Source organism: Streptomyces typhae, assembly GCF_009755605.1.
In the GTDB taxonomy this organism is placed as follows: domain Bacteria; phylum Actinomycetota; class Actinomycetes; order Streptomycetales; family Streptomycetaceae; genus Streptomyces; species Streptomyces typhae.
Window position 1 is genome coordinate 1 of sequence record NZ_WPNZ01000033.1, and the last position, 108020, is coordinate 108020.

Sequence of the window (108020 nt, forward strand, 5' to 3'; positions counted from 1 at the left end):
CGTCCGGAGCCCGCGCCACCTGCCGCGCGAACAGCTCACCCACGGTCGCCCCCGCACCCACCGCGCCCGGTGCCGTCGTGCCGGCGGCGCCCCGCAGCACCGCCTCGCGCTCACCGGGGCCCAGCACGTCCACGCGGCCGACCAGGAGCCCCGGTGCGGCGGCGAGCTGGCCGAGTATCCGCCGGAACCTCTCGGCGATGCCCCGCGTCGCCGTGCGGTCCAGTACGTTCCGCTGGTGTTGCAGCGTCACCCGCAGCTGGGGGTCGGCCGCGGCCATCACCGTCAGCGGGTAGTGCGAGCCCGACAGCGGGCGGATGCCGGTGACCTCGATGCCCGCGGCGGCGTTGGCCTCGCCGAGCCCGGCGCGGTCCACCGGGTAGGACTCGAAGGCGACGAGGGTGTCGAACAGGACGCCCGTACCGGTGGCGCGGTGGATCTCCGTCAGGCCGTGGTGATGATGGTCGAGGAGGGCCGCCTGCCGGTCCTGGAGCGTGGTGAGGACCTCGGTGACGCTGTCCGCGGGACCGCACCGCACCCGCACGGGCAGGGTGTTGATGAACATGCCCGTCATCGCGTCCACGCCGGGCACCGCGGCCGGGCGCCCCGACACCGTCGCGCCGAACACCACGTCCTGGCGGCCGGTGAGCACCCCGAGCAGCAGCGCCCAGGCGCCCTGCACCACGGTGTTCAGGGTGATCCCCAGCTCGGCGGCGCGCCGGGACAACGCGTGGGACACGTCCGCGGGCAGGTCCACCTCGACCTGCCCGAAGCCCTGTTCCGGCCGCGGCGTCGGGGCGGCGGACACGGCCGGGGCGAGCAGCGTCGGCTCGGTCACGCCCGCCAGCTCCTCCGCCCAGGCGCGGGCCGACGCCTCCCGGTCCTGCGCCGAGAGCCACACCAGGAAGTCCCGGTACTCGGGCGTCCTCGGCAGCGCCGACGCGTCCCCTTCGCTGCCGTAGAGCCGCATCAGGTCCTGCATGAGCAGCGGCAGCGACCAGCCGTCGAACAGCAGGTGGTGGGCGGTGAGCACCAGCTCGTACCGGTCCGTGCCGAGCCGCGCGAGCGCCATCCGCAGCAGGGGCGGCTCCGTGACGTCGAAGGGGTGCCGCAGGTCGTCGGCGACCAGCGCCTCGAACGCCGCCTCACCGCTCACCCGCGCCGCCCCGTCGCGCTCCCGGGCCGTCCCGCCGTCCACGCGCGTCCGCGTCAGGTCCACCTCGCGCCACGGCAGCCGCACCCCGGCGACCACCACCTGCACCGGGTCCCCGTCGGCACCCGGCACGAAGGCGGCCCGCAGGGCGGTGTGCCGGTCAAGGAGTGCCTGCCCGGCCGTCCGCATCCGGGCGCTGTCCACCGGGCCGCGGAGGTGCAGGACGAACTGGACGTGGTAGGCGTCCGGCGCACCGTCGGACAGCATGGCGTGGAACAGCAGGCCCGACTGGAGGGCGGTGAGCGGCCACACGTCGGCGAGCCCCGGGTGGCGGCGCTCCCACACGTCGATCTCCCGCTGGGCCACCCGCACCAGCGGCACGTCGGACGGTGTGAGCCCGCCCGCGCCCGGTGTGGCGGCGTGCCGGGCGAGGCCGTCGAGCGCGGCGGCCCACAGGTCGGCGAGTTCCCGCGCCACCGCGCGGGGTACGGCACCCGTGGCGCACTCGAACTCCGCCTCCAGGCAGGGCCCTTCCGCGGTGTCCACGACCATCGAGTTGATCTGCACCGCGGCGAGGGCAGGCATGCCGGGGTCCATCTCGGCGAGCGGCCAGTGCACGTCCGGCACCTGGCCGAAGCCGAGGCCGCGCAGGTGTTCCGGCATGTCGGTGGCGGCGAACCGGCCCAGGTAGTTGAAGCCGATCTGGCCGGTGGCGTACGGGCGCAGGGCTGCGGCGGTGTCCGGGTTCAGCTCCCGCAGCAGGCCGTAGCCGACGCCGCCGTCGGGCACGGCGCGCAGCTGTTCCTTGACGGCCTTGACGGCGTCGCCCGCCGCGGCACCGCCGGCGAAGGCCTCCTCGATGTCGCATCCGGCCACGTCGAGCCGGACCGGGAACATGCTGGTGAACCAGCCCACCGTGCGCGACAGGTCCGCGCCCGGGACGGCGGCCTCCTCGCGTCCGTGCCCTTCGAGGCCGACGAGGAGCGACGGCTCGTCGACGCCGCGGGCACGGCGCAGCCGGGCGACGGCCAGGGCGAGCCCGGCGAGGAGCCCGTCGTTGACCCCGCAGCGGTACGCCGCGGGCACCGCCGTGAGCAGGGCCTCGGTGACCGGTGCGGGCAGCCGGAGGCGCACGGTGTCCACGGTGGAGCGGATGTCGACGGCCGGGTCGAGGCGGCGGGTGCCGATGACCGGGTCCGGGCCGTCCACGATCGACAGCCACCGCGGCAGCTCGGCCGCCCTGCCGTCCGAGGCCGCCTCCGCGACGAGGGCGTGCGCCCACCGCCGGAAGGACGTGCCCGTGGCGGGCAGTTCCGGTGCCCGGCCCGCGCGCACGTCGGCCCAGGCCGCCGCGAGGTCCGGCAGCAGGATGCGCCAGGACACCCCGTCGACCACGAGGTGGTGCAGCACCACGAGCAGCCGTCCCACCCGTACGCCGCCCCCGGCACTCGCCCCGCGGGCGGCGTCGGACCAGTCGAACCACACGAACTGCGCCACCACCCCGGCCTCCGGGTCGAGGCGGCCCACCGCCGCGTCCCGCTCCGCCTCCGCCGTCCACAGCCACATCTCATCCCTGGCCCCGGTCGGGAGTGCACCGCCCGCCGCGTCACCCGCTGGTCCTTCGCACTCCACCCGGTGCAGGAGTGCCGCCGCGTCCACCGAACCCGGCGCCCCGACGAGCAGCCCCTCCTCCGCTCCGGCGACGCCCACCAGACGTGCCCGCAGCACGTCGTGGCGGTCGACGACCGCGGCCAGGGTGGCGAGCAGCCCGGCCCGGTCGATGCCCTCGGGCAGTTCGAGGAGCATCGACATGGAGAACCGGCCCGCGCTGCCGCCGCGTCCGCGTATGTGGCGGGCGACGGGCGTCAGGGGCAGCGCCCCCGTGCCGCCGCCGTCCAGCTCCCGCAGGGCCGTGCCCGTACCGGGGTGCCGCCCGGCGCCCGCGACCCGGGCGAGGCCGGCCACCGTGCGGTGCTCGAAGATCTGGCGCGGGCTGACCTCCACACCGTGCGACCGGGCGCGGGAGACCACCTGGATGGAGCGGATGCTGTCGCCGCCCGCCGCGAAGAAGTCGTCGTCGACGCCGACCCGGTCGACGCCGAGCACCTCCGCGTACACGTCGGCCAGGGCCCGCTCCACAGGCGACCCCGGCGCCCGGTACGCGCCCGCGGCGAAGTCGGGGCGCGGCAGCGCCGACCGGTCCAGCTTGCCGTTCGGCGTCAACGGCAGCCGGTCGAGCATCACGTACGCCGCCGGGGCCATGAACTCCGGCAGCCGCTCCGCCGCGAAGGCGCGCAGCTCCCGCGCGGAGACGCCGGCGCCGAAGTCGATGTCGCCGACGCCCGCGACGCCTCCCCGGGCCGGAACGACGTACGCGACGAGCCTGCGGTCGCCGCCGCGCTCCTCGTCGGCGGCCACCACGGCCTGCGCCACACCGGGGTGCGCGGTCAGCGCCGCCTCCACCTCGCCCGGCTCGATCCGGAAACCGCGCACCTTCACCTGCGCGTCGGCGCGCCCCTGGTAGACGAGACGGCCCTCCGGCGTCCACGCCACCACGTCACCGGTGCGGTACATGCGCTCCCCGGGCCCGCCGAACGGGCAGACCACGAACCGTTCGGAGGTCAGCGCGGGGCGGCCCAGATAGCCGCGGGCGAGCCGGTCGCCCGCGATGTACAGCTCGCCGGGCACCCGGGGCGGCACCGGGCGCAGCGCCGCGTCCAGGACGTACAGGCGGGTGTGGTCCAGCGGGCGGCCGATCGGCACGATCTCACCGGTGTCGGCCTGCTCGCGCATGGGGTGCACGGACACCGCCACGGTCGCCTCGGTGGGGCCGTACGCGTCGACGACGGTGGTCCCCGGGCAGGCCGCGAGGACCCGCCGCACCGCCGCCGCGGGCACCACGTCACCGCCCGACCAGACCTCCCGGACCCCGGTGAACGCCTCCGGCCGGTCCTCGGCGACCACCCGGAACAGCCCGGCGGTGACCAGGAGCCCGGTCACCCGGTGCGTGGCCACGGCGTCGGCGAGGGTGGCCGCGTCCAGGGGCCCCGCGGGGGCGACGACGACGGTGCCGCCGCGCAGGAGCGGCACCCACACCTCGTAGGTGGACGCGTCGAAGGCCTGGGTCGCGTGCATCAGGACCCGCTCGTGGCCGCCGCCCGCGAAACAGCGGTCCAGGGCGAGGCGCACCACTCCCGCGTGGGTGACGCCAACGCCCTTGGGGGTGCCCGTGGAGCCGGAGGTGTGCATGACGTACGCGAGGTGCCGCGGCGACAGCGGTGCCGTGCGCCCGACGGCATCGGCGCGCTGTCCCGGGCCCGCCCCCCGCTCCACGTCCTCCAGGAGCAGCAGCGGCGCCCCGGTCGCGGGCAGTGCCCCCGCGTGCTCCGCGTCGGTCAGGACGCACAGCGGGTCCGCGTCGGCGAGGACGAGGCCGACGCGGGCGCTCGGGTACCGCGGGTCGACCGGCACATATCCCGCCCCCGCCTTGAGCACGCCGAGGAGCGCGACGACGAGTTCGGCCGAGCGCGGCAGCGCGACACCCACCAGCGCGTCGGGCCCCGCCCCGAGCCGCACCAGGTGCCGGGCGACACGATCGGCGCGCGCGTCCAGCTCCGCGTACGTGACGTCCTGCGCGCCGCACACGACCGCCACCGCGTCCGGAGCGGCGGCGGCCCGCCGCGCGAAGAGCGCGGGCACCGTCAGCTCCGGGGCCGTCAGATCCGGCGCCTTCGCGTCCGGCGCCGTCACGTCCGGCGTCGTCGCGTCCGTGTCGTTGAAGCCGTGGAGGATCCGGTCCCGCTCCCCCGGCCGCAGTACGTCGGCCTCGTCGACGCGCAGCCGCGGGTCGGCGGCCAACTGCCGTACGAGCCGCACATAGCGGTCCGCGAGGACCTGCGCCGTGGCGCGGTCGAAGAGGTCGCCGGCGTACTCGACGCCGCCGACGGCCCCGTGCCCCGGGGTGTCGGCCAGCGCGAAGACGAGGTCGAACTTCGCGGTCCGGGTCGGCACCAGGGCGAAGGCCGACCTGAGGCCGGGCGCGTCGAAGGCCTCGTGCTCCGTGCTCCGCCAGCCGAACATCACCTGGAACAGCGGGTGGTGGGCGGTGGACCGTTCCGGGTTCAGGGTCTCCACCAGTCGCTCGAACGGCACGTCCTGATGGTCGTAGGCCGCCAGCGCCTTGCCCCGCACCTGCCGTACCACCTGCGCGAACGACGGATTGCCCGACAGGTCCGCACGCAGCACCCACGTGTTGACGAAGAACCCGACGAGATCGGCGAGTCCGCCGTCCGTGCGCCCGGCGATCGGCGCGCCCAGGGTGATGTCGTCGCCGCCGCCCATGAGCCGCAGCAGCACGACCAGGGCGGACTGGAGCACCATCGGCACCGTGGCGCCCTGGGCCCGCGCCACCTCCTCGACGGCGGCGAGGAGCCCGGGCTCGATGACGAACTCGACGGTGTCCCCGCGATGCCCGGCCACCGGCGGCCGCGGCCGGTCAAGGGGCAGCCGCAACGGCTGCGGGACACCCGCCAACTCATCCCGCCAGTACGCCAACTGCCCCGCGAGCACACTGCCCGGATCGGCCTCGTCCCCGAGCAGCTCCCGCTGCCACAGCGCATAATCCGCGTACTGCACCGCGAGCGGCTCCCACGAAGGCGGGGCGCCGTGCGTCCGGGCGGCATAGGCGGTGCTCAGGTCGCGGGCCAGCGGCCCCATGGACTCGCCGTCGGCGGCGATGTGGTGCATCAGGAGGACCAGTACGTGCTCGTCCGGGGCGCACCGCAGCAGACACGCCCGCACGGGTATCTCCACCGACAGGTCGAACGGGTGGGCGACCTCCGCCGCCACCGCCGCAGGCACCTCGTCCGGCGCCACCTCCCGTACCGGCACATCCACGGCGACCTCACACGCGGGCACCACGACCTGCGCGGGCACCCCCGCGCCGTCCGCGACGAACAGGGTCCGCAGGCTCTCGTGCCGCACCACCACGTCCCGCACCGCCGCCGCGAGGGCGTCCTCCGCGAGCTTTCCCTTGAGCGGCAGCGCGTACGAGAGGTTGTACGTGGCCGAAGGGCCCTCGTACCGGTGCAGGAACCACAGGCGCTGCTGCGCGAAGGACAGCGGGACCCGCTCCGGCCGCGCCCCGGCCGCCCGCAGCACCGGGCGAGCCGAGCGGGCCTGCGCCCCCAGCCGCTCCGCGAGCCCCGCCACCGTCACCGCCTCGAACACCACCCGTACCGGAACCTCCACCCCCAACTCCGCACGCACCCGGTTCACCAGACGCGTCACGAGCAGCGAATGCCCGCCCAGGTCGAAGAAGCTGTCGTCGACGCCGACCCGCCCGACGCCGAGCACGTCGGCGAACAGGGCGGCGAGTGCCGTCTCCTGCGGGGTGCGCGGCGCCCGGAAAGCAGTGGTGGCGGCGGCGTCCGGGGCGGGCAGCGCCCGGCGGTCCAGCTTCCCGTTGGGGCTCAGCGGCACCTCGTCGAGGACGGCGACCACCGACGGCACCATGTAGTCGGGCAGCCGCCCGGCGACGAAGGCGCGCAGCTCCGCCGCGGCGGGCGGGGCGCCGGGGTCGGCGGGCACCACGTACCCCACCAGGCGCCGGTCGCCGTCCCGCGTGTCGCTGACGACGACGGCCCGCGCCACCCCGGGATGGGCGCGCAATGCCGCCTGCACCTCGCCGGGTTCGATGCGGAAGCCGCGTATCTTGACCTGGTCGTCGGCGCGCCCGTGGTGCACGAGTCGGCCGTCGGCGTTCCAGGTGACGATGTCACCGGTGCGGTACATGCGCTCACCGGGCCGCTCACCGTGGGGGCAGGCCACGAAGCGTCCCGCGGTCAGGGCGGGGCGGCCGAGGTAGCCGCGTGCCAGGGCCGCACCGGCCACGTACAGCTCGCCCGCGACCCCGGCGGGCACCGGCCGCAGCATGTCGTCGAGGACGTACGCGCGGGTGCCCGCGATCGGGCGGCCGATGGGCGGCGTACGGCCGTCGGCGGTCAGCGGGTCGCTGAACGTCACGATCGCCGTGGTCTCCGTCGGCCCGTAGGCGTTGACCAGGTCCCGGCCGTCGGCCCACCCGGCCACCAGGTCCGGGGTCGCCGCGTCCCCGCCCACCGCGAGGGAGGTCACGCCCGGCAGCGACCCGGGCGGCAGCGCCCCGAGGACCGCTGGCGGCAGGAAGACATGGGTGATCCGGTGCGCGGCCACGGTCTCGGTCAGCGGCCGTCCCGGAGCCAGCTGTTCCTGCGGGGCGAGGACCAGCGTGGCGTCCGTGAACAGCGCCATGCAGATCTCGTACACCGACACGTCGAAGCTCGGCGAGGCGAACTGGAGCACGCGGTGGGCGCCGCTGAGACCGAGCCGCGCCCGCTGCGTCGCCACCAGGTCGGCCACACCGAAGTGGGTGACGGCCACCCCCTTGGGGCGGCCGGTGGAACCGGACGTGTAGATGACGTAGGCGGTGTTCGCGAGGGACGCCGCAGGGCCGCCGGGGAGGGCGGCGGCCGTGTCGGGGACGTCGGCCGGGGCGTCCGTGCGCAGCACGGGGACCGTTCCCCCGGGCAGCGCGCCGGCGGTCGTGCCGTCGGCGACGATCAGCAGGGCACCGGAGTCCGCCAGCAGGTAGGCGACGCGGTCCGCCGGGTACGCGGAGTCCACCGGCAGATAGGCGCCCCCGGCCTTCATCACCGCGAGCATCGCGACGACCAGGTCCGGTGAGCGCGGCAGCGACACGGCCACCACGGTCTCCGTGCCCACCCCGCGCCGGACCAGCTCCCGCGCGAGCCGGTCCGCGCGGGCGTCGAGGTCGCGGTACGTCAACGACTCGGCGCCGCACACCAGCGTCACCGCGTCGGGCACGGCGGCGACCCGCTCCGCGAAGAGCGCGGGAATCGTGCCGCGGGCGACCGGCACGGCGGTGTCGTTGTACGTGTGCAGCAGCGCCTCCCGCTCGGCGCCGCCGAGCAGGTCGAGCCGGCCCACGGTCGTGGGGGCGTCGGCCACCAGTTGCCCGACGACGAGGGCGAGGCGCGCGGCGACGCCCTCCGCCGCCGCCCGGTCGACGAGGTGGGGCCGGTACTGGAGGGCGAGACGGGGGTGGGGGTCGGTGGTGACGGCGAGCGTGAGGGGGTAGTGGGTGCGGGCGTCGGGGCGGATGCCGGTGACGACGGGGGCGGTGCGATCGGGGCCGGTGCCCCCGGCGTCCGCGTCCCGGTGGTCCGCCGTGAGCGGCGGGATCGCGTACGGCAGGTCCGCCGCGTACGGCTCGGATGTCACCAACGTATCGAATAGAACGTTCGTCCCAGTCGCGCGATGGATGTCCGCGAGCCCGCAGTAGTGGGCGGCGAGTTCCGCCTGGCGGTCCCGCATCCGGTGCAGGAGGCCCGTCACCGTGTCCGTGGGCGCGAGGCGGACCCGTACGGGGAGCGTGTTGACGAACAACCCGGCCATCGCGTCCACACCGGGCACCGCGGCCGGGCGCCCCGGCACCGTCACGCCGAACACCACGTCCCGCCGTCCGGTGAGCCCGCCGAGCAGCAGGGCCCAGGCGGCCTGGACGAGGGTGTCCGGGGAGACGCCGTACCGGGCGGCGCGTGCGGAGAGAACACGGGTGACGTGCGGCGGGAGGGGCACATCGAGGGCTGCGTCGGCTCCGTCGACAGCGACAACAGCGTTCGCGGGAGCGGGAGCGGGAGCGGGGGTGGGGGTGGGGGTGGGGGTGGGAACGGGAGCGGACGAGACGGTGGGGAGCAGCAGGGTCGGCTCGTCGACCCCGGCGAGTTCCTCGGCCCACACCCGGGCGGCCGCGTCCCGGTCCTGGCCCGCCAGCCACACCAGGAAGTCATGGAACTCCGGCCCCGGGGGCACCGCGGAACCGTCCCCGCCCGCCGCGTACAGCCGCAGCAGATCACCGACGAGCACAGGCAGGGAACGGCCGTCGAACAGCACGTGGTGGGCGGTCAGCACCAGCTCGTACCGCTCGGCATCGACCCGCACGAGCGCCATCCGCAGCAGGGGCGGTACGCCCGGGTCGAAGGGCGCGCGGAGCTCGGCGGCGTGGACCTCGGCGAGCGCGGCGGAACCCTCGGCTCCGTCCAGATCCAGCTCACGCCACGGCAGTTCGACGCCCGCCACCACGGCCTGCGCCGGATCCCCGTCGGCGCCCGCCACGAACGCCGCCCGCAGGTTGGGGTGCCGGTCGAGGAGCGCCTGGCCGGCCGCCCGCATACGGGCACCGTCCACGCGTCCCCGCAGCCGCACGGCGAACTGCATCCGGTAGGAGTCCCGAGCCTGGGCGCCCCCGTCGAGGAGGGTGTGGAAGAGCAGCCCCGACTGAAGGGGCGTCAGCGGCCACACCTCGGCGACCGTCTGCCGTACGACGCGTGCGTGCTGCTCCGAAGGCAAAGAGGTCACCGGGATCCGCTCCTGTTCGTCAGGCCGGAGCTCAAGAGCCGCTCATCGCCAGCGACCGTAACACCGGCCCATCGGCCGCAGAAGTGCCCTGACCGGCGGCTCGATACCCCCAACTCACCGTTCTCAGCTGCCCTTTCGGGCGTGCTCGCGCCGGGGTGGACCAGCGCGTCGGCGAGCGGTGCGCGGTCGGGTGGCGACCGTTCTCAGGACGCACCGGACTGGTGGATTCCGGGGGGCGGGAGACGTCCTGCCGACATGACAGAGAACAGGGCTCAGAACGCGTACCTGACCGTCAGCCACGGCGCGTGCCGCGTGCGGAGCTGCCGGATCCGGGCGAGGGAGCGCTGTTTGATCTCCAGGGCGTAGCGCACGTTGAGGGCGCCGTTCTGGGAGCGTTTGGTCTCCTGCGCGTCCGGCTGCCACAGCACCTCTTCGGCGCGGGGGTGCCAGCCCAGGTTGACCTCGTGGAGGGCCTGGTTGTGGGTGAGCATGATGATCTCGGCGGCGGCCTGTTCCTTCACGCGGGCGGGCAGTACGTCGTCGAGGTGGGTCAGCAGGTCGGCCCAGTCCCGCTGCCATCCCGGGCGCAGCACGACGGGCGAGAGGTTGAAGTGGACCTCGTATCCGGCGTCGAGGAAGTCGGCGGCCGCGGCGATGCGCTCGGGGACCGGGCTGGTGCGGATGTCGAGGAGCCGGGCGTCGGCGGGGGGCATCACGGAGAAGCGCACCCGGGTCCGGCCCCGCGGGTCGAGCGCCAGCAGGTCGGGGTTGACGAACTTGGTCGCGAAGGAGGCCTTGGCGGTCGGCAGGTCACGGAACGCGGCGACGAGGTCCGCCGTGTTGTCGCAGACCAGGGCGTCGACGGAGCAGTCACCGTTCTCGCCGATGTCGTACACCCACGCCTTCGGGTCGCACTGGTTGGGTGTCGTCTTGGGGCCCTGGGCCCGTACGTGGCGCTGGACGTGGGCTACGATCGCCTCGACGTTGGTGAACAGCGTGATGGGGTTGGCGTAGCCCTTGCGGCGGGGGACGTAGCAGTAGGCGCAGGCCATCGCGCACCCGTTGGAGGGGCCCGGTGCGATCCAGTCGGCCGACCTGCCGTTGGGGCGGGTGGCGAGGGTGTGCTTGACCCCGAGGACGAGCGTCTCGGTCTTGATGCGGACCCAGCGGGCGATGTTGCCGTCGTTGCCGTGCAGCGAGGGGATGCGCCAGTGCCCGTCGACCTCGGTGACGCGCACCCCCGGCAGCCGGGCCATGATCTGCTGCCCGCGCGGGGAGTCGAGGGCCGCGCGCTCCGCGTACACCTCCCGCACGTCGAGCATCCGGCGCGCCTGCGGGCTGTCGCGGAACGCCCCGGGTGCGGCTCGCGCGACCGGGGTGTCCGCCCACGCGAAGAGCGCCTGCTGGTCGGGCTGGTCCGGCCGGGCCGACCGATTCACGTGTCGTTCCTTTCCACACCGCGGGGGCCCGCCCCGCGGCGCGCGCGTCACGCCTTCGGGTCGTGCCCCCAGTTCATGAGGGAGTAGCGCCACGGGGTTTCCGTGACGTCCCCCGAGGGCCGCTGCTTGAGATGCCTGTGCACATATCCAACGACTTTCCGCATATGCGCGAGATCATCATCCGTGAGATCGGCCCTCTTCTTCTCCAGCAGCGTCACGATGCGCCGCCCGGAGGCGTGCCCGACGCTCTCGCCGCCGTCGGACTGCCCCACGCTCTTCGACTCGTCCGTGGCCAGCCACTTCCTGAGGCGGTCCGGCGTCATGTTGACGGCGTCGCCGAAGTCGTCGGCGGTCTCCTTCCGGTCCGCGGCGCTCGTCCCGCTCACGAGCCGCCGCCCTTCTTGCGCAGGGCCTGCGGCTTGTGGACGGCGTTGCGGCCGGTCTTGTCGCTCTCGACCTCGTACTGCGGCTCGTCCTCGGAGGCGTCGACGGTACGCCCCGCCACGTCGGCGCGTTCTGTGATCTTCCTCTTCACCTTCCCGGGAACGGTCTGCCCATGGCTGCGCCAGGTGACCTCGTCGCCCTTGCTGAGCTTCTTGCCCTTGCCCACGATGCACACTCTCCCTGGACGGCGGTGCCGACCGGGCTGCGGCCGACGCTCCTCACTGTCCCCTCCCTCGGGTCCGGGCGCATATCGAGCCGCGCCCGGACCAGGGAAGACGCAGGTCAGAGGCGTCGTGACGGGACTGCTCGGGTGGCCGACCCCAGGACGTCGCGGTGGATGTCCAGGGCCGCGCGGGGGCGGTTCAGGGTGCAGTAGTGCAGGCCGGGGGCGCCTTCGGCGAGGAGGCGTGCGGCCATCGCGGTGGCGAAGCCGACACCGATGCGGCGGCCTTCGGCCGGGTCGTCGCGGGCAGCCTCCAGGCGGTGGGCGAGGTCCTCGGGGAACGCGGCGTTGCTCAGCTCGGCGAAGCGGCTGATCTGCCGGACGTCCGTGGCGGGCATGATCTCCGGGATGATCGGGGTCTCGCAGCCCGCCGCGGCGACCCGGTCACGCAGCCGCAGATAGTCATCGACGTGGAAGAACATCTGTGTGATGGCGTAGTCGGCACCGGCGCGGCACTTGGCGACGAAGTGCCTGACGTCGCTGTCCCAGTCCGGTGAGCGCGGATGCCGTTCGGGGAACGCCGCCACGCCGACCGTGAAGTCCCCCCACTCCTTGATCAGGGAGACCAGCTCGGCGGCGTACTCGACGCCTTCGGGGTGGCGGGTCCAGGGGCCGCGCGGGTCGGCAGGCGGATCGCCGCGCAGGGCCAGGATGTCACGGACCCCGGCGTCGGCCAGCCGGGAGAGGACGTGGCGCAGTTCGTCCTTCGAGTGCCCGACCGCCGCCAGGTGGGTCACGGGCCGCATCGTCGTCCCGGCCGCGATCCGCGCGCTGAGGCCGATGGTGCCGTCGCGGGACGAGCCGCCCGCGCCGTACGTCACGGACACGAACGCGGGAGACAGCGCCTCCACCTCGCGCAGCGCCCGCCACAGGGTGCGGCGGCCCTTGTCGTCGGCGGGCGGGAAGAACTCGAAGGAGAAGCTGGGGCCGGGTCCCCACGGGAAGACCGGCTTGCCGTTGGTCATGCGTTACCTCCGGAGGTACGGCAGGGGGAACGAGGGGGCGTCAGGGCGTCAGGGCGCGGTCCACCAGGGGGCCCGCGGCGCCGGGATACGCGGTCGGGTCGCACAGCTCGGCCAGTTCCCCGGCGCCGAAGTGGGCTTTGAGGTCCGGGAGTTCGGCGAGGGTCTCGGGGAGCGGGCGGCCTGTCCGGGCGGCGGTCGAGGTGGCCTCGGTGAGCAGGTGCTTCGCGGCGGCCTTGCCCACGTGGGGCGCGAGCCGGGCCGCGATCCGCTCGGAGACCAGGCGGCTGCCGGTGAGGTCCAGGTTGGCGCGCATCCGGTCCGGGTCCACCCGGAGCCCCTCGGCCAGCTCCGCCGCGGTGTGCGCGGCGCCGCCGGTGAGGCGCAGGCACTCGCGCAGGAGCAGCCACTCGGCGTGCCAGACGCCTGCCGACCGCTCGTCCTCGGTGACCAGACACTGCGTCAGGGCTCCTGCCATGGCAGGTACTTGGAGCGCGGCGGCGCGGATCATCGTGGAGAGGACCGGGTTCTGCTTGTGCGGCATGGCCGACGATCCGCCCCGTCCGGCGACCGGCGCCTCCGCGGCCTCGGCGACCTCGGTGCGTGCCAGCGACTGCACGTCCACGGCGAAGCGGCCGAGGGCGCCGCAGGTGAAGGCCAGCACGGAGGCGAGGTCGGCCACGGGTGCGCGCAGCGAGTGCCAGGGCAGGACCGGCACGGCGAGCCCGGTCTCGGCGGCGAACGCGGCGGCGAGCCGGTCGTGGTAGTCGTCGCCGGGGACGGCGGCACCGTCGACGCGGGCGTACTCCAGGTACCCGGCGAGCGTGCCCGCCGCGCCGCCCAGGGACACCGGCAGGCCGCCGTCGAGCAGCCGGTCGACGCGCAGGGTCGCGTCCCGCAGCAGTTCGCGCCAGCCCGCCGCCTTCAGGCCGAAGGTGGTGGGCACGGCCTGAAGGCCGAGGGTGCGGCCCGCCATCGGGGTGTCACGGTGGGCGCGGGCGAGGGCGCCGAGTGCGGCCACGCAGCGCTCCAGGTCGGCGCGGACGATGCGCAGCGTACGGGCGGCCACCAGCATGGCGCCGGTGTCGAACACGTCCTGGCTGGTGGAGCCCCGGTGCACATGGTCCGCGGCGGCGGGGTCGAGGTCCGCGACCACTTCGGTGAACGCCCGCACCAGGCCGACCACCGGGTTGGCGGTCTCCCGCGAGGCCAGGGCCAGGGCCCGCACGTCGAGGGCGGCGCGCGCCGCGGCCCGCCCGATGGCGTCCGCGGCCGCCGCGGGCACGGCCCCGAGCCGGGCCTGGGCCCGCGCGAGGGCGGCCTCCGCGTCGAGCATGGCCCGCACCCACGCCACGTCGCCTGTGGCCGCCTCCGCGGGGGTGCCCGCGCGGACCGGGGAGAGCAGTCCGGTGTCGCCTGTGGCGCCGGGCGGGAGTCCCGTGTCGCTCGTGGCGTCGGGCGGGAGTCCCGTGTCGCCCATGACGCCGGGCAGGAGTCCGGTGTTCCGCGTACCGTCCGCCCCCGTCACACGATCACCCCGAGCAGGTCGGTGTCGGCCGCGGCCGGGCGCACCTCGCCGGGGACCCGGGTCGCCGGTGGCAGGCCCAGGGCGGCGCGGGCGACGGCGTCGGAGTCGCCGAGGGTCACCGAGTCCACGCCGGGGCGGATGCCGGCCGCCGTCACCCAGTGCACGGACTCGGTGGGGACGCCGAAGGCGAAGCGCCGCGGGTGGCTGCGGCCGCGCGAGTCGAGGAGGTGGTACGGGCGCTCGCTGACGGCGAGGCCGCCCGTCTCGTAGCTGGTGCCGCAGTCGCCGGGGACGCGGTAGGGGGCCGCCTGCTCGGTGGCGAGGAGGTGGCGCAGCAGGGGGTCCTCGGTGCGGCGCAGGTCGGGGTCGGGCAGCCGGGCCTCGATCAGCGCCCTGGCGCGGACCGGGGGCCCCGGCACCGTGCTGGACTCGGCGACGAAGGAGGGGTCGGCGGCGTCGAAGCGTATCTCCGTGCCGGGCCCGGTGAGTTCGAGCACGCCCGCGTCGATGAGCGCGATCATCTCCTCGATGCGCGAGGCGGGCGGGCCGATGGACAGGAAGGCGTTGAGCGGGGTGTACCAGCCCTCCAGGTCGTCGCGGTGCGAGTTGCCCTCCAGGCCGCCGTGGTCGACGGCGACACGGATCTCGTTGCGCAGGTCGCGCAGCACGTCGAGGGCGGCCTTGAGGGGGCCGTCGACGTTGCCCGCGCGGGCGGCCGCCACATCGCGCACCAGGTGGGCGCGCAGCCACGTACGGAACTCGGCGCGGTCGGCGAACCGGGCACGGGCCAGCGGCGTCGCCACCCGCTCCCAGTCCCAGCGGTCCTCGGGCGCGATGCCGTACGCGTCGAGCAGCGCGTCCGTCGCCGCTCCGGCGGACGGGGCTTCCTCGCCGGGCAGGGCCGCCGCATTGGACAGGCCCGCGTCGCCGCTCCGGCCGAGCGCCAGGTACCGGTCCGTGAACGGCCCGGCATCGGCGGCGCGGCCGAGGGACGTCAGGAGGGTGGCGTAGTAGACGCTCTCGGTCTCCCGGCGGATCAGGGGCCACAGGTCGGTGGTGAACCGCAGCCGCTCACCGCTCGCCGACCGCGCCCGCAGCCCCGCGATGTACTCGGCGGTCAGCAGCCGCGGCAGATGGCGGCCGTGGGCGCCCTTCTGGTTCTCGCCGCGGGCGTGGTAGGGGACCCCGCGCCGTGAACTGGCGAAGATCCGGGGCTCGCGGCCCGACGGGCGGTAGCGCAGCCCGCCGTCGTCGGCGCGCACGAACACGCCGCCCCGGCCGTGCGTGAACAGGGCCATGTAGTCGAAGAAGTTGAGCCCCAGGCCGCGGACGAGCACCGGCTCGCCGGGACCGATCGCGTCCAGGTCGACGTCGGCCGGGTTGGCGGGGGTGAGGTAGGTCAGGTAGTGGATGCGGGCGAGGGCCGCCGTCCGCTCCTGGCGCGGCGTCAGCCTGGTGGGCACGTGCCCCTGGGTCAGCACGATCGCGTCGAGGTCGTGCAGCCGGGTGCCGTCGGCGAGGCGTACGCCCTGGGGGCCGCCGGCGATCCCGTGGGTGTCGGCCATGGCGACGGCCCGCGAGGGGTGGACACGCACCCGGACGTGCGCCGGGGCGCTGTCCACCACGCGCCGGAAGCAGTCGTGGAGGTAGTGCCCGTAGAAGGCCCGCGTCGGATAGGAGTCAGGGCCGAGCGAACGCGCCTCGGCGAGCGCCCATTCCTCGACGCCGCCGCTGTCGGCACCGCCGCTTTCGGCACCGCCGCTGCCGGCACCGCCGCTGTCGGCACCGAGCAGGGCGAGCTCCCGGGCCCACTCGTACAGGCTCGGCCCCGGCTCGATCGGCCCCTCGATCCGGGCGCTCCGGTCGGTGAACACGGTGACCTGCGAGGCGACCGTGTTCATCAGCAGGTGTCGGGACTGGTCGGTGCGCCACACGCCGCCCGCGCCGGGCGCCGCCGGGTCGACGATGTGCACGACGACCGAGGCGCGGGTCGGAGCGTGCCGTTCGTTCGCGCACAGCCGTTCCAGGACGGACAGTCCCCTCGGACCGCCGCCGACAATGCAGATCTCCACGGATCTGCTGCTCCATCCGCTGCTCATGGATACTCCAATGCGGTCCGGAATTTCCCCGGATCATCGCAAGTGACGGCGGAGACCGGTCAACGGAGAACGAGCGGGTCCGTCAAGTCGGCGGCGTACGCGCGACGGTGGGCCGCCTACGCCTGCCCTTTCCCTTTTCCCTTTTCGGAACCGGACCTGACGCATTCCGGCGGGCTTCGCACAGCCCCGGCGCAATTCCCTGCATGCTGCCCCTCATGCGTGCCGCCTTCATCGAGCGACTCGGCGCACCGGACGAAATCCGCTGCGCCGAATTCCCCGACCCCCGGCCCGGCCCGACCGACGTCCTGGTCGAGGTCGCCGCCACCACCGTCAACCCCGTCGACACCTTCGTGCGGTCCGGTGTGTTCCGTACGCCGCTGCCGCTGCCCCTCGTGGTCGGCCGCGACCTGGTCGGCACCGTCCGCGAGGCCGGTACCGGCGCGCCGGGCTTCGCACCCGGCGACCGGGTGTGGTGCAACAGCCTCGGGCACGGCGGGCGGCAGGGCGCCGCCGCCGAGCTGGCCGCCGTCCCCGCCGACCGGCTGTACCACCTGCCGCCGGGCGTGGACACCGCGACCGCGGTGGCCGTGCTGCACCCGGCGGGCACCGCGTATCTGGCCCTGCGCACGCACGCCCGGGTGCGGCCGGGCGAGACCGTCCTCGTGGCCGGGGCCGCGGGCAACGTGGGCAGCGCCCTGGTCACCCTGGCCGTCGACGCGGGCGCCCGCGTGGTGGGCACGGCGTCGGCGGGTGACGCCGCGTATGTGCGCTCCCTCGGAGCCGCCGAGGTCTTCGACTACCGGGACCCCGACCTCCCGGGGCGGCTGCGCGGCGCCTGCCCGTCCGGGGCGGACGTGTACGTGGACTCGTACGGGACCAACGATCTCACCGGTGCCGTGGACCTGCTCGCCCCGCGCGGCAGGATCGTCCTGCTCGCCGGGGTCGCGGCACGCCCCGTGTTCCCCGTCGGGCCGTTCTACATGAAGGACGCGTCCGTGCTCGGCTTCGTCATCTCGCACGCCACGACCGCCGAACTCGCCGCCGCGGCGGACACGGTCAACCGGCTGCTCGCCGCGGGCCGGCTGCGGCCCCGCCGCACCGAGCACGTCCCGCTCGACGCCCTGGCCGAGGCGCACCGCCGGATGGAGCGGGGCGAACTGCGCGGCAGGCGGCTCGTCGTGCGCCCCGGCACCCGGCGGCCCGGCCCGCCGGACGGCGACGCCCCCACGGCCGCGGCGGCCACAGGGGCTCACCGGGCCGCGGCGGCCACCGAGTAGACCCCCACGACCACTGGCGGGACCGCCCGCAGGAGGAGTGCGATGTCACACATAGTGGTAGTCGGCGGCGGCATTGGCGGCCTGGCCGTCACGCTGGGCCTGGCCCGGCGCGGGCACCGCGTGACGGTCCTGGAGCGCCGCGAGGAGTTCTCCGAACTGGGCGCGGGCATCCAGTTGGCCCCGAACGCCTTCCACGCCCTCGACCGGCTCGGCGTGGGCCACGCGGTGCGCGCCCGTGCCGTGTTCATCGACGAACTGCGCCTGTTCGACGGCACCACCGGCGAGCGGATCACTTCCATGCCGCTCACCGAGTCCTACCGCGACCGCTACGGCAATCCGTACGCCGTGGTGCACCGCACGGACCTCTACCTGCCGCTCCTCGAAGCCTGCCGTCCGCTGCCCAACGTCGAGCTCCTGACGGGCTCCCATGTCGTCGGCTACGAACAGGACCCGGCGGGGGCGACCGTCCTGCTCGCCGGGGACCTGCGGCTGACCGCCGACGCGGTGCTCGGCGCCGACGGGCTGCGCTCCGCCGTCCGCGCCCGCCTGATCGGCGACGGCGCGCCGCAGGTGTCGGGGCACACCATCTACCGCTCCGTGATCCCCATGGAGCGGGTCCCCGCCGAGCTGCGCTCCAACTCCGTGTCCCTGTGGGCGGGCCCCAAGTGGCACTTCGTGCACTATCCGATCAGCGGCGGCCGCCTGCTCAACCTCGCGGCCACCCGCGACGACGGCGCCACCGAGGCCGTCACCGGCGTCCCGGCCGGGCGCGCCCTGGTGCGCGCGCAGTTCCCGGAGTTGAGCCCCGCCGCCCGGCGGCTGCTCGACCTCGGCGACGACTGGCGCCGGTGGGTGCTGTGCGACCGGGCGCCCGTCGACGACTGGGTGGACGGCCGCGTCGCCCTGCTCGGCGACGCGGCGCACCCCATGCTCCAGTACGCGGCCCAGGGCGCCTGCCAGGCCCTGGAGGACGCGGTGCTCCTCGCCGATCTCCTCGGGGACGCGGACCGCCGCGACAGCGGCGGACCGCTCGCACCGGTCGGGATCGAAAGGGCCCTGAAGGCCTACAACGTGCGCCGCCGTCCCCGGACCGCCAAAGCCCAATGGGTGGCACGGGAATTGGGCCGCCAGGTGTACCACCCGGTGGGCGCGGCCGCGGCACGACGCAATGCGGCGCTCTCCGCGCTGTCCAGTGAGCAATTGTACGAAATGGTCGACTGGCTGCACGGTGCACGCGATTACGCGCGGGTCACCGGCACGACGGACAGGATTCCGGCATGACCGACTACACACGTGAAGGCGTCACGACATTCGACGTGCGCGCGGAGACCTTCGTGGCGGTACCGCCCGACAAGGTCTACGACACGGTGAGCGATCTCGCCCGCAGCGCCGAGTGGAGCGTCGAGTGCCGGGGCGGCACCTGGGTGCGCGGGGTGCCCCGCGAGGTGGGCTCCGTCTTCCGCGGCGACAACGAACGCTCGGCGGAACCCGTCGCCTGGGCGCCGGTCGTCCGTGGCTCCTGGCGGACCGAGGCCGAGGTCGTCGAGGCCGTGCCCGGCAAGGTGTTCCGCTGGGTCGTCCTCGACAGCGCGCGCAACCGCCAGGAGAGCACCTGGTCCTTCGAGATCGAGGCGGTGGCGGGCGGTTCGCTGCTGACCCACCACTACCGCCTGGGGCGGCTGACCGAGGGCCTGGCGAAGATCTTCTCGGCGGGCCTGGACGAGGGCGGCCGTGAGCGCTTCGTCCGCGAGTGGAACGCGAAGCTGGCCGCCGACGTCCGCGCGACCGTCGAGCACCTCAAGTACGTCCTGGAGAAGGGCTGACTCGCACGCACGCCCTGGAGAAGGGCCGACTGGCACGCACGCCCTGGAGAAGGACTGATCCCCCGGCACGTCCCGGAGAAGGACCGGCCCCCGCCGAGACCCCGGCATCGATCCCCCGGATGCCGGCCCACGCCGCCCTCCCGCGCTCCCTCCGCGCGGGAGGGCGGCGTCATGTCCGGCCCGCTCCGGCAGGATCCGGCCCGCTCCGGCAGGACCCGGCAGGACCCGGCACTACCGGGGGCGTAACGCCCCGCCGAGCCCCCACCCGGGGAGTACACGAGGTGTCCACCGGCGGCCGACGCGGCGGGGCGCACCTCCCGCGGAAGGTAGCAGCGTGGAATCACAGACCGTCGACCTCGCCCGCTGGCAGTTCGCACTCACCGCCGGCGGCCACTTCCTCTTCGTATCCCTGACCATCGGCCTCGCCACCGTGCTCGCCGTGCTGCAGACCCGCGCGACGCTCCGCGGCGGGCAACCCGTCCATCTGCGCATGGTGCGCTACTGGGGACGGCTCTACGTCATCAACTACGCCGTGGGCATCGTCACGGGCCTCGTGATGGAGTTCCAGTTCGGGATGGCGTGGAGCGGCCTCGGCAAGTTCGCCGGGGACGTCTTCGGCTCCTCGCTCGCCCTGGAGACCGTCCTCGCGTTCTTCGTCGAATCGACCTTCCTGGCCCTGTGGATGCTCGGCTGGGGCCGCTTCAACAAGTGGGTGCACCTCGGGGTGCTGTGGGTGGTCACCCTCACCGCCTACCTGTCGGCCTACTGGGTCCTCGTGACCAACGGCTTCCTGAGCCGGCCCACCGGTTACGCGAAGCGGGCCGACGGCACCCTCGAACTGGCCGACACCGCCGAGCTGCTCACCAACCCGAGCACCCTGCTCGCGTTCGGCCACATCCTCGGCGGCTCCCTGCTGACCGCCGCCGTGTTCATGGCCGGGGTGAGCGCCTACCACTACCGCAAGGGCACCGCCGACCCGGACGGCCTGCTGCGGCGGTCGCTGCGCATCGGGGTGTTCGCCGGCGTGCCCGCGCTCCTCGTCACGGTGGCCTTCGGCGGCATGCAGTTCGGCGAGACGGAGGAGTGGCAGCCGATGAAGGCCGCCGTCTTCGACGACGACAAGGCCGAGATGGCGAAGCTTCAGGCCGAGATGGTGCAGCGCTTCGGCCCCGGCGACTACGTGCCGCCCGAGGCGCTGACCCGCGGCGCGGGACTCCTGATGGTCCTCGTGTTCGTCGTGCTGATCGTCGCGGCCCTCGCCGGTGTCGTCCTCGCCTCCTTCCGGCGCCTGGCCGTGAAGTCGCGGCGCTGGCACCTGTTCCTGATGATCCTGGTGCCGCTGCCGTACGTGGCGATGATCGCGGGCTGGGTGTTCCGCGAGGCGGGCCGCCAACCCTGGATCGTCTACGGCCTGTTGCGCACCGAGGACGCCGTCTCCCAGGTCTCGACGGGCCGCATGTGGCTGTCCCTGATCGTCTTCGTGCCGCTGTTCCTGGCGCTGGTCGTGGGCCACTGGTGGGTGCTGCTGCGGGCGGTCCGCGAAGGGCCGCGGGAGCAGCAGCCCGCCGCCGTATCCACCGAACCCGCGCCCGCCGTCACGGCGTACTGAGGAGGCACCACGCTCATGGACACGCTCGCAACCACCCTGCTCGGCTTCTTCTTCGCCGGCTACTTCGTCCTCGGCGGTGCCGACATCGGGCTCGGCATGCTCGCGCCCTACCTGGGCCGCGGCCGTGACGAGAGACAGCACGTCACCTCCACGATGGCGCCCCTGTTCCTGGCCAACGAGGTCTGGCTGGTCGCGTCGGTGGGAGTCTTCATCGGCGCGTTCCCCGAGCTGGAGGGCGACGTCCTCAGCGGGCTGCTGCCGGTCTTCGTGCCGCTGGTCGCCGGTTGGGTCGTGCGCGACGCCGGTCTGTGGTGGCGCGTCACGGGCGGCCCCGCCGCCGCGGACTGGCTGGTCGCGGGCGGCAGCTGGGTCGCGGCGGGCAGCTGGGGTTGGGTGCTCGCCTCCCTGCTCAACGACTCCCCGACCGAGCCGACCTCGCCCGGCCTCGGCGCGCTCACCACGCTGTTCGTCCTGCTGCTCTTCCTCGCCCACGGCCTGGCGTTCGCCACGCTGCGGCTCACCGGCGCGCCGCTCCAGCGCGCGCTGCGCCTCACCGGGCGCGCCCGGTACCCCTTCGCGCTGACCTCGGTGGTGATCGCCACCCTGGCGGTCCTCGCCGGTGCGCGGCTCCCGCTGTCCGAGCACGCGGCGAGCGACACCTCCCTGAAGCTCCTGGTGCCGGTGTCCCTGGTCGTCCTGCCGCTGCTCGCGGGCGCCCACCTGTGGCTGTGGCGCCTGGTGCGCCGCGGCGGCGGCCTCCAGCCGACGTCGCTGTTCTGACGCGTCGCCCTGCCCCTTCTGTCCTGCTCACCTTGCCCATCCAGCACCCGTACGGGAGAGAGTCACATGGCCCTGACCGAGAAGCCCCTCGACAGCCGGGAGGCGGGTGCCTCGCCACCCGCGAGGCCCGGCGTGTTCGCCCGGACCGCCCGGTTCGCGCACCGCCGCCGCTGGCTGGCGCTGACCCTGTGGGTCGTCGTGCTCGTCGGCGTCTGGGGCGCCGCGTCCGGCGGCGACGACTACCGCGAGAACTACACGCTGCCCGGCACCGAGTCGCAGGCGGCATCCGACCTCCTGGACCGCAGCAGCGAGACCAAGACGGGCGACAGCCTCCAGGTCGTGCTGCACGACAAGGACGGGCTGCGCGAGCCCGCGGTCCAGGACCGCGTCGACAAGATGCTCGCCGAGGTCGCGAAGCTGCCCAAGGTGACCCAGGTGCGCAGCCTCTACGAGGACAAGGCCGCCATCTCCGCAGACGGGAGGATCGGCTACGCGACGGTCGTCCTCGACGTCACCTCGGCCAACATGCCGCGCGGGGACACCGAACGCATCCTGGACGCCGTCAAGACGGTGGAGGGACAGGGCCTGCAGGCCGAACTGGGCGGCGGCGCCGCCCGCAAGCTCGCCGCCGGCGAGGGCGGCATGGGCGAGATGATCGGCCTGGTCTTCGCGCTCGTCATCCTGGTGTTCATGTTCGGCACCCTGATCGCCGCCGGACTGCCCATCATCACCGCGCTGTTCGCCGTCGGCTCGACGCTCGCGGTGATCGTGGTCGCCTCGCACTTCGTCACCATCGCCGACTACACGCCGTACGTGATGATGCTGGTCGGCCTGGGCGTCGGCATCGACTACGCGCTGCTGATCTTCGCCCGTTTCCGCAGCGAACTCGCCCGTGGCGATAGCCACGAGGACGCCACGGTCAAGGCCCTCGACTCCGCCGGGCGCACCGCGTTCTTCGCGGGCTCCACGGTCATCCTGGCGCTGCTCGGCCTGGTCGCGCTCGGTCTCGGCTCGTTGCAGGGCATGGCGCTCTCGGTGGCGCTCACGGTCCTGGTGACGCTGCTCGCCTCGCTCACGCTGCTGCCCGCGCTGCTCGGCATCTTCGGCAAGCGCTTCGCCCGGCAGTTCGCCACGCGGGACGCCAAGCGGGCCGCCAAGCGGCGCCCGGCGGCGGGCACGGGCTGGCGCGCGTTCGCCACCCGGGTGCAGCGCAAGCCGCTGGCCGTGCTCATCGCCGGGCTCGTGGTGACCTGCGCGCTGGCGTTCCCGGCGCTGAGTCTGCGCCTCGGCTTCACGGACGCGGGCAACGACAAGCCCGACTCGACCAGCCGCCAGGCCTACGACCTGCTGTCCCAGGGCTTCGGTCCGGGCTTCAACGGCCCGCTGTACGTGGTCGTCGAGGGCGAGAACGGCGCCGGGAAGCCCGCCGCGGCCATCGCGAAGACCCTGAACGGCACCAAGGGCGTCGCCGCCGCCACCGGGCCGCTGCCCACGGACGACGCGAACGTGGCCACGGTCATGACGTTCCCGACGAGCTCGCCGCAGGACGAGGGCACCTCCGACCTCGTCGACCGGTTGCGCGACGACGTCCTGCCGCGGGCCGCCGAGGAGACGGGCGCCCGCTATCTGGTCGGCGGCGCCACCGCGGCCAGCGAGGACTACTCCGCGAAGGTCGCCGACCGGATGCCGGTCTTCATGGCCATCGTGGTCGGGCTCTCCCTGGTGCTCCTGATGGTGGTCTTCCGCTCGGTGCTCATCCCCCTGAAGGCGGCGCTCCTGAACCTCCTGAGCATCGGGGCGGCGCTCGGCGCGATCTCCCTGGTGTTCCAGCACGGGATGTTCGGCGTCGAGCCGGGACCGATCGAGGCGTATCTGCCGGTCGTCATCTTCGCCATCGTCTTCGGCCTGTCGATGGACTACGAGATCTTCCTGGTGTCGCGGATCCAGGAGGAGTGGCAGCGCGCCAAGGATCCGACGGTCGCGGTCCGTGAGGGCCTCGGGCACACCGGGTCGGTCATCATCGCCGCGGGCGCCATCATGGTCGTGGTGTTCGGCTCCTTCATGCTGAGCCCGGAGCGGATGCTCCAGCAGCTCGGCTTCGGCATGGCGGTGGCCATCTTCGTGGACGTCCTCGTCATCCGGTGCCTGATCGTGCCGGCCGTGATGCAGCTGCTCGGCAAGCGGGCCTGGTGGCTGCCGGCGCCCCTGGCGAAGGTGCTGCCGAGGGTCGACCTCGAAAAGCACTGACGGCACGGACGGCGCTGACGGCGCCGAAGGGGCCCGGTCCCCGGCGGGAGGTTCCGCCGGGGACCGGGCCCCTTCTTGTGTGCCCGCGGTCGTGCCCGCGGTCGTGCCCGCGGTCGTGCCCGCGGTCGTGCTCGCAGTGGTGCCCGCGGTGCGGTTCAGCCGGTCTGTGCCCCGGGTGCCGGGCGCCCGTCCAGCGACCTGCCCACCTTGTGCAGGCGCAGCGCGAGCTGGAGTTCGAGGGACGGTCCCGGCTGCTGCCAGTCGGGGCCGAGGAGCTGCCCGATGCGCTCCAGGCGGCGGCCCACCGTGTTCGGGTGCACTTGCAGCGCCTCGGCCGCGTGGGTGGGACTCGCGCCCGCCGCGAAGTAGGCCTCCAGGGTGGCGGCGAGGTTGGTGGAGCGCTGCTCGTCGTAGCTGATGATCGGGCCGAGGGTCTGCTCGATGAACGCCCCGATGTCGCGGTTGCCGCCGAGCAGCATGCCGACGAAGCCGAGCTCGTCGACCGTGGCGGGCGTCGCCGTGTCCTCCTTGCCGAGGCCCGTCAGGACGTCCAGGCACACCACCGCCTCCTGATAGGCGGCGATCAGCTCCTTGGGCCCGCCGTGGGCGGATGCCGCGCCCGCGGGCACCGGCCTGCCCATCATCTCGCCGAGCCGCTGCATCACGTCCCGGGCGGCCTCCCTCGGATCGGCGTGCGGTAGGAGCAGGATCAGGTGCCCGTCGTGGATCGTCTTGGCGCCCCCGCGGAGCCAGACGAAGGTGGACGCCCACGTCGAGAGCCGGTGCCGGTCGCCGACCTGCACCCGGGTGACGATCACCGCGTGCCGGGTGCTCAGGTCGATCCCGAGGCGCTGGAGCCGCCGATGCCAGCGGCGGCTGGACGGCAACCCGTTGATCAGGTCCTCCAGCGCCTCGTCGCGGACCTTGCGGTCGTCCGACTCGCCGCTGCGGTTCAGGACGGCGAGGATGCCCGCGGCCCGGACGGCGTAGCGGACCAGGGCCGGGTCGGGCTTGCGGTACGCCTCGTGGCAGCGGAGCACGAGCGCCCCGAGGTCCTGGTCGTTGACGCGTACGGGTGCGACGGTGACGCCGCCGGGCAGCTCGACGTTGCGCTGCTCGGAGCGGGCCGTGAAGGTGGCGGCGGCGAGTTCCTCCTCGTCGCCCTCCCAGGGACGGCCGGAGTGGGCGACGACGTCGTCCCGCTCGCCGCGCAGCCACACCGAGCCGCCGAGCGCCTCGCTCACGGCGGTGGCGAAGGCGGCCGTGTCGATGCCCTCGGTGGCGAGTTCGAGGAGCCTGCCGCCGCGGTCGGCGGTCTGCTGCCGGCTCCGGTCGCGGGCCCGCAGCCGGTCGACCTCCGTGGTGAGGTCGGCGACCCGGCCGTGGGTGCACGTCACGGCCCGCAGCCACTTCACGGCGGCGGAGCCGTAGTCGGCGAGGGTGGACATCAGCGCCACCTCGTCGGCCGTGTAGGAGCGCGGGCCGCGGTCGCCGCCGAAGAGGACACCGACGACGTTGTCACCGACGCGCAGCGGCACCGCGAGGACGGCGGTGAGGCCCTCCTCCAGGACGATGGACTCGACCTGCTCGGACCGCTGGATGGTGTCGTCGCGCAGATAGTCGCCGGTCCACACGGCCGACCTGGCGACGGAGCCGATGGCGCTGAGGCCCTGCCACGCGGGGATGCGGGCCGTGCCGTTGCGGTCGGCGATGGCCCCGTCGTTGGCCCGGACGCACACGCTGTCCTGGCCGGAGAGGTCGAGGAGCATCACCCACGCCATGTCGCAGTGCAGGAGCAGCCGCGAGCGGCGCACCATGGCCGTCAGGAGCGCGTCCAGGTCCTCCTGCTCGGCCAGTTCGCGGGCGGTGTCGATGAGGACGGCCAGTTCGTTCTTGCGGCGGTCCAGATCGGTCGTGCGCTGTTCGATGCCCAGGGCGAGTTCCTTGGCACGCTCCAGTTCGTCGAGGACGTGCGGCGGGGCGCCGCCGCGCCGCGCGTCCGTCGTGGGCCGGCTGAACGCGCTGCGGGGCGCTCTCGCCGCCAGAAGTTCCAGATAGGTGTGAACGCCACTTAAGTTGGCGGTGACTTGAGACATCACACTCCGTGCTGTGCGCAGTGGACGCTCCGTCGGCAAGGTGCGGCTGAGCGACAGAGCGAGGGTCGCTGGGGCCGTGCTGCGTCTTGTCCCGCATGCCTTCGTGCAACGTGATCGGGCAAGTCTACAGAGCAGCGATCAACGCCGGGATCCGCGGTCGGGATGCGCGGTCGGCGCCGTCAGGTTTCCTGGGGCCTCGCCGTCCGCGGCAGCGCGACCATGATGACGGTCATGATCACGAACAGGGCGGCGGAGTAGAGCAGTCCGCGTCCGAAGGACCGGGCGAAGGTCTCGGCCCTGACGTCGGGTCCGGCGTCCTCCAGGGCTCGCAGGACCGCCGTGGACTGCCCCTCGGTGACTCCGGCGGGCAGGCCGCGGCAGCTCTCGGGCACGGCGTCCGCGTCGGGCTCGCCGAGGCGGTCCTCGGTGCAGGTCCGGTAGCCCGCGAGGATGTCGTCCTGGGCCGCGCGGTCGGTGACGCCGGCCGCCGTCAGCTCGTGCCGGATCGCCGGTTCGGCCGCGTCGACGCCCTTGCCGGACTGTCCGGGCAGCACGCCGAGGAAGACGACGGCCACCATGGCGATGCCGACGGCGAGGCCCAGTTGGCCGGAGGTGTTGAGCACGCCCGACGCGGAGCCCGCGTCCTTGTGCGGTACGTCGGTGAGGGCGAAGTCGACCACCGGGGCGACCACCGCTCCCATGCCGAGGCCGAACACGAACAGCGGGGCGACCATGTGCCAGGAGCTGATGTCCGGGCCGTAGTGACCGCTGACCAGGACGAAGAACAGCGCCCCCGTGACGAGCAGGGCGCCGCCCGCGAAGAGGACCTTGCGCCCGAACCTCGGGGTGAGCAGGTCGCCCGCGAGGGCGGCCGTGACCATCAGGCCGAGGAACATCGGCAGCGCGGTGAGGCCCGAGCGCAGGGGCGACCAGCCGAGCCCCGTCTGCATGTACAGGGACCACATCAGGAAGAAGGTGCCGTAGGCGACGCTGTACAGCAGGTTGACGCTGAAGCCGCCGGCGAAGCTGCGGGTGCGGAACAGGCTCAGGGGGATCAGCGGGGTGCCGCCTCGGGCGATCAGCCGGCGTTCGTACCCGACGAAGACCATCAGGACGACGGCCGAGCCCGCCATCATCGCGAACGTCCACAGGGGCCAGCCGAGGTCGCGCCCCTGGTTGAGGGGGTAGACGAGCATCAGCACGGCCGTCGTGGCCATCAGGACGCCCACCAGGTCGAGCCGCGGCGCGTCGGGCGCCTTGGACTCGCGCACGTACAGCAGCGCCGCGACGAACGTGACGACGCCGAGGGGGATGTTGACGAGGAAGATCGGCCGCCACGCCAGGCCGAGGAGGTCGGCGCTGACGAGCACGCCGCCGATGACCGGGCCGAGGACGAGCGCGAGGCCCGCGATGCCGCCGTAGGTGCCGAGGACCTTGCCGCGCTCGTCCCTCGGGAACGTGACGTGGATGAGGGACAGGACCTGGGGGATCATCAGCCCCGCGGTCGCGCCCTGGGCGATCCGCGCCCCGGTCAGCAGGGCCGGGTCGGGCGCGACGCCGCACAGCACGGAGGCGGCGGTGAAGCCGCCGAGGCCGATGAGCAGCATGCGCTTGCGGCCGTAGATGTCGCCGAGGCGACCGCCGGTGATGAGCAGGGCGGCGAAGGCGAGTGTGTAGCCGGCCGTGATCCAGGCGATCGCGGAGTAGCCGGCGTCGATGTCCTTCTGGATGCTCGTGATCGCGACATTGACGATGGTCACGTCGAGCAGGTCCATGAAGGCCGCGCAGAGGATCACGGCGAGCGCGTACCAGCGCTTCGGATCCGGCGCCGGCTCCTGTAACGCCGCGGCCGGTGTGCCGTCCGGGACTTCTTCCGTGGCTTGCTCGGTAGGGGCGGTCATGGGAGCTTCCCAGCCTTTCCTGACGTCCTGTAGCCTCACCCGTAAAGAATCTCAGGGGCAGAATATCTCGGTAGCAAAGACTTAAGGAAAGTAAGTTGGGTCGTGAGTCATGTCAAGCAGTGAGTCCACACAGATGAGTTCGGCACCGCGCAGCTACCACGAGAGCGCCGGCAAGAGCACCGGGGACGCGGAGCGGGACGAGGTGCTCAAGGAGGTGATGGTCGCGGGCCGGGAGCTGGGACTCTCCTTCCTGTCCCTGAACGCGGCCACCGCACGCGCGCTCACCATGCATCCGACGGACGCGTGGATCATGTCCTATCTCCAGAGCGTTCCGGCCGACTCCCCGGTCTCCCCCGGGGACATCGCCAAGGTCACCGATCTGACGACGGGCGCCGTCACGGGAGTGATCGACCGCCTGGAGGCCAACGGGTACGTGACGCGCGAGCGTGACCCCCATGACCGCCGCAAGGTCATCGTCCGCCCCGCCAAGAAGAGCAAGAAGATCGCCGAGGCGTTCCGCCCGACGATCGAGGACGCCGTCGAGCTGGGCCTCGCCTACAGCACGGAGGAACTCCGCATCATCACCAAGTACTTGCACGAGAGCAAGGCGATCACCGAGCGGACCATCGCGCGCCTGCGCGACCTGTGACCGGTCCGCCCACAGCGAGCCGCCCACGAGCAAGCCGCTCACGGGCAAACCGCCCACGGGCAAGCCGCTCTCGGGCGGTTTGCTCAGGCGGAGGCGGAAACAGACCGACGGCCCGTCCCGCCCCGGACGGGCCGTCTCCGTGTACGACAGGACCTAGGGCCTGTCGTCAGACTCCCTCCTGCCACGTGACGCCATGCACGCACTCTCGCCGCACCGGGCCCAGACCCAAGTACGTCCAGTACGAGGGCCTGGGCCCGGCACGCCGAGAGCACGCACCTGACGCCACGCGGCCGCCCTCCGGGCGACGAAGGGAGTCTGACGACAGGCCCTAGCTGGCCGCGGCGTGGATCTCCGCGCCGGTGGCCGTGCCGTGCGCCCGGTCCGTGCCGAGCACGCTCACGGCGTGGGCCGCGGAGGCCAGGGTCATGTGGCGGTGCCAGCCGCCGTAGGAGCGGCCGGTGAAGTCGCGGATGCCGAGGCGGTCGGCGGTCTCGCGGAAGTCGTGCTCCACGCGCCGGGTGAGCTTGGTCAGCCGCACCAGGGTGTGGGCCCGTGCCTGCGTCGCGTCGGTCAGCCACAGCTCCATGGGCCACTGCCCGCGCCCCTCCCCCACGCCGAGCAGCGTCAGTTCGCCGGGCCCGGCGAACTGACGCGCCGCCTGCGAGGGGCGCACCCGCACCAGGGCCGCCAGGTTCAGCCCGCACGCGCCGTCGAGGCCGGACGCGGGCAGCGGGACGGGCCGCACCTGGCCGCGCGCGGACGCCATGATCTGCGCCGCGGAGCGGGTCTCGGGGCGCCGGCCGCGCAGCCCCGGGTCCGTCGCCTCCAGGTGCAGGGAGCCTCCGATCCGCGCCAGGAACGGGACACCGGCGGCCCGGAAGCGCCCGACGGCCGCCGCCAGGTCGAGGTGCCGGGCGTCGAGGACCACGGGCCGCCGCGCGAGGCCCCAGCCGCGCACCGCCTCCACCGCCGCCTCCACCGCCGCACCGCCGGGCGCGGGCGCCCCCACGTCGTCGGGGATGCAGGCCTGGCGGCGCCGGGTGCGGTCGTCGAGCCAGGCGGCCGACAGGTGCAGGCGCCAGTTGACGGGGGCGCTCATCTCCTCGGAGGCGAACCAGACCCCGGTGGCCTGCTGGGCGTTGACGAGCTGGCCCCGCTCCGACACATAGCTGCGGTCCACACCGACGGAGTTCTCGCCGGCCTTCGGGATGACCGTCGGCCGCACCACGTACGCCAGCGGCGGTGCCTGCTCGGCGAGGTGGCGGGCGAGCGCTCCGCGCACCGTCATCCAGTCCCAGCCGGAGTTGCAGACGAAATGGTGCAGGCTCTGCTCGGTGGCGGAACCCCCGAGCATGGCCGCCATGTTCCGGATCGATCTGCGCCCCTGTGCCCCGAGCAGCCCGCGCAGGTAGTCGACGCCCTTGCGGCGCTGGTCGCTGCGGCGCAACGAGGCGAAGAGCACCGCGCTCATTTCGTTGAACACACGCTCGTCCCAGGTGGCGGGCGTGAGCGCCCGGCTCCCGAACTGGACGGCACCGTGGACAGACCTGTGACCGACAGCGTTCATGGGTCCCCCGTTGACCGTTGGAAGAGGAGAGAGGAGAGAGCAGAGGAATGAGATGAATGACAGGAACAAGAGGAATGCGGAGTGAAGCGAGGGAAAGAAGCGAGAGGGATGGGAGCGGCGGCCAGGTCCCCTGCGGCGGCCCCGAACTCCGGCCTCCACACTGCCTTTTCCGTTCGCGGTCGCCAAGGTAGGCAGGGCACCCTCCCGGCTCCCCGAGGTGAGGGGGACCCCCCGCCTCCGCTTCCGGGCACGCGCCGGCCGGTGCCCCGCGGGTCCGCGCGCCCGGATTCCCGGCGGGGGGTGGTGCCCGGAGAACACCGGTGGCAAAGGTTCCGCCAATTCCGTGGGTGCCGGACGACCAGGGCGCCCGGCACCCGTACGAGCTCGGGCTGAGGCACGCACACGCACACGCACGGGCACGTGTGCCGCAGGCACAGGAACGGCGACGCCCGGCTGTACGGCCCCGTGGGGGGTCGTACAGCCGGGCGTCCGCAGGAGCCGGCTCTTCCCGTGCGCGCGCTCAGCGCCCGAGCGTCACCGCCCTGGCGTGCGCGCCCGACTCCAGGAGCGCGTCCATCACCGCCGCCTGCTCCACCGCGTCGGCGCGGCCGAAGGGCGGTTCGGTGCCGTCGAGGACCGCCCGCGAGACGTCGTCGAACTGCATGCGCGACACGGCGTAGGTGCCGCCGCACCCGTACGCGCCCTCGGGGTCGACGGGGAGGTACTCGCTGACCGGGTCGGCGTGCGGCGGCGGCCCCTGGCGCTGCAGTTCGAGGTGGGTGACGTCGCGGCTGAACCACGGGTCGTCGAGCACGAACCGGCCGGTGGTGCCGACGACGTGCAGGGCGTCGCCGCGGCACACCTCCTGGCCCACCTCGAACTGGGCGAGCACGTCGCCGGGCAGGCGCAGTTGGGCCGAGAAGTTCAGATCCGCCCCGCCGTCGCGCCGCACCTCCTCCGCGTACACGCGCTCGGGGCTCCCGCCGAAGAAGCGGATGGCCGACAGGGTGAAGGCACCCAGGTCGAACAGGCCGCCACCGCCGAGCTCACGGTGGCGGCGGAAGTAGTCGGGCGGCAGGTTGGCCGTGCAGGCCGCGTAGAGGTAGCGGAGTTCACCGATCACTCCCTCGCCCAGGAGCCGCTTCGCGAGCAGGGTCCGGGGATGGTGCCGGAAGAAGATGCCCTCCATGCACAGGCGCCCGGCCTCCTCGGCGACGCGGAAGACCTCGTCGGCGTCCTTCGCGGTCAGCGCCAGCGGTTTCTCGACGACCACGTGCTTGCCCGCCCGCAGGGCGCGGATCGCCGCTGGGGCGTGCCCCACGGGGTCGACCGCGACGAAGACGGCCTCCACCTCGTCGTCGGCGAGGAGTTCCTCGTACGTGCCGTACGCCCGTGCCAGGCCGTGCCGGTCGGCGTAGGCGCGCGCCGACGCGGCGTCGTCGTGCGCCACCGCGACGAACTCCGTCGTCCGGGAGCCCGCGTTCGCGCGCATCGCGACGTCCGCGTAGGCCCCCGTGACAAGCAGGCCCCACCGCACCCTTCCGCTCATGACGTTCTCCCCTTCTGTGCTCGCTTTTCTGTGCTCGCTGCCGCGGCGCGGTCTCCGTCTTCGCCGCCGCGGGTCGGTTTCCGTCCTTGCTGCCGCGGGTCGGTTTCCGTCCTTGCTGCCGCGGATCGCTGCCTCAGATGCCGTGCGTGGACTCCGGCAGGTCCGGGACGCTGCTCAGCGCGATCCCGAACCACTTCTCGAACTCGGCCTTGAACTCGTCGTCGGTCGCGAGCACCCGCGACTCCTTGCCGCCGGCGCCGTGGTGGGTGAGCACCCGGTTGAACAGCGAGACGCGGCCCGTCTCCGTGACGACGGACGCCCACAGCTGGCCCGCGCTGTGCACGTCGGGCGACGTGGCGAAGTACCACATGACGGTCTCGAAGTCGTCGAGGTCCCGCGGGTGCGGCTCCACGCGCCAGCGCAGCACGCCGTCGTGGAACATCTCCACGTCGCCCTCCGGGGTGTGGACGAGCCGGTACTCGCCGTGCTCGTCCTTCTGCACTCCGCGCTCGGTGAGCCGCAGCGGCCTGCGGCTGGCCCAGCGGAAGCCGACGTCCACCAGGTACGACCGCTCCAGCTCGACCCGCAGCAGCACATGGCCGTTGTGGACGCCCCGGAACGGCGCGTGGCCGTTGTGCAGGACGCGCCCGCCGAGTGCGCCGACCCGGAATCCGAGCGACCGCAGCAGCAGCGCGAACCCGGCGTTCAGCTCGCCGCAGCCGCCGCCCCGGTGGCGTCGCACGATCTTGTCGTAGACGAACTCGTCCGTCATGTTGGGTATCTCGCGCTCCGCGAAGGAGAGCGTCTCGAAGGGGACCGTCATGAGATGGCGCTCCTGGAGATGGCAGAGCGCTTCGTAGTCCGGCCTCTTCGGCCGCTCGGCTCCGATCCGGTCGAGATAGGCGTCGATGTCGAAGTCGGTGTGGATATCGGTGTCGACGTCGGTGTCGGTGTCGGTGTCGACTTTGGGGTTGGTGTCGGCTCCGGTCATTGTCGTCCTTCCTCCGTGCGGGCGTGCGGGCGTGCGGGGCGGGGGCGGGGTCACCAGCGCAGCAGGGTGAAGGCGTACGTCATGCCGCCCCCGTAGGCGACCATCAGCACGAGGTCGCCCGGCCGGAGGGCGCCCTCGCGCTCCGCCTGGTGCAGGGTGACCGGGACCGACGCCGATCCCGTGTTGCCGTAGACGGGGGCGGTCGCGTGCAGCCGCGCGCAGTCGAGCCCGAGCACGCCGCCGAGGTGGGCGACGAGCTTCGCGTTGCCCTGGTGCAGCACGGCGTGGGCCACGTCGGCCTTGTCGACGTCGTTCTCCTTGAGGAACTCGTCGAGCATGCCGGGCACCCACTCCAGGAGGGCCCGGGAGATGGCGCGGCCGTCCATGTGGACGTGGTGCGCCATCCCGTCGACCGTCTCGCGGGTCGCCGGTGAGCGGCTGCCGCCCGCGGGGATGATCGCCAGGTCGGCCCGCGACCCGTCGCTGAGGAGCTTGGTGGCGAGGATCTCGTGGCCGTGCCCGTGCCCGGCGGGGCCGAGCACGGCCGCGCCCGCGCCGTCGCCCCACAGGACGACGGTGCGCCGGTCGGCGGGGTCGAGGAAGCGCGTGTAGACGTCGGCACCGATCACCAGGGCGTGACCGCCGGTGCCGCGCAGGAACTTCTCGGCGGTGGCGAGTCCGGTGAGGAATCCGCTGCACGCGGCGCTCACGTCGAAGGCCGCGGTGTCGACCGAGCACTCCAGCGCGTCCGCGACCCGGCAGGCCACGGCGGCCACCAGCTCGTCCGGGGTGGTGGTGCCGACGATGACCAGGGAGAGGTCGGCGGCGCGCAGCCCCGACCGCTCAAGGGCCTGCCGGGCGGCGATGGTGGCGAGATCCGACGTGGCCTGGTCCGCGCCGGCACGACGGCGGGTGTGGATGCCGGTCGCACGGACGATCCACTCCTCCGTGACCCCGGCGGGGCCCGCGACCTCCTCGTTGCTGATGACGCGGGGCGGCAGGTAGGAGCCGATGCCCAGGATTCCGACGGCCGGGCCTGCCTGCTGGGTTCCGTGGTTGGTGAACAACAGTCGCGTTCCTCCTCTGCGCGGACTCGCCCCGGGAGCGTGGCGAGCCGGAAGCGGCACGTGCGGGTCCTCAGCGACTGTGCAGGGCCCCGGACCGGGGCCAAAGGGGCCGTGTCCGACTCTGTCAGGTGCCCCGGAGAATCTTCGAGAGGAAGGAGCTTTTCAGGTGAGATACTTGCTCACTAAGATATACCGTCCTACGATGCAGCGACCGAGGCGTGCGCGTCCCTCGGGCCGCCGCAGCCCGCGCACCGGCCGCCGTGGCCGCCGAACCCGGCCCCGCGGCCTCCCGAAATCGTCCTAGGAGTGCCATGAGCAGCACGGACAACGACCTGAGCAGCACAGGACCGCGCTTACGCGACCAGCCTCCGGGCCGGGTCGACTTCACGATGATGTTCCTCACCCACGACGCCTTCCTGCGCGACCTGCGCCGTCTGGAGGCCGCGGTGGCGGCGGGCAGGTCCGGCGAGAGGGCCGTCCGCAACGGCTGGGAGACCATCAAGGAGGAACTGCACATCCACCACGTCGGGGAGGACGAGGCGATCTGGCCGCCGCTGCGGGAGGCGCTCTCCGCGTCGACGGACCTCGCCGTCCGGGCCGAACTCGGCGTACTCGACCTGATGGAGGAGGAGCACGGCCGGATCGACCCGCTGCAGACGCGCGTGGACGCCGCGTTCGCGGCAGGCGGCGAGGAACTCGAACTCGCCGTCAAGGAGTTCGCCACGGCCATGGCCTCCCACATGGAGCACGAGGAGGACCAGGCGCTGCCCCTGGTCGAGCAGCACCTCGGCCCCGAGGGCTGGGCCCGGTACCACCAGTTCATGATCGGCACCAACGGCCCCGACCGGGTGGGCGCCTATCTGGCCTGGCTGCTCGACGACGTCCCGGAGGCCACCCTGGAAAAGATCCTCGGGATGCTGCCGCCGCCGGTGCGCGCCGCCTACCGGCAGAAGTTCGAACCGGAGTACCGTGCCGTCCCGCGCTGGACCGCGCCCACCGCCTGAGGTGCGACCGCGCGCACCGCACGACCCCACCGCCGAGTCCGCCCGAAAGGTGACGATGCCCCTCCTCATGGGCCAAGTCGTGGTGGCGGGGAGCAGCGTCGGCGGCCTCGCCGCGGCGCTCGCCGTCGCCCGGCAGCGGCACCGCGTCACGGTGCTCGGGGAACGCTGCTCCTTCGTGCCGCCGGACGCGGGGGTCCATCTTCGCCCCGGCGACCTGGAGGCGCTCGGCCGGCTCGGCGTGCGCCTGCCCGGCCCCGGACAGGCCGTCTCCGTACGGGAGTTGCGGCTCCTCGACGGGGTGACCGGCGAGCCCCTCGCCTCGGTGCCCGCCGGGCCGCGGCAGGGGCGGCCGCATGCTGTCGTGGCGGACCGCGACCTGCGGGACCTGCTGCGCAAGGCGTGCGGCGACGACCCGTTGATCTGCATCCGCGACGACGTCTCCGTGGTGCACTACGAACAGACCGGCGAGAGCCTGACGGTGTTCCTGTCCTCCGGCGAACGGCACCGCAGCGACGCGCTGATCGGCGCCGACGGCGTCTGCTCCCCCGTCAGACTCCGCCTCACCGGGGACGCGGCACGGCTCTCGCCGCACGCCACGTTCCACACGTCCGTCACGTTCGACGGCCTGCCCGAGACCCTGATCGCCGAGCTCTCGGCGCGGACCGCGGTGACCCTGTGGGCGGGCCCCGGCTGGCAGTTGGTCCACTACCCGGCCGGGGGCAGCCGTCTCGGCATCGTCGTCACCTGCGCGCACGACGCCCGCTCCCTGGTCCAGGGCGTCCGCACGTCCGCCGCGCGGATACACGACCGGCTTCCCGGACTCGCGGTGCCCGCCGCCGAGTTGCTGGCCCGCGGCGCGGACTGGCGCATGTGGGTGTGGTGCGACCAGGAGCGGACGCCCCGCTGGCACGAGGGCCGGGTGGTACTCACCGGCGCCGCCGTCAGGCCCGCCTTCCAGTACTCCCTGCCCGCCGCCTTCGTGGCCGTCGACGACGCGGTCCTGCTCGGCGACGTGATGGACTGCGACGCCGCGGACTTCCCCGCGGCGTTCCGGTCCTACGCCGCCCACCGCGGGCGCGGCGGGCGCGCGCCGGGCACCTGACACAGTCGCGCGGGCGCGGGCGACGCGCCGGCGGGCCTCGGCTAGCGTCGGACGGGCGAGCCGCGCCCGGCGCGGGCCCGGCTCCCGGCGAGTCCGGCTCTCCGGGAGCCGGGCCCGCGCGGCGTGCCGCCGAAGCGCCGGGAAGACCGGGCCGCCAGGGAGAAGCCGGCCGACCGCGGGACACCGGGCCTGCGGGGCCTCCCGGGCCTGCGGGCCTCCGGGCCTCCGGGCCTCCGGGCCTGCGGAAGAAGCCGACCACCGTGAGACACCGGGCCGCCCGAAGAAGCCGGCCCACCCAGCAGTGGGGAGAACGTCGTGCTCGAATTCTTTGTGCTCGGACGCCTTGAGGCCCGCTCCGTCCACGGCGGGACGACCCTGCGCGGGAGCTTCCAGCGCAGCCTCCTGCTGTCCCTGCTCGTCAGCGAGGGACGGATGGTCTCCTCGGAGGCCCTGGTCCAGGAGGTGTGGGGCGAGGACCCGCCGGGCGGTGTGGGCAACGCCCTGCAAGCACACGTCAGCAGGCTGCGCAAGAAGCTCGACGCCCTGGAGCCCGAGCGCACCCGGGCCCGCCTGGTGGGCGACCCGCACGGGTACCAGCTCCTCCTCGACGGCGCCACCCTGGACGCCGACGCCTTCGCCCGCTCGGTGCGCGAGGCCCGCGCCGCCGCGCCCGAGGCCCCCGGCCGGGCCCGCGACACCCTGCGCGCCGCCCTGCTGCGGTGGCGCGGCCCGGCCCTCGCGGACGTGGGCGGGGTGCTGTGCCGCTCGGCGGCGGCACGCTACGACGAGAACCGCGTCCAGGCCCTGGAGCTGCTCTTCGACAGCGAACTGGCGCTCGGCAACCACGCCCACGTCCTCGGCGAGCTGCGCGAGGCGTGCGCCGAGAACCCGCTGCGCGAACGCTTCTGCGAGCAGCTCATGCTCGCCCTGTACCGGTCGGGCAGACAGGCGGAGGCCCTGGAGACCTACCGGCAGCTCTGGTCGCGGCTGACCGAGGAACTGGGCATCGAGCCCTCGCCCCTGCTGCGCCGGATCGAGCGGGCCATCCTGCGGCACGACCCGCAGCTCGCGCCGCCAGGACCGCGCACGTCGGTGCCGTCGGTGCCGTCCGTGGCCTGACGTGCCACGGTCACACACCGTGCCCGCTGTTCCCGCCGTCCAGACTCCGCCCCCTGTTCCCGCCGTCCCGGCTCCGCACCCTGTCCCCGCGGTGCTTCCGGGCCGCCTCGTACGAGGGCAGCAGCCCCTTCGCGAGCGCATCGGCCAGGTGCGGTGCCGCCGCGTCGCGCGGGGACTGCGCCGGCGCGGCGACCGGCCACGGGATGCCGAGCTGCGGGTCGAGGGCCTGGACGACGTGCTCCCGCTGCGGGGCGTACGTCTCGGAGCACAGGTACAGCATCTGCGCGTCGTCGGTGAGGGCGCAGAAGGCGTGCCCGAGCCCCTCCTCGATCAGCAGCGCCGTGCGCCGGGTGTCGTCGAGCCGCACCGCCTGCCGGCGGCCGAAGGTGGGCGAGCCGGTCCTGAGGTCGACCACGACGTCGAACACCGCGCCGCGCACACAGGTGACGAACTTCGCCTGGCCGGGCGGGACGTCGGCGAAGTGGATCCCCCGGACGACGCCCCGCGCGGACGTCGACATGCTCCCCTGGAGCACCTCGAACCGGCGCCCCGTCACCTCGGCGAGCAGGTCCGGCCTGAAGCACTCCAGGAAGGCGCCCCGTTCGTCCGCGTGCACCTCGGGCACGATCTCCCAGGCACCTTCCAGGGCCAGCGGCCGGATCTCCATGGATGTCGTCCTTCCTGGTCGTCGGTCGTCCTTCTTGGCCGTACGCCGTCCTTCTGGTGCGTCGTCCTTCGCGACCGTCAGAGCGGGAGCCGCACCGAACTGTGGTCGCCGAGGACCAGACGGGTGCTGTTGGGGACCCTGGGTGCGGCGGTCACCGTGGCCCGGCGGCCGATCAGCGAGGACTGCAGCCGCCCGACCCCCTCGATGGAGGCCTCCGGCAGCACGATGGAGAACTCGATCTCGCTGTGGGCCACCCGGCAGCCGTCGGAGACGGAGGTGAAGGGGCCGATGTAGCAGTCCGTCAGCTCGCAGTCGGCGCCGATCGCGGCGGGGCCGATGATCCGCGAGTTGCGCACCACGGCACCGCGGGCCACGACCACACGGCCGACGATCTCGCTGGCCTCGTCCACGTCCCCCTCGACGAGGGGCTCGACCCGCTCCAGGACCTCCCGGTTGACCTCCAGCATGTCCGCGACGTTGCCGGTGTCCTTCCAGTAGCCGGTGATCTCCGACGAACGGACCGGGCAGCCGTCCTCGATGAGCCGCTGGATGGCGTCGGTGATCTCCAGCTCCCCGCGCGCCGACGGGGCGAGCCCGTCGATCGCCCGGTGGATCGCGGGCGTGAAGAGATAGACACCGACGAGCGCCAGATCGCTCTTCGGGAACTCCGGCTTCTCCACGAGCCGCCGCACTTCGCCGCGCTCGTCCAACTCGGCCACGCCGAAGGCGCTGGGGTCTGAGACCCGGGTCAACAGGATCTGGGCATCCGCGGGACGGCTGCGGAATTGCTCGACGAAGGGCACGATGCCGTCGATGATGAAGTTGTCGCCGAGATACATGACAAAGTCGGAGTCGCCGAGGAATTCCCGGGCGATACGCACTCCGTGGGCGAGGCCCAGCGGGGCGTCCTGGCGGATGTAGGTCACGTCGAGGCCGAACCGTGAGCCGTCGCCGACGGCCTCCCTGATCTCCTGCTCCGTGTCCCCGACGACCACGCCGACCTGCGTGATCCCGGCCTCGGCCAGGGATTCCAGACCGTAGAAGAGAACCGGCCGGTTGGCGACGGGGACGAGCTGCTTCGCGGATGTGTGGGTGATCGGGCGCAGCCGGGTGCCCGACCCCCCGGCCAGAACGAGTCCTTTCACGGCAACTCCTGTATTCGGCACTGCGCCCGGGAAAGAGGCGTGCCGCCCGGAATCGGGCGGTGCCCCCAACATGCGGTACGGCGCTGATGGCCGACTGACGCCCGCCGCACACTTCGAGAACACCTCGCTGACAACTCGCTGACGGACCTGACTTACTATCCGCGGGGCGATGGACCGGCCTTTGTCCGTATGCGGGAATGGAGGACCAGAAGGGAGACACACATCATGAGAATTCTTTTTGCGACGACCCCGGGGATCGGCCATTCCTTTCCCACCGTGCCGCTCGCCTGGGCGCTGCGCCTGGCCGGTCACGAGGTGCTCTACGCCACCGGCGGCGACGCGCTCGCGGTCCGCGAGGCCGGTCTGCCCGTCGAGGACGTGTGCCCCGGCAGGACCGTGGTCAGCATGGTCCAGGAGACGTTCGCCGCCCGCCCCGACCTCGCGGCCGCGTACGCCGAGGTGGACCACTCGTCCTTCGAGTCCACGCAGCGCTTCTACGCCGTGCTCCTGAACCAGCAGACCGACATGATGGACCGCTACGTCGCCGTCGCCCAGGAGTGGCAGCCCGACGCGGTGGTCTTCTCCTCCCTCGGCATCGGCGGTCTGCTGGCCGCGGGCAAGGTCGGCGTCCCCGCGTTCGAGCACGGCTACGGCTTCGTGCACACCGGCCGCTACACCCGCGACCTGCGCGAGTGGAACGCCGAGTGCTTCGAGCGGCACGACGCCGAACTCCCCGAGGTCCTGCACACCATCGACATCGCCCCGCCGAGCGTCGCCGGCGACGGCGGTACCGGCGGCGCGGCCTGGCCGCTGCGGCACCTGCCGTACAACGGCGGCGGTGTGGTGCCCGAGTGGCTGCACACGCCGTCCGAGCGGCCGCGGATCACGGTGACCCTCGGCACCACGGCGCCCGGCTTCGGCGGGCTCGGCCCGCTCGACCGGGTCATCGAGCTCGCCGCGGGCACGGACGCCGAATTCGTGCTCGCGCTCGGCGACATCGACACCTCCTCGCTGCCGACGCTGCCCGACAACGCCCGCCTCGCCGGCTGGGTCCCGCTCAATCTGCTGCTCGGCCGGAGCGCGGGCCTCATCCACCACGGCGGCTCCGGCACCACGCTGGCCGCCCTCGAAGCGGGCCTGCCGCAGATCCTCATGCCCGACCAGGGCGAGCGCGCCGAGAGCGCGGCGCGGGTCGCGGCGCGCGGCGCCGGGCTGAACGTACGCCACGAGGAGATCTCCGCGGAGCACGTCGACGCGCTCCTGAACGACGGCGCGCTGCGCAAGTGCGCAGCGGAGGTCCGCCGGGAGATCCACGGCCTGCCGCTGCCCGCCGCGGTCGCGGAGCGCCTGGTCGCCGCGGTCGCGGGCTGAGCGGCGGCAGACGATGCGCATTCTCGTCACCGGCGGCGCGGGCTTCATCGGCTCCGAGTTCGTGCGCGGGCTCCTGACCCGCCGCACGGACCGGGTGACCGTGCTCGACGCGCTCACGTACTCGGGCGACCTGGCCAACCTGGCGCCTGTGGCCCAGTCGCCGGCCTTCGACTTCGTCCACGCCGACATCCGTGACGCCGACGCGGTCCGGCGGATCGTGCCCGGCCACGACGCCGTCGTCCACTTCGCGGCCGAGTCGCACGTCGACCGGTCGATCGCCAGTGCCACGCCGTTCGTCACCACGAACGTGCACGGCACCCAGGTCCTCCTCGACGCCGCGGTCGAGCACGGCGTGGGCAGGTTCGTCCATGTCTCCACGGACGAGGTGTACGGCTCCATCGACACCGGCGCGTGGTCGGAGGACCAGGTGCTCGACCCCAGCTCGCCGTACTCGGCGTCCAAGGCGGCGTCCGACCTGCTCGCGCTCTCCTACCACCGCACGCACGGCCTGGACGTGGTGATCACCCGCTGCTCCAACAACTACGGCCCCTACCAGTACTGGGAGAAGCTGATCCCGCTGTTCGTGACCCGGCTGCTGCGGGGCGAGCAGGTGCCGCTGTACGGCAAGGGCGACAACGTACGGGAGTGGCTGCACGTCACCGACCACTGCCGGGGCGTCGAACTCGCCCTGGACAAGGGCCGTCCCGGGGAGATCTACCACATCGGCGGCGGCACCGAGCTGACCAACGCCGAGCTGGTCGACCGGCTCCTGGACGCCTGCGGCCGGGACTGGAACGCGGTCCGCCGGGTGCCGGACCGCAAGGGCCACGACCGCCGCTACGCCCTGTCCACCGACAAGATCCGCGACGAGCTCGGCTACGCCCCGCGGGTGGCCTTCGACGCGGGCCTCGCGGACACCGTCGCCTGGTACCGGGACAACCCGCACTGGTGGCAGTCCCGCGGCTCCACGTCCGAGAAGGTCGTGGTCGGTGCTTGATGGGCGGTGAGCACTGGCTGGTGACGGGGGCCGCGGGCATGCTCGCCCGCGAGGTGCTCGCCGTCCTGGCCGAGGACCCCACCGCCCGGGTGACCGGCGCGACCCGGGCGGTCCTCGACATCACCGACTCCCGCGCGGTGCGGTCCCGGGTCGCCGAGCACGACATCGTCGTCAACACCGCGGCGTGGACGGCCGTCGACCTCGCCGAGACCCACGAGGCCGAGGCCCTCGCCGTCAACGGCGCGGCGGTCGGCGACCTGGCCGCCGCCTGCGCGGCCGCCGCCGTCCCCCTGATCCATGTCTCGACGGACCATGTGTTCGCGGGCCGGAACGCGTTCCCGTACCCGGAGTACGCCGCCACCGGCCCGCTCAACGCCTACGGCCGCAGCAAGCTCGCCGGTGAGCGGGCGGTGGCCCGGGTCCTTCCCGACACGGGTTACGTGGTGCGCACCTGCTGGCTGTACGGCCGGCACGGCACGAACTTCGTCAGGAAGATCCTGCACCGTCTCGCCGCCGAGGAGACCTTCCACGTCGTCGACGACCAGTACGGACAGCCGACGAGCGCCCGCGCGCTCGCGGTGCGGCTCGTCGAACTCGGCAGGCGGGCGCTGTGCCGCCGCGCCGCGGCCGGGATCTACCACGGCTCCGCCGCCGGGCAGACGACCTGGTTCGGGTTCGCCCGTGCCCTGCTCGCCCGCCTCGGCATCGACCCCGCACGCGTCCGCCCCTGCGCCACCGCGGACTTCCCCACCCCGGCCGTCCGGCCCCCGTACGCGGTGCTCGGGCAGGACCGCTGGGCGCTGACCGGCCTCGCGCCCCTGGCGCACTGGCAGGACATGCTCCGCGACACCCTGCCGCCCGGCCCCGACGAGGGGCCCGAGACCGCCTTCACCCGTCTTGTCCGCTCCGCCCGGCGCTGAGGCCGGGCCACGCGGCGGACCAACTCCCCTGCGAAAGGTTGGAACATGAGCGAGGAATCAAGGGACCCGGCGCGCCAGGTCGAGGCCTGCCGGGTGTGCGGCGGAGCCGACTGGCAGGAGGTCGTCTCCTTCGGACCGCTGCCGCTCGCCAACAGCTACCTCGACCCGGCCGACTCCTTCGACGACGAGCCGCGCCATCCGCTCGGCGTCGTCTCCTGCCGGTCGTGCCGGCTGATGTCGCTGACCCACACGGTCGACCCGGAGGTGCTGTACCGCAGGTACTTCTACGTCACCTCCGACTCCGAGACCATCACCCGGCACATGCGCGCCATCGCCGAGCTGTGCGTCGGCCGGTTCGCGATGCCGCGGGGCGGCCTCGTCGTCGAGATGGGCAGCAACACCGGCCAGCAGCTCGCCGCCTTCCGCGACCTCGGCATGGAGATCCTGGGTGTCGACCCGGCGCGCGACCTCGCGGCGATCGCCACCGGGTCCGGTGTCGAGACGCTGCCGGACTTCTTCTCGGCGGCCACCGCCGCGCGGATCGCGAAGGAGTACGGGCGGGCCCGGCTCGTCCTCGGCCGCCATGTGTTCGCGCACATCGACGACGTCGGCGACATCGTGCGCGGCGTGCGCGAACTCCTCGAACCGGAGGGCGTGTTCGCGATCGAGGTCCCGTACGCCCTGGACATGCTGGAGCACAACGAGTTCGACACGATCTACCACGAGCACCTCTCGTACTACGCGGTGAGCACGCTGTCGACGCTGTTCGAGCGGCACGGCATGCGGATCGTGGACGTGGAGCGCGCGGCCGTGCACGGCGGTTCGATCATCGTCTTCGCCGGGCGTGACGACGCGTCCTGGCAGGAGCGGCCCGCGGTGGCCGAACTGCGGCGCCTGGAGCGCGACTCCGGGTTCTTCGACGACGCCACGTACACCGCCTTCGCGGGGCGCGTGGAACACATCCGCAAGACGCTGCCGCCGCTGGTGCGGGGCCTGGTCGCGGACGGTCTGCGGGTCGCCGGCTACGGCGCGCCCGCCAAGGGCAACACCCTGCTCGGCGTGTGCGGCCTCGGCTCCGACGACCTGGAGTTCTGCGTCGACACCACCGACCTGAAGCAGGGCAAGCTGCAGCCCGGCGCCCACATACCGATCCACTCCCCGGCGTACGGCGCGCAGCACCCGCCGGACGTCTATCTGCTCCTCGCCTGGAACTACGCGGAGGAGATCCTGCGCAAGGAACGCGCGTTCCTGGAGAGCGGGGGCCGGTTCATCGTGCCCGTGCCCGAGCCGAGGATCGTCTCCGCCGAGGACCTGTGAGCCCTCGGGCCACAGGGCAGGGCTGTCCACCCCGCGCCCGGGGGTGGGCAGCCCGCGCGCGTTCCGGGGCGGCGTCGCGGCGGGCGTGACCGGCGGGCGTGCGTGTGCCCCCGCCCCGCCGCGGGCGCGCGGCGGGGCGGGGGCACGGGCCGTGCGGGTTACGGGAGTTCGACCACCTGGGACGCGTGCAGCAGGCCCGCTCCGAAGCCGACGAGGAGGGCGCGGCTGCCGGTGGGCAGGGAGTTGAGGGAGAGGACCCGCTCCATGGCCATGGGGATGGAGGCGGCCGAGGTGTTGCCGAGGGTGACGATCTCGCGGGCCACCACCACGTCGTCGGGCAGGCCGAGGTCCTTCACCATGCCGTCGACGATGCGGAGGTTGGCCTGGTGCGGGATGAACGCGTCGAGGTCGGCGGCGGCGAGACCGGCGAGGTCGAGGGCCCTGCGGGCGGTCGCGGGCACGCTGTGCACGGCCCAGCGGAACACCTTGGGCCCGTCCATCCGCATCGTCGGCCACGGGTGCGGGACGTCGCGGACGGCGAGCCAGGACCTCTCGTGCGCGAGCAGACCGGCCTTGCCGCCGTCGGCACCCCACGCGACGGGGCCGATGCCGGGCCGGTCGCAGGCGCCGACGACCACGGCGCCCGCCCCGTCCCCGAACAGGAAGGCCGTGCTCCGGTCGTGCGGGTCGACGATGTCGCTCATGCGCTCCGAGCCGACGACGAGGACGTGGCGCGCGGCCCCGGAGCGCACCAGCGAGTCGGCCACGCCCAGGGTGTAGGAGAAGCCGGCGCAGGCGGCGCCGGTGTCCATGGCGCCGGCGCTCCGCGCGCCGACGAGGTGGGCGACGCGCGGGGCGGCCGGGGGCGACTGCTCCAGGTCGGACATGGAGGCGAGCAGCACCATGTCCACGCTGTCCGCGTCCACCCCGGCGGCGGCGAGGGCCTTCTGGCAGGCTTCGGCGGCCATCGCCACGATCGTCTCGCCGGGGCCCGCGTGGCGGCGGCTCGTGATGCCGGTGCGCCGGGTGATCCACTCCTCGGTGGAGTCGATGGCTCGGGCGATCACGGCGTTCTCCACGACGCGGGTCGGCAGGTAGGAGCCCACTCCGAGGATGCGGGAGCCGGGGCTCGGGTCGGCGACGCGCAGCGGCCGGCTCATGACGCACGCCCCACGGCCGGGCTCAGCGTGCCCCGCAGGTACCGCGTGCGGCAGGCGCGGCGCTGCACCTTGCCGCTGGACGTCTTGGGCAGGGAGCCGCGCCGCACCACGACCACGTCGTCGACGTGCAGGCGCTGCCCGTCGTGCACGGCCTCGCGTATCCGGCGGCCGAACTCCTGCGGGTCCGTGGCGTGCAGGACCCGCCCGTCGGCCTCCACGACGACGACCAGGCGTTCGCTCGTGCCGTCGTCGACGGAGAACGCGGCGGCGCAGTTGGGGCGCAGCAGGGCGTCGGTGCGCTCCACGGCAAGCTCGATGTCCTGGGGGTAGAAGTTGCGGCCCTTGCGGATGATGACGTCCTTGACGCGTCCGGTGACGAACAGCTCGCCGTCGTGCAGGAAGCCCAGGTCGCCGGTGCGCAGGAAGGGGCCCGCCGCCTCGTCGCCGGCGACGCGGGCACCGAACACCTCGGCCGTCGCCGCGGCCTTGCGGTAGTACCCGGCGGCGACGCTGGGCCCGCCGAGCCAGATCTCGCCGACCTCGCGGTCGGCGCGGGGCCGGCCGGTCGCCGGGTCGACGACGCGCACCCGGGCGTCGAGCACCGGCACGCCGGAGCCGACGAGCGGCCTGCCGCCGCTGTGCGGGGCGCGGACGCGCAGGGTGTCCTCGCGCAGCGCCTCGGGGTCGGCCCACACCACGGTGGGCTCGCGGCCCGGCGGGGTGCCGGTGGCCTTGAGGGTGTTCTCGGCGAGGCCGTAGGCGGGGCACATCGCGCGCGGCGCGAAACCGGCGGCGGCGAAGGCGCGGCCGAAGTCCTCGACGACCTGGTGGCGCACCGGTTCGGCGCCGTTGACCGCGACCCGCCAGGACGACAGGTCGAGCCCCGCGGGCACGCCGTGCCGTGCCGCGTCGCGCACACAGGTCTCGTACGCGAAGCTGGGCGCCGCCGAGTGGGTGCCGCGGTACCGGGAGAGCGCCTCAAGCCAGCGCAGCGGGCGGCGGATGAACGCCTCGGGCGCCATCACGTGGGAGGGACGCCCCGTCCACACCGGCAGGACGATGTTGAACAGCATGCCCATGTCGTGGAAGTGCGGCAGCCAGGAGACGAAGACGCCGTCGGGCCCGGTGGGCCAGAGCGCCTCGGTCTCCAGGACGTTGTGCACGAAGTTGGCGTGGGTGACCATCACTCCCTTGGGGCCGCCGGTGGAGCCCGAGGTGTACTGGAGCAGCGCGGTGTCCGCGGGCGTCGGGGCCGGGCCGGGCTCCGGGTCCGGGGCGAGGGGCTGCGGTTCGTCGGTGGCGAGGAGCGTGAGCCCGTCGAGGTGCGGCGATCCGGCGAACCGGGCCAGCAGGTCGTCGCGCACCTCCTTGCAGGTGAGGACGGTCGTGGTACCGGCGTCGTCGGCGATCCCGCGCAGCCGCTCCAGGCCCCGCGCCCGGCTCGGCACCTGGACGGGGGCGGCGGCGCTGCGGGCGTACATGCAGCCGAAGAGGGTCTTCACGAACTCCAGGCCCGCGGGGTAGGCGAGCAGCACGGGGCGGTCCGCGAGGCGGGCGGCGCGCAGGACCGCGGCCCGCTCCCGCGCCGCCTCGTCGAGTCGGCCGTAGGTGAGGGGGGTGCCGGGCTGCTCGCCCGCGGTCAGGAACACGAAGGCGGTCCTGTCGGGCTGCGCGCGGCCGCGCAGTCTCAGCATGTCGGGCAGGGTGCCCGCGGTGAGGTCCCGCGGGTGCGGGCGGACACGGACGGCGATGGTCATCTTGGGTCAGCTCCCCGAGTGGAATGCGAAGGGTGAACGGGCGCGAGTGGGCGGCGCCCCGCGGCGAGGGGCCGTGCGGGCTCCCCGGTCACAGCAGGCCGCGCAGCAGTGCTCCGAAGACGCGGGGGCCGTGCTCGGTGAGCACCGACTCCGCGTGGAACTGGATCGACGCGAAGTGCGGGCCGCGCAGCGCGTACACCTCGTCGCCGTCCGGGTCGCGGCAGACCTCCACGGCCCCGGCGTCCGGTACGTCGACCTTGTCGTGTTCGCTGCGGGCGGTGAACGTGTTGTAGAAGCCGACGCGTTCGAGGTTCCCGAACAGGTCGATGTCCCGCCGCACGCCCTGGTTGGGGGTGGCCCTGCGGACGAGGTCGAGGCCGAGGCGCAGGCTGAGCACCTGGTGGCTGAGGCAGACCGCGAAGAAGGGGCGGCCCTCGTCGAGGAGGGCGCCGACGAGGGAGTGCAGGTGCGCGATGCGCGGGTCACCGGTGTCGCGCGGATCGCCGGGTCCCGGGCCGAGGACGACCAGGTCGCTGCCCGCCGGATCGTACGGCTCGTCGAAGCGGCGCACCGTCACGTCGAGGCCGAGTGCGGCGAGTTGGCGGCACATCATGGCCGTGAAGGTGTCCTCGGCGTCCACCATGAGGACCCGGCGCCCCGCCAGTGCGGGATCGGCGGCGCGGGATCGGCGGCGCGGGTCGGCGAACCAGAAGCGTGCCAGGGAGTCGTTGCGGCGCTCCAGGCGGCGGCGTACGTCCGGGTGGGCGTCGAAGCCGCCGGGTGGGCGCGCGGTGTGCGCGGCGGGGGCCGTGCCGGTACCGCGCAGGGCGCCGAGCAGCCCCTCGGCCTTCGCCGCGGTCTCGGCGACCTCCGACCGGGGGTCGGAGTGGCGTACGAGGGTGGCGCCGACGCCGATGCGCAGCCGGCCCCGGGCATCGATGTCGGCGGTGCGGATGAGGATCGCCGAGTCCAGGGCGTGGCCGCCCCCGGCGTCGCGGCCGAGGAGTCCGATCACGCCGCTGTAGTAGCCGCGGCCCTCGGTCTCGTACCGGTCGATGACGCGGCAGGCGCTCTCCAGCGGGCTGCCGGTGACGGTGGGCGCGAACATCGTCTCGCGCAGGACGGTGCGCGGGTCCTGGGTGCTGTGGCCCGTGAGGACGTACTCGGTGTGCGCGAGCCGGGCCATCTCCTTGAGCCGCGGGCCGACGACACGGCCCCCGTCGGCGCAGATCCGGGCCATCATCTTGAGCTCTTCGTCGACGACCATGTACAGCTCGTCGGCCTCCTTGCGGTCGGCCAGGAAGTCGAGGACCCCGGTGCGGGTGGGGCCGCCGGGCGGATAGCGGTAGGTGCCGCTGATGGGGTTCATCACGGCGGTGCCGCCGTCCAGGCTGACGTGCCGCTCCGGCGTGGCGCCGACGAGGGTGCGCTGCCCGGTGTGCACGAGGAAGGTCCAGTAGGCGCCCGACTCGTTCTCCACCAGGCGGCGGAAGATGCCGAGTGCGGTGTGCGGGGTGTAGTCGCCGACGTCCGCCACGAAGGAGCGTTTGATCACGAAGTTGGCGCCCTGCCCCTGGCCGATCTCGTCCGTCACGATGCGGCGCACGAGGTCGGCGTAGGCGTCGTCGGAGGTGTCGAAGTGCCCGCCGGACAGCTCGACCGGCCGCCGGGGCAGCCGGGCCAGCGCCTCGGCGAGCGGGAGCGACTCCTGCCGCTCGGCGCCGAGCGCGACCAGCGGGGCGCCGTCGTCGGCGCAGGCGAAGCCCCGTTCGGCGAGTTGCCGGTAGGGCACGAGGATGAGCGTGTCGTGGCGCGGCCCCGCGTCCGGACCTGCGGCGGCACCGGGCTCGGGCAGCGGCAGCTCGGCGAGCGAGCCGGGGGTGCTCACCGGTCCGGCGAGCACCTCCAGGCGGCCGGGTGCCCGCTCGGGGCGGTGCAGGAGGGCGAACGCGGGGGTGCGCAGGGCCAGGACGTCGTCGAGGAGCGGCCCCGGCGCGTGGGCGGCGCCGCTCATACGACGGCCCACCGCGGCTGGCCGGCCGTCCGGGGCCGGTGCCCGGCCGCGTACCCGGCGTACTCCAGGTGCTCGACGAGGGTGTCGGTGTCGGCGACGACCGCGCACCGGCCCGCCGCGTACTCCAGGGCGAGGGCGTGGTGGGCGGGGCTGAAGTCGGCGACGGCGTCCGCGGCGAGGAAGGTCTCGATGTCGTGCGAGAACGCGTCGACGGCCGTCATCAGGACCCCGACGTGCGCGTACACCCCGCAGACGACGAGCTGGTCGCGCCCGGCCTCGCGCATCCGGCCGAGCAGGCCCGAGTCGTGGAAGGCGCTGTAGCGCCACTTGGTCAGGCGCCAGTCGCCGTCGGCGGGGGCGAGATCGTCGACGATCCGCCGGTCGGCGGGCTCCGCCCGCATGCCGGGGCCCCACAGGTCCTTGAGCAGTCCGCGCTGCGCGTCCGTCATCGAGCCGGGCTGCGCGGTGTACGCCACGGGCACGCCGAGGGCGGCGCAGTGCTCGCGCAGCCGCGCGGCGTTGCGCACCAGCGCGTCCCGCGGGCGCGCGGGCAGGGGGCGCAGGAAGTAGCGCTGCATGTCGTGGACGAGGAGCACCGCGCGGCGCGGGTCGGGCGTCCAGCGGGCCACGCCGACCGGCAGGTCGGCCGTGGCCGGGGGGTCGTAGGGCTCGATGGCGGGAATCCCGTCCGTGAATCTCATGACTGCCTCCCCAGGGCGTGTGTCGGAGGGGTCCGGTCGGCTGTGCGTGGGCTGGGCGCCTGCCGTCGGCGGGTGCTGCCTGCCGTGCGTCGGCGGGTGGCGCCTGCGGTGTGCCTGCGGTGTCAGGCACCGAGTCCGGCTCCGCCGTCCACGGTCAGTTCGTGCAGGGTGATGTGGGCCGCGCGGTCCGACAGCAGGAAGTCGACGGCGTCGGCGACGTGTTCGGGGCGCCCGATCCGGCCCAGCGGGATGCCGACGCGGAACGCCTCGGGGCGGCCCTCGACGGTGCCCCTGGGGCCGGACTCGTCGGTCCACATGGACGTGAGCATGGGGGTGTCGGTGGAGCCGGGGGCCACGATGTTGCAGCGCACCCCGTAGCGGGCGACTTCGAGCCCCAGGCTCTTGGTGAACATGACCGCCGCGGCCTTGGAGGCGGCGTACGCGGCCATCTCGGTGCGGGGGGTGCCTGCCGCGTTGGACGCGACGGTGACGATGGCGCCCCGGCCGCGCCCCGTCATGCGCCGGACCGCGGCGCGGGACATCAGGAACACGCCGGTGGCGTTGACGGCGAACGTGTCGTGCCAGTCCGCCTCGCGGTAGCCGCTGACCTCGCCGACGCGCAGCACTCCGGCGGCGTTGACGAGGTACTCCACCGGTCCGAGGGCGCGTTCGACGGCCTCGACCACGTCGTCGGCGGCGGCGCCGCTCGTGACGTCGGCCGCGAACGCCGACACGGCGAGCCCGTCGGCGGTCAGCTTCTCCACCGTCTCGGTGAGCCGTCCGGCGTCCTTGTCGACGGCGGCCACCGTCAGACCGCGGGCCGCGAGGGTGCGGGCGACCTGGACACCGATGCCGCCGGCGGCGCCGGTCACGATCGCGGTGGGGGCGCCCACGGGGCCACCGGGGGCACCGGGGGCGCTGGGGTTTGTGAGGTTCATGGGGAGGTTCCTCTCGTCGTCGGCTCTCAGCCCGTCCACACGGACAGCACGTCGACCGCCTGCCGCGGGGTGAGCCGCGGGTCGCAGAACGTCGTGTACTTGTCGCCGACATGGCCGATGCCGCGGGCGTCGGCGACGCACTCGGTCACTTCGTCGGGGGTCGTCTCCAGGTGGACGCCGCCCGCGACCCCGCCCGCGCCGCGCACCGCCTCCTGGAAGGCGACGAGTTCACGCTGGATGGTGTCCACGAACCGGGTCTTGAGGCCGTCGGCCGCGGTGACGGTGTTGCCGTGCATGGGGTCGCTCAGCCAGATCACCGGATGCCCGGCGGCGCGCACGGCGGCCACCAGCGGGGGCAGCAGCTCGGCCGTCAGGTCGGCGCCCATCCTGGCGATGAGCGTGAGGCGTCCGCGCCTGCGCTCGGGGTCGAGCACCGCGCACAGGCGCAGGAGTTCATCGGGTGTCATGCTCGGGCCGACCTTGCAGGCGACCGGGTTGCTCACCAGGGAGAGCAGCGTCACATGGGCGCCGTCGACCTGACGGGTGCGCTCGCCGACCCACGGCCAGTGGGTGGACGTGAGGACGAGGTGTCCGCCCGGGTCGCGGCGCAGCAGCGGCAGTTCGTAGTCGAGGAGCAGCGCCTCGTGGCTGGTCCACACCGGTGAGTCGATGCGCATGCGCTCCGCGGGCAGATACCAGTCGAGGCTGTTCACGGCGGAGCGTGCGGCCTGGTAGCACATCAGGATGCGGCGCGGGTCGGGGCGGCGGCGGTCCTCGTCGGGCTCGGGCCCGTTGACCATGTGCCCCCGGTAGACGGGCAGTTCACGCCCGCCGACCTGCTCGGTGTCGCGGGAGCGGGGCTTGGCGAACTGTCCCGCGATGCGGCCGACCCTGAGGACCGGGCGGCGGCTCGCCATCCGCATGGTGCCGGCGAGCAGGTCGAGGACCGCCGCCTTGGCGGCGACGGTGCCGCCGGAGCACTCGGCGGGGTCCTCGGCGCAGTCCCCGGCCTGGATCACATGGGCCTCGCCGGCCGCGACCTGGGCGAGTTGCCCGCACAGCACGCGGACGTCCGCGGCGTTGACCACGGCGGGACGGTCGGCCAGGTCGTCCGTCACCCGGCGCAGTGCGGCCGTGTCGTCCCACTGGGGCTGCTGGCGGGCCGGACGCGAGCGGATGAGGCGCGGAACGTTGTCCACAGATTTCTCCCTTGAGAGGCGCGGGTGGGCCGGGGGGGGGGGGGAAGGGGCTCGGGGGATGCGGTGGGGGCCGCCGGGCGGGTCAGGGGCGCAGGCAGCGGCCCGGCCCGTCCCAGAAGCCCAGCTGGCGGAGTTTGGGGGTGCGGCCGAGCCGAGCCGTCCCGGGGCCGCCGAGGATCAGGGTGGTGGGCTCCTCCGGCGCGAAGACGGGCCAGGCCGGTGCGTGCGGGCTGCTCGGTACGGCGCCGTGGACGAAGGAGGACACGAGGTCGACGAAGGTGTCGGAGAGCAAGCGCTCGGCCGGCCCGTCCCCGAACTGGGCGGCGTGCAGCGGGTGGCCGTGGGTGCCGAAGAGGAACTTGGACGTGGCGTCGTGCGGGGTGCCGTGGTGCGGCGGCCGCACGGGGTGCGCGAACTCCATGACGTACTGGGGCGTGCGGCCTTCGCGGGCGTGCCGCTCGGCCTGGCGCACGACGGGGTGGCGGAACAGGGCGTCGCCCCAGACCTCGGTCCACAGGGCACGCGGGTCGTCGGGCAGGCCCTCGTCGGCGGCGGCCCGCCGGTAGGCGCGGACGCAGTCGGCGGCGAGGCCGTCGGGCACCCGGGCGGCGCACTTCAGGAGCACGTCGTGGACGGCGGCGAGCAGTTCGGCACCGTCGGTGGGGGCGGGCGGCGCGGGCGGGAAGGACGGCGAGAGGGGGTCGGTGAAGAAGGAGCCCTCGGTGTGGTTGTGGACGCTCATCACCGGCACCGCGGGCACCGGCAGGTCCTCGGTGTACGCCGGGACGGTGCGGCCGTCCCGTACGGGACCGCGGTACTCGCGGCCGCTGGCGACCGCCCGCAGCGTCGGCGGCGCGGCGAAGAAGTCGAGCCAGGCCCGGTGCACGCGGGCGGCGGGCACCTCGCGCAGGCCGGTGACGCTCGTGCCGCACTCCTTGGCGAGCGCCTCGTACACGGCTGTGGCGTCGTCGGGGGTGAGCGAGCAGGCCGGTGCCCGTGTCGACGGCGCGCTGATGGTGATCAGCCGTGCGAACAGTCCCCGCGCGGCGGGCAGCAGGGCGAGCTGCCGGGCCGTGGCGCCGCCCGCGGACGTGCCGCAGAGGGTGACGGCGTCCGGGTCGCCGCCGAAGGAGGCGGCGTTCTCCCGCACCCAGCGCAGCAGGGCGAGCTGGTCCTGGAGGCCCCAGTTGGCGCACGTCCCGGTCTCCGGGTCGGTGAGGTCCTCGTGCAGGCCCCAGCCGAACGCGCCGAGGCGGTAGTTGAAGTTGACGACGACGAGGTCGCCGCGGGCGGCGGGCCTGGCCCCGTCGAAGGTGGGCGCGCTGCCCGCGCCGACGTGCCAGCCACCGCCGTGGAAATAGACGAGCACCGGGCGGCGGCCCGAGAGGGCGGGCGTCCAGACGTTGGCGTACAGCGCGTCCTCCGCGCTGCCGGGGACGGCCGACTGCACGAAGGCGGGCCCGTACCGGGTGGCGTCGCGCACCCCCGGCCAGGGCCGCGGCGGGCGCGGCGAGGCGAAGCGCAGCGGGCCCGTGGGCGGCTCGGCGTAGGGGATGCCGCGGAACACGGCCAGGGTGCGGCCCTGCTGCGTCTCCCGGGTGCCGCGCAGGTCACCGGACGGGGTGCGGGCCACTGGGGCGGGATGGCTCATCGCGAGAGCAGCTCCTTGGCAGAGGGTGCGGGGGCCGACATCGCGTCGGCGGGCCACGAGTCGCTGGCCGATCCTGCGTCCCCGACGACGGGCCGACCAATGCGCCCGCGCACATTCCGTCAAGTGCCGGGGAAATCCGTCAGGTCACCGGCGCGACCTGACGGAGTGCGCGGTCGGCCGTTGCCCGGCGGCCCGCGCCATTCGAGTATCCGGCGCATGGCTATGGAAAATGGCGCCCTCAAGTGGGAAACCGCGACCCCCGGCCCCGGATGGGGCGGTGACCTCCTGGATCTCGACGCCTATCTGCGGCGCATCGGATATGGCGGGCCCCGCAGGGCAACCGTGGAAACACTGTTCGACCTGCACCGCCTGCACAAGGCGGCCATCCCTTTCGAAAACGTGGACGTCGCCCTTGAGCGAGGCGTTTCTCTCCACCTCGACGACATACAGCGGAAATTGGTGGAGGCGGGCCGCGGCGGATACTGCTTCGAGCACAATCTGCTCTTCGCGGCCGTCCTCGAACGCCTCGGATTCCCGGTGACCCGGCTCCTGGCACGCGTGCGCCTCGGCCGCCGGCAGGTCCGCTACCGCGCCCACACCGTCCTCGCGGTCGGCGCGGGCTACGAACTGTGGCTCGCCGACGCGGGCTTCGGCGCCGAGGGCCTCATCGAGCCCGTTCCGCTGTACTCCGGGAGCGTCGCGAAGGCGGGCGTCTGGAGCTGGCGGGTGCTGCGCGAGGAGGACCAGTGGGTGCTGCAGACCCTGCGCGACGGTGACTGGTTCGACCTGTACGCGTTCCGCGTGGAGCAGCACTTCCCGGCCGACTTCGAGGTGTCCAACCACTACACGGCGCACCACGACCGCTCCGCGTTCACCGGCAAGGTGGTCGCGATGCGCGGCACCGAGGACGTCCAGCAGACGCTGGTAGACCACCGGCTGACGACCCGTCACCCCGGTGACGTCCTCGAGCGGACCGACCTGACCGCCGACGAGGTGGTGGACCTCCTTCGCGGCACCTTCGCCGTGCGGCTGCCGGAACGGGACGCGCGGCTGCTGCGCCGCCGCCTGTCGGCGCCGACACGCCCGTCGCCCTCGCACTCCCCCCTCCAGGAGGCATGATGCTGCTCCATCTCCCGGCCAGCAGGCGCCCGCTGCGTCTCGGCACGATCCCCGAGGAGGCCGCGGCCCGGCACCCCGACACCCCCCTCGTCCTGGACCACGACATGGACGCGGCACCCGCGGCCGGACGCGAGCTGACCGTGGCCGGGCTCGCCGACCTCGTCGACGACATGGCCGCCAGGCTGTGGGCGGCCGGGGTGCGGGCGGGCGAGCATCTGGCGCTGTACAAGGCACACAACTTCGACATCTATGTACTGGCGTGCGCGGCGTCCCGCGTCGGCGCGGTCCCGGTGCTGCTCTCCCCCGCCCTGGACGGCCCCACCGTGGGCGCGCTCCTCGACCGCCTGGAGCGGCCGCACCTGCTCACCGACGAGGGCAAGCTCACCGCCGAGCTGGCGGGCCTCGACCTGGCCGAGGCCGCCGCGACGGTCGTGGTGCCGTCCGGTGACCGCCCCGGCACGGTGTCCCTGGAGTCCCTCGCGGGCGCGCCGCGCCGGGCCCCGGTGCTCCTGGACGGCCACCACCCGGCCCTGATGACGCACACCTCGGGCACCACCGGCGTCCCCAAGCTCGTCGTCCACACGGCGCTCTCGCTGCGCGGCCGCTACCGCCCGCAGGACTACCTGGTCGGCCTGATCCGCCGCCGCGAGACCTACGCCGTCCACGTGTCGTTCGTGCACTCGCGGATGTACATGGCCCTCGCGGTGATGCTGGAACGCGGCATGCCCGTCGTGGTCATCGACCACGGCGCGCCCGACGAGGTCGCCCCGCTGCTCGCCCGCACCCGGCCGGGCATCGTCGAGACGCACCCCAACTCCTACGTGGAGTGGGCGGATCTCGTGGACCACCCGCTGCGCCCGCTCGCCAACGTCAAGTACTTCAGCGGGACGTTCGACGCGATCCACCCGCCCACCATCCACAAGCTGCTCAGCGGGTCCCGGCGCACCAACCCGCTCTTCTTCCAGTTCTACGGGCAGAGCGAGTGCGGCCCCCTGGTGGCCCGCTGGTACACGAAGAAGAACGCCCACTCCGCCAACGGCCGCTGCCTCGGCTACCCGCTGCCCGGCATGACCCACGTACGGGTGGTCCCGCGCGAGGGCCGCCGCCCCACCAAGCGGTCCCCCGGCCACATCGAGGTCCGCAGCGACGGCCGCGCCGTCACCTACTACGCGGAGGACGAGCGCTACCGGCAGGAGCTGAACGGCAAGTGGTGGCGCACGGGTGACGTGGGCTACCGCGACCGCCTCGGCCGGGTGCACGTGCTCGACCGCGCGGTGGACGTCATCCCCAGCGTGGACAGCACCCTGGAGGTGGAGGACACCGTGCTCGGCCGCCTGGACGAACTCCTTGAGCTGGTCCTCGTACCGGGCCCCGACAAGGAGCCCCTGCCCGTGGTGTGCACCAAGGACAACGCGCCGCTCGACCCGGTCCGCTGGCGCCGGGCGGTCCTCGACTTCCCCCAGCTCGCCGCCCCGATCCAGCTGCCGCTGTCCGAACTGCCGCGCACGGCGACCATGAAGGTGCAGCGCATCGAGCTGACCCGGCGTCTGCACGAACGCCTGGAGCGGACCGGATGAGCGGGGCTGCGAACGGAGGGGCGGACCGCGGGGCGAACGGAGGGATGGGCCGTGGGGCGAACGGAGGGATGGACCGCGGGGCGAACGGGGGGACGAGCCCCGGGGCGGCGGCCGGGAGGGTGAGCGGAGGGGCTACGGACGGGGTCGGGGCTACGGACGGGGTCGGGGCCACCGACGTCCTGGTCGTGGGCGCGGGCCCGACGGGCCTGTTCACGGCGTGCGAGCTGCTGCGGCGGGGCGTCGGCGTGCGGCTGATCGACCGGGCCGCGGCCCCCTCCACCACGCCGAAGGCGCTGGCCCTGTGGCCGCGCGCCCTCGACCTGCTCGACGACCTGGGCGTGGGCCCCGCCCTGCGCGCGGCCGCCGTGCCCATCGCGGGCTTCAGCTACTTCTCCGGCGGCGCCCCCCTCGCCCGGTTCACCATCCCGCCGGAGTTGCGCCCCGTACATCTGCCGCAGTACGAGACCGAGCGGCTGCTCACCGAGCGACTGCACGAGCTGGGCGGGAAGATCGAGCGCGGGGTGCGCCTGCTCGCCTTCGACGACCTCGACCACAGCGGGCGTGTCGACGCCACCGACGGGGTCACCGCCGTCGTGGAGCACGGCGACGCCGGGGTGCGGCGCGTCCGTGCGTCGTTCGTCGTCGGCGCCGACGGCGCGGGCAGCGCGGTGCGCGGCGCGCTCGGCGCGGGATTCCAGGGCAGCACCTACCCGCTGTCGTTCGCGCTCGTCGACGCCCGCGTCGAGGGCGACCTGCCGCCGGACCAGCTCCTCTACTACCAGGCCGCGTCCGGCACCCTGATGATCGCCCCGCTGCCGGACGGCGTGTTCCGGATCCTCGCCGTCATGCCGCAGGACGCGGGTACGGTCACGGCGCCGATGATGCAAAGCCTCCTCGACGAGCGCGGTCCCGGCGGGGTGACCCTCACCGAGACTGTCTGGCGGACGGTCTACCGCGTGCACGCGCGTACGGCGACCGACTACCAGCGCGGCCGGGTGTTCCTGGCCGGGGACAGCGCGCACGTGCACAGCCCCGCCGGCGGCCAGGGCATGAACAACGGCCTCCAGGACGGCGCCAACCTGGCGTGGAAACTGGCCGCCGTGCTCGGCGGTGCCGCACCCGCCTCGCTGCTCGACGACTACACCGCGGAGCGGTCCGAGGCCACGGACCGCATCGTCGCCGACACCGACCGGCAGACCCGGGCCTGGATGGCGCACACCAGGACGCGCGTCGCGGTACGGGACGCGGCGTTCCGGGCGGCCGACCGGACCGGGCTCGTGCCCGGACAGGTCTTCCCCGTCATGGCGGGCCGCAGGGTCCGCTACACCCCCCGCCGCCCCACCCAGGAACCCTCCGGCCGCACCCGCTGCAGCCTGCTGCGCCGCGTCCCCGGGCGGCTGCGCACGGGCATGGTCTTCCCCCGTGAACTGGCCGTGCGCCACGGGATGACGGGCGGCCCCGACGCCCCCGCGGGCTGGACCGTCGCGGTCCTCACGAGACACCCGTACGGCGACTTCCCCGATTTGGTCACCCGGACCCTGCGGCCCTGGCCCGCCGTACGCCGCGTCCTGCTGCACCCGTCCGAGGCGGTACCCCTCACCGGCTGCGCCACGACCGGCTTCTACCTGGTCAGACCGGACGGGCACATCGCGGCGCACGGGCACGCGGAGGATCTGGAGCGGTTGCGTACGGAGCTGGGGCGGGTGCTGCTGCCGCAGGGCTGAGCGGGAAGGGCCAAGGCCCGGCACACGGGGACGGCACCCTCGCCGCGTGCGAGGGTGCCGTCCCCGTATGCGGGGCGTTTCCCGGCCTCACGGACACCCGGACACCTGGACACCCGGACACCCGGAGGCCGGACACCCGGACTACTCGTCCCGTAATGCCTCGATCACGGGCGCGAACTCCTCCATGAACGGCTCCAGGACGGTGAGGTACGAGAATCCGTACCGCTCGCGCTGCGCCCGCACCTGGGCGACGATCTGCTCCACGGTGCCGACGAGGGCGATGGGCATGACGAGGGCCTGCTCCATGGTGAGCTCGGGCAGCCGGTCGACCAGCGGCTGGAGGGCGCGCTCCCGGTCCTCGGTGACGGCGACCACCTGGATGAGCACGTTCAGCTCGGCGGGCTCGGCACGGCCCGACGCGAACTTCTCGTACCGGATGACGCGCTCGTCGACCTCGGCGGGAGTGAGCGGCATCAGCTGTCCGCTTCTGGACCCCGGCACGGGCCGGCGGCAGATGAACGAGGCGATGTCGGCGTGCTCGGCGGTCAGTTCGAGCATCCGATCGCCGTTGCCGCCGATCAGGAGCGGCACCCGGGGCTGCGCGGGCCGCGGCAGCTGCTCCGGGGACCCGAGCAGCCGCTCCAGCTCGGCCACCGTGCGCCGCAGCTGGTCCACGCGCTCGCGCGGCGACCCGTAGGGCAGCCCCGCCCTGTCGTGCTCCGCCTGGACGTACCCGGTACCGAGCCCGAGTTCGAGCCGCCCCGAGGCCAGCGCGTCCGTCGTCGCGACATCACGGGCGAGCAGCGCCGGATTCCAGAAGCCCGCGTTGAGCACGTACGTACCGAGCCGGGGCCGCTCGGTCGCCTCGGCGGCGGCGACGAGGGCGGGGAAGGGAGCGATCATCCCGAGGTGGTCGGGTACGAGGATCACGTCGTACCCGAGATCCTCGGCCCGGCGGCACTTGGCACGCCACTCCCCTGCGGACGAGGGGGTGAGCAGGTCGACCCCGAAACGGAACGGGCGCGGCATGAACTCTCCTCGGGGGTGCGGGCGGATGGTGCGGTGCCGTCATTGCACCACCGGCGCGGCGAGGACCGGGGAAACCGGCACGTGATCCGTCAACACGCCCGAGTGTGGCCGCCCGGGGCCCATGGGGAAGGTACCGGTGGGGCTACTCCATCCACCCCGGCTTGATCATCCCGCTCTCGTACGCCAGGATCACGAGCTGCGTGCGGTCGCGGACGTCGAGCTTGCTCATGATGCGGCTGACATGGGTCTTGGCGGTATAGGGACTGAGCACCAGCCGCTCGGCGATCTCATCATTGGTCAGCCCCGCCCCCACGAGCCGGGTGACCTCGAACTCACGCTCGGTGAGGGCGTTGAGGCGGGGGCTCACCTCCGGCTGGACCACGCGTCCGGCGAACTCCGCGATGAGCCTGCGGGTCACGGCGGGGGCGATCAGGGCGTCGCCGCGGGCGCACACGCGGATGCCGTGCAGCAGCTCCATGGGCTCGGTGTCCTTGACGAGAAACCCCGAGGCACCCGCCCGCAGGGCCCCGTAAACATAGTCATCCACGTCGAAGGTGGTGAGGATGACGACCCGGACCTGGGAGAGCCGCTCGTCGGAGACGATCCGCCCGGTGGCGGCGAGCCCGTCCTCCTCCGGCATCCGGATGTCCATGAGCACCACGTCCGGCAACAGCTCCCGGGCCATCCGTACGGCCTCGGTCCCGGTGGCCGCCTCGCCGACGACCTTGATGTCGTCCTCGTCGTCGATGATGGAACGGAATCCGGCCCGGACGAGCTTCTGGTCGTCGGCGAGCAGCACTCTGATGGGGGGCGGCGGGGTCGGGTTAGTCATGGCGCAACCTTAAACCGGCCGCCTGGAGCGGAAGTTGTGCGCACCGACTACGAACGGCGGTCGCCAGCAGACAAGTTGTTCCCGTCACACGGGTTCACACGGGCGGGCGGACGTTGTCACTCATCGCTCCCGCGACGAGTCCACCACCTCCACCGCACCAGCCCCAGCCCCATCCCCAGCTCCAGCCCCAGCAGCCCCGTCGAGCTGACGGCGGCTGTCCACGCGGTCGCCCTCATCACCCGCGGAGAACGGCAGAACAGCGGAGACACAGAACCCTTCCCCGGTGTCACGCGCGGTGAGTTCACCACCGAGGGCGCGGGCGCGCTCCGTCATACCGGCGATGCCACTGCCTTGAGTGCCGCCGACGCCCGCGACCCCTTGCCCATCGTCCTCGACCCGAACACGCAACTCACCGGCCCCATAACGCACTTCGATGGTCACACTGGTGGCCTGGGCGTGCCGGGTGATGTTGGTGAGGGACTCCTGGACGATGCGGTAGGCGGCGAGGGAGATCTTCGGGGGCAGCACGGGCAGGTCGCCGTGCGTGCGGACCCGCACGTCGAGCCCGGTGGCGGAGGCCCGGTCGGCGAGCTCGGAGAGCCGGTCGAGCCCGGCGGTGGGGGCGGTGGGGGCGGCTTCGTCGACCTGACGCAGCACGCCGAGGGTGCCGCGCAGCTCGCGGAGGGCCTCCTTGCTGGTGTCGCGGACGAACTCCAGGGCGGCGATCAGCTCGGTGGTCTGGCCGGGCCGCCGGGTGCTGCGGTGCAGGGCGGCGGTGGTCTGCACGTTGATGAGGGAGATGTTGTGCCCGAGGACGTCGTGCAACTCGCGGGCGATGCGCAGCCGTTCCTCGGTGGCGGACTGCCGGGCCCGCACGTCGCGCTCACGCTCCGCGGCGAGCGCGCGCTGCTCGGCCTCGGCCTGGTAGGCCTGCCGGGCACGCATGGCGTGGCTGAAGGCGACAACGCTCAGGAACCAGCCGCTGAGCAGGGCGATGGACATGTTGTCGACGTTGCGCTTCTGCTCGGAGACGCTGAACTCGCCGTAGGCGATGACGAGCATGATGAGGACGGCGAGCGCGACGACGGCGGTCAACTGCCCCGAGCGGGCGACGGCGTAGAGGGCGACCATGAACACCAGGGCCGGGGTGGGCCCGTTGATCCCGCTGGTCTGGTAGTAGACCAGCGTCACACCGAGCGCGAGCACGGCAACGGCGACCGGCCACCGCGCCCGAAACCCGAGCCCCAGCCACCCCACCCCGGCGGACACACACCCGACAACCGCCGCGACCGCACCCCCCGCCGTACTCCCGAACACCACAACGGCCAACTCGACCAGCAGGAAGGCCCCGACGAGGCCCATGGTGCGGTCGATGCGGAAGGACGGGGCGAGGGTGGTGGCTAAGGAGGGCATGCCCCTCAGGGTACGAGGTGCTGCCCGCCGCGATCGGCCGGTCACCGATCGAACGTCGTGCCCGCCAGAGGCCGCAGGAACCGGCTGGGCCGACCGTTCCACGTGATGGTGAGGGCGTCGCGGGCCCTGGTGGCGGCGACGAACAAGAGAGAGCGTGCCCGCTGCAGTTCGCGTCGGTGACGGAGCTTGTCGGTCCGCTCCCAGACATCCACCGCTGCGCGAGGCACCAGACCTTCTGAGACACCAGCAATGATCATGCAACGATACTCGAGCCCTTTGAAGCGGTACATGGTGCCCACATGGACGCCCTCCGCTCTCCGCGCCACATCACCCGTGATCTTCGTGGCCATGATTCCGTGGCGGCTGAGCCGCGCCACCACCTCGTCGGCCTTCTCGTTCGTCGGGACACAGACAGCGACGGACTCGCGCGGGACGTCGTGCCACGCCCGCACCTGATCCAACACGAGGTCGAGTTCGTTGTCCCAGGTGTTCGCGCTCCGCAGGGAGGGGCGCCCGCCGTGCAGCACCGAGCGGTATCCGGCGAGATCGTCGGTACCGCCGTCCAGGTCGTCGAAGTCCGTGCCTTCGAGGATGCCGATCGCCGTCCCCAGGATTTCGCGTGTGGTGCGGTAGCTGAGCGTCAGTCTGGCCGAGCGGCCACGGATGTTGATGCCCAGGCTGCCCAGGGTGACCTGGTTGTCGTAGATCCTCTGATGTGTGTCGCCCACCAGGAAGATGTCGTCGGGCTCCCGGGGCACCATCGCCCGCAGCATCTTCCAGTGCGCCGCGCTGAGGTCCTGGGCCTCGTCCACGACGATGTGCCGGTAGCGGTACCGCAGCCAGGCTCCGGTACCCGACTCCGCGTGGATGTTGCCCGGTCCGCCGCGTTCCTCCTCCTGGCGGCGGCGCGCCTCGATCCTCTCCTGTCGGATCAGCTCCAACTGCGCCGCCCGCTCGGCGACCTGCCGGTGGGTCTCCAGCCCTTTGACGTCGAGTCGCTGGGTGAAACGTTCGGCGAGCTGCCAGATCTCCGCCCGGTCGGGCCGGGTGACACTGCGGCCCCGCCCGGCCCGCCGGGCCTTGAAGTAGTCGGCGCGCGATGCCACGGCCTGGCCGAGGATCACCTGGTTCCACTCGTCGCAGAGAAACTCGGCGTCCCAGCGGCTCCCCCCCGCCTCCACCAGGAGCTGACGCCACTCGCGCAGGGCCTGTGCGTCGTCGATCCTGCGCTTGGCGTTCCCCGGGTCGGCCTCGCTGACCACGCGCGTCGCCAGCTGATCCACATGCACGATGTCGACCCGGTCGAGCGTCTCCGACCCTCCCAGTGACAGCAGGCGGGAGCGCAGATCGGCGGCGAGGTTCTTGTTGAAGGTGGTGAAGAGGACCGGCTTGTTGTGGCCGGGGGGCAGCTGGTCCACAAGGTGCTTGACGCGGTGCAGGGCGACGATCGTCTTCCCCGTGCCAGGGCCGCCCCCCACCCTCGCGGGGCCGGAGTACCGCTTCCGCACCAGCCGCTCCTGGGTCGGGTGCAGGAATACCTTCCACCGACCGAAGTCGCCCTCCTCGATGATGCTCCGCAGCGACTCGTCATCGGTGATCACTACGGCTTGCGAGCGGTCGGCCGCCGCTCGCCAGTCCTCGCCGCCGACGCCCGCGGACCGTCCCCCGGCGACGTCCCCGACCGGCCCGGCCTCCGCGGCCGGTGCGGCGCCCGCGACCGGCGCGCTGACCGCGACCGGTGCCGTGACCTCGTCCATGACCTGCTGGTACGGGACTCCGTCGCGGAGCCGCAGCAGGACCTCCCCCGTGTGGCGCGGAGCGTACTCGGCGAGCCCGAGCAGTTCGTCGTCCGTCGTGAGCTTGAGCGCGATCGGGATCAACGGTTCGGCGACGCCCAGGTCGGCGAGCTGCTCAGCGGTGTAGTCGGCGAACAGCGGAGCCTCGGAGGCGTGGTCCGAAGCCGGGGCCGCGGCGGCCTCCGCACGCGTCGCCGGGACGTCCGCACGCGCTACCGGGCCTACTCCACCCAGGACGTCGTCCTCCACCACTTGAAGGTCCACGTACTCGATCGCGCCCGTGACCTGGTTGATGCCGTAGGCCAGCCGGTCGAGGTTGCGGTGCACGTGACCGCGGTGCTTGACCGACACCAGCAGCCAGTCGTTGCCACCGAGGTTCACCAGCAGGGCCCGGTACTCACGGTTGACGCGCGCGGACCACAGCCGCTCGTGCCCCTTGAGCTGCTTGAGGTGGAACCCCGGCGCCCCGGGGTTCTTGCGGAACTCGTGCTGGAATGTGTAGACCGCCCCGACGATCGCCCGGTCCAGCTTGACGATCTCCTTGTCCGCCTTGTCGAGCAGTCGGAGGGTCGCGCCCGCGGTCGGCGCGCCGGTGCTGGTCATCGGTCGTGCTCCTCGTCGTCGTTCCTGTCCGGGTGGCCGTCCGTTCCGGCGGACCCCGGCGTGTCGTCCGTCTCCGCGGCCCGGGTCAGGGCAGCCACGAGTTCCTGGGCGTCCCACCGCACCGCGGTCCGGACGGTCCAGCCGGCCGCCGCGTACGCGTGGTCGCGGTCACGGGCTTCGGCGAGCGCTGCTTCGTCGTCCGAGTCGGCTGCCAGCACGACACCGATGCGGTGGGCGGGCCAGGCCAGCTCGGCGGGCCACGCGGCGTCCCCAAGCTCGAATCCGGCGACAGGAGCGGGCGCCCCGGACCGCACCAGCACCTCGACCAGCTCAGCGAGACCGGGCTCCTCCACCAGGTAGTCGACGATCTCGTCCCAGGCGGGATCGCGCACGGCCCCGGTGACCGAAACCGTCGGCAGTGGAGCCTCGACATCCAGAGACGTCTCGATGGCGGGCGCACCCGCTCCGCTGCCTCCGGCGCCGCTCTCCGGGCCCGCCGGTCCGGACCGCCGCTCCTGCCGACGGGACTCCAGCCATCCAGCACCGCCCGTCACGGCCAGTTCGACCGGATCGAAACCCGGCACCTGGCTGGCCGCCAGCTGTACACCGTCACCCTCACCCTCGTTGAGGAACTGAAGCAGATTGGTCCAGTACAGCCAGGCCTGCCAGCGCCTTCGATGGGCGTTCTCGTCACGGTCCAGTGTCCGAGGGCTGTCGTCGAGGACGGTCAGAGCGGTCCACACCGCACCCGCTTGCCCCTTGCGCAGATCGAGAGCGACCGTCAGGGGGCAGCCGCTGCCGTCCTGGGTGGCCATGACCTGGACGGCTCCCTTGCCACCCGCGAGCCGCTTGCCTTCCAGCGCTTCGGCGATGCGTTGCCCGATCTCGGGGCCGTCCGCCAGGGCACGGCTGGTCGCGGAGACCGCGGCGAAGCCCGCCAGCGCACTCTGCGTACGCCGCCGCCACACCTCGTGGTCCGGGCTCGTCAGGTAGCCGATCAGCGTCCTGACCGGGTTGTTCCATACGAAGCGTTGGAGGTCCCGCGGGTCGTCGCCGTGGAGTCTGCGGTGGATGTCGGACGCGGTCTTCTGCGCGGTGTGCTGGTACGGCAGCCACACAGGGTCGGCGGGAGGCTTGGTGTCGCCCGCCCAGGCGCGTACGTCGTCCCAGGTCAGCTGGAAGACCTGCCAGCCGTGTCCACTGCGCAGCCGGGTCCGTCTGGCCGCGTCGGAGGCGATCCGGTTGTGGCCGGGACTCGCGTGGTAGCGGTAGCCGTCGAGGTAGACGGCGACCCGCTTCCGGTCGTCGTCCAGGCTGCGGAAGACGACGTCGGGGACGGTGAAGCCGAGGTCGGTCTGCGTCTCCATGCGCCAGCCGCTGACCGTGCCGTCGGGGGCGGTGAACCGCAGGGTCGTGTCACGTTCGCCGTCCGGTGTCAGCGCGGTGCGCACGCTCACGTCGTCGTCGTCCTCCGCCCAGGCGAGCAGCTCTCGGCGGAACAGCGCTTCCAACTCGCTCTCGACCTGCTGGACGAGGCTGATCTCCGCGGTCGTCGCGGCCTCCTCGACGGCCCAGGCGTCGCCGGTGCGGCCGAGGAGTTCGCCGAGCATGTCGAGGGCGTGGGCACGCGAGACAAGATCGTACTCACTGTCGCTGACGTGCCGCAGCAGGCAGCGGTGACAGGCGGGCCGCTCCTCGCCGACGCACGGGCAGCGCTCGACGACGTGACGGGCCGCGGTCAGCACGTCGTGCAGCCCGTCGGGACCCGCGAGCCGGTGGAGATAGCCGGTGCCTCCGGGCAGGGAGTCGTACAGGACGAGGAAGTTTCTGCGGCCGTCGCTGCCGGGCTCGGGCATCGAGTCGGCGACCACGGCCAGGTGGTCGGGGTCACCGCCGTAACTCCGGGCGATGCCCGCCAGGAGCAGTGCCTTGAAGGTGGCCAAACGCTCCTCGGTGTGGGCGGTGACGGCGGGGATGAGGATGCGCAGTGCCTCGCTGTGCAGCTCATGGGCGAGCAGCAGCTTCACGCCCTGGTGGGCGGCGTTCGTCTCGCCGAGCCCGTCACGGAGCCGGGGGCACCAGGGGCGGTGGAACTTGGCGGCGCGTGTGCCGCCGAACGCGTCCTGCTGTCCGCCGCGTGCGGCGGCCGGTCCGCCGTCGGGGTCGGCGAATCCGCAGGCGTCGCAGACCCAGAAGGGGTTGAGGCGCACCTGGCGTCCCGCGAAGGTGTCCTCCGCCCCGGTGTCGACACGGGACGCGCCCACGTTGATGTGCCGGATCACGGCACGTCGGGTGAACTCCCAGCCGAAGGTTGCCGACTTGTGCCTCCACCCGGCCTCGATCCGGTCCTGTGCGATGTCCACGGCGGGAACGACGGTGTAGTGGCGCCGCTCCCGCTCGTCGCTGTCGTCCCGCACCCGGCTGTCGTCCCGCTGGTCGCGGGCCAGCACGCGTTGGGGCACGAGGACCTTGTACAGGCAGCCGATGTCGCCGATGGCCGGGGACAGGCACCGCGGGCAGGCGGTGGCGTCATGTTCCGCCTGCTGCGTACGGACATGCCCGCATTCGGGGCAGACGCGCCACCACAGCCATGCCGGGCGCCTGGGGCTGCCGATGTCGAGTCCGGTGACGCGGTGCTTGTAGCCCTGTACGTAATAGTGGTTGCCCGGTGCGAAGTCGGTGAGTGCCAGGCGGGCCGACCGGTCGTATCTGAGCACCTTGCTGTGGTGCTCGGCCTTTCCGTCCTTGCCGTCGTTGCCGTCCTCCCGCCAGGTGAGGGTGGCTTCGAGTTCGGTCGTCGAGTCGACGAGGCTGTAGTTGGGCAGCAGGCCGAGGTCGACGAGGGCTCCGTGTGCGGTGCTGCGGCTGATCTCGCCGGCGTGGCGGGCCACGGCGCGCCGTTCGGCCCGCAGTTCCCTGCCCTGCCGTTCGTGGTCCGGGTCGCCGGTCACCAGCGCGTGCAGGGCCCCGTCGATCGACGCGATCCGGTGCTGCATCTCTCCGCGCCGGTCCTCCCACTGGACGCGGGCCTCGCGCAGGGCGTCGGCGAGCCCCCCGGAGGCGTAGGCGCGCAGTTCCTCGGCGGCCTGCGGGCTGACGCCCGTGCCTTTCGCCTCGTCGTACGGCGGGAACAGCAGCAGGAACGCGTCGGCCAGGCGGGAGCCCTCTCCCACGACGGCCTGCTGGAGTTCGGACAGCCACCCCGACGTGCCGAACAGGTCGGTGGCAAGGCGCGGCATCGGTGCGAGCACGTCCCCGTCGCCGCCCGGTGCGCGCAGGCGTCCGGCGCCGGCCAGGTCGAGGAGGTGCGCGAGGTACTGGCGCCGCAGGATCTCACTCGCGGAGAGGAAGCAGCCGGGCGGCTGGATGTCCCCGGCGATCATCTGCCGGGGATCGTCCAGGTAGTAGCGGTCCCGGGGGCCGCGGTCGACCATGGTCAGCAGATAGGCGTTGCCGGTGGCACGGCCCGCCCGCCCCACCCGCTGCACATAGTTGGCGGGTCCCTTGGGCAGCGAGGCGAGGACCACGGCCGACAGGTCGCCGATGTCGATGCCGAGTTCCAGCGTCGGAGTGCAGGACAGCACCTGCGGGTTGGCGTAGTGGACCTGGACGCCCTCTCGGAAGGCCTTCTCCACCGCTTCGCGCCTGGGGCGGCTGAGGGTGCCGGTGTGCTCCGCCGTGTTGATGGTGAAGACACCCGCGTCGCGGTACATCCGCCGGTAGAAGTCCTGGGTGTAGTCCCGGCGCCGTACGCCGCTCTCCAGGTCCCGGCCGACGCGCAGCAGTCCGCCGCAGCGGTAGCGGGGGCAGGGCTGCCGGTGCCACTGGTCGGCCAGGGCGGGGTGGACGGTCTGTTCCCAGGAACAGACCGGGCAGTGCGCGGAGGCGTCGGCGACACAGTCGTCGGCGAGCTTGCGGACGTGTACGTGGCCCGGCTGGAGGCCGTAGACACGGGTCACCCCGTCCTTGGTCGTACGGGCCGACAGCACGCCCGCGTCGACGAGCGCGGGCAGCAGCCTGACGAGGAACGCGTTGGCGGCGTCGGGCCGCAGGCCGAGGCTGCGCCGGGTCCAGTCCTGGTACCAGCCGAGGCGGCCGGTGGCCACGTCGAAGTCGTCGCTGCCCTGCTTCGGGCTGCCGAGCAGGAACGCGGGGGCGGACATGCCGGGCGGGAACGCGGGCATCCCGGTCCTGCGTCCGCCCCAGACGAGCCAGCGCCGCACGCCCGCCTCGTTCAGCCAGCCGTCGAGCCAGGCGTGCCGGATGGCGCCGCGTGTGCGCAGCCGTTCGAGCAGGCCGCGCACGTGGCCGAGCCACCGGTCGGGGCCGGGAACGGAGCCGTCGGGCAGGGCGACGTCCCCCGGGGTGGTGTGCAGGAGTTCCCGGACGATCTCGGTGACCGCGTCCGGGTCCTGGAGCGGGACGTCCGCGGCGACGGTGCGGGTCAGCTCCAGGGTGCGGCCCTGCCGGGACCGCAGCCCGAACTCCAGGACCGCCGCGAAGGCGAGGCGCTGGGCGATCAGCTGCCAGGTGGCACGGGAGCCCTGGCTGCGCCCGGACAGGAGGGTGTCGACGCCGCGTACGACATGCAGGTCGGGGGGGATCACCGCGGCCTGGACGGCTCTGCTGTCCACCACGTCCTCGATGAGGTCGGCGGCCAGGTCGTTCAGGGCGACCGGTTCGTCCTCGTCGATGCGGCTGGCGAGCAGGGAGCGCAGCGAGAAGGTGTACGAGCGGTTGGCGACGTATCCGGCGCGGTGGGCGGCGTCCTGGACCGAGTCGTTGAAGAGGAGGGTCTTGTCCTCTCTCAGGTCCTTGTCGAGTTCACCGCCCGTGAAGAGCTGGGTGATGGAGGCGGCGGCGAGCGCGGCGAGGCCCGTACCGAGGTAACGGATGGCGTTGTTCGTGCGGCAGGCCGGGCACTGGTCGCCGCGTGCCGCCCGGTCGTCGCCGAGGTCCGCCCAGACGTATGCCGCGTCTTGCAGGGGCTTGGCCAGGTGGGGTCCTTCGCCGTCGCGGGGCGGGTCGAAGTCCGTCTCGCGTGACAGCGGCCGCACCCGGCCCAGTTGCCCGTCGAGTACGAGCACGGTCGGCCCGCCGCGCTGCTTCTCGGCGACGAACGCCGCCTCGTACGCCTGCTGCGGAGTCGCCGCGATCATGTTGCGGACGCGGCTCTTGTCCCGGCCGACGGACGCGCGTCGGATCTTGGTGGCGTTCATGTCCAGCTCCGCCGGGTCGGCCTCCGGGGAGAGCGCGGCCCAGCCGGAGCGGCCGCACTCCCGGCAGAAGACGGCGGGCAGGAACACCTGCGCGGGTGGCGGCGCGCTATCGATCGCGGGCGCGGCGGCGTGCTCCGGATCGTCGTCGGAGGCGGTGGGGCCGCTCTCGCCACGGCTTGACGTACGCGTGGCGATCCTGCCGTGCGGGTTGACCCGCTCGTCGTCCCAGCGGAACTCGGCCCGTGCCGCGCTGATGCCGCGCAGCACCCGGGAGACGGAGCGCACCCAGTGGTGCACCTCGATCGACAGCAGCGGGCGGGTGGGGTGCTCGGGGTCGCGGGCCGTCGAGAGGAGGGCGACGTAGCGGGCGAGAGCCTGGGCGGCGACGGCCGGCGTCTGCTGGACGGCCGTGCCCCAGTGGTAGGCGTAGCGCGGCAGGACGTCCATGATCTCGGCCATGGTGCGTGGGTGCCCGTCGAGGATCTCCAGGACGGCGGCGGTCAGCCGGTGGCGGCGCAGATGTCTGCCGAGTTGCACCGCGTCAAGGCCGCTCTTACCGGTGAAGGCGGCGGCGAGCTGGTCCAGTGCTTCGGGGGCACCCGTCGGATCGTCGAGGGCCACCACCTCGTGGGGGGCGGGGAAGGGCAGCCTGAAGTCGCTGTTTCCCGCGAAGTCCTGGGCGCTGCGCCGGTCCTCGCCCACGACGGCGTCCGGCGGGAAGGGCACGCCGAACACCTGCTCCGCCACGTCCAGCATCGACCCGCCCGCGACGCCCGGGGCGTTCTCGCCCAGCGTCGCCGAGGTGGCGACGGGACAGACCGGGCCGAGCGGGCGCCCCGGCTCGTGCAGACCGCTGACGGCGCCGAGCCTGCGCAGCAGCATGGCCACGTCGGTGCCCTGGGCCCCGTCGTAGGTGTGGAACTCGTCCAGGACGACGAAGGCGAGCGCGGAGCCGCCCGGCTCCTGCCACAGCCGCTGGTCCTCGGGGCGCTGGAGCATCAGGTCCAGCATCTTGTAGTTGGTGATGAGGATGTCGGGCCGGGTGCGCCGGATCTCGTCCCGGTCGACGGTGATCCGCGGGTTGGCCTGCTTGAACTCCTTGGACGCCTTGTCGCCGATGTAGAGCGCGGCCTGCACCCCCGCGTCCCTGAGCCGCGCATCGCGCGGGTTGGCGAGGTAGTTGTTGATCCGCTGGGCCTGGTCGGTGGCGAGCGCGTTCATCGGGTAGAGCAGGACGGCCTTGACGCCCTCCCGGCCCCGCTCGCGCTCCCGGCGGCAGTGGTCGAGGAGCGGCACGAGGAACGACTCGGTCTTGCCGGAGCCGGTGCCGGTGGTCACCAGGGTGGGGCGGGCGGGGCCGTGCAGGGTGGAGAGGCGTTCCCAGGCCCGCTCCTGGTGGCGGTGCGGGTGGAAGCCTCGGGGCCACCAGGTGAGGTGCCGCTGCCAGTCGTCGTTCTCCGCCGGGCGGAAGGGGGTGCGGATGCGCAGGTAGGGGCCGCGGAAGATGCCGTCGTCGGCGTCGCCGAGAAACTGTTCCAGGGCGCTGCGGGTGCTCTCGTCCGCCAGCGCGTACGTCGTCGACAGGTACTGGCTCAGGCTGTCGCGTACCTGCTCGGCGGCGAGGGTCGGTCGCACGCGTGCTCCTTCTGGTCTTGCGTCTCTGTGGGCCCTGGTCTTGCGTCTCTGTGGGCCCGTCGTCGGCCACGCCCTACGGTAATCGCGCCGCGGCCGTGTCCGTCCCGGTCAGACGCCGAGCTTGCGTCCGACATGGGCGACGCGGACGCTCTTGTTCTCGGGGACGAGCCGGAAGTGGACGCGCCCCGGCCCGGGGGTGAAACGGGCGTGGGTGTCGAAGGTGCGCGGCTGCCCGTCGAGGTCGGTGAACACGCAGTACGCGCGGCTGCGTGTCTCGCCCTCGCCCGTGACGTGGGAGTGCCACTGCGGCCCCTCGGGTTCGGTGTGGGGGTTCCAGGAAGCCACGGCCTGATCGAGTTCCGCGAGGCGCCTGCCCGCCGGGCGCACCCAGCCCGGGGCCAGGTTCCGCAGCTGTTCCTCGACGTGGGGCAGGAATTCCAGGTGCGGGAAGAGGGCAGCGCGCCGCTCCCACAGGTGCGCTCCCTCGGACGCCGCGTCGACGCTGCCGCGGCGGGCCAGTTCCACCGACGCCCGCAGCCAGGCACCGTGCACCTCGCAGTGCGCGATCCCTGACAGGTGCCGCACCCGTACCTCGTCGGTCTCGGAACGGTACGCGCCCGCGGCATCGTCCACGAGTTGCTCGCGTTCCAGGGTGACCTGGTCGGCCGCCCAGCCCGGTTCGACCGCCAAGGAGACACCTAACCCGTCCAGCAGGTGGGCGGCCCCCAGTCCTTCCGCCGGCGCGCCCCGGTGCCGGTACTCGACGTCGTAGTGGCCCTGCCCGTCGGGGAAGACGACCCGGTGCGGCCACCTGGTCTGCATCCGGAGGAGCCGCTGCCACAGGTCCCGGTTGCGCGGGTTGCCGTGCCACTTGCCGATGGGGTGCCCGGACGCGATCTGGAGCCCGGTGATCGGGACCTTACTGACCAGTACGGTGCCCGCCCGGTCGGCCCTGAGCACGGCAAGGACGCCCTGGGCCAGGTCCGTCATGGCCCGCTCCGCGCGTGCCGGGTCGCAGGTGGTGTCGCAGGACAGCTCATTCAGGAACAGCAGTGGCACGTCTCCCCCTCCGTGATGTCGTGCAGGACCTGTCGGCCGCCCCCGGCCCCGTCCCTCAGGTCAGCAGTTCGTCGAGGGTGTTCTCCGCCTCGTCGAAGAAGCCCTCCGGCCACTGGTCGAGCATGCCGTCGCGGTCGACCCGGGGAGTGGTCACCTCGCCGCCCTTGACACCGCTCCTGAAGAAGTGGAAGACGGTGTGGTCCGGCGCCAGCACTCCGCGCTTCACGGCGAGACGTACGCCGTTGAGCACATGGTCGCTGTGGGTCTCGATGACCAGTTGCGCCCCTTGCGCGGCCGCGGCGGCCGCGATGGAGGCCATCCAGGTCTGACCCCGCGGGTGGAGGTGTGCCTCGGGGTTCTCCAGGAGGATCAGGGACCCCGGCTTCGCCGTCAGGCAGGCCACGACGACCGGCAGCGCGTAGGTGAGGCCGAAGCCGACGTTCGTGGGGCGCCGCCGGGTGCCGCGCGGCCCGTCGAAGCCGTACGAGAGGCGCACGGAGTCGGTTCCCTCGATGGCGGCGGCCTGGATGTCCACGCCGGGGCACAGTTCGCGCATCCACGCGGCGGCCTGGTCGAGGAGCCGGGCCGACTCCGCGTCCGGGTGGAGCAGTGGCCCGTCGGGGACCACGTACTCCCTGCCTCGCAACCGCAGGTGGTTGACGGTGTGCTGGCCCTTCACGCCCAGGAAGCCGCGCCCGACGACCGCGTGGTGGTCCCGGGGGTAGAACTCGGCGGGCGAGATGCGTTCGGCGTGCAGGTACTGGAATCCGGCGGTGAAGTACGCGGGGACGACGGCCGCCGCGCCTTTCGGGGCCTTTCCGCCTTCGCTGATGAGGGGAATGTCGACACCGGTCAGCGGCAGCAGGTTCTGTTCCGCTTCGTAGGCCACGGTCCAGGAGTACCGGTACGCGCCTTCGCTCACCGCGAGGGTGATGGCCGGGTCGTCCCCGGTGAAGTCCTCGTGCAGGACGTCGCGGCCGGTGCCGAGGGAGACGAGTTCACCGTTGAGGAGAAACCCGTTGTCGGTGGTGGTGATGTCCCCGGATCCCGCCGCCGTCACGAGGTCGCGTACGTCGTCGAAGTCACCGGCCGTATAGGACTGCTGGAGGAGGCCGAGCGCCTGGAGGACGCTGCTCTTGCCGGAGGAGTTGAGGCCGGTCAGCAGGGTGAGGGGACCCAGCCCGAGGTCCAGGTGCTGGAACGCCTTGAAGTTCGTCAGCGTCAGCTGGTCAATCACCGTCCACTACCCCCCGGAAGAGCTGTGCCATCAGAGCGAACCTGGTGTGCACCTTCTTCGTGTCGCCCGTGGCGACGGAGATGGCGCGGTCGAAGTCCCAGTCCTTCATCAGCTCGAAGAAGCCGTCGAGCACCCTGTCACGCGACGCTACCAGCACCTCACGCTCGTGATCGTTCAGGTTGGCGAGATTGACCGCGACTGTCTCGAACAAGGCTTTGTTGATGGGCGACTTGCCCTTCCCGCCGTGCCACTTCCGGAAGGCGTGCTCACCGAAGACCCGCGCCGCGCACCGCATCGCCTTGCGGAACGCCAGGGCCTCATCTTCCCGCTCCTCGTCGCTCAGCCGGTTCACGAGGTGCATGGCGCCGATGAGGAACTGGTCGAAGTCCCGCTGCGTGTGCCGGGCGGGGTCGGTCAGCCGGAACGCCAGGAAGCGCAGGACCATTTCCCGGTCGGCCATCCGCTCGTTCGAGACACTGTTCCCGGTGGCGTCGCCGAAGGCCGGGTCCTCGGCGAGGTCGGCGAGGAAGCCGCGCACCGGGCCGCCGATCAGGGCGTGCCTGATCTCCTGCGGCTTGAGCGGCATCCCCCCGGTGTTGATCCGGGCGAAGACGTTGAACTTCACTGCCTCCGGGGTGCCCTGCTGGACGATGTGCACGACGAGCTGCGTCTCACGCAGCCTGATCTTCAGCCGCCCTGTCAGGTCCTGGTAGCCGTGCCCGTGGAAGTCCCCGAGGTAGTCGAGCCCGCGCAGCCTCAGGGGCGACATGCCCACGGTGTCCGGGTCCATGAACCGGGCGATGGCCGTGAGGCGCTGGATGCCGTCGACCACGGCCCAGTGGTCCTCCTCGTCCTGCGCCATGTGGAAGGACGAGATGGGGATGCGCAGCAGCAGTGACTCGATGAGTCGGCTCTGCTGTACGTCGGTCCAGATACCCGCCCGGCGCTGGAAGTCGGGCGCGAGGTCGATCATCCCCTCCCGCAGGCGGGACAGGAGAAGATCGACGGTGGTCGTCTGGGTCTCGATCCTGATGCTCTCGGGCCGGAAGGGCGCGAGGATCTCGTCGGCGCCACGCGCCGCGTCCGGCCCGTGCGCCACGCTCTCCTCGTCGGCCGGCTGCTCCAGTTCCACACCGGTCGGCAGCCCGTCGCCGCCGACCTCGACGGGCCCGTGCAGCGACGGGAAGAGTCCGGGCTGGAGCTGCTCCTCGTCCTCGGCAGGGAACTGGTAGCGCTGGTACCCGACAGCCCGCCCGCGCCCGGAGGCCCGCCCGCTGCCGCTGTCCTCAAGCCCTGCCATGGCTCCCCGTCCCGTCTCCCGCCGTACCGTCCCTGGTCCGTGACCAGCCTATAGACGGCGGGTGAGCGCGTCAGCGAGGCAGATCCAGTTCGGCGCGGACCGTCTTGCCGACGGGCAGCCGATCGAGGACGGCCCACCGGTCGGCGAGCGCCGCGACGAGCAGCAGCCCGCGACCGCCCTCCGCCGTGCCGGGCGGTACGGCGACACCGGCCGCTCCTTCGGGCCGCCGTTCGCCCCGGGCATCCGACACGTCGATCCGGAGGACGCCCGCGTAGGTGTCCACGGTGAGGCACACCTCGATATCACGGCCGGGGACACGGCCGTGGGTGACGGCGTTGGCGGCCAGCTCGGCGACCAGGAGCGCGGCGGCGTCCGAGGTGTCGCAGCCGTAGGGAACACCCCAGGCGTCCAGTCGGTGCAGAACGAGGTGGCGGGCGAGACGGGCGCCGCGTGGGGTGGCGCTGAATCGCTGAGTGAACACACGTACGGTAACCGGAGTCTGCCGCGTGGGGGAAGGCGTCATGGCCTCAACGTCGCTGCGCACAAGGCCTTTGGGCCAGATCGACGACTCGTACTCTGCCGGAGAGTACGAGTACACAGAGTAGACAGGGTTCTCGACCGACCGTAACCATGTGTGCGTCGAGAGTGATGTACGGGGCAGGCGTACGGGAGGTGACCTCGTATGGCGGGCGGTACGAGCGGGACGGCGAGCGGCAGCGAGCCGGAGGTGTCGGACAGTCTCAGGACGTTCGGCGAAGTGTTCAAGGCCTTCCGCAAACGGGCGGACCTGACACAGGAGGGGTACGCCGAACTCGTCCCCTACTCCGTCCAGACGATCGCCAAGATCGAACAGGGCCGCCGTTACCCGCAGCCGGACTTCGTCGGGCGGGCGGAGGAGATCCTGGACGCGTTCGGGGCGCTGCGCGGTGCGGCCCGGCACCTGTCACGGCAGCCGGGCCTCGCGAACTGGTTCAGACATTGGGCGAGGTTCGAGGCGGAGGCGGTGAGCCTCTACACCTACGAGTGCCGGGTGGTGCCCGGCTTGTTGCAGACGGAGGCGTACGCGCGGGCGGTGTCGTTCAGCGTGCCGCCGCTCCCGGACGAGGAGCAGCTCGCCGAGCGCGTCGCGGCACGCCTGGCCCGCCAGCACCTGCTGGCCACGACCCGGAAGCCACCGACGGCGTTCAGTTTCATCGTGGAGCAGGCGGTGCTTGAGCGGCATACGGGCGGGGCGGAGGTGACGCGGGAGCTGTTCGACCACCTCGTGGATGTGGTCGAGCGGCACTGGAACGTGGAGTTCCAGCTGATGCCGCTGCGGCAGCCTGTGCATGCGGGTATGGATGGCCCGCTTCAGCTGGCGGAGACGCCGGAACGTCGGTGGTACGGGTACTCGGAGGGGCAGAAGAATGGGCGGCTGATCACCGACTTGAAAGAGATCAGCGTGCTGCAACAACGCTATGCAAAGATGCGCTCGCAGGCCCTCACTCCCGAAGACTCCCTGGGCCTGCTGAAGCGGATGCGAGGAGCGCTATGAGCACGTCCGAACTGGCCTGGTTCAAGAGCAGCTACAGCGGTTCCGAGGGAGACAGCTGCGTCGAGGTGGCGATGTGTGGGGCGGAGGCTGAGCCGGTCACGACAGTCCGCATACGGGACTCCAAGCTGCGCCGGAGCCCCCAGCTCGCCGTGGCGCCCGAGACGTGGCGGAGCTTCCTCGCGTACGCGAGCTAGGGCTGAGGCCGCTGCCGTATCGCAAGCGCCCCGCACGGGACTCAAGTCCCGTGCGGGGCGCTTTGCTTAAGCTTTCCGCAGCCGCTCCGTGAACACGGCGTGCGCGGCGCGCATCTCCTCTTCGCGTTCGGCCTTGTAGAAGGGGGCGGTGTAGCCCTCGGGGGGCTCGGGGCGCTCACCCTTCTGGTAGGCGAGGAAGTGCTCGTAGTCCTGCTTGGTCTGGCCGTGGCCGTAGGTGTGGCGACTTCCGGCAATCTTGCGCTCGTTGGCATCGAACCACGTCACCGCGTCGAAGTCCTGCATGATCGGGAAGCGGGACTTGTACATGGCTACCAGGGCGTCGGCGCTGACACCGAGCCAGACCGCTACGAGGGCGTCGATCTCTACGAGCGCGGCTCGGCGGGCACGCTCGGATCGCAGAGGGGTGTCGCGGTTCCAGACAGGGGTGACGCTGTGCAGCGGCTGAAGGCCGGGCCAGTCGTGTGCCCAGGGCTCGTAGCCAGGCCATGAGGGGTCATACAGATCCTGCCAAAGTTCGCCGTAAGCACTGGTCAGGCAGTTGAGGCGAAGCGTACGTAGGAGCAGTGCTGACGCGAGCGGGTGATCCAGGCCAGGCGCAGGCATCCTTCGCGCTGGCGCCTTCTTCAAGTGGCCGACACCGGTGGTACGCAACAAGTAGTCCACCGGCATTCCGGTCCAGAAACCAGCCGTTAGGGCTGTGAGCCTCATACTCCCGACAACAGCACTGTGCACAAGGTCGATATGTGCCGCGCCCTGCGGGACGATTGCGGTGTAGAGGCTGCGCTCAGTGTCAGGAGCGATCATTTCCCGCCACGCAACCCGGTAGAACTCCGTATACGGCCGCCGCAACCGCCGCACCAGTTCTGCATCCACCTCCTCCACCGTCACTGCCTCCGGCGCGACCTCCCGCACCTTGGCCACAGCAGCCCGCGCCCGCGATACCTCCCGCTCGGACGCCCGCAACTCCTCCAGGCTCCGGTGATCGCTCCACACGTCCTGGGCCGCGCGGTACACATGCGGCTTCGCCACGTACACGTATTCGGACTCGGGCACCGCATCATCCGCGAGCGTCATCGGGTTAAGCCCCAAGAGCTCACCTGCGCCCTGGCTGGGCTGCTTGAACATCGGATTTGCCAAGCCGATTTGCGGCCCCCTGAGGATTACCTGCGACCAGTCGTCCGGGCAGCTGATCGCACCCTCGGAATCAGGGAGGTTGTAGCCGATCAGACCGTCATCCTTGGCGGTCTTCTCGTTGTAGCCGCTACTGATTTGAGGCTCATGCGCAGCAAGTCTCGTGGAGTAATTCGCCATCGCCTGAATGGCCTGAGCTTCAGCCGTGCTCACGGGCGACAGCAGTCGAGTCTGACGAAGAGGCTGAGATTCCTCACCCGTAAGGCGCTGCCACTGGGCGAGTGTCTCCCTCGTCACCCGGATGATCCGCTTGCGGTGCGGCCGCCCGTCCCAACTACCGGCATAGCGGATGCCTGGGTCAGGCGCGGTGCCGTCATCCTGCGCTGACAGCCGTAGAGCATCCACCGAAACCAACCACGAGAGGTGGTCAAACCCAATCGGACCCGCCTGCCCGTAGATATGCACACCGAAGTGACTGGCGTGCCCAACAGGCGGCGGGAAGAATCGGTTGCCCTGGTTCACGAAATCGCCGTGAACCAACAGCCGTTCATAGGCGGCCTCTCGGATTCGACCCTCCTTATCGCCACTGAAGTGTGAGCCAGGATGAATCAGGCCCACTGTGCCCCGGGGGGCCGCATGCGACCAGGTTGTGCACATGAAAGCGCGGTACAGGTCCGGTCGTGTTCCTGTAAGCACGGGATACGTAACCGGGTTGCTCAGGTATGCGGCGGTGCCGACCGTGACGACCAGGTCACGCAAGTATTGACTACGCTCACCTCTCTGCGACAACGTATCGGCCTTTCGCTCCCGCCACGTGGTCGCCGAGGGCTTCTGCGCGAGCTGGAACCACGGATCGAACTCAGCAAGCACCACACCTTCGTTCCAGTCCGGCCGCACCCACGGCGGGTTCCCCACCTGAAGGTCAAACCCACCCCGCTCCCCCCGGAAAACGTGCGCGAAGAGCAGCTCCCAGTGGAAGAACCCGTGCCCGTCCTCCGCCTTTATGTCCCCCTCATTCGTACCGGCGATGTCCTCGACCACGTCAAGCCACGGAAAGCGTTCCGCCAGCCTGAACGGCGAGTCCATGCCCATCACACCGTCGAGGCTCCGCTCGTACGCCTCAAGGAGCGGCAAGGCCTCGTCCACGGGAAGGTCGTCCAGACCGTCCAGGAAGGAGACGTCACCCCCGGCGTCGCCCCCGGCATCCCGCGTACCGAGAGCCAGCTCCAGGAACTCCAGCCAGTCCCCGAAGGTCTTCAGAGGGATGGCGCTCCTCCGCTGGTCCTCCCTGATCTGCGCCTTGCGCCCACCGCTCCCGGAACGCTGCTTCGTGCGGAGCCCCGCCGCGTTGTCGACGGCGGACGCGGGGGCGGACACCGGCAGTTCCTCCTGTTCGCCGTCCGGGTGGTCGAAGAAGCCGACCGCCTGCCAGGCGACATCACCCGGCGCGGGCTCGCTCGGCTCGGCCTCCGGCGAGGGCGCGACGGCGGCCCCCGCAGCGAGACCCCCAGCCTCCGCCCCGTACCGGGACGCAGTCCCGTCAAGCAGCCCTACCTGGTCCAGCGGCCAGAACCACAGCGCACACCAGGCGTCCATGACCGTCTTCAGGCGCCAGTACGGCGTACCGGCCGCCGTCAGGTCGTCCAGGACCCGCTTCTTGTCGGTGGCTTCCCTGGCGGGCCCGAGCCAGTCGGCTCCCCACACGTCGATGCGGCGTGACACCTTGCGCTCGGAGAGTTCCAGGCGCTTGGCGACGAGGCTCCACAGGAACTCGGCCCGGCGGGCCACCGCCTGCACCCGGCCCAGCTCGGTCTTGGCGGCGGCCTTGGCCCACCGGTCGTAACGCTTCTGCCGGGCTTCCGGCGGCTCGTCGTCCCTCTCCTCGAAGGGCTTGCCCTTCGGTGCCTTCTGCACTCCCCTGCACCACTGCTTGAGGGCTGTCGCCTGCTCCTCGGCGAGCTTCTTCGCCTCGGGCTCCCCCGCTACCGCACCCCAGCCGAGCGCGGGGAGCAGGAAGTGGTGCACGGAGCCGTCCGGCAAAGCCCCGTCGCGGAAGGGGAGTTCGGCGGGCGGCAGCGGAAGCTTCTTCGACAGCCACTGGCCGTACGGCAGCGCGTCCGCGCGATAGATCTTCCGTCCGGCGCCGATCAGCGAGTTGCCGCGCCGCAGGTGCAGGCCGAACCAGGGTGCGCGCATGCCGGGGTGCATGGAGTTGAGCCAGAGCGACACCTCGGCCAGCTCCACGGCGGTGGCGTTGAGGTCCACACCGTACGCGTTGTGCAGGGCGATGTACGCCTTGGCCTTCTGGAGTTCGACGGGCCGCTGCTCCGGATCGACGCGGCGATCGAGTTCCCTCTCGCGGCGCCGCAGGTACTCCGCCGCCACCTGGTCGATGGCCTCGTTGAGGAACGCCCCCGAGCCGAGCGCGGGCTCACAGATCTTCCAGCCGAGCAGCTCCTCGGCGGACGTCGTGGTGCCGTCCTGGTCGAGACGGTGCTTGAGGGCCAGTTCGACCGTGACCTCGGTCAGGGACTTCGGTGTGTAGTACGAGGCCGACGTCTGCCGGTCACGGCCCGCCAGGCGGTACACGAACGAGCCCTTGGGGTGCGTGACACGCAGAGGCCGGCCGGTCTCCTCGTGCGGGCGGTCGACGAACACCTCGTCCGCGTAGTCCTGGACCCGGGAGGCGGGAATCATCCAACTGCCGCCGGACGCGTCACCGCCCTTGGCCACCTCGTACAGATCCTCCTCGGCGATGAAGCCGGAGTAGGACATCAGGCCCTCGTAGACCGCGCCGAGCTGGTTGATGCCGAGCTGGGCGTACGAGATGAAGCCGCCGCGTTCACGCCCCTTGCCCTTGGTGAGCATGAGGCGGCGCAGCACCTTGTGCAGGGTCTCGTTGCGCAGCCGGGTGTCCAGGAACTCGGGCAGGTCCGAGCCCTCCTCGTACGCCGGGTTCTCGATCCGGTCGGCCGAGATGAGACGTACCGCGTCCGGCTCGAACAGATCGGAGCGCAACGGCTCGAAGCGCAGGCCGACATCGGCGCTGCGGGCGGCGGCCTTGCGGGCGCGATCGGCCTCACGGACACGTTCGGTGTGCTCGTCGCGGGTGATGGCCCCGGCGGCGAAGAGTTCGGCGGCCTCCCGCTCGGCCTCGGTCGCGGCGCGGTCGGCGGCCTGCGCCGCCAGGTCCTCGTCCTCGCTGCCGAACTCCCGGTGGCCCTTCTGCACCTGCCGGAAGAGCAGGTCCAGGGACTCGTACAGATGGAAACCACGCCGGGACCGCTCGCCCACCAGGTCCCGGACGACGAGGTCACCGAGGCGCTGGAGGCCGTAGCCCCGGGCATACTCGGGGTCGTCGGCCGGCAGGATGCCGAGGGACGGCTGGGCTTCGGCGTACAGCAGGAACAGGATGCGGTAGAGGTAGCGCAGCGACTCGCGGCTGAGTTCCTTGGCGAGGCGAGCCGGTTCGTCGATCTTGTCGGGGGTGACGCCCTGGCACCGCAGCCGGGCCAGGACCTCGTTGGCGATCCACTCGACGGACAGGCGCAGGCCCTCGCGCAGTTCCGTGGACACACCGACCGCGTGCTTGCCGGACTTGTCGACGAAACCGGCCAGCGGCGCGGTGCCGCCCTCCTCGGGGACGCGCAGCGAGTCGGCGCCGAACAGGGCCGCGACGGTGTCGAGTTCACCGCCGTTGCGGACGTCACGCCGATTGAGCGCGGCGTCCAGACCGACGGCGAGGTAGCGGCCCTCGTGCCAGGCGAGGCGGTCCGCGAGGACGACGACGCCTCCGACCAGCAGCAGGATGTAGCGCGGCGGCTCGTCGCACTCGAAGAGGAAGTCCGCGAGCGCCTTCGCGTCGGTGAGGCGGGCCGACGCCTCCAGGGACACCGGGTGCAGCAGACGGCCCGCGCCGTCCGGGTCGAGGGCCGCGTCCGGCTCGTCGGTCCAGCCGCAGGACACGGCCGTCAGACCGGGCTCGGCGTGCAGGACCTGGACCGGGTGGTCGTGGCCCGAGCGGTGGACGGTGACCGTCTGCTCGTGGGCGTCGTGGAAGCCGAGCGCCCGCAAGGTCGCCAGGTGCAGCTCGGTCAGGCGCTTGGTCCAGTCCGCGGGAACCGGGGCGCCGGGCACGGCGAGGGCTTCCGCGTCCCGGGCGAACTCGGGGCGGGAGGCGAAGTAGGGGCCGTGCAGGGCCCGCAGGCTCTCACGTGGGGTACGTGTCCGGGGCGGGACGGTGGCGGGATCGTGTCCTTCGGACTTGGCCCTGCCGACCGCCTCCGCGTGGGCGCGCCGCTCCCGCTCCTCGGTCTCCGCCCACCGGGCGAGCAGACCGTCCTTGGCCTTGAGATCCTTGGGGAGTACTTCGGCGAGATAGTGCGCCGAGAGGTAGTCACCGTGGTTGACCAGCGAGTCGTACGTCACGTCAGTTCTCCGCCGGGTCGAAGGCGTGGCCGGGGGTGGGGTGGTCGGGGGCTTCGTCCGGGGCCGCGTCGGCGGCGGGCCGCGCCAGGACGGCGAGGACCCGCAGCAGGGGAAGCCCCACGGTGTTCAACTGGTCGAGGAGATGCGCCTGCTCGTCCGCGGTCTTCTCGACCTGCTGTTTACGCCGCGTGCTCTCCCCCGACAAGGAGTCCAGGGACTCCTGGCGCCAGCCGGTGAGACGCTCGCGGTAGTCGGCGAGCGGCCCGCTGATCTGACGCGCCCAGTCCGCCTTGGACTCCTCCAGGTGCTCGCGGGCCCGCGCCACCGCGCCGGGCACCAGCGACTGGAGGTGGCCGAGGTCGCGCGGCTCGCCCGTGCGGGCGAGGCCGGGGCCCACTTCCGCCGCGCGCAACGCGTCGGTCATCTCCCCCACGGGAACGTCCGGGTCGGCACTGACCGCCATCCACCGCACGACCGTGGGGCGGCCGAGAGCGTTGGAGTAGACCCCCTGGATCAGGAAGACGGGGTGCTGCACGTGCGGGGAGGTGATCACCGGCGCCTCCTGCCGCCCGAACTGCACAAGCACCTTGTCGGTGAGCCACTCGACCACCGGGTGGATGTCACTGAGGTACGAGACGGTGGGCCAGATGGTGTCCGTGGCCTCCCGGGCCTCGGTCAGCTTGTCCTGGGCGAGGCTCCGGTCGAAGGAGAGGATCATGCGTTCCGCCACGCCCTGTTCCTTGAGGTAGGAGGGCGGCAGGGCCTTGAGGCGGCGCAGCAGGTCGGGAGCCATGCTCGGGGAGAGGGAGAAGTAGGGGCGCTGCTTGGCGTCGTTGCTGCGGGACAGACCGATGGCGTCGTCGGCACGGTCCTCGTACAGCTCCGCGAGCGCCGTGTCGACGAAGGCCGCCGTGTCGCCGTCGAACAGCGAGGGCACCTCGGCCCGGGCCGGCAACTCCTCGTCGGTGATGGTGTCGACCTGGCCGAAGAGATCCACGAGATCGGTGTCGTCGGCGGCGGGCGCGGACGCGAGGAAGCCCTCGACCGTGCCTCCCGCCATCAACTCCTTGATGAGGCGCCGCTCTTCCTCGTCGGCGCGGTAGTAACCGGTCTCCGCCTCCGCGGTGCCGCTGAGCTTGTGGGCCTCCTCCTCCCGCGTGAGGAGCTTCTCCGCGACGGTCCTGTCGTCCTTGGCGCCGGGGTGGTCGGAGGTGAGGATCAACGCCCGGAACTGCGGCTCATGGCGCTGCCCGTACCGGTCGATGCGGCCGTTGCGCTGCTCGATACGGATCAGCGACCACGGGATGTCGTAGTGGATCAGATGGTGGCACTGACGGTGCAGGTTGACACCCTCGGAGGCGACGTCACCGGCGAACAGGAGCCGGACCGGGGCGCCGGCGAGGCTGAACTCCTCCCGTATCACGCGCTGTTGCTCCTCGACGACGCCGCCGTGCATGACGCGTACGGCCTTGAAGGCACCGTCCTTGTCGGGAGTGAAGCCGAGGCGCGCGGGCACCTTCTCAGCGAGCCATTTGAGGGTCTCGACCCGCTCGGAGAAGATCACCGCACGGGTGTCGCTACGCGGGCCGACACCGATCTGTTCCAGCTGCTCGACGAGGGTGTCGAGCTTGGTGGAGTCTCCCGGTGCGCTGCCGTCGCCCATCGTCTCGATGAGTCCGCGCAGCCGGGCCAGGGCCGCCTGCTCGCCGTCGATCGCCGGGTCCGGCCGCGTCCCGTCGCCCGCTGCCTTGCGCACCCGGTCGCCGAGCGAGGTGACGCGCCGGTCGACCAGCTCTCCCAGCGCCTTGTGGGAGGAGAGGAACGTCTTGAGCACGTTGTATGCGAAGAGCGGGTCCGTGCTGACCGAGGTGCGCTCCTGGTCCGCGGTGCCGAAGTCGGTGCTGCCGGACGGCGCGGGCAGCCAGTGCTCGGTCAGCTCGGCGAAGATCCGCTCCTCGGCCTCGTTGGCCGGGCAGCGCAGCGAGCGGGTGGGGCCCCGGTCAGCCCACTCCGTGCCGATGCCGTTACGGACCTCCGGGCTGATCTTCGTACGCCTGATGAAGAGGTGGCCCAGGTCCTCCGCCGGATCGTAGTGATCACGGTCCACGATGGCGGCGGGGTCGAGCAGTGACACGAGGTCGGCGAAGGAGCGCTTGTCGCCGTTGTGGGGAGTGGCACTCGCCAGGAGCAGGGCGTCGGTGCGCGGGGTGAGCGTCTCGGCGAGGGCGCGGCGCTGGCTGCCCTGGTTGATGAGGTTGTGGGACTCGTCGATGACGACCGCGTCCCACTGGATGCGCTCCAGGTGGTGGCGGTACTGGCCGATGTTCTTCAACGTGTCCACGGAGATGATCACGCGTTTGTAGTGGGTGAAGGGGTTGCGGCCCGCCGGGATCTCGCGCTGGATGCGCTGGATGCCCAGCGAGTCGAGCCGTACCAGCGGGATCGAGAACCGCGTCCACAGCTCGTGCTGGAACTGCTCCAGGACGCTCTGCGGAGTCACCACGAGAATCCGCTCCCCGCGTCCGCGGCGGATCAGCTCCGCGAGAGTGAGCCCGATCTCCAGGGTCTTGCCGAGGCCGACGACGTCCGCGATGAGGATGCGGGGGCGGAGGTTGCGCAGGGACAGGGCCAGCTCGGCGGGGCGCTGCTGGTAGGGGAGCGGGTCGAGGAGGAAGCGGTCGGCCAGCGCCAGGCCGCGCTCGGTCTGCGGCAGCGGCGTCTTGCGCAGGACGGCTTCCAGGAAGAGCCGACCGCGCCGGAAGTAGGAGGAGGTGTCGGGCACCAGCCGCGTCTTCTCGGGCTCCAGGAGCTCGATCCCGGTGTCGATGCCGGTGAAGAACACCGCCTCCTCGTCCCGTACGAACTCCGAGACACCGGTGGCTTCGATCCGGTCACCGTCGTGATCGGTCCTCCGCACCGCCCTGACCAGCCATTCCTCATCGCGTACGAGGATCTGGGCTCCGGGCGGATAGCGTGTCTGCCCCTGCTCTGCCACCCGTCGTCACTCCGTTGCTCGGGCCGGGAAATGCGGCGTGATCACGCCCCAGTTCAGTACGCACCGATTTTGTCACGGGGCATACGCGGGCCGGACGGGAATCCCGGTGCGGCCGAAGCTCCGGCACGAACTGAAGGGGAGGCGCCTCAGAAGCGCGCGTCGCTCGCGTACGCGGCCCGCAGCCCCTCGGCGATCCGCAACGGCTCGGAAGGCCCTCCGCGCCGGCGAGCGGGCCGGACGGTCCCGGGTTCCTCCGACACAGGGACGGGGACTTCCTCGGGCGGGGTGCTCGCTTCCGATGACGCGGCTCGCTCCCAGTCGGGCGCGGGCTCGCCCTCCTCGCGCACGGCGACGTCCACCAGGGTCGGGGTGTAGCCGAACGGAGGGTCCGGCAGCTCCGGGATCGCGTGGATCTCAGGGAATGCGGGGCCGGGGGCCTCGGGGAAAGGATCCCTGGAAGCCTGTGCCGTGAGCCGTCGCTTCGCCTGTCCGGCTGTCAGTCCCTGCCCCGCCATGATAGCGACGAGTCGCGCGGTGACCTCCGTCAGTGTCGGCCGTTCGGCGGCGTCGAGGGCGAGCATCGCGACGAGCAGCGGCTCCAGCTGAGGCGGCAGACCGCTCAGATCCGGCGGGACGGCCGGGTCCTCGATCCGCCGGGCGATCGCCTGCCAGCTACCGCCCGTGTAGGGGTAGTGGCCGGTGGCCGCGTACAGCAGGACCGCACCGAGGGCGTAGACGTCCGCGGCCGTCGTCAGGTGGTGCTCGCCCTGAGTCTGCTCGGGCGGCATGCACCGTACGGAACCCACCACCACGCCGGTGGCGGTCAGCGTGGAGCGCCGCTCCGCAAGGACAGCGAGACCGAAGTCGATCACTTTGGGGCCGGTCGGGGCGAGCAGGATGTTCTGCGGCTTGAGGTCACGGTGCAGCAGCCCCGCCTCGTGCACGGTTGCGAGCCCCTCCGCGAGCAGCGCACCGAGGCTCGCCGTCTCCACGAGCGACAGCACGCCGTGCTCGACGACATGGGCGAGAAGGTCCGGTCCGGGCACGAACTCGACGGCCAGCCAGGGACGCTCCGCGTGAGCGTCCGCGGCGACGAACGAGGCGATGAACGGCCCGTACACCGTCTTGAGGCTGTCCACTTCGAGAAGGAACCGGGCCCTGCTGTCCTCATCGAGCACCGAAGGCTTGATGACCTTCACGGCGACCAGTTGCCCCGCCGGTGACTCACCGAGGTAGACCTGCCCCATGCCTCCCGCACCGAGCCGGCGTACGAGCGTGTACACGCCGATGGCCCGCGGGTCGTCGTCCCTCAATGGCTCCACGGCGTGCGGACCTTCCCTGTTCGGTGGCCGGATCGAACACGCGTGCTGCCCGATCGCGCGCCCCACCCGATCACGCGCTACAGCAGTTTCGTGCGTGATCCGGGAGTTTATCCACGCCTCCCCCGCACGGCCGACGCGGACCACGCGAGGCCGAAGCGGACCGCACGAGGTCCACAAGTGACTCACGCGCGGCCATGCGGCGGTCAGGGAATGCCGGGTGCGGGTGCGACCGCACCTGTGAATCCCCGTACGGATGGACGTATGAGGCGGGGCGGGCGGCGGCGGCAGCGTGCCGGCGGCTGGTCGCGGGCCCCCGGTCGAGATCACAGCAGCCGGTCGACCAGCCCGTCGACATAGTCAGGGGTGAGCGGGACCATGCCGAACAGCACGCGGATGTACATCGGGGCCAGGACATGGTCAAGGACGTCGTACGCGTCGGGTGCGGGCTCGCCGCGGTCGCGGGCGCGATCGAGCATCGACTGCAGTTGCCGGGTGCGTTCGGCACGGAGGTCGTCACCGGCCTGCTGACCCTCCTGGCCACTGCTCGACAGAGCGAAGGCCAGGTGCAGCAGCGCCGGACCGTCAGGCCCGGTGATTTCGCGCGCCACTTGGGCCGCGTAAGTGCGCAGGTCGCCGTCGAGGCTCCCGGTGTCGGGCATCGGCGATCGCGCGTTGAGACGCGTGAGCGCCACGTCGGTGAGCAGGGCTTCCAGGCTGCCCCACCGGCGGTAGACGCTGCTGTCGGCCACGCCCGCGCGAGCTGCGACCTCGCCGACGGTGAAGTTGCCGTAGCCGCGCTCACCGATCAGTTCGGTGACGGCCTGGTGCACCTGCGCGCCGACGCGGGCACTGCGCCCGCCGGGCCGCCGGGTTCGCGGTAGCTCGTTCATACCCCCACCTTAACGCAGCCAGCGCTTGCGTTTACGAGAGACCCCTCCCTATAGTCACCACCACGCCTATCGCAGTTGCCAACTGCTTTAGGAAGCTCAGATGTATAGCCGCCCGTGTCGACCGACCCGCGACCGACCCGCGACCGACCCGCGACTGACCCGCGACCGAACCACGATCGAGCGCCGACCGAACCACGATCGAGCGCCGACCGGGCCCACTACCGACTCACGAGAGGAACCCCATGGCCGCATCGCAAGCGACCGCAGGCAGTCGATCGAACAACCGAGCCGCGCTGCTCACGGTGACCTGTCTCGGCCAGTTCATGGTCCTGCTCGACAACACGATCGTCGGCGCGGCGCTGCCCGACATGCAGCACCGGCTGCACACGCAGTTGACCGGTCTGCAGTGGATCGTCGACGCGTACGTACTGCTGGTCGCCATGCTGCTGCTGACCGGCGGCGTCTTCGCCGACCGGTTCGGCCGCAAGCGGGTGTACCTGACCGGTGTGGCGGTGTTCACCGCCGCGTCGCTGCTGTGCAGCCTCGCGCCCTCACTGGGCTGGCTGGTCGCCGGCCGGGTTCTCCAGGGCATCGGGGCCGCGGCGCTGAGCCCCGCCTCGCTCGCCCTGCTCGCCGCCGCGCATCCCGTGCCGCAAGAACGGATCAAGGCGATCGGGCTGTGGGCCGGACTCAGCGGCATCGGACTGGCCGCGGGCCCCGTGGCGGGCGGCGTGCTGACAGAAGCCTTCGGTTGGCCCGCCATCTTCCTGGTCAATCTGCCCATCGGCGCGATTCTGCTGCTGGTCGGCCTGCGGCATCTCGACGAGTCCCGCAACCCGAGCGCCCACGCCATCGACGTCCCGGGCACGGTGCTGTCCGTTCTGGCGGTGGGGGTACTGACCTACGGACTGATCGAGGGCGGTGTCCGCGGCTGGACGTCGCCGGTGATCCTCGGCAGCTTCGCCGCCGCGGTGATCCTCCTCGCCGCCTTCGTCGCCGTCGAGGCGCACCATTGTGCTCCGATGCTGCCGCTGGGGCTGTTCCGGCAGCGTCTGTTCACCATGTCCAACACCGCCATGGTCGTGGTGGGCTTCGCGCTCATGGGTTCGTCGTTCTTCTTCTCCCAGTTCTTCGTGTACGTCCAGGGCAGCTCGATCCTGCGCGCCGGCCTGCAGACCCTGCCGATGTCCCTCGCGATGGTGCTCGTCAGCCCGTACGCGGGCCGTCTCGCCGCCAGGTACGGCTTCCGCGTCGTCGTCACCACCGGCCTGGCCCTGGCCGGCCTTGGCCTGCTGGCGCTCGGCACGGTGCACGCCGACACCGGCTACGGGAACGTGTGGTGGCGGCTGACACTCACCGGCATCGGCTTCGCCCTGACCCTGTCCCCGCTGACGGGCGCCGCCATCCAGGCGGTCAGCCCGCAGGAAGGCGGACTCGCGTCGGGCGTCAGCAGCACCACCCGGCAGATCGGCGCGGTGCTCGGCGTGGCGCTCCTCGGAGCCGTCGTCCGCACCCGCCAGTCCGGCGGCGCCACCTTCGAAACCGGCCTCAACAGCGCCTTCCTCGCGGCCGGCTCCGTCACCGTGGCCACCGCCGTGTTCACCGGCCTGTGGCTGACGAAGTCCCACCCAGCGGAAGCCTCCGCGGCTGCGGGGCATTCCGGGGGGTCAGATGCGGTCGCCACCGCGAACGAGGCACCTGCGGAACGCCGTTGAACGCTCAAAGGACGATCGCTGTCGTGGACCGACAACGCCCCTTCTGAGACTTCTGAGACCGGTGGAGGCAGTTCGCCACCACAGATCAGTAGAGTTCCCCGCCCCATCAAGGGAGTCCGAGAGGGGTACGAGCGTCACGTCCAGCGAAATCCAGCGAATGACACAGCCAGACGCCGGCCGATATCAGACCGGCAGGTCGTTGGGCAGCCCCCGGAACGACTTGCGCCGCCCCAAAGGCCGGGCCATCAGACGATCGCGCCGGTCGCGGCTGAGTGCCGCGTCACTGTTGTACGCACCTGCGAGGTTTAGGCCCAAGTCGCGATCGTGGACGCGCACCGAGCGGACCGCACCCGGGTCGTCCTCCGTGATCTCGGGATGGAACGACACGGCCATGTCACACCCAGTGGCGGATGCCGTCGACAGCACTGAGCGCCGCGGCACGGCCGAGCTCGAACGCCGCAACGTAGACAATCTCCGCGAGCAGCAGCGGGGGCGCTGGCCGAATGCCGCTAATCAACCCACATCCTCCGGTGTTTGCTACTTGGGATGTCATGGGCATTCTATACAGGTCTGATCGTCGGCATGGTGCGACCTGGGGGGCCGATGGCAAGAGGGGACGTCTGGGCAGAAAAGGGCACGACCGAGTCGGTCGCGGGCCTCGTCGCCCGGTTCGGCCAGGAAGTCAGGGCCAAGCTGCAAGGTCCCGCAGGAGCGGTCAGCAGCAGAGAGGACACCCTGACCGCGCCGGTGGAGCAACTGCTGCGCGGTATGGCCTCGCGGCAACGCCTCAAGCTCATCGTGCACGGTCAGAGTCGCATCAAGGAACTCGGGATCCGACCCGACTTCGCCATCGCTTGCGGCGGTAGGACTATAGGGCACGTCGAGCTGAAACAGCCGGGCTCGGGGGCCGATCCGGAGAAGTGGCCGGTGAAGAGCCATGACCGCAAACAGTGGGAGAAGATCAAGGCCCTCCACAATGTGCTGTACACCGACGGATACCAGTGGGCGGTCTACCGATTCGGCGTACCGATCTGCCCGACCGGAATCCTGGTCGGAGACCTCGATTCCAGTAGTCGGCAACCCGTCGTCGCGGACGCCGGGTTCGAGCGTGCCCTCACGCGCTTCTTCCTGCCGACGCCCATCGTCCACGACAACATCGGCGAACTGGTCAAACGCATCGCGGGCATCTGCGCCCTGCTGCGTGACGATGTCACCGAACGCCTCACCCGCGAGGAGCGTGGACAGGCTCACGCCGCGTTCTCCATCCTGGCCGACAACTGGAAGGACCTGCTCTTCCCCGACGCTCGCCCGGAAGAGTTCGCGGACCAATACAGTCAGACGCTGACGTTTGCCATGCTGCTGGCTCGTCTTGAACACATTGATCTGAGCAGGCTCACGCTCCCCGAGGTCGCGGTCCGACTGGGCAAGCGGCATTCCTTGATGGGTAAGGCGCTGGCGGTGCTGACGGACGACGCCCTCGACGATCTGAGGGGCATCATCGACCCACTGATCGACGTCGTATCGGCCGTCGCCCCAGAGATGTTCAAGGACGAGACCGGAGACGCCTACCTCCACCTGTACGAGGGCTTCCTAAGCGCCTATGACCCCGAACTGAGACGGAGGACGGGTACGTACTACACGGCTGGCGAGGTCGTCCGCTTCATGGTCGGCTTCACCGACGAGGTGCTGCGTGACCGGCTCGGCCAGGAGGACGGGTACGGAAGCGAGGACGTCACCGTCGTTGATCCGGCCATGGGCACCGGGACCTTCCTCATCAACATCATCGGCCACGTCGCCAAGTCCCTGTCACTGAAATACGGCAGGACGCTCAAGTCCGGTCTTCTGCGGGAACTCTCGAACCGGCTAGTCGGGCTGGAGAAACAGACCGGGCCGTACGCGGTCGCCGAACTCCGTGTGCACCACGCCTTCCGGTCCCACGACGCCGACGTCACGCGCCGCCCGCCGAGGCTTCTGGTAGCCGACACACTCGACGATCCCGCCGTCGAGCACCACCTGGGCTTCATGTACGAGGCGATCGCCCGTCACCGCCGAATGGCGAACAAGATCAAAGCGGACGAGAAGGTCATGGTGGTCATCGGTAACCCGCCCTACCTGCGGGGCGCAAAGCAATCGGGCGTCGGACGCTGGGTCACCGAAGGCAACCCCAACGGTCAGGGGCCCATCCTCGCTCGTTTCCACCCAGAGGACAACGGACGCGTCGGATATGCCCTCGACAACCTCTACGTCTACTTCTGGGCGTGGTCCACATGGAAGGTCTTCGACCAGTTGACCGCCTCGGGAGCGCCGAAGGCTCCCAGTGGGATCGTCGCCCTCATCACCAACTCCGGGTACCTGGACAGTGAGGGCTCGGCGGGCATGCGCCACTACCTGCGCGAGGCCGCCGACGAGGGCTGGGTCATCGGCCTCTCCCCCGAGGGCGCCTACTCCGACACGCGCACCCGCGTCTTCCAGGACGTCAAGCGGGAGATCTGCATCGCCGTCTTCGTCCGCCGTGGCGCCCCGGACGTGGCTACACCAGCACGGATCTGGCGACTCGACGTCCCCGCGGGCACACGCGAGGAGAAGTTCGACTGGCTGGAAGGACTTGGTCTCGGCGGCCATCGCGACGGGACCTCCTGGCAGCCCTGCCCCCCGCAGTGGACCGCGCCCTTTCACGTCACGTCTGACTCCCAGTGGTCGGCAATGCCACCGGTTGACGCCCTGCTGCCCTGGACGAACTCCGGCAACAAGAACAATCGCACCTGGCCCGTCTCACCCAGCCGGGAGGTTCTGAACAGGCGCTGGCGCAGGCTCGTCCAGGCGCCGGCAGAGACCAAGGCGGCGCTGTTGAAGAGCACCGGAGACCGCCGACCGGACAAGCCCGAACCACCCCTGCCCGGCCAGCAGGAGAAGGGCCCCCTCGCCGAGGAGAAGGAAACGATTCCGGTCGTTGTACCGTACGGGCGAATGACCTTTGACCGTCAATACGTGATCGCGGACCGGAGAGTGATCGACCGGCCGCGGCCAGCCTTGTGGTTCGCCCACAATGACCAGCACCAGATCTACCTGTCCGAACTGCACACGGAGTCAGGTCGCCCGGGCCCGGCGGTGAGCTTCACCGCCCTTCTGCCCGACATCCACCACTTCAAAGGCACCGAAGGCGGCCGCGTCGCCCCTCTCTACCGCCACCCCTACCGCGCTGAACCGAACGTGACTCCTGGCCTGCTGCGACTGCTCACCAAGACACAGGGCGTGACGGTCACCGCCGAGGATCTCTTCGCGTACATCGCGGGAACGGCCGGCCACAGCGGCTACACCCGCCGCTTCGCTGCGAACCTCGCCGAGCGGGGTGCCCGTATCCCTATCACTCGCGACCCTGTTCTATGGGCGGAGGTCGTGGAAGTGGGCAGGCGCACGGTGTGGGTCCACACGTACGGCCAGCGCTTCGCCGCCCACGACAACAGTTCACCTGGATCGACCCCGAGGCTTCCCCCAGAGGAACAACCGGAATGCGTCGTCATGGTCGGAGAGGACGACGGCTTACCTGAGGACATCGCTTACGACGTGTCCACGCGAACTCTCACCGTGGGCACGGGCTGCATATCTCCGGTGGCACCGGAAGTCTGGAACTATCGGATCGGTGGGGTGCAGGTGATCCGCAAGTGGTTCAGCTTCCGCAAACGCAAGCCGGACGTGGAACGGCAGACGCCATTGAACGACATCCTGCCCCCGACCTGGCCTGCCCGATGGACCGTTGATCTACTCGACCTCATCAACGCGCTCGGGCTCCTCGTAGCCCTCGAACCCCGACAGGCCCGGCTGCTGGACGCCGTGTGCAGCGGTCCGCTCATCACCACCGACGACCTACGGGACGAGGGCATCCTGCCCGTACCTGCCTACGCGACCAAGGAACCGAAACCGCCGCGGAAGTCACGACGCACCCCTGGCCTTGATCAGGAGAGCCTCGACTTCTCGGACTGACACCCGCCCAACCCGAGTGCCTGACGCTCGCAATATCCAAGCGAGGGCGTGTCGTACGGGCCTCGCTCGCAGGATGCGACCTGGCTTCGATCGGCGACTCCAGGCCCGCGTTCCGCATCGCGCGAGGACAAGCTCGAAGCATCATGGGGCTCGCAACTGCTCAGAACGAGCGTCGTTCGAGCGTCAAGACTCCCGAGCGACGCCGTGTCCCGCAAAATGACCTGCCGCAGGTCGAGCAGTCGACGAATACCGCGTAACCGTAGTTCAGGGGGCCTACTTCGCAGACTCCGGAATCGCCACGCACTCCACATACGACGTCATCGGTATGACGTCGGTCCGAGCCGGTAAGGAGAGTCGGACTGGCCATGAGGACGCTCATCCCCAGTGTTCCTCCTGGTAGCGCAGGAGGTCATCGCCATGGAGTTGCTTGGTGGCATTGCCGACCCGGACCCAGAAGTCGGTGGCACCGTTGCCGCCCTTGGGGGGCTTGGCGAACACCGGCCTACCTGCTGCGGCAACGCTGATCTGACAGACGACGTTGCCGGAAATTTCGGGGAAGCGTATGCGGACGGTGGTCGCTGTCGGGGTCGACAGGCTGCTGTCGAGGAGTTGACGTACGAAGAGCTCGTACCCGTCGACACTGGCCTGCGACTCCAGGGTGTTGAGGTCGTTCTCGATACCGAGGACAGTCCCGTCGTCGGCGACGCCGATGTACAGGTTTCCGCCCTCGCCGTTCAGGAAGCCGCAGACGGCCTTGACGATGTTGTGCCGCAGAGACTTTTCGGCCTGTCGGGTGTGCACGTTCCAGCGTGCGCTGGCCTTGAACTCGGTGCCCTGGGACTCGCCGGCAGCGATCATGTCGGCCGGGGTGGTCGGAATGTACGCAGGACGTTCCCCCGTGAGGGTTTCGAACGCTTCCCGCACGACCTTGGCGATCAGCTGACGCCGCCGTTCCAGGAAGGTGAAATAGTCGAGCTGCTCCCAGCCGACCGGGAGCGCGTGCCACCGTACCTGCCGCCCGAGCACTTCCGGGTCCATCGCGTTCGTGATTCTCGGCCAGTAGTCATGTGGTGCGTCGCTGTTGGACAGTTCGTCTGCCAGCCACGTCACATACGCCATGTTGGCGATGGCATTGACTTGGCGCCGGTCGGTGATGCCCAGTCTGGCAAGCACCTTGCGATGGAACAGGTTATCCCGGTCGACAGCCCTGGCCGGTTTGACTGATGGGTCCAGCAGATCACGGATTCGTTGGTCGCCGAGGAGCATTTCGGCGTCCAGGATGTTGAGCGCCGCCTGGTAGGCGAACAGCACCGGTGAACGCGACGAGGATGTGTCCAACCGGTTCGGCAGGGAGATGTCCCAGTAGTCGCCCGTGAAGTTCGCCGTGATGATCCGGTCGAGTTCCGCGGTGAAGGCCCGGCCGTCACCTGGCGGCAGACTGCCGATGCGTCCCAGGTCGAACTCCATCTGCGACTCGGGAGAGTTGGAGTATCGGCCGGTGGTGTGAGCCATGAAGAACCACCGTCCGATCATGGGACGGAGTTCATCGGCCGTCAAGCCGAAGTCGTGGTGTCCGATCAGCCAGATCGTGTAGCTGTACAGAAGGGCGCTGTCGGAGGTGATCATCTTGCGGCTGCGGAAGCCGGCTGCCCTGACGCACTGGAAGAACTCGTGCCAGCTGGTCAGGTCCAGGACCTTCGTGTGCGCTTGGGCGAGTCGGTCGAACTGCTCCTGCCGTCGAGCGGCGGTGACCTTGCCGGTTGCGAGGTCCTTTCCCCGTAGGATGCTATAGACGTGCTGCAGCCGGGCGCGCCGGAAGGCGACAGCGACGGCTACACGCAGCAGTTGGTCCGGGCTGGGATTCAGAAAAGCGTTCCGAGGGCTCGGGTCGGGGAGCCCTGCGATCACCGCGCCGCGGCTGAAGTCTTCGAGCTGGCGGCGACCCTTCTCCCAATGCACGGACATCAGGGTGAGGATGAAGTCGGACTGGTTGAGCTTCACGCCGTCGGAGTTGATGCGCACGAAGATGTCGGCGACCTGCTCCTCATCGGCCGAAGCACCCAGCTCCACAACCTGGAAGCGGAACTCGTGCAGGTCCCGGACCCTGTCTATGCGTTCTTCAAGCTCATCCTTGACAGTGTCCGACAACGGCTGTCCGCCGCCTTCTTCGAGCCGTTGGAAGAACCGCCGGACGGTGGGCTTGTAACCGCCTTGAGCCCAGAGCGCGGTGATGTCCGGAATGAAGTGGGCGTCACGCTCGATTGCCGCGTCCGTGACCTCGAATGTCTGGTCTTCCGGGTGGAACGCGACGCGAATGTTGATCTCGTCGAAAGACTTAGTAACGATCTTGCGCCCGGTGAGGACAGCGAACAGGGCGGTGAGCCGCTGCTGCCCGTCAACGACCAATAGCTGCGGTGCTCGATCGTCGACTTCCGTTCCGATCTGCCGCGTACCCACTTCAGCACCGGTCTCCCAGAACATCAAGGTGCCGATCGGGTAGCCCCGATACATCGAGTCGAAGAGGTCGCGGGTCTTCGCCGCAGACCAAGCGAACGGTCGTTGAATGTCGGGGAGTCCGATACGGCCGCCTTCGATGTTCTCGATCAGGTGCCGGAGTGTGTAACCAGTGTCACGATACAAAGTGGGTGGCACAGCCGAGGGCTCCTAATGTCCGAGGGCAACTGGCCGGCCGAAGCGGTCAGAGCGTGGGAACAACATCAGGTTTCTACCACGATGACACACCACACCGCAGGGCCAATGGCGCTCACTACAAGGACGAATGCACGGTAGCGGGGCCCAACTACGGCGGCTTCCGAACGCCGTGGGGATGAGCCTCGCCGTAAGGTGCTTTCGTCGAGCCTCTCGCTCGGTACGTTTCGCGCAGACCACGGTGGCGAAACGACGAACGCAGCAACAAGCACATCATGTCGACATCGGTTGACGATCATGCGCGATGAGGAGCCGGAGCGCACCTAGATGCAGCTTCCCTTCCGGTGCGATATGTCAGTAATGTCCGCGAGCTACGGGCGGTTCGGCTCGGTCGCAGCGGAGTCACATCGACGAGGCCATCATGCGCCGGCGGGTCGGCCTTCTTGACCCGGCCTCGCCTCTTGTTCAAAACGCTCCACCAGCGGTCGGAGCGTGCTGGGACTTCCGGCCTCTTCAACCAGCATGAACATGCAACAGTCGCCAGATCGTTCACGCAGGCCAGCTGTCGTCAGCCGCTCATTGCAGCAGGTCCTAGCGATCATTGGCCTCGTTCGGGGCAGCTGATCATCAGAAAACAGCAACTCCACGCAGAGTAGCGTCGAGATGTCGCCCGCAACGCCTACACGGCACAAAATGTGCACGCACGAAACGGCAGCTCAGGAGCTCTTCACGGCTGGCTCAAGGATAGCCACACACTCCACATGCGACGTCATCGGAAAAAGATCAAAAGCCCGAAGCATCCGCACCTTGTACCCGCCCTCCCGGAAGTACCCCAAGTCCCGAGCCAGCGCAGCAGGATCGCACGCCACGTAGGCGATCCGTCGCGCCCCCAGCCCGGTCAGGTGGCGGACCGTCTGCTTGCCCGCGCCCGCGCGGGGCGGGTCCAGGACGATGACGTCGACCTCCGTGATGCCCGTGCGCGGCAGGATCGACTCGACCTTGCCCTGTTCGATGCGGACGCGGTCGAAAGCGGCCAGGTTGTGGCGGGCGTCCTCCACCGCACGTTTGCCGGACTCGATGCCGAGGACGGCACCCTCCTCGCCCACGCGGTCCGCGATCGCGCCCGCGAAGAGGCCGACGCCGCAGTAGAGGTCCAGGGCCATCTCGCCCTTGCGCGGCAGCAGGCCCTGCATGACCGCCGTCACCAGGGTGTCCGCCGCCTTGGGGTGGACCTGCCAGAAGCCGCCGTTGCCCACGCGGTACGTACGGCCGTCGGCGCGTTCGCGGACGAAGGGGCGGCCGTGGACCCGGTGCACCCCGCCGTCCTTCTCCTCCACGCGGAGGACGGAGACCGGCCTGTCCAGCTTGACCAGAGGAAGGCGCGCCCCGGGACGGGGAGTCAGGATCACCTGGCGGTCCCCCGAACCCGTCGCCGCAATCGCCTCCACCGACTCCATCCCCGCCCACTCGCGCTGCTCGATCCCCAGCTCCGAGACGCCCTCCGCCGCGATCATGCAGTGGTCGACCGGCTCCACCTCGTGCGAGCGGTGGCGGCGCAGACCCGCACGGCCGGACTCCGGGTCCACCGCGTACTGGACACGGGTCCGCCACGACGGGACCTCGCCGGCGGGCAGCTTGTCGCCCTCCGCCGGCATCACCGTGCCGTCCCAGCCCGCCTCCTCGGGCGTCAGCCCGGCAAGCCGCTTCAGCTGCTCAGCGATCACCTCGCCCTTGAGGCGGCGCTGCGCCCCCGGCTTCGCGTGCTGCCAGTCGCAGCCGCCGCAGCGGCCCGGTCCGGCGTACGGGCAGGGGGCCTGCACGCGGTCCTTGGAGGCGTCGAGGACCGTGACCGCGTCGGCGCGCAGGAAGCGGGACGACTCGTCGCCCTCCGTCACCCGCGCCACCACCCGCTCGCCGGGCAGCGCGTGCCGTACGAAGAGGACCTGGCCCTCCTCCGTGCGGGCGACGCAGTGGCCGCCGTGCGCGACCGGCCCCACCTCGACCTCGTACTCCTGGCCCACCAGCGAGTTCTTCGGTTCAGCCTGCATGGCGGGGTGACTCCACAACGTAAGGGGGAAGGGCCGCCTTCCGGCCGGAACGGCCGGGCGACACCGGGACGACAGCCCACCAGTCTACGTGGAGACACCTCGACGTGGTGACGCGCCCGCTCTACGTGGTGACACCTCGACGTGGTGACGCCCCCGCTCTACGTGGAGACACGTCGACGTGGAGACGCCTCCGCTCTACGTGGAGACACGTCGACATGGAGACGCCCCCGCTCTACGTGGAGACACGCCCCCGCCCTACGTGGAGACGCCCCGCCCCACGTAGAGACGCCCCCGCCCTACGTGGAGACGCCCCCACCCTCGTCCACACGCCCGACCGGGCCGGAGCGCGAACAGCGCCGCCGGGCATCAGGCGCCCGTTCGCCGCCTCCCGGGCCCCGCTACCCCTTCTTGCTGCTCTCCTTCGCCCGCTTCTCCACCGGCCCCCGCCGCACCGACCCCGGCGCGTTCCACTCCTGGCGCCTGCGCGCCCGGCGCTTCGCCGCCTCGGAGGACTCCAGCTGGTAGGGGACGGACGTCACCATCACGCCGGGCGTGAAGAGCAGACGGCCCTTGAGGCGCAGGGCGCTCTGGTTGTGGAGCAGGTGCTCGTACCAGTGGCCCACCACGTACTCGGGGATGATCACGCTGACCGCGTCGCGCGGGCTCTCCCGGCGCAGCGACTTCACGTACTCGATGACGGGGCGGGTGACCTCGCGGTACGGCGAGTCGAGGACCTTCAGCGGCACGCTGATGTTGCGCCGCTCCCACTCGTCGCGCAGTGCCTTGGTCTCGGCGGCGTCGACGTTGACGCTCAGGGCCTCCAGGGTGTCGGTGCGCATCAGCTTGGCGTACGCGAGGGCCCGGAGGGTGGGCTTGTGGATCTTGGAGACCAGGACGATGGAGTGGACCCGGGAGGGGCGGACGTTGTCGTCGGAGGGGCCCTCGGGGGCCGCGATCTCCTCGGCGACCCGGTCGTAGTGACGGCGGATCGCGCTCATCGTCGCGTAGAAGATGCACATGCCGAGCAGCGCCACCCACGCGCCGTGCGTGAACTTGGTAACGAGGACGACGACCAGGACCAGGCCGGTGAAGAAGGCGCCGAAGGCGTTGATGGCGCGGGAGCGGAGCATGTGGCGCCGCTTGCCGGGGTCGCGCTGCGCCGCCAGATGGCGGTTCCAGTGCCGGACCATGCCGATCTGGCTGAGCGTGAAGGAGACGAAGACGCCGACGATGTACAGCTGGATCAGGCGGGTGGAGTCCGCGCCGTAGATGAAGACGAGCAGCGCCGCGGCGCCCGCGAGCAGGACGATGCCGTTGGAGAAGGCGAGGCGGTCGCCGCGCGTGTGCAGCTGGCGCGGCAGGTAGCGGTCCTGCGCGAGGATCGAGCCGAGCAGCGGGAAGCCGTTGTACGCGGTGTTCGCGGCCAGGAAGAGGACGAGCGCGGTGGCGGCGGCGAGGACGACGAACAGGAAGCTGCCGTTCCCGAAGACGGCCTCGGCGACCTGGGAGATCACCGGGTTCTGGACGTAGTCGGAGCCGACGGGGACGCCGTTCTCCAGGAGGTCCTTGGCGGGCTTCTCGGCCATGTGGACGTTGGTCGCCATGGCGAGGGCGATGATCCCGCAGAACATGGTGACCGCGAGGGCGCCCATCAGAGCGAGCGTGGACGCGGCGTTCTTGGACTTCGGCTTGCGGAAGGCCGGGACGCCGTTGCTGATCGCCTCCACGCCGGTGAGCGCGGCGCAGCCGGAGGAGAACGCGCGCAGGAGCAGGAAGACCATGGCGAAGCCCGCCAGGCCCTCGTGCTCGGCGTTGATCTTGAAGTCGGCCGTAGGGGCCTTCATGGTGTCGTCGAGGACGAAGCCCCGGAAGGCACCCCACGCGATCATGATGAAGACGCCCGCCACGAAGACGTACGTGGGGATCGCGAAGAGCTTGCCGGACTCCTTGACACCGCGCAGGTTCATCAGCGTCAGGAGCACGATGACGGCGATCGCGCAGAGGACCTTGTGCTCGACGACGAAGGGGACGGCCGAGCCCAGGTTCTCGATGCCCGAGGAGATCGAGACGGCGACGGTCAGGACGTAGTCGACGAGCAGGGCGCTCGCGACGGTCAGGCCCGCCTTGGGGCCGAGGTTGGTGTTCGCGACCTCGTAGTCGCCGCCGCCGCTCGGGTACGCGTGCACGTTCTGGCGGTACGACGCCACGACGGTGAACATCAGCACGACGACCGCGACGGCGATCCAGGGGCTGAAGTGGTAGGCCGACACGCCCGCGACGGACAGGACGAGCAGCACCTCGCCGGGCGCGTACGCGACGGAGGACAGCGGGTCGGACGCGAACACGGGGAGAGCGATGCGCTTCGGCAGGAGCGTTTCTCCGAGCCGGTCGCTGCGCAGGGCGCGCCCGATGAGGATCCGTTTGGGCACGTCGGTCAGTTTGGACACGCAGAGGATCGTAAGCGTTCGCCGGGTACGCCGCCCACCCAGCACCCCGAGTGTGGGGAATATGGAAATACCGGCCGGGGCGCCGGGGAAATACCGGGCGGGGTGCGGCGGGGCGGGACCGGAGCCGTCGCCCCGGCCCCGCCCCGCCCTCAGCGCCCCGCCCGGATCACCGGTCGCCTCACCGGCCGTCTCACCGGTCGTCGCTGCTCGGAGCCCCGCCGCCGAGCAGCGCACCGGCTCCGCCGCGCTCCCCGTGCCCAGGGGTCGGCCACTCGGCGGCCCCCTGGCCCCGGGAGGGCCGGGCCTCGTACCCCTGGCCCCCGGAAGGCTCGGCCACGTACCCCCGGCCCCGGGACGCCAGCCGCTCCCCGGCCCGCCGCACCGCCTTGGAGGGCCACCAGGTGGCGTCGCCGAGCAGCAGCAGCGCCGCGGGCAGGATCATGACGCGGATCACGAAGGCGTCGAGCAGGACGGCGACCGCGAGCACGAAGCCCATCTGCTTCATCTCCAGGATGTGCAGCATCACGAAGCTCGCGAAGACGGTGACCATGACGATCGCCGCGCTCGTGACGACCTTGGCGGACGACGCGATCCCGTCCAGTACGGCCTGCCGCGTGGGTACGCCGTCCAGCGCGGCCTCACGGATCCGGCTGACCACGAACACCTGGTAGTCCATCGAGAGCCCGAAGAGGATCACGAAGAGGAACAGCGGCACGCGCGAGGAGACGCCGTGCAGAGAGACGAAGGACAGCAGGTCCTCGGCCCACTCCCCCTGGAAGACGAGCACGAGGAGCCCGAGCGCGGACGCGGCGGAGAGCAGGTTGAGCACGACGCCGAGCAGCGCGAGGACGACGGAGCGGAACGCGTACACCGTCATGGCGAAGGTCATCAGGAGCAGGAAGCCGAGGACGAGCGGCAGCTTCTCGTTCTGGTGCGCCACGTAGTCAATGCCCCGCGGTACCTCGCCGGTGACGGCCGTCTCGACGCCGGGGAGCCTGCCGACCGTCGCGGGGATGTGGTCGCCGCGCAGGTGGTCGAGCGAGGCCTCGGCCTCCTTCGAGTACGTGGGGTGCGCGGCGTCCAGTTCGAGGGTGGTGGTCCTGCGGTCCGCGGAGACCCGCAGGAGCGGGCCGCCCGCGGGGTCCGAGAAGAGCGGGTCGGCAGCCGCCCTGCGGTCCAGGTCCCGCAGGGCCCGCCGCACCTCCCCCGCCTGCGACGCCTCGGCCCGCACCACGACGAGGTGCCGCACGCGCAGCTCGGGGAAGGCGTCGAGCAGCCGGTCGTACGCCTTCATCGCGGGGATCTCGCGGGAGAAGCTGTCACGTGCCGGGTTCTTCAGGTTCATGTCGAGGGCGGGCAGGGCGAGCGCCACGAGGGCGAGGACCGCGGCGCACAGGGTGCCGAGCGGGTGCTTGCGGGCGGGCGCCAGCAGGGCGTTCCAGGCGCGCCCCGGCTCCTTCTCGCCGCGGGGGCGGACGGACTCGCCCCGGGCCCGGCGCCGGGCGGCGCGGCGCTCGGTGCGGCGGCCGAGCCGCACGAGCAGGGCGGGCAGCACGGTCACCGAGCTGACCACGGCCACGGCGACGACCAGGATGGTGCCGCTCGCGAGCGAGTCGAAGATGACGTCACCGGCGAGGAAGAGCGCGGTGGTGGAGACGATCACGGCGAGCCCGGAGACGACGATCGCGCGGCCCGCGGTCGCGGCGGCGGCCTCCACCAGGGCCTCGGAGGTGAGGCGGCCGCCCGCGCGGGCCCGCTCCTCGCGTTCGCGCTTGAGGTAGAAGAGCGTGTAGTCGACACCGACGGCCATGCCGATGAGCAGGATCATGCTCATTCCCACGCCGGTGTCGGGCAGCAGGTGCGAGGCCAGCATCGCCAGGCCCATGGTGGCCGTGATCGACGTGATGGCGAGCAGCAGCGGCACCCCCACCATGACGACCGAGCCGAACACCACCGCCAGCGTGATCAGCGTGATGGGCAGCGTGATCGCCTCGGAGAACTTCAGGTCCTTGTCACGCTGGTCGTCGACGCCCTTGCTCACGGAGGCGTCGCCGGTCTCCTCGATCACGAGGTCCGGGTGCGCCTTCGCCACCTTCGCGGTCTGCGCCTGGAGCGGTGGGACGTTCTCCTGGTCCTCCTGCTCGGAGCCGTTCAGCTCCACCTGGATCCGCAGGACGCGGCCGTCGGCGGAGCGCACCGGGGGCGCCACCGACGCGACCTCGGGCAGGGCCTTCATCCGGGCGGTGACGTCCCGCACCGCGGCGCCCGCGGCCGCCTCGTCCAGGCGGCCGGACGCGGCCCGGATCAGCACCTGCTCGGTGGACCTGAGCTGGACGCCGCCCTCGGTGGCCAGGGCCTCGGCCCGGCCCGCCTCGCCGACGCGGAAGTCCTGAGACGTCGCGCTGTTCATGCCGGCGGCGATCCCGCCGCCCAGGCAGAGCGCCACGAAGACGAACCAGCCGACGACCGCCCGCCACGGGTGCAGCGCGCTCCACCGGGCCACGCGCACCGTGACCGAGCGCCGCCTTCCCATATCCATTCCCCCAGTCATAAGCAGCCCCCGTGCTTCATGTGTAAGTAGAGACTTACATGTATGTGTAAGTGGAGGCTGACAGGTGAAGGGTGGATACGTCAACTGTCATGTCGGAGCGTGCGCACGGGCCGCACGGAGGGTTTGACAGTGCTTCATGACGTGCGTAAGCCTTGGCTGACAGGTATCGGAGCGGCACAGAGGCGGGCCATGAACAGCGAAGAGCTGCTTGCCTTCCTCGCGGCGGTCGGCCACGCCCAGCGGATCCGGATCATCAAGGAACTCGCCGCCGGCACCCTGTACGTCAGCGAACTCGCGCGCCGCCTCGGCGTCTCCCGGCCGCTGCTCTACATGCACCTGGAGCGCCTGGAGAAGGCAGGCCTGGTGGTCGGACGCCTGGAGCTCTCCGACGACGGCAAGGCCCTCAAGTACTTCGAACTCGCTCCGTTTGACGTGCATTTGAACGTGGATACGATTCTCGCTGCCGCCCGGCAGGACCGGGCGGGCGAGACGGGACAGGCCGGGCAGTCCGGCGAGACGGGACAGGCTGGGCAGTCCGGCGAGACAGGACAGGCCGGGCGGTCCGGTCAGCACTCTTCCGAGGAGACGCACCCATGAGCGACGCGATCATCCCGATCGCCTTCTTTGTGATCCTTGCCGGTGCGGTCGTCTCCGTGGCGTACTTCCAGACGCAGCGCAGCCGCGAGCGCGACCGCGAGTACGCGGCCGCGATGGCGGCCTACCACAAGGCCCTGGAGGCCTCCCGGTCCGAGACCGACGCCGTGCGCGGCCAGCTCATCGAGCTGAACCTCCGCGTCAAGTCCGTGGAGAGCATGCTGCGCGCCGTGGAGTGAGGGACCCGATCGGACGCGGGGCCCGGTGCGAAAGCCGTTAACGTGGACTCGAGCACTACCGGGGAACAGACGGGGTCGAGAGTCATGAGCAGGGCATTTACGCAGGTCACGAGAGCCATGAGGAGCGCGGGGTAACGACGTGCACATCGTCATCATGGGGTGCGGGAGAGTCGGTTCCGCTCTCGCGCAGACCCTGGAACAGCAGGGGCACACGGTCGCCGTCGTCGACCAGGACCCCACCGCATTCCGCCGTCTGGGCTCCGGTTTCGGCGGCCGCCGTGTGACCGGGGTCGGCTTCGACCAGGACACCCTGCGCGAGGCGGGCATCGAGGACGCCGGCGCCTTCGCCGCCGTCTCCAGCGGCGACAACTCGAACATCATCGCCGCCCGGGTGGCCCGCGAGATGTTCGGCATCGAGAACGTCGCGGCCCGCATCTACGACCCGCGCCGCGCCGAGGTCTACCAGCGCCTCGGCATCCCCACGGTCGCGACGGTCCGCTGGACCGCCGACCAGATGCTGCGCAGGCTGCTGCCCTCCGGGGCCGAGCCGCTGTGGCGCGATCCGACGGGCGGTGTGCAGCTCGCCGAGGTGCACGCGTCGGAGTCCTGGATCGGCCAGAAGATCAGCCGCCTTCAGGAGGAGACCGGCGTGCGCGTCGCGTTCCTCACCCGGCTCGGCGAGGCGGTCCTGCCGACCTCGCAGACGGTGCTCCAGGAGGGCGATCTGGTGCACGTGATGATGCGCACCGACGAGGTGGAGAAGGTCGAGGCGGCCTTCGCCGAAGGCCCCGAGGAGGGCGGTCACTGATGAGGGTCGCCATTGCCGGAGCCGGCGCGGTGGGCCGCTCCATCGCCGGTGAGCTCCTGGAGAACGGGCACGAGGTCCTTCTCGTCGACAAGGCGCCGACGGCCATTTCCGTCGAGCGCGTCCCGCAGGCGGAGTGGCTGCTCGCCGACGCCTGCGAGATCACCTCGCTCGACGAGGCGGCGCTGCAGCGCTGCAACGTCGTCATCGCCGCGACCGGCGACGACAAGGTCAACCTCGTCGTCTCGCTGCTCGCGAAGACCGAGTACGGCGTTCCGCGGGTCGTCGCCCGCGTGAACAACCCGAAGAACGAGTGGCTCTTCAACGAGTCCTGGGGCGTCGACGTCGCGGTGTCCACGCCGCGTCTGATGTCCGCGCTCGTCGAGGAGGCCGTCAGTGTCGGCGACCTGGTGCGGCTGCTGCGCTTCAGCCACGGCGACGCCAACCTCGTCGAGCTGACGCTGCCGCCGGAGTCGACCCTCGCGGGCACCCGCGTCGGTGACGTCCAGTGGCCCGAGGACACCTCCCTGGTCACCATCATCCGCGGTACGCGCGTCCTCGCGCCGACCGCGGACGACTCCCTCGAAGCGGGGGACGAACTGCTCTTCGTGGCCGCGCAGGCGCGGGAGGAGCAGCTGGAGGACCTGCTCTCCGCCCGTAACTAGCCGTAGGCCCTGCGCAGGTGGGGGCGCCCGGAACCTTCCGGGCGCCCCCACCTGTGTGAGCGCTTGCCGGCCCTGCGGGCCTCGTCCTCAAACGCCGGACGGGCTTGAATTACCTGCCTTGCGCTCCGCTTCCGCCTTCTCCGCCGCTTCCATCTCCGCGAACACGTCGATCGGCGGCGGCGCCTTCGCCAGGAAGATCCAGGTGAAGTACACCGCGAGGACCATCGGCGGGAGCTTCAGGGCGATCAGGACCCAGCCGAGCTGCTCGGTGTCCCCCCACCAGTACAGCGGGAAGAGGATGGCGTACTTGGCGAGGAAGACCAGGCCCCAGGCGAGGGACGCCTTGGTGTACGCCTTCTTGCGGCCGGGGTTGCGGGTGCGCCAGGAGAGGTTCTCGCGGAAGACCGGGCCGAGGAGGAGCCCGAGCAGCGGATAGCCGACGAGCGCGGACAGGAAGAAGGCCGCGCCGAGGCCCGCGCCGTAGATCATGCCGGGCAGGTAGAAGTCCTTGGCGTTGCCCGTGAACATGGCGAAGGCCACGCCGAACGCGACTCCGAAGACGCCGCTGAAGGCGTGCTTGACGGTGTCCCGGCGGACCAGACGGACCACGACCAGGACCAGCGCGACGGCCAGGGCCGCGATCGCCGACATGTGCAGGTCCTTGTTGATCGTGTAGATCAACACGAAGAGCAGGCCGGGGGCCATCGTCTCGACCGTGCCGCGGATGCCGCCGAAGGCGTCGAACAGCGCGGCCTGGGTGAGCGCCTTGGTGTCGGGGTCACCGGCCCCGTCGTGGGCGGGTCTGGCGTGCTTGGCCCGCTGCGCGTCGTGCGCGTCCTGCGGGCGGTCGCCCACGGCCTGGTCGGTCGGCTTGTCGACTGACGTCACCGGTCACTCCCGTCCGAGCGGTCTGAGTTCGTACTTCGGGTTGAAGAGCACTCTGCGGCCGCGGTCTATGGAGATCCGGCCCGAGGCGATCAAGCGGCGCCCCGGCTCGATTCCCACGATGGAACGCCGGCCCAACCACACCACGTCCAGCGCGGCGGAACCGTCGAACAGCTCCGCCTCCAGGGCGGGGACGCCGGCCCGGGGCCGCAGGGTGACCGTGCGCAACGTACCAGTAACCGTCACTATCTGACGGTCCTGGCAGTCGCCGATGCGCGTGCATCCGGTCGTTTCGGCGTCCTCGCGCAGTTCCTGGGACTCCAAGTCCTGCTGGGACGTCGACAAGCGGTCGAGCATGCGCCGGAAGCGGCCCGTCGGCTTGCCGGATCCAGGGGCAGAACCAGGAACAGCACTCATACCCGAAGCGTACCGGTGGCCGCCGACACCCCCGCAACGCACATACCCGCTCGCTACCGCTCGAAGCGGTACCCCATCCCCGGCTCCGTGATGAAGTGCCGCGGATGCGCCGGGTCCGCCTCCAGTTTGCGGCGGAGCTGGGCCATGTAGACGCGCAGATAGTTCGTCTCCGTGCCGTACGAGGGCCCCCAGACCTCCTGGAGGAGCTGCTTCTGGCTGACGAGGCGGCCCGCGTTGCGCACCAGGACCTCCAGGAGGTGCCACTCCGTGGGGGTCAGGCGTACGTCACGGCCGCCGCGGTTCACCTTCTTCGCGGCCAGGTCGACCGTGAAGTCGTCGGTGTCCACCGTCACGTCGTCCTCACCGGCACCGGTGGGCTCCGCGCGGCGGACGGCCGCGCGCAGCCGGGCGAGGAGCTCGTCCATGCCGAAGGGCTTGGTCACGTAGTCGTCGGCCCCGGCGTCCAGGGCCTCGACCTTCTCGTCGGAGCTGTGCCGCGCCGACAGGACCAGGATGGGCACGCGCGTCCAGCCGCGCAGCCCCCTGATCACCTCCACGCCGTCCATGTCGGGCAGACCGAGGTCGAGCACGATCACGTCGGGGTGGCGGGCGGCGGCGAGCTGCAGGGCGGTCGCGCCGTCCGGTGCCGCGTCCACGTCGTACTTGCGTGCCTTCAGGTTGATCACGAGGGCACGTACGATCTGCGGCTCGTCGTCGACCACGAGCACCCGGGTCATTCCTACCTGCCTTTCGGGCTTGTCTGTGCCGCTCGCGCGGCTTCCTGCCGCGCGGGGGGCCTTCGTGCCGTCGGTGGCCACTGGGGCACCGGCCGCGGTCACGAGATCATCTGTATCGGACGGTCGGGTACGGGGGCCCTGCGGCCGGCGGCGGCCTTCAGGGTGAGGACCATCGTGAGGCCGCCGCCCGGAGTGTCCTCCGCGTCGAGGGTGCCGCGCATCGATTCCACGAAGCCGCGGGCCACCGCGAGGCCGAGGCCGACGCCGCTGCCGCGTGGAGCGTCACCGTAGCGCTGGAAGGGCTCGAAGATGCGTTCCTTGGCGTCGTCGGGGACGCCGGGCCCCCGGTCGACCACCCGTAGCTCCACGCGGTCGCCGAGCGCGCTGGCCGAGACGAGGACGGGTTCGTCCTCGGGCGCGTACTTGACGGCGTTCTCCACGATGTTGGCGACGGCGCGCTCCAGGAGGCCCTTGTCGACGGCGACCATCGGCAGGTCCTCGGGGACGTCGAGCTCGACGCTGCCGTCCGGGACGCCGCCGAGCGCCATCGGCACGACCTCGTCGAGGTCGATCTCCCGGATCAGCGGGGTGACCGTGCCGGTCTGGAGGCGGGACATGTCGAGGAGGTTGCCGACGAGGTGGTCGAGGCGGTCGGCGCCGGCCTCGATGCCCTCCAGGAGCTCGGCCCGGTCCTCCTCGGACCACTCCACGTCCTCCGAGCGCAGGCTGGTCACGGCCGCCTTGATGCCGGCGAGCGGGGTGCGCAGGTCGTGGCTGACGGCGGCGAGCAGGGCGGTGCGGATGCGGTTGCCCTCGGCGAGCGTCCGGGCCCGGTCGGCCTCGGACTGAAGACGCTGGCGGTCCAGGACCACGGCGGCCTGGGCGGCGAACGCGGCGAGGACGCGGCGGTCCTCGGCGGGCAGCACGCGGCCGGTCAGGGCCAGGGCCATGTGGTCGCCGACCGGCACGTCGACGTCGGCGTCCTCGGGGCGGCCGACGTGCGGGCGGTCGCCGACACCGCCCGCGCAGGTCCACGGCGTCACGTCGCTCTCGCGCTCCAGGAGGGCGACCCCTTCCATGGCGAACGTCTCGCGCACGGTCTCCAGGAGCGATTCGAGGCTGTTCTCGCCGCGCAGCACGCTGCCCGCGAGGTGCGCGAGGATCTCGGACTCGGCGCGCAGGCGCGCGGCCTGGTGGGTGCGGCGGGCGGCGAGGTCCACCACGGAGGCCACGGAGATCGCCACGGACACGAAGACGACGATCGCGACGATGTTCTTCGCGTCGGAGATCGTCCACTGGTGCAGCGGCGGGGTGAAGTAGTAGTTCAGGAGCAGCGAGCCGAACGCGGCCGAGGCGAGCGCGGGGGCGAGGCCGCCGAGCAGGGCCGCCGCCACGGTGAGGGTCAGGAAGAGCAGCATGTCGTTGGCGAGACCGAGGTCCGCGTCGACGTGCGTGAGCAGCAGCGTGAGCAGGGCGGGGCCGACGACGCCGACCAGCCGGCCCCAGATGATCCGGGACCTGCCGAGCCGGGCGCCGCGGGCCACGGGCAGCCCCCGGCCCTTGGCGACCTCGCCGTGCGTGACGATGTGGACGTCCAGGTCGGGTCCCGACTCGCGGGCGACGGTGGCGCCGACGCCGGGCCCGAAGACGTACTGCCAGGACTTGCGCCGGGAGGAGCCGAGGACGATCTGGGTGGCGTTGACGCCGCGGGCGAATTCGAGGAGGGCGGCCGGGATGTCGTCGCCTATGACGTGGTGGAAGGTGCCGCCGAGGTCCTCGACCAGGGTGCGCTGGACGGCGAGTTCCTTCGGCGAGGCCGCGGTGAGGCCGTCGCTGCGGGCGATGTACACGGCGAGGATCTCGCTGCCTGAGCCCTTGGCGGCCATCCGGGCGGCCCTGCGGATGAGGGTGCGGCCCTCGGGTCCGCCGGTGAGGCCGACGACGATGCGTTCACGGGCCTGCCAGGTCGAGCGGATGTCGTGCTCGCCCCGGTACTCCTGGAGGTACTCGTCGACCCGGTCGGCCACCCACAGCAGCGCCAGCTCCCGCAGCGCCGTCAGGTTCCCCGGCCGGAAGTAGTTCGACAGGGCCGCGTCCACCTTGTCGGCCTTGTAGATGTTGCCGTGCGCCATCCGCCGCCGCAGCGCCTGCGGCGACATGTCCACCAGCTCGATCTGATCGGCCCGCCGCACCACCTCGTCCGGCACCGTCTCCCGCTGCCGCACCCCCGTGATCGACTCGACCACGTCCCCCAGCGACTCCAGATGCTGGATGTTCACCGTCGATATGACATCGACACCCGCTTCGAGCAGCTCCTCGACGTCCTGCCAGCGCTTGGCGTTGCGCGA

The 108020-nt window shown here is 71.8% G+C and carries 69 protein-coding genes; 25 read left to right on the plus strand and 44 right to left on the minus strand.

The window, feature by feature from the left end:
- The 7 genes from GPA10_RS38195 to GPA10_RS38225 form a co-directional block, all read right to left on the minus strand.
- The coding region (locus tag GPA10_RS38195; protein ID WP_157169440.1) for a non-ribosomal peptide synthetase at nt 1-9568 on the minus strand (9568 nt) is incomplete at its 3' end.
- A 272-nt stretch (nt 9569-9840) separates the two neighbouring features.
- Nucleotides 9841-11007 (minus strand): spore photoproduct lyase family protein, encoded by a 1167-nt coding sequence (locus GPA10_RS38200; protein WP_343041786.1) that lies wholly within the window; start codon nt 11005-11007, stop codon nt 9841-9843.
- A gap of 47 nt (nt 11008-11054) precedes the next feature.
- Nucleotides 11055-11393, minus strand: a complete 339-nt coding sequence (locus GPA10_RS38205) for a DUF3140 domain-containing protein (protein WP_079085899.1) — start codon at nt 11391-11393, stop codon at nt 11055-11057.
- Nucleotides 11390-11617 carry a hypervirulence associated TUDOR domain-containing protein gene (locus tag GPA10_RS43155; RefSeq protein WP_058845494.1) on the minus strand — a complete coding sequence of 76 codons (228 nt, stop codon included), beginning with the start codon at nt 11615-11617 and terminating at the stop codon, nt 11390-11392. Before GPA10_RS43155 ends, GPA10_RS38205 begins: the two co-directional genes overlap by 4 nt.
- 116 nt (nt 11618-11733) lie before the next feature.
- Nucleotides 11734-12639 (minus strand): methylenetetrahydrofolate reductase [NAD(P)H], encoded by a 906-nt coding sequence (gene metF, locus GPA10_RS38215; RefSeq protein WP_157169441.1) that lies wholly within the window; start codon nt 12637-12639, stop codon nt 11734-11736.
- Between the two features lie 40 nt (nt 12640-12679).
- Nucleotides 12680-14116, minus strand: a complete 1437-nt coding sequence (locus GPA10_RS38220; protein WP_157169478.1) for a nitrosuccinate lyase — start codon at nt 14114-14116, stop codon at nt 12680-12682.
- A 44-nt stretch (nt 14117-14160) separates the two neighbouring features.
- The gene (locus GPA10_RS38225) at nt 14161-16263 is read right to left on the minus strand and encodes an FAD/NAD(P)-binding protein (protein WP_157169442.1); all 2103 of its coding nucleotides are present in this window, start codon (nt 16261-16263) and stop codon (nt 14161-14163) included.
- Nucleotides 16264-16478: 215 nt separating this feature from the next.
- On the opposite strand from GPA10_RS38225, the gene GPA10_RS38230 reads away from it, so the two are divergent.
- The 6 genes from GPA10_RS38230 to GPA10_RS38255 all read left to right on the plus strand — a co-directional run bounded on the left by GPA10_RS38230 (nt 16479) and on the right by GPA10_RS38255 (nt 23999).
- A complete protein-coding gene (locus GPA10_RS38230) occupies nt 16479-17540 on the plus strand; it encodes an NADPH:quinone reductase (protein WP_157169443.1) in 1062 nt (353 codons plus the stop codon).
- 42 nt (nt 17541-17582) lie between these two features.
- Nucleotides 17583-18821 carry a 3-hydroxybenzoate 6-monooxygenase gene (locus GPA10_RS38235; RefSeq protein WP_157169444.1) on the plus strand — a complete coding sequence of 413 codons (1239 nt, stop codon included), beginning with the start codon at nt 17583-17585 and terminating at the stop codon, nt 18819-18821.
- A complete protein-coding gene (locus tag GPA10_RS38240) occupies nt 18818-19363 on the plus strand; it encodes an SRPBCC family protein (protein ID WP_157169445.1) in 546 nt (181 codons plus the stop codon). Before GPA10_RS38235 ends, GPA10_RS38240 begins: the two co-directional genes overlap by 4 nt.
- A 334-nt stretch (nt 19364-19697) precedes the next feature.
- On the plus strand, nt 19698-20972 hold the full coding sequence (locus GPA10_RS38245) for a cytochrome ubiquinol oxidase subunit I (RefSeq protein WP_343041787.1): 1275 nt from the start codon (nt 19698-19700) through the stop codon (nt 20970-20972).
- A gap of 15 nt (nt 20973-20987) precedes the next feature.
- On the plus strand, nt 20988-21752 hold the full coding sequence (locus tag GPA10_RS38250) for a cytochrome d ubiquinol oxidase subunit II (RefSeq protein ID WP_058845488.1): 765 nt from the start codon (nt 20988-20990) through the stop codon (nt 21750-21752).
- A gap of 66 nt (nt 21753-21818) precedes the next feature.
- Complete coding sequence (locus GPA10_RS38255) at nt 21819-23999, plus strand: MMPL family transporter (protein ID WP_157169446.1); 2181 nt, start codon at nt 21819-21821, stop codon at nt 23997-23999.
- A 155-nt stretch (nt 24000-24154) separates the two neighbouring features.
- Here GPA10_RS38255 and GPA10_RS38260 read toward each other — a convergent pair whose 3' ends face one another.
- Both GPA10_RS38260 and GPA10_RS38265 read right to left on the minus strand, forming a co-directional pair.
- Nucleotides 24155-26095 (minus strand): helix-turn-helix domain-containing protein, encoded by a 1941-nt coding sequence (locus GPA10_RS38260; protein WP_157169447.1) that lies wholly within the window; start codon nt 26093-26095, stop codon nt 24155-24157.
- A 179-nt stretch (nt 26096-26274) separates the two neighbouring features.
- Nucleotides 26275-27996: an MFS transporter gene (locus tag GPA10_RS38265; protein WP_157169448.1), complete on the minus strand. Its 1722-nt coding sequence runs from the start codon at nt 27994-27996 to the stop codon at nt 26275-26277.
- A 133-nt stretch (nt 27997-28129) separates the two neighbouring features.
- Between GPA10_RS38265 and GPA10_RS38270 the strand changes: the two genes are divergently transcribed.
- On the plus strand, nt 28130-28645 hold the full coding sequence (locus GPA10_RS38270) for a MarR family winged helix-turn-helix transcriptional regulator (RefSeq protein ID WP_058845486.1): 516 nt from the start codon (nt 28130-28132) through the stop codon (nt 28643-28645).
- 328 nt (nt 28646-28973) lie between these two features.
- Here GPA10_RS38270 and GPA10_RS38275 read toward each other — a convergent pair whose 3' ends face one another.
- From GPA10_RS38275 to GPA10_RS38290, 4 genes are all read right to left on the minus strand, one after another.
- Entirely contained in the window at nt 28974-30212 is a 1239-nt protein-coding gene (locus GPA10_RS38275; RefSeq protein WP_246260495.1) for an IS701 family transposase, read from the minus strand.
- Between the two features lie 520 nt (nt 30213-30732).
- Nucleotides 30733-31761 carry a Gfo/Idh/MocA family protein gene (locus tag GPA10_RS38280; protein WP_157169449.1) on the minus strand — a complete coding sequence of 343 codons (1029 nt, stop codon included), beginning with the start codon at nt 31759-31761 and terminating at the stop codon, nt 30733-30735.
- 133 nt (nt 31762-31894) lie between these two features.
- Entirely contained in the window at nt 31895-32752 is an 858-nt protein-coding gene (locus GPA10_RS42000; protein WP_198351833.1) for an arylamine N-acetyltransferase family protein, read from the minus strand.
- A 50-nt stretch (nt 32753-32802) separates the two neighbouring features.
- Nucleotides 32803-33819 carry a 3-oxoacyl-ACP synthase III family protein gene (locus GPA10_RS38290; RefSeq protein ID WP_157169450.1) on the minus strand — a complete coding sequence of 339 codons (1017 nt, stop codon included), beginning with the start codon at nt 33817-33819 and terminating at the stop codon, nt 32803-32805.
- Between the two features lie 311 nt (nt 33820-34130).
- Between GPA10_RS38290 and GPA10_RS38295 the strand changes: the two genes are divergently transcribed.
- From GPA10_RS38295 to GPA10_RS38305, 3 genes are all read left to right on the plus strand, one after another.
- On the plus strand, nt 34131-34823 hold the full coding sequence (locus GPA10_RS38295; protein ID WP_157169451.1) for a hemerythrin domain-containing protein: 693 nt from the start codon (nt 34131-34133) through the stop codon (nt 34821-34823).
- Nucleotides 34824-34878: 55 nt separating this feature from the next.
- Nucleotides 34879-35925, plus strand: a complete 1047-nt coding sequence (locus GPA10_RS38300) for an FAD-dependent monooxygenase (protein ID WP_157169452.1) — start codon at nt 34879-34881, stop codon at nt 35923-35925.
- A gap of 315 nt (nt 35926-36240) precedes the next feature.
- On the plus strand, nt 36241-37044 hold the full coding sequence (locus tag GPA10_RS38305) for an AfsR/SARP family transcriptional regulator (protein WP_343041788.1): 804 nt from the start codon (nt 36241-36243) through the stop codon (nt 37042-37044).
- A gap of 10 nt (nt 37045-37054) precedes the next feature.
- Here GPA10_RS38305 and GPA10_RS38310 read toward each other — a convergent pair whose 3' ends face one another.
- Nucleotides 37055-37705, minus strand: coding sequence for a dTDP-4-dehydrorhamnose 3,5-epimerase family protein (locus GPA10_RS38310; protein WP_343041798.1), 651 nt, complete (start codon nt 37703-37705; stop codon nt 37055-37057).
- Nucleotides 37706-37788: 83 nt separating this feature from the next.
- Nucleotides 37789-38856: a glucose-1-phosphate thymidylyltransferase gene (locus tag GPA10_RS38315; RefSeq protein WP_058845478.1), complete on the minus strand. Its 1068-nt coding sequence runs from the start codon at nt 38854-38856 to the stop codon at nt 37789-37791.
- A 225-nt stretch (nt 38857-39081) separates the two neighbouring features.
- On the opposite strand from GPA10_RS38315, the gene GPA10_RS38320 reads away from it, so the two are divergent.
- From GPA10_RS38320 to GPA10_RS38335, 4 genes are read left to right on the plus strand one after another with little or no spacing between them, the layout of a single operon-like run.
- A complete protein-coding gene (locus GPA10_RS38320) occupies nt 39082-40227 on the plus strand; it encodes a nucleotide disphospho-sugar-binding domain-containing protein (protein WP_157169455.1) in 1146 nt (381 codons plus the stop codon).
- 13 nt (nt 40228-40240) lie between these two features.
- Nucleotides 40241-41224 carry a dTDP-glucose 4,6-dehydratase gene (gene rfbB / locus GPA10_RS38325; RefSeq protein ID WP_157169456.1) on the plus strand — a complete coding sequence of 328 codons (984 nt, stop codon included), beginning with the start codon at nt 40241-40243 and terminating at the stop codon, nt 41222-41224.
- Nucleotides 41224-42144: a dTDP-4-dehydrorhamnose reductase gene (rfbD, locus tag GPA10_RS38330; RefSeq protein WP_157169457.1), complete on the plus strand. Its 921-nt coding sequence runs from the start codon at nt 41224-41226 to the stop codon at nt 42142-42144. The genes rfbB and rfbD overlap by 1 nt, the downstream gene beginning before the upstream one ends.
- 45 nt (nt 42145-42189) lie before the next feature.
- A complete protein-coding gene (locus GPA10_RS38335; RefSeq protein WP_157169458.1) occupies nt 42190-43461 on the plus strand; it encodes a class I SAM-dependent methyltransferase in 1272 nt (423 codons plus the stop codon).
- Between the two features lie 158 nt (nt 43462-43619).
- On the opposite strand, the gene GPA10_RS38340 is transcribed toward GPA10_RS38335, so the two are convergent.
- From GPA10_RS38340 to GPA10_RS38370, 7 genes are all read right to left on the minus strand, one after another.
- A complete protein-coding gene (locus GPA10_RS38340) occupies nt 43620-44621 on the minus strand; it encodes a beta-ketoacyl-ACP synthase 3 (protein WP_157169459.1) in 1002 nt (333 codons plus the stop codon).
- Complete coding sequence (locus GPA10_RS38345) at nt 44618-46378, minus strand: fatty acyl-AMP ligase (RefSeq protein WP_246260497.1); 1761 nt, start codon at nt 46376-46378, stop codon at nt 44618-44620. The genes GPA10_RS38340 and GPA10_RS38345 overlap by 4 nt, the downstream gene beginning before the upstream one ends.
- Before the next feature lie 88 nt (nt 46379-46466).
- Complete coding sequence (locus GPA10_RS38350; protein ID WP_157169460.1) at nt 46467-48392, minus strand: anthranilate synthase family protein; 1926 nt, start codon at nt 48390-48392, stop codon at nt 46467-46469.
- Nucleotides 48389-49093 carry an isochorismatase family protein gene (locus tag GPA10_RS38355; protein WP_157169461.1) on the minus strand — a complete coding sequence of 235 codons (705 nt, stop codon included), beginning with the start codon at nt 49091-49093 and terminating at the stop codon, nt 48389-48391. Before GPA10_RS38355 ends, GPA10_RS38350 begins: the two co-directional genes overlap by 4 nt.
- A 122-nt stretch (nt 49094-49215) precedes the next feature.
- Nucleotides 49216-50031 (minus strand): 2,3-dihydro-2,3-dihydroxybenzoate dehydrogenase, encoded by an 816-nt coding sequence (locus tag GPA10_RS38360; protein WP_157169462.1) that lies wholly within the window; start codon nt 50029-50031, stop codon nt 49216-49218.
- A gap of 26 nt (nt 50032-50057) precedes the next feature.
- Nucleotides 50058-51230, minus strand: coding sequence for a 3-deoxy-7-phosphoheptulonate synthase (locus GPA10_RS38365; protein ID WP_343041789.1), 1173 nt, complete (start codon nt 51228-51230; stop codon nt 50058-50060).
- A gap of 82 nt (nt 51231-51312) precedes the next feature.
- The gene (locus GPA10_RS38370; RefSeq protein ID WP_058845468.1) at nt 51313-52881 is read right to left on the minus strand and encodes a carboxylesterase/lipase family protein; all 1569 of its coding nucleotides are present in this window, start codon (nt 52879-52881) and stop codon (nt 51313-51315) included.
- Between the two features lie 216 nt (nt 52882-53097).
- Here GPA10_RS38370 and GPA10_RS38375 point away from each other — a divergent pair, with 216 nt between their 5' ends.
- The 3 genes from GPA10_RS38375 to GPA10_RS38385 all read left to right on the plus strand — a co-directional run bounded on the left by GPA10_RS38375 (nt 53098) and on the right by GPA10_RS38385 (nt 57301).
- Complete coding sequence (locus tag GPA10_RS38375) at nt 53098-54000, plus strand: arylamine N-acetyltransferase family protein (protein ID WP_246260499.1); 903 nt, start codon at nt 53098-53100, stop codon at nt 53998-54000.
- Nucleotides 54000-55577: a class I adenylate-forming enzyme family protein gene (locus GPA10_RS38380; RefSeq protein ID WP_157169483.1), complete on the plus strand. Its 1578-nt coding sequence runs from the start codon at nt 54000-54002 to the stop codon at nt 55575-55577. Before GPA10_RS38375 ends, GPA10_RS38380 begins: the two co-directional genes overlap by 1 nt.
- A 119-nt stretch (nt 55578-55696) precedes the next feature.
- Complete coding sequence (locus GPA10_RS38385) at nt 55697-57301, plus strand: FAD-dependent monooxygenase (protein ID WP_343041790.1); 1605 nt, start codon at nt 55697-55699, stop codon at nt 57299-57301.
- A 141-nt stretch (nt 57302-57442) separates the two neighbouring features.
- Here the strand turns inward: GPA10_RS38385 and GPA10_RS38390 are convergent, their stop codons facing one another.
- The 9 genes from GPA10_RS38390 to GPA10_RS38430 form a co-directional block, all read right to left on the minus strand.
- The gene (locus GPA10_RS38390; RefSeq protein WP_157169464.1) at nt 57443-58330 is read right to left on the minus strand and encodes an LLM class F420-dependent oxidoreductase; all 888 of its coding nucleotides are present in this window, start codon (nt 58328-58330) and stop codon (nt 57443-57445) included.
- Between the two features lie 142 nt (nt 58331-58472).
- Nucleotides 58473-59162, minus strand: a complete 690-nt coding sequence (locus GPA10_RS38395; protein WP_058845463.1) for a response regulator transcription factor — start codon at nt 59160-59162, stop codon at nt 58473-58475.
- A 120-nt stretch (nt 59163-59282) separates the two neighbouring features.
- Nucleotides 59283-60575 (minus strand): sensor histidine kinase, encoded by a 1293-nt coding sequence (locus GPA10_RS38400; RefSeq protein ID WP_157169465.1) that lies wholly within the window; start codon nt 60573-60575, stop codon nt 59283-59285.
- A 41-nt stretch (nt 60576-60616) separates the two neighbouring features.
- Complete coding sequence (locus tag GPA10_RS38405; protein ID WP_157169466.1) at nt 60617-62974, minus strand: UvrD-helicase domain-containing protein; 2358 nt, start codon at nt 62972-62974, stop codon at nt 60617-60619.
- Nucleotides 62971-69828, minus strand: a complete 6858-nt coding sequence (locus tag GPA10_RS38410; RefSeq protein WP_343041792.1) for a DEAD/DEAH box helicase — start codon at nt 69826-69828, stop codon at nt 62971-62973. Before GPA10_RS38410 ends, GPA10_RS38405 begins: the two co-directional genes overlap by 4 nt.
- Nucleotides 69829-69936: 108 nt before the next feature.
- The gene (locus GPA10_RS38415; protein WP_157169467.1) at nt 69937-70887 is read right to left on the minus strand and encodes a hypothetical protein; all 951 of its coding nucleotides are present in this window, start codon (nt 70885-70887) and stop codon (nt 69937-69939) included.
- Between the two features lie 55 nt (nt 70888-70942).
- A complete protein-coding gene (locus tag GPA10_RS38420; protein WP_343041793.1) occupies nt 70943-72124 on the minus strand; it encodes an AAA family ATPase in 1182 nt (393 codons plus the stop codon).
- Complete coding sequence (locus GPA10_RS38425) at nt 72117-73424, minus strand: DUF262 domain-containing protein (RefSeq protein ID WP_157169468.1); 1308 nt, start codon at nt 73422-73424, stop codon at nt 72117-72119. The genes GPA10_RS38420 and GPA10_RS38425 overlap by 8 nt, the downstream gene beginning before the upstream one ends.
- 70 nt (nt 73425-73494) lie before the next feature.
- Entirely contained in the window at nt 73495-73947 is a 453-nt protein-coding gene (locus GPA10_RS38430) for an ATP-binding protein (RefSeq protein WP_157169469.1), read from the minus strand.
- Nucleotides 73948-74106: 159 nt separating this feature from the next.
- Here GPA10_RS38430 and GPA10_RS38435 point away from each other — a divergent pair, with 159 nt between their 5' ends.
- Together GPA10_RS38435 and GPA10_RS38440 are read left to right on the plus strand one after the other, a co-directional pair.
- A complete protein-coding gene (locus GPA10_RS38435; RefSeq protein WP_058845455.1) occupies nt 74107-74958 on the plus strand; it encodes a helix-turn-helix domain-containing protein in 852 nt (283 codons plus the stop codon).
- Complete coding sequence (locus tag GPA10_RS38440) at nt 74955-75152, plus strand: DUF397 domain-containing protein (protein WP_157169470.1); 198 nt, start codon at nt 74955-74957, stop codon at nt 75150-75152. Before GPA10_RS38435 ends, GPA10_RS38440 begins: the two co-directional genes overlap by 4 nt.
- A 66-nt stretch (nt 75153-75218) precedes the next feature.
- On the opposite strand, the gene GPA10_RS38445 is transcribed toward GPA10_RS38440, so the two are convergent.
- The 4 genes from GPA10_RS38445 to GPA10_RS38460 form a co-directional block, all read right to left on the minus strand.
- Nucleotides 75219-80732, minus strand: a complete 5514-nt coding sequence (locus tag GPA10_RS38445; protein WP_343041794.1) for a DNA methyltransferase family protein — start codon at nt 80730-80732, stop codon at nt 75219-75221.
- 1 nt (nt 80733) lies between these two features.
- Nucleotides 80734-83727: an SNF2-related protein gene (locus tag GPA10_RS38450; protein ID WP_343041795.1), complete on the minus strand. Its 2994-nt coding sequence runs from the start codon at nt 83725-83727 to the stop codon at nt 80734-80736.
- Between the two features lie 146 nt (nt 83728-83873).
- The gene (locus tag GPA10_RS38455; RefSeq protein ID WP_343041796.1) at nt 83874-85049 is read right to left on the minus strand and encodes a protein kinase domain-containing protein; all 1176 of its coding nucleotides are present in this window, start codon (nt 85047-85049) and stop codon (nt 83874-83876) included.
- Nucleotides 85050-85372: 323 nt separating this feature from the next.
- The gene (locus GPA10_RS38460; protein ID WP_157169471.1) at nt 85373-85939 is read right to left on the minus strand and encodes a TetR/AcrR family transcriptional regulator; all 567 of its coding nucleotides are present in this window, start codon (nt 85937-85939) and stop codon (nt 85373-85375) included.
- A gap of 242 nt (nt 85940-86181) precedes the next feature.
- Between GPA10_RS38460 and GPA10_RS38465 the strand changes: the two genes are divergently transcribed.
- Entirely contained in the window at nt 86182-87654 is a 1473-nt protein-coding gene (locus tag GPA10_RS38465; RefSeq protein ID WP_157169472.1) for an MFS transporter, read from the plus strand.
- A 183-nt stretch (nt 87655-87837) separates the two neighbouring features.
- Here the strand turns inward: GPA10_RS38465 and GPA10_RS43160 are convergent, their stop codons facing one another.
- Nucleotides 87838-88047 carry a hypothetical protein gene (locus GPA10_RS43160; RefSeq protein WP_246260501.1) on the minus strand — a complete coding sequence of 70 codons (210 nt, stop codon included), beginning with the start codon at nt 88045-88047 and terminating at the stop codon, nt 87838-87840.
- Nucleotides 88048-88257: 210 nt separating this feature from the next.
- Here GPA10_RS43160 and GPA10_RS38475 point away from each other — a divergent pair, with 210 nt between their 5' ends.
- On the plus strand, nt 88258-91635 hold the full coding sequence (locus tag GPA10_RS38475; protein ID WP_157169473.1) for a type ISP restriction/modification enzyme: 3378 nt from the start codon (nt 88258-88260) through the stop codon (nt 91633-91635).
- A 375-nt stretch (nt 91636-92010) separates the two neighbouring features.
- Here GPA10_RS38475 and GPA10_RS38480 read toward each other — a convergent pair whose 3' ends face one another.
- The 4 genes from GPA10_RS38480 to GPA10_RS38495 all read right to left on the minus strand — a co-directional run bounded on the left by GPA10_RS38480 (nt 92011) and on the right by GPA10_RS38495 (nt 101318).
- On the minus strand, nt 92011-94287 hold the full coding sequence (locus tag GPA10_RS38480) for a GmrSD restriction endonuclease domain-containing protein (protein ID WP_198351834.1): 2277 nt from the start codon (nt 94285-94287) through the stop codon (nt 92011-92013).
- 713 nt (nt 94288-95000) lie between these two features.
- Nucleotides 95001-96332 carry a class I SAM-dependent RNA methyltransferase gene (locus GPA10_RS38485; protein WP_157169474.1) on the minus strand — a complete coding sequence of 444 codons (1332 nt, stop codon included), beginning with the start codon at nt 96330-96332 and terminating at the stop codon, nt 95001-95003.
- A 398-nt stretch (nt 96333-96730) separates the two neighbouring features.
- Entirely contained in the window at nt 96731-98779 is a 2049-nt protein-coding gene (locus tag GPA10_RS38490) for an APC family permease (RefSeq protein WP_343041797.1), read from the minus strand.
- A 190-nt stretch (nt 98780-98969) separates the two neighbouring features.
- Complete coding sequence (locus GPA10_RS38495; RefSeq protein ID WP_246260502.1) at nt 98970-101318, minus strand: MMPL family transporter; 2349 nt, start codon at nt 101316-101318, stop codon at nt 98970-98972.
- A 201-nt stretch (nt 101319-101519) separates the two neighbouring features.
- Here GPA10_RS38495 and GPA10_RS38500 point away from each other — a divergent pair, with 201 nt between their 5' ends.
- The 4 genes from GPA10_RS38500 (at nt 101520) to GPA10_RS38515 (ending at nt 103633) form a co-directional block, all read left to right on the plus strand.
- Nucleotides 101520-101927: an ArsR/SmtB family transcription factor gene (locus tag GPA10_RS38500; RefSeq protein WP_246260504.1), complete on the plus strand. Its 408-nt coding sequence runs from the start codon at nt 101520-101522 to the stop codon at nt 101925-101927.
- The gene (locus GPA10_RS38505) at nt 101924-102163 is read left to right on the plus strand and encodes a hypothetical protein (protein ID WP_058845443.1); all 240 of its coding nucleotides are present in this window, start codon (nt 101924-101926) and stop codon (nt 102161-102163) included. Before GPA10_RS38500 ends, GPA10_RS38505 begins: the two co-directional genes overlap by 4 nt.
- 139 nt (nt 102164-102302) lie before the next feature.
- A complete protein-coding gene (locus GPA10_RS38510; RefSeq protein ID WP_058845442.1) occupies nt 102303-102971 on the plus strand; it encodes a potassium channel family protein in 669 nt (222 codons plus the stop codon).
- Nucleotides 102971-103633: a potassium channel family protein gene (locus tag GPA10_RS38515; protein ID WP_030566822.1), complete on the plus strand. Its 663-nt coding sequence runs from the start codon at nt 102971-102973 to the stop codon at nt 103631-103633. The genes GPA10_RS38510 and GPA10_RS38515 overlap by 1 nt, the downstream gene beginning before the upstream one ends.
- A gap of 87 nt (nt 103634-103720) precedes the next feature.
- Here GPA10_RS38515 and GPA10_RS38520 read toward each other — a convergent pair whose 3' ends face one another.
- The 4 genes from GPA10_RS38520 to GPA10_RS38535 all read right to left on the minus strand — a co-directional run.
- Nucleotides 103721-104521, minus strand: coding sequence for a DUF3159 domain-containing protein (locus GPA10_RS38520; protein ID WP_058845441.1), 801 nt, complete (start codon nt 104519-104521; stop codon nt 103721-103723).
- A gap of 3 nt (nt 104522-104524) precedes the next feature.
- Entirely contained in the window at nt 104525-104935 is a 411-nt protein-coding gene (locus GPA10_RS38525) for an OB-fold nucleic acid binding domain-containing protein (RefSeq protein WP_078965428.1), read from the minus strand.
- Nucleotides 104936-104988: 53 nt separating this feature from the next.
- Nucleotides 104989-105672, minus strand: coding sequence for a response regulator (locus tag GPA10_RS38530; RefSeq protein ID WP_058845440.1), 684 nt, complete (start codon nt 105670-105672; stop codon nt 104989-104991).
- 98 nt (nt 105673-105770) lie between these two features.
- Nucleotides 105771-108020: ATP-binding protein (locus GPA10_RS38535; RefSeq protein ID WP_157169475.1), on the minus strand; the 2250-nt coding region annotated here is incomplete at its 5' end.

Bases quoted from the DNA above. Each gene is read 5' to 3' on its own strand.
- GPA10_RS38375 (WP_246260499.1), top strand. From the start codon at position 53,098: ATGGCTATGGAAAATGGCGCCCTCAAGTGGGAAACCGCGACCCCCGGC.
- GPA10_RS38335 (WP_157169458.1), top strand. From the start codon at position 42,190: ATGAGCGAGGAATCAAGGGACCCGGCGCGCCAGGTCGAGGCCTGCCGG.
- rfbD (WP_157169457.1), top strand. From the start codon at position 41,224: ATGGGCGGTGAGCACTGGCTGGTGACGGGGGCCGCGGGCATGCTCGCC.
- GPA10_RS43160 (WP_246260501.1), bottom strand. From the start codon at position 88,047: ATGGCCGTGTCGTTCCATCCCGAGATCACGGAGGACGACCCGGGTGCG.
- metF (WP_157169441.1), bottom strand. From the start codon at position 12,639: ATGACCAACGGCAAGCCGGTCTTCCCGTGGGGACCCGGCCCCAGCTTC.
- GPA10_RS38370 (WP_058845468.1), bottom strand. From the start codon at position 52,881: ATGAGCCATCCCGCCCCAGTGGCCCGCACCCCGTCCGGTGACCTGCGC.
- GPA10_RS38460 (WP_157169471.1), bottom strand. From the start codon at position 85,939: ATGAACGAGCTACCGCGAACCCGGCGGCCCGGCGGGCGCAGTGCCCGC.
- GPA10_RS38435 (WP_058845455.1), top strand. From the start codon at position 74,107: ATGGCGGGCGGTACGAGCGGGACGGCGAGCGGCAGCGAGCCGGAGGTG.
- GPA10_RS38390 (WP_157169464.1), bottom strand. From the start codon at position 58,330: ATGCCGCGCCCGTTCCGTTTCGGGGTCGACCTGCTCACCCCCTCGTCC.
- GPA10_RS38395 (WP_058845463.1), bottom strand. From the start codon at position 59,162: ATGACTAACCCGACCCCGCCGCCCCCCATCAGAGTGCTGCTCGCCGAC.
- GPA10_RS38405 (WP_157169466.1), bottom strand. From the start codon at position 62,974: ATGACCAGCACCGGCGCGCCGACCGCGGGCGCGACCCTCCGACTGCTC.
- GPA10_RS38250 (WP_058845488.1), top strand. From the start codon at position 20,988: ATGGACACGCTCGCAACCACCCTGCTCGGCTTCTTCTTCGCCGGCTAC.
- rfbB (WP_157169456.1), top strand. From the start codon at position 40,241: ATGCGCATTCTCGTCACCGGCGGCGCGGGCTTCATCGGCTCCGAGTTC.
- GPA10_RS38360 (WP_157169462.1), bottom strand. From the start codon at position 50,031: ATGAACCTCACAAACCCCAGCGCCCCCGGTGCCCCCGGTGGCCCCGTG.
- GPA10_RS38530 (WP_058845440.1), bottom strand. From the start codon at position 105,672: ATGACCCGGGTGCTCGTGGTCGACGACGAGCCGCAGATCGTACGTGCC.
- GPA10_RS38225 (WP_157169442.1), bottom strand. From the start codon at position 16,263: ATGAGCAGCGGATGGAGCAGCAGATCCGTGGAGATCTGCATTGTCGGC.
- GPA10_RS38430 (WP_157169469.1), bottom strand. From the start codon at position 73,947: ATGACGCCTTCCCCCACGCGGCAGACTCCGGTTACCGTACGTGTGTTC.
- GPA10_RS38235 (WP_157169444.1), top strand. From the start codon at position 17,583: ATGTCACACATAGTGGTAGTCGGCGGCGGCATTGGCGGCCTGGCCGTC.
- GPA10_RS38525 (WP_078965428.1), bottom strand. From the start codon at position 104,935: ATGAGTGCTGTTCCTGGTTCTGCCCCTGGATCCGGCAAGCCGACGGGC.
- GPA10_RS38260 (WP_157169447.1), bottom strand. From the start codon at position 26,095: ATGTCTCAAGTCACCGCCAACTTAAGTGGCGTTCACACCTATCTGGAA.
- GPA10_RS38265 (WP_157169448.1), bottom strand. From the start codon at position 27,996: ATGACCGCCCCTACCGAGCAAGCCACGGAAGAAGTCCCGGACGGCACA.
- GPA10_RS38240 (WP_157169445.1), top strand. From the start codon at position 18,818: ATGACCGACTACACACGTGAAGGCGTCACGACATTCGACGTGCGCGCG.
- GPA10_RS38280 (WP_157169449.1), bottom strand. From the start codon at position 31,761: ATGAGCGGAAGGGTGCGGTGGGGCCTGCTTGTCACGGGGGCCTACGCG.
- GPA10_RS38425 (WP_157169468.1), bottom strand. From the start codon at position 73,424: ATGGCAGGGCTTGAGGACAGCGGCAGCGGGCGGGCCTCCGGGCGCGGG.
- GPA10_RS38255 (WP_157169446.1), top strand. From the start codon at position 21,819: ATGGCCCTGACCGAGAAGCCCCTCGACAGCCGGGAGGCGGGTGCCTCG.
- GPA10_RS38345 (WP_246260497.1), bottom strand. From the start codon at position 46,378: ATGACCATCGCCGTCCGTGTCCGCCCGCACCCGCGGGACCTCACCGCG.
- GPA10_RS38380 (WP_157169483.1), top strand. From the start codon at position 54,000: ATGCTGCTCCATCTCCCGGCCAGCAGGCGCCCGCTGCGTCTCGGCACG.
- GPA10_RS38220 (WP_157169478.1), bottom strand. From the start codon at position 14,116: ATGGGCGACACGGGACTCCCGCCCGACGCCACGAGCGACACGGGACTC.
- GPA10_RS38505 (WP_058845443.1), top strand. From the start codon at position 101,924: ATGAGCGACGCGATCATCCCGATCGCCTTCTTTGTGATCCTTGCCGGT.
- GPA10_RS42000 (WP_198351833.1), bottom strand. From the start codon at position 32,752: ATGACCGGAGCCGACACCAACCCCAAAGTCGACACCGACACCGACACC.
- GPA10_RS38400 (WP_157169465.1), bottom strand. From the start codon at position 60,575: ATGCCCTCCTTAGCCACCACCCTCGCCCCGTCCTTCCGCATCGACCGC.
- GPA10_RS38340 (WP_157169459.1), bottom strand. From the start codon at position 44,621: ATGAGCCGGCCGCTGCGCGTCGCCGACCCGAGCCCCGGCTCCCGCATC.
- GPA10_RS38320 (WP_157169455.1), top strand. From the start codon at position 39,082: ATGAGAATTCTTTTTGCGACGACCCCGGGGATCGGCCATTCCTTTCCC.
- GPA10_RS38355 (WP_157169461.1), bottom strand. From the start codon at position 49,093: ATGAGATTCACGGACGGGATTCCCGCCATCGAGCCCTACGACCCCCCG.
- GPA10_RS38230 (WP_157169443.1), top strand. From the start codon at position 16,479: ATGCGTGCCGCCTTCATCGAGCGACTCGGCGCACCGGACGAAATCCGC.
- GPA10_RS38440 (WP_157169470.1), top strand. From the start codon at position 74,955: ATGAGCACGTCCGAACTGGCCTGGTTCAAGAGCAGCTACAGCGGTTCC.
- GPA10_RS38495 (WP_246260502.1), bottom strand. From the start codon at position 101,318: ATGGATATGGGAAGGCGGCGCTCGGTCACGGTGCGCGTGGCCCGGTGG.
- GPA10_RS38515 (WP_030566822.1), top strand. From the start codon at position 102,971: ATGAGGGTCGCCATTGCCGGAGCCGGCGCGGTGGGCCGCTCCATCGCC.
- GPA10_RS38475 (WP_157169473.1), top strand. From the start codon at position 88,258: ATGGCAAGAGGGGACGTCTGGGCAGAAAAGGGCACGACCGAGTCGGTC.
- GPA10_RS38465 (WP_157169472.1), top strand. From the start codon at position 86,182: ATGGCCGCATCGCAAGCGACCGCAGGCAGTCGATCGAACAACCGAGCC.
- GPA10_RS38270 (WP_058845486.1), top strand. From the start codon at position 28,130: ATGAGTTCGGCACCGCGCAGCTACCACGAGAGCGCCGGCAAGAGCACC.
- GPA10_RS38485 (WP_157169474.1), bottom strand. From the start codon at position 96,332: ATGCAGGCTGAACCGAAGAACTCGCTGGTGGGCCAGGAGTACGAGGTC.
- GPA10_RS38300 (WP_157169452.1), top strand. From the start codon at position 34,879: ATGCCCCTCCTCATGGGCCAAGTCGTGGTGGCGGGGAGCAGCGTCGGC.
- GPA10_RS38295 (WP_157169451.1), top strand. From the start codon at position 34,131: ATGAGCAGCACGGACAACGACCTGAGCAGCACAGGACCGCGCTTACGC.
- GPA10_RS38500 (WP_246260504.1), top strand. From the start codon at position 101,520: ATGAACAGCGAAGAGCTGCTTGCCTTCCTCGCGGCGGTCGGCCACGCC.
- GPA10_RS38275 (WP_246260495.1), bottom strand. From the start codon at position 30,212: ATGAACGCTGTCGGTCACAGGTCTGTCCACGGTGCCGTCCAGTTCGGG.
- GPA10_RS38350 (WP_157169460.1), bottom strand. From the start codon at position 48,392: ATGAGCGGCGCCGCCCACGCGCCGGGGCCGCTCCTCGACGACGTCCTG.